This window comes from Ruegeria sp. AP11, assembly GCF_056535865.1.
Map to the genome: position 1 here is coordinate 2766396 of NZ_JBQFJB010000001.1, position 110657 is coordinate 2877052.

General features: G+C 57.3%; 120 protein-coding genes, 1 tRNA gene and 3 pseudogenes (2 of these 124 cut by a window edge). 76 read left to right on the forward strand and 48 right to left on the reverse strand.

Going from position 1 to position 110657, the window contains the following annotated elements:
• The 5 genes from ACR3E4_RS13760 to ACR3E4_RS13780 form a co-directional block, all read left to right on the forward strand.
• Positions 1-201: the final stretch of an NAD(P)/FAD-dependent oxidoreductase gene (locus ACR3E4_RS13760; RefSeq protein ID WP_480529798.1), read on the forward strand. Its footprint begins 1050 nt before the window's first position; 201 of the gene's 1251 nt are visible here — the last part of the coding sequence; its start codon lies beyond the left edge, outside the window; its stop codon occupies positions 199-201.
• A 50-nt stretch (positions 202-251) separates the two neighbouring features.
• The gene (locus ACR3E4_RS13765; protein WP_480529796.1) at positions 252-1229 is read left to right on the forward strand and encodes a TRAP transporter substrate-binding protein; all 978 of its coding nucleotides are present in this window, start codon (positions 252-254) and stop codon (positions 1227-1229) included.
• Positions 1230-1296: 67 nt separating this feature from the next.
• The gene (locus ACR3E4_RS13770; RefSeq protein WP_480529794.1) at positions 1297-1830 is read left to right on the forward strand and encodes a TRAP transporter small permease; all 534 of its coding nucleotides are present in this window, start codon (positions 1297-1299) and stop codon (positions 1828-1830) included.
• 4 nt (positions 1831-1834) lie between these two features.
• Complete coding sequence (locus ACR3E4_RS13775) at positions 1835-3148, forward strand: TRAP transporter large permease (protein ID WP_480529792.1); 1314 nt, start codon at positions 1835-1837, stop codon at positions 3146-3148.
• Positions 3149-3158: 10 nt separating this feature from the next.
• A complete protein-coding gene (locus ACR3E4_RS13780; RefSeq protein WP_480529790.1) occupies positions 3159-4076 on the forward strand; it encodes a hypothetical protein in 918 nt (305 codons plus the stop codon).
• Between the two features lie 17 nt (positions 4077-4093).
• On the opposite strand, the gene ACR3E4_RS13785 is transcribed toward ACR3E4_RS13780, so the two are convergent.
• The 5 genes from ACR3E4_RS13785 to ACR3E4_RS13805 form a co-directional block, all read right to left on the reverse strand.
• Positions 4094-5950, reverse strand: coding sequence for an SLC13 family permease (locus ACR3E4_RS13785; protein ID WP_480530581.1), 1857 nt, complete (start codon positions 5948-5950; stop codon positions 4094-4096).
• Between the two features lie 382 nt (positions 5951-6332).
• Positions 6333-7442 (reverse strand): hypothetical protein, encoded by a 1110-nt coding sequence (locus ACR3E4_RS13790; protein WP_480529788.1) that lies wholly within the window; start codon positions 7440-7442, stop codon positions 6333-6335.
• 43 nt (positions 7443-7485) lie between these two features.
• Entirely contained in the window at positions 7486-7761 is a 276-nt protein-coding gene (locus ACR3E4_RS13795; RefSeq protein WP_480529786.1) for a hypothetical protein, read from the reverse strand.
• Positions 7761-8735 (reverse strand): caspase family protein, encoded by a 975-nt coding sequence (locus ACR3E4_RS13800; RefSeq protein ID WP_480529784.1) that lies wholly within the window; start codon positions 8733-8735, stop codon positions 7761-7763. The genes ACR3E4_RS13795 and ACR3E4_RS13800 overlap by 1 nt, the downstream gene beginning before the upstream one ends.
• A gap of 9 nt (positions 8736-8744) precedes the next feature.
• The gene (locus ACR3E4_RS13805) at positions 8745-9116 is read right to left on the reverse strand and encodes a TIR domain-containing protein (protein WP_480529782.1); all 372 of its coding nucleotides are present in this window, start codon (positions 9114-9116) and stop codon (positions 8745-8747) included.
• A 318-nt stretch (positions 9117-9434) separates the two neighbouring features.
• Between ACR3E4_RS13805 and ACR3E4_RS13810 the strand changes: the two genes are divergently transcribed.
• From ACR3E4_RS13810 to ACR3E4_RS13840, 7 genes are all read left to right on the forward strand, one after another.
• The gene (locus ACR3E4_RS13810) at positions 9435-10100 is read left to right on the forward strand and encodes a recombinase family protein (protein WP_480529780.1); all 666 of its coding nucleotides are present in this window, start codon (positions 9435-9437) and stop codon (positions 10098-10100) included.
• A gap of 227 nt (positions 10101-10327) precedes the next feature.
• Positions 10328-10573 (forward strand): BRO-N domain-containing protein, encoded by a 246-nt coding sequence (locus ACR3E4_RS13815; protein WP_480529778.1) that lies wholly within the window; start codon positions 10328-10330, stop codon positions 10571-10573.
• 1547 nt (positions 10574-12120) lie between these two features.
• Positions 12121-12801 (forward strand): hypothetical protein, encoded by a 681-nt coding sequence (locus ACR3E4_RS13820; protein ID WP_480529776.1) that lies wholly within the window; start codon positions 12121-12123, stop codon positions 12799-12801.
• A 31-nt stretch (positions 12802-12832) separates the two neighbouring features.
• A complete protein-coding gene (locus ACR3E4_RS13825) occupies positions 12833-13600 on the forward strand; it encodes a hypothetical protein (RefSeq protein WP_480529774.1) in 768 nt (255 codons plus the stop codon).
• A 220-nt stretch (positions 13601-13820) separates the two neighbouring features.
• Positions 13821-14339, forward strand: coding sequence for a peptidoglycan recognition protein family protein (locus ACR3E4_RS13830; RefSeq protein ID WP_480529772.1), 519 nt, complete (start codon positions 13821-13823; stop codon positions 14337-14339).
• Between the two features lie 152 nt (positions 14340-14491).
• Positions 14492-14905, forward strand: a complete 414-nt coding sequence (locus ACR3E4_RS13835; RefSeq protein WP_480529770.1) for a hypothetical protein — start codon at positions 14492-14494, stop codon at positions 14903-14905.
• A 29-nt stretch (positions 14906-14934) separates the two neighbouring features.
• Positions 14935-15216 carry a hypothetical protein gene (locus ACR3E4_RS13840; RefSeq protein WP_480529768.1) on the forward strand — a complete coding sequence of 94 codons (282 nt, stop codon included), beginning with the start codon at positions 14935-14937 and terminating at the stop codon, positions 15214-15216.
• A 105-nt stretch (positions 15217-15321) separates the two neighbouring features.
• Here the strand turns inward: ACR3E4_RS13840 and ACR3E4_RS13845 are convergent, their stop codons facing one another.
• Positions 15322-15942: a thermonuclease family protein gene (locus ACR3E4_RS13845; RefSeq protein ID WP_480529766.1), complete on the reverse strand. Its 621-nt coding sequence runs from the start codon at positions 15940-15942 to the stop codon at positions 15322-15324.
• Between the two features lie 392 nt (positions 15943-16334).
• Between ACR3E4_RS13845 and ACR3E4_RS13850 the strand changes: the two genes are divergently transcribed.
• From ACR3E4_RS13850 to ACR3E4_RS13865, 4 genes are all read left to right on the forward strand, one after another.
• Positions 16335-17615, forward strand: coding sequence for a hypothetical protein (locus tag ACR3E4_RS13850; protein ID WP_480529764.1), 1281 nt, complete (start codon positions 16335-16337; stop codon positions 17613-17615).
• Between the two features lie 644 nt (positions 17616-18259).
• Complete coding sequence (locus tag ACR3E4_RS13855) at positions 18260-18394, forward strand: hypothetical protein (RefSeq protein ID WP_256367909.1); 135 nt, start codon at positions 18260-18262, stop codon at positions 18392-18394.
• A gap of 134 nt (positions 18395-18528) precedes the next feature.
• On the forward strand, positions 18529-18813 hold the full coding sequence (locus ACR3E4_RS13860) for a thermonuclease family protein (protein WP_480567108.1): 285 nt from the start codon (positions 18529-18531) through the stop codon (positions 18811-18813).
• Positions 18814-19026: 213 nt separating this feature from the next.
• Positions 19027-19329: a hypothetical protein gene (locus ACR3E4_RS13865; RefSeq protein ID WP_480529761.1), complete on the forward strand. Its 303-nt coding sequence runs from the start codon at positions 19027-19029 to the stop codon at positions 19327-19329.
• A 338-nt stretch (positions 19330-19667) separates the two neighbouring features.
• On the opposite strand, the gene ACR3E4_RS13870 is transcribed toward ACR3E4_RS13865, so the two are convergent.
• Together ACR3E4_RS13870 and ACR3E4_RS13875 are read right to left on the reverse strand one after the other, a co-directional pair.
• The gene (locus tag ACR3E4_RS13870) at positions 19668-20321 is read right to left on the reverse strand and encodes a hypothetical protein (protein ID WP_480529759.1); all 654 of its coding nucleotides are present in this window, start codon (positions 20319-20321) and stop codon (positions 19668-19670) included.
• Between the two features lie 99 nt (positions 20322-20420).
• Positions 20421-21728, reverse strand: a complete 1308-nt coding sequence (locus ACR3E4_RS13875; protein ID WP_480529757.1) for a DUF6538 domain-containing protein — start codon at positions 21726-21728, stop codon at positions 20421-20423.
• A 372-nt stretch (positions 21729-22100) separates the two neighbouring features.
• Between ACR3E4_RS13875 and ACR3E4_RS13880 the strand changes: the two genes are divergently transcribed.
• The 3 genes from ACR3E4_RS13880 to ACR3E4_RS13890 all read left to right on the forward strand — a co-directional run bounded on the left by ACR3E4_RS13880 (position 22101) and on the right by ACR3E4_RS13890 (position 24599).
• Complete coding sequence (locus tag ACR3E4_RS13880) at positions 22101-22964, forward strand: hypothetical protein (protein WP_171727601.1); 864 nt, start codon at positions 22101-22103, stop codon at positions 22962-22964.
• A 97-nt stretch (positions 22965-23061) separates the two neighbouring features.
• A complete protein-coding gene (locus tag ACR3E4_RS13885; protein WP_171727600.1) occupies positions 23062-23307 on the forward strand; it encodes a helix-turn-helix domain-containing protein in 246 nt (81 codons plus the stop codon).
• Positions 23307-24599 carry a type II toxin-antitoxin system HipA family toxin gene (locus ACR3E4_RS13890; RefSeq protein ID WP_171727599.1) on the forward strand — a complete coding sequence of 431 codons (1293 nt, stop codon included), beginning with the start codon at positions 23307-23309 and terminating at the stop codon, positions 24597-24599. Before ACR3E4_RS13885 ends, ACR3E4_RS13890 begins: the two co-directional genes overlap by 1 nt.
• Positions 24600-24803: 204 nt before the next feature.
• Here the strand turns inward: ACR3E4_RS13890 and ACR3E4_RS13895 are convergent, their stop codons facing one another.
• On the reverse strand, positions 24804-25037 hold the full coding sequence (locus tag ACR3E4_RS13895; RefSeq protein WP_171727551.1) for a hypothetical protein: 234 nt from the start codon (positions 25035-25037) through the stop codon (positions 24804-24806).
• Here ACR3E4_RS13895 and ACR3E4_RS13900 point away from each other — a divergent pair.
• Positions 25013-26002 (forward strand): annotated as a pseudogene (locus tag ACR3E4_RS13900) (IS3 family transposase); the annotation flags it as partial. The gene ACR3E4_RS13895 and the pseudogene ACR3E4_RS13900 overlap by 25 nt on opposite strands.
• A 362-nt stretch (positions 26003-26364) precedes the next feature.
• Here the strand turns inward: ACR3E4_RS13900 and ACR3E4_RS13905 are convergent.
• The gene (locus ACR3E4_RS13905; RefSeq protein ID WP_480529754.1) at positions 26365-27042 is read right to left on the reverse strand and encodes a GntR family transcriptional regulator; all 678 of its coding nucleotides are present in this window, start codon (positions 27040-27042) and stop codon (positions 26365-26367) included.
• Between the two features lie 343 nt (positions 27043-27385).
• Between ACR3E4_RS13905 and ACR3E4_RS13910 the strand changes: the two genes are divergently transcribed.
• The 15 genes from ACR3E4_RS13910 to ACR3E4_RS13980 all read left to right on the forward strand — a co-directional run bounded on the left by ACR3E4_RS13910 (position 27386) and on the right by ACR3E4_RS13980 (position 42910).
• A complete protein-coding gene (locus tag ACR3E4_RS13910; protein ID WP_171727597.1) occupies positions 27386-28405 on the forward strand; it encodes a TRAP transporter substrate-binding protein in 1020 nt (339 codons plus the stop codon).
• Positions 28406-28515: 110 nt separating this feature from the next.
• Positions 28516-29187 (forward strand): TRAP transporter small permease subunit, encoded by a 672-nt coding sequence (locus tag ACR3E4_RS13915; RefSeq protein ID WP_171727596.1) that lies wholly within the window; start codon positions 28516-28518, stop codon positions 29185-29187.
• 32 nt (positions 29188-29219) lie between these two features.
• Positions 29220-30803 carry a TRAP transporter large permease gene (locus ACR3E4_RS13920; RefSeq protein WP_480529752.1) on the forward strand — a complete coding sequence of 528 codons (1584 nt, stop codon included), beginning with the start codon at positions 29220-29222 and terminating at the stop codon, positions 30801-30803.
• 385 nt (positions 30804-31188) lie between these two features.
• Positions 31189-31371, forward strand: coding sequence for a hypothetical protein (locus tag ACR3E4_RS13925; protein WP_170610005.1), 183 nt, complete (start codon positions 31189-31191; stop codon positions 31369-31371).
• Between the two features lie 22 nt (positions 31372-31393).
• Positions 31394-33223, forward strand: coding sequence for a PfkB family carbohydrate kinase (locus ACR3E4_RS13930; RefSeq protein WP_480529749.1), 1830 nt, complete (start codon positions 31394-31396; stop codon positions 33221-33223).
• Positions 33220-34224, forward strand: coding sequence for a zinc-dependent alcohol dehydrogenase (locus ACR3E4_RS13935; RefSeq protein WP_171106061.1), 1005 nt, complete (start codon positions 33220-33222; stop codon positions 34222-34224). Before ACR3E4_RS13930 ends, ACR3E4_RS13935 begins: the two co-directional genes overlap by 4 nt.
• 831 nt (positions 34225-35055) lie before the next feature.
• Positions 35056-35934 (forward strand): ArdC family protein, encoded by an 879-nt coding sequence (locus ACR3E4_RS13940; protein ID WP_480529747.1) that lies wholly within the window; start codon positions 35056-35058, stop codon positions 35932-35934.
• On the forward strand, positions 35931-36134 hold the full coding sequence (locus ACR3E4_RS13945; protein ID WP_480529745.1) for a hypothetical protein: 204 nt from the start codon (positions 35931-35933) through the stop codon (positions 36132-36134). Before ACR3E4_RS13940 ends, ACR3E4_RS13945 begins: the two co-directional genes overlap by 4 nt.
• Complete coding sequence (locus ACR3E4_RS13950) at positions 36131-36355, forward strand: hypothetical protein (RefSeq protein WP_480529743.1); 225 nt, start codon at positions 36131-36133, stop codon at positions 36353-36355. Before ACR3E4_RS13945 ends, ACR3E4_RS13950 begins: the two co-directional genes overlap by 4 nt.
• Positions 36342-36623, forward strand: coding sequence for a hypothetical protein (locus tag ACR3E4_RS13955; RefSeq protein WP_480529741.1), 282 nt, complete (start codon positions 36342-36344; stop codon positions 36621-36623). The genes ACR3E4_RS13950 and ACR3E4_RS13955 overlap by 14 nt, the downstream gene beginning before the upstream one ends.
• Positions 36624-36797: 174 nt before the next feature.
• Positions 36798-37388 (forward strand): hypothetical protein, encoded by a 591-nt coding sequence (locus ACR3E4_RS13960; protein WP_480529739.1) that lies wholly within the window; start codon positions 36798-36800, stop codon positions 37386-37388.
• Positions 37375-39183, forward strand: coding sequence for a relaxase/mobilization nuclease domain-containing protein (locus ACR3E4_RS13965; protein ID WP_480529737.1), 1809 nt, complete (start codon positions 37375-37377; stop codon positions 39181-39183). The genes ACR3E4_RS13960 and ACR3E4_RS13965 overlap by 14 nt, the downstream gene beginning before the upstream one ends.
• Positions 39176-41068 carry a type IV secretory system conjugative DNA transfer family protein gene (locus ACR3E4_RS13970; protein WP_480529735.1) on the forward strand — a complete coding sequence of 631 codons (1893 nt, stop codon included), beginning with the start codon at positions 39176-39178 and terminating at the stop codon, positions 41066-41068. Before ACR3E4_RS13965 ends, ACR3E4_RS13970 begins: the two co-directional genes overlap by 8 nt.
• 614 nt (positions 41069-41682) lie before the next feature.
• The gene (locus tag ACR3E4_RS13975) at positions 41683-41988 is read left to right on the forward strand and encodes a helix-turn-helix transcriptional regulator (RefSeq protein ID WP_058239044.1); all 306 of its coding nucleotides are present in this window, start codon (positions 41683-41685) and stop codon (positions 41986-41988) included.
• Positions 41969-42910, forward strand: coding sequence for a reverse transcriptase family protein (locus ACR3E4_RS13980; RefSeq protein ID WP_480529733.1), 942 nt, complete (start codon positions 41969-41971; stop codon positions 42908-42910). Before ACR3E4_RS13975 ends, ACR3E4_RS13980 begins: the two co-directional genes overlap by 20 nt.
• A 58-nt stretch (positions 42911-42968) precedes the next feature.
• Here ACR3E4_RS13980 and ACR3E4_RS13985 read toward each other — a convergent pair whose 3' ends face one another.
• From ACR3E4_RS13985 to ACR3E4_RS14045, 13 genes are all read right to left on the reverse strand, one after another.
• Positions 42969-43967: a TrbL/VirB6 family protein gene (locus tag ACR3E4_RS13985; RefSeq protein WP_480529731.1), complete on the reverse strand. Its 999-nt coding sequence runs from the start codon at positions 43965-43967 to the stop codon at positions 42969-42971.
• A gap of 20 nt (positions 43968-43987) precedes the next feature.
• Complete coding sequence (locus ACR3E4_RS13990; protein WP_169730823.1) at positions 43988-44164, reverse strand: DUF4177 domain-containing protein; 177 nt, start codon at positions 44162-44164, stop codon at positions 43988-43990.
• Positions 44157-45152 (reverse strand): ATPase, T2SS/T4P/T4SS family, encoded by a 996-nt coding sequence (locus ACR3E4_RS13995; RefSeq protein ID WP_480529728.1) that lies wholly within the window; start codon positions 45150-45152, stop codon positions 44157-44159. The genes ACR3E4_RS13990 and ACR3E4_RS13995 overlap by 8 nt, the downstream gene beginning before the upstream one ends.
• Before the next feature lie 2 nt (positions 45153-45154).
• Positions 45155-46468, reverse strand: a complete 1314-nt coding sequence (locus ACR3E4_RS14000; RefSeq protein WP_480529726.1) for a TraB/TrbI/VirB10 family type IV secretion system protein — start codon at positions 46466-46468, stop codon at positions 45155-45157.
• Positions 46461-47156, reverse strand: coding sequence for a TrbG/VirB9 family P-type conjugative transfer protein (locus tag ACR3E4_RS14005; RefSeq protein WP_480529724.1), 696 nt, complete (start codon positions 47154-47156; stop codon positions 46461-46463). The genes ACR3E4_RS14000 and ACR3E4_RS14005 overlap by 8 nt, the downstream gene beginning before the upstream one ends.
• Positions 47157-47159: 3 nt before the next feature.
• Positions 47160-47810, reverse strand: a complete 651-nt coding sequence (locus tag ACR3E4_RS14010) for a VirB8 family type IV secretion system protein (protein WP_480529722.1) — start codon at positions 47808-47810, stop codon at positions 47160-47162.
• Between the two features lie 4 nt (positions 47811-47814).
• Positions 47815-48594, reverse strand: a complete 780-nt coding sequence (locus ACR3E4_RS14015) for a type IV secretion system protein (RefSeq protein WP_480529720.1) — start codon at positions 48592-48594, stop codon at positions 47815-47817.
• Complete coding sequence (locus ACR3E4_RS14020; protein WP_480530579.1) at positions 48591-49703, reverse strand: lytic transglycosylase domain-containing protein; 1113 nt, start codon at positions 49701-49703, stop codon at positions 48591-48593. The genes ACR3E4_RS14015 and ACR3E4_RS14020 overlap by 4 nt, the downstream gene beginning before the upstream one ends.
• A 179-nt stretch (positions 49704-49882) precedes the next feature.
• Positions 49883-52249, reverse strand: coding sequence for a VirB4 family type IV secretion/conjugal transfer ATPase (locus ACR3E4_RS14025; RefSeq protein WP_480529718.1), 2367 nt, complete (start codon positions 52247-52249; stop codon positions 49883-49885).
• Positions 52239-52517: a VirB3 family type IV secretion system protein gene (locus ACR3E4_RS14030; protein ID WP_480529716.1), complete on the reverse strand. Its 279-nt coding sequence runs from the start codon at positions 52515-52517 to the stop codon at positions 52239-52241. The genes ACR3E4_RS14025 and ACR3E4_RS14030 overlap by 11 nt, the downstream gene beginning before the upstream one ends.
• Positions 52518-52524: 7 nt before the next feature.
• Complete coding sequence (locus ACR3E4_RS14035; RefSeq protein ID WP_260100776.1) at positions 52525-52815, reverse strand: TrbC/VirB2 family type IV secretion system protein; 291 nt, start codon at positions 52813-52815, stop codon at positions 52525-52527.
• Positions 52815-53393: a lytic transglycosylase domain-containing protein gene (locus ACR3E4_RS14040; protein ID WP_260100775.1), complete on the reverse strand. Its 579-nt coding sequence runs from the start codon at positions 53391-53393 to the stop codon at positions 52815-52817. The genes ACR3E4_RS14035 and ACR3E4_RS14040 overlap by 1 nt, the downstream gene beginning before the upstream one ends.
• A gap of 64 nt (positions 53394-53457) precedes the next feature.
• Entirely contained in the window at positions 53458-53784 is a 327-nt protein-coding gene (locus ACR3E4_RS14045; protein ID WP_050673810.1) for a hypothetical protein, read from the reverse strand.
• A gap of 163 nt (positions 53785-53947) precedes the next feature.
• On the opposite strand from ACR3E4_RS14045, the gene ACR3E4_RS14050 reads away from it, so the two are divergent.
• The 3 genes from ACR3E4_RS14050 (at position 53948) to ACR3E4_RS14060 (ending at position 56204) form a co-directional block, all read left to right on the forward strand.
• Positions 53948-54271 carry a hypothetical protein gene (locus tag ACR3E4_RS14050; RefSeq protein WP_480529713.1) on the forward strand — a complete coding sequence of 108 codons (324 nt, stop codon included), beginning with the start codon at positions 53948-53950 and terminating at the stop codon, positions 54269-54271.
• Positions 54272-54497: 226 nt separating this feature from the next.
• Positions 54498-55502 carry an ATP-dependent nuclease gene (locus tag ACR3E4_RS14055; protein ID WP_480529711.1) on the forward strand — a complete coding sequence of 335 codons (1005 nt, stop codon included), beginning with the start codon at positions 54498-54500 and terminating at the stop codon, positions 55500-55502.
• Positions 55503-55508: 6 nt separating this feature from the next.
• Positions 55509-56204: a TOPRIM nucleotidyl transferase/hydrolase domain-containing protein gene (locus ACR3E4_RS14060; protein WP_480530577.1), complete on the forward strand. Its 696-nt coding sequence runs from the start codon at positions 55509-55511 to the stop codon at positions 56202-56204.
• A gap of 292 nt (positions 56205-56496) precedes the next feature.
• On the opposite strand, the gene ACR3E4_RS14065 is transcribed toward ACR3E4_RS14060, so the two are convergent.
• The gene (locus ACR3E4_RS14065; protein WP_480529709.1) at positions 56497-56709 is read right to left on the reverse strand and encodes a helix-turn-helix domain-containing protein; all 213 of its coding nucleotides are present in this window, start codon (positions 56707-56709) and stop codon (positions 56497-56499) included.
• A gap of 158 nt (positions 56710-56867) precedes the next feature.
• Here ACR3E4_RS14065 and ACR3E4_RS14070 point away from each other — a divergent pair, with 158 nt between their 5' ends.
• A complete protein-coding gene (locus ACR3E4_RS14070; protein ID WP_480529707.1) occupies positions 56868-57509 on the forward strand; it encodes a hypothetical protein in 642 nt (213 codons plus the stop codon).
• Between the two features lie 2 nt (positions 57510-57511).
• Here ACR3E4_RS14070 and ACR3E4_RS14075 read toward each other — a convergent pair whose 3' ends face one another.
• Positions 57512-57826, reverse strand: coding sequence for an Arc family DNA-binding protein (locus ACR3E4_RS14075; RefSeq protein ID WP_091429061.1), 315 nt, complete (start codon positions 57824-57826; stop codon positions 57512-57514).
• Between the two features lie 84 nt (positions 57827-57910).
• Between ACR3E4_RS14075 and ACR3E4_RS14080 the strand changes: the two genes are divergently transcribed.
• Genes ACR3E4_RS14080 through ACR3E4_RS14090 form a run of 3 tightly spaced genes read left to right on the forward strand, consistent with a single transcriptional unit; the run spans position 57911 to position 59349 of the window.
• Positions 57911-58105, forward strand: a complete 195-nt coding sequence (locus tag ACR3E4_RS14080; protein WP_480529704.1) for an Arc family DNA-binding protein — start codon at positions 57911-57913, stop codon at positions 58103-58105.
• A 24-nt stretch (positions 58106-58129) separates the two neighbouring features.
• The gene (locus tag ACR3E4_RS14085; protein ID WP_480529702.1) at positions 58130-58321 is read left to right on the forward strand and encodes a hypothetical protein; all 192 of its coding nucleotides are present in this window, start codon (positions 58130-58132) and stop codon (positions 58319-58321) included.
• A complete protein-coding gene (locus tag ACR3E4_RS14090; protein ID WP_480529700.1) occupies positions 58318-59349 on the forward strand; it encodes a site-specific integrase in 1032 nt (343 codons plus the stop codon). The genes ACR3E4_RS14085 and ACR3E4_RS14090 overlap by 4 nt, the downstream gene beginning before the upstream one ends.
• Positions 59350-59417: 68 nt before the next feature.
• Here ACR3E4_RS14090 and ACR3E4_RS14095 read toward each other — a convergent pair.
• Positions 59418-59491, reverse strand: a tRNA-Cys gene (locus ACR3E4_RS14095).
• A 225-nt stretch (positions 59492-59716) separates the two neighbouring features.
• On the opposite strand from ACR3E4_RS14095, the gene ACR3E4_RS14100 reads away from it, so the two are divergent.
• The 3 genes from ACR3E4_RS14100 to ACR3E4_RS14110 all read left to right on the forward strand — a co-directional run bounded on the left by ACR3E4_RS14100 (position 59717) and on the right by ACR3E4_RS14110 (position 62697).
• Positions 59717-60370, forward strand: a complete 654-nt coding sequence (locus tag ACR3E4_RS14100; RefSeq protein ID WP_480529698.1) for a protein-L-isoaspartate O-methyltransferase family protein — start codon at positions 59717-59719, stop codon at positions 60368-60370.
• A 96-nt stretch (positions 60371-60466) separates the two neighbouring features.
• Complete coding sequence (locus ACR3E4_RS14105) at positions 60467-61885, forward strand: TolC family outer membrane protein (RefSeq protein WP_480529696.1); 1419 nt, start codon at positions 60467-60469, stop codon at positions 61883-61885.
• Positions 61886-61959: 74 nt separating this feature from the next.
• The gene (locus ACR3E4_RS14110) at positions 61960-62697 is read left to right on the forward strand and encodes a hypothetical protein (RefSeq protein ID WP_480529694.1); all 738 of its coding nucleotides are present in this window, start codon (positions 61960-61962) and stop codon (positions 62695-62697) included.
• A 3-nt stretch (positions 62698-62700) separates the two neighbouring features.
• On the opposite strand, the gene ACR3E4_RS14115 is transcribed toward ACR3E4_RS14110, so the two are convergent.
• Positions 62701-64158, reverse strand: a complete 1458-nt coding sequence (locus tag ACR3E4_RS14115) for a cobyric acid synthase (RefSeq protein WP_480529692.1) — start codon at positions 64156-64158, stop codon at positions 62701-62703.
• A gap of 59 nt (positions 64159-64217) precedes the next feature.
• Between ACR3E4_RS14115 and ACR3E4_RS14120 the strand changes: the two genes are divergently transcribed.
• Positions 64218-64787 carry a cobalamin biosynthesis protein CobQ gene (locus tag ACR3E4_RS14120; protein WP_480529690.1) on the forward strand — a complete coding sequence of 190 codons (570 nt, stop codon included), beginning with the start codon at positions 64218-64220 and terminating at the stop codon, positions 64785-64787.
• A gap of 72 nt (positions 64788-64859) precedes the next feature.
• Here ACR3E4_RS14120 and ACR3E4_RS14125 read toward each other — a convergent pair whose 3' ends face one another.
• Positions 64860-65180: a DUF6280 family protein gene (locus tag ACR3E4_RS14125; RefSeq protein ID WP_298847297.1), complete on the reverse strand. Its 321-nt coding sequence runs from the start codon at positions 65178-65180 to the stop codon at positions 64860-64862.
• A 219-nt stretch (positions 65181-65399) separates the two neighbouring features.
• On the opposite strand from ACR3E4_RS14125, the gene efp reads away from it, so the two are divergent.
• Positions 65400-65963: an elongation factor P gene (gene efp / locus ACR3E4_RS14130; protein WP_480529688.1), complete on the forward strand. Its 564-nt coding sequence runs from the start codon at positions 65400-65402 to the stop codon at positions 65961-65963.
• A 57-nt stretch (positions 65964-66020) separates the two neighbouring features.
• Here the strand turns inward: efp and ACR3E4_RS14135 are convergent, their stop codons facing one another.
• Both ACR3E4_RS14135 and ygfZ read right to left on the reverse strand, forming a co-directional pair.
• A complete protein-coding gene (locus ACR3E4_RS14135) occupies positions 66021-66965 on the reverse strand; it encodes an ABC transporter transmembrane domain-containing protein (protein WP_480529686.1) in 945 nt (314 codons plus the stop codon).
• Between the two features lie 86 nt (positions 66966-67051).
• Positions 67052-67789, reverse strand: coding sequence for a CAF17-like 4Fe-4S cluster assembly/insertion protein YgfZ (gene ygfZ / locus ACR3E4_RS14140; RefSeq protein ID WP_480529684.1), 738 nt, complete (start codon positions 67787-67789; stop codon positions 67052-67054).
• A gap of 73 nt (positions 67790-67862) precedes the next feature.
• On the opposite strand from ygfZ, the gene ACR3E4_RS14145 reads away from it, so the two are divergent.
• On the forward strand, positions 67863-68537 hold the full coding sequence (locus ACR3E4_RS14145) for a TIGR04283 family arsenosugar biosynthesis glycosyltransferase (protein ID WP_480529682.1): 675 nt from the start codon (positions 67863-67865) through the stop codon (positions 68535-68537).
• 833 nt (positions 68538-69370) lie between these two features.
• Here the strand turns inward: ACR3E4_RS14145 and ACR3E4_RS14150 are convergent.
• Positions 69371-70240, reverse strand: coding sequence for a MurR/RpiR family transcriptional regulator (locus tag ACR3E4_RS14150; protein WP_480529680.1), 870 nt, complete (start codon positions 70238-70240; stop codon positions 69371-69373).
• Positions 70241-70362: 122 nt separating this feature from the next.
• On the opposite strand from ACR3E4_RS14150, the gene ACR3E4_RS14155 reads away from it, so the two are divergent.
• The 11 genes and pseudogenes from ACR3E4_RS14155 (at position 70363) to ACR3E4_RS14205 (ending at position 81907) form a co-directional block, all read left to right on the forward strand.
• Complete coding sequence (locus ACR3E4_RS14155) at positions 70363-71154, forward strand: N-formylglutamate amidohydrolase (RefSeq protein ID WP_480529678.1); 792 nt, start codon at positions 70363-70365, stop codon at positions 71152-71154.
• Complete coding sequence (locus tag ACR3E4_RS14160) at positions 71151-71735, forward strand: TRAP transporter small permease subunit (RefSeq protein WP_480529676.1); 585 nt, start codon at positions 71151-71153, stop codon at positions 71733-71735. The genes ACR3E4_RS14155 and ACR3E4_RS14160 overlap by 4 nt, the downstream gene beginning before the upstream one ends.
• On the forward strand, positions 71732-73051 hold the full coding sequence (locus tag ACR3E4_RS14165) for a TRAP transporter large permease (RefSeq protein ID WP_480529674.1): 1320 nt from the start codon (positions 71732-71734) through the stop codon (positions 73049-73051). The genes ACR3E4_RS14160 and ACR3E4_RS14165 overlap by 4 nt, the downstream gene beginning before the upstream one ends.
• 51 nt (positions 73052-73102) lie before the next feature.
• Positions 73103-74137 (forward strand): TRAP transporter substrate-binding protein, encoded by a 1035-nt coding sequence (locus tag ACR3E4_RS14170; protein WP_480529672.1) that lies wholly within the window; start codon positions 73103-73105, stop codon positions 74135-74137.
• Positions 74138-74281: 144 nt separating this feature from the next.
• A complete protein-coding gene (locus ACR3E4_RS14175; protein WP_480529670.1) occupies positions 74282-75967 on the forward strand; it encodes a Na/Pi cotransporter family protein in 1686 nt (561 codons plus the stop codon).
• Between the two features lie 57 nt (positions 75968-76024).
• A pseudogene (locus ACR3E4_RS14180) lies at positions 76025-77385 on the forward strand (glutamine synthetase family protein).
• Between the two features lie 115 nt (positions 77386-77500).
• Positions 77501-78882, forward strand: a pseudogene (locus tag ACR3E4_RS14185) (aldehyde dehydrogenase family protein).
• On the forward strand, positions 78879-80024 hold the full coding sequence (locus ACR3E4_RS14190) for an iron-containing alcohol dehydrogenase (protein WP_480567087.1): 1146 nt from the start codon (positions 78879-78881) through the stop codon (positions 80022-80024). The pseudogene ACR3E4_RS14185 and the gene ACR3E4_RS14190 overlap by 4 nt, the downstream one beginning before the upstream one ends.
• Positions 80025-80082: 58 nt before the next feature.
• Positions 80083-80853, forward strand: coding sequence for an alpha/beta hydrolase (locus ACR3E4_RS14195; RefSeq protein WP_480536209.1), 771 nt, complete (start codon positions 80083-80085; stop codon positions 80851-80853).
• A 39-nt stretch (positions 80854-80892) separates the two neighbouring features.
• Positions 80893-81021 (forward strand): hypothetical protein, encoded by a 129-nt coding sequence (locus tag ACR3E4_RS14200; RefSeq protein WP_480567088.1) that lies wholly within the window; start codon positions 80893-80895, stop codon positions 81019-81021.
• An 88-nt stretch (positions 81022-81109) separates the two neighbouring features.
• A complete protein-coding gene (locus ACR3E4_RS14205; protein WP_480536207.1) occupies positions 81110-81907 on the forward strand; it encodes a matrixin family metalloprotease in 798 nt (265 codons plus the stop codon).
• 71 nt (positions 81908-81978) lie between these two features.
• Here ACR3E4_RS14205 and ACR3E4_RS14210 read toward each other — a convergent pair whose 3' ends face one another.
• The 3 genes from ACR3E4_RS14210 to parE all read right to left on the reverse strand — a co-directional run bounded on the left by ACR3E4_RS14210 (position 81979) and on the right by parE (position 85182).
• The gene (locus tag ACR3E4_RS14210) at positions 81979-82260 is read right to left on the reverse strand and encodes a hypothetical protein (protein WP_480536206.1); all 282 of its coding nucleotides are present in this window, start codon (positions 82258-82260) and stop codon (positions 81979-81981) included.
• 243 nt (positions 82261-82503) lie between these two features.
• Positions 82504-83211: a hypothetical protein gene (locus tag ACR3E4_RS14215; RefSeq protein WP_480536205.1), complete on the reverse strand. Its 708-nt coding sequence runs from the start codon at positions 83209-83211 to the stop codon at positions 82504-82506.
• 12 nt (positions 83212-83223) lie between these two features.
• Positions 83224-85182 (reverse strand): DNA topoisomerase IV subunit B, encoded by a 1959-nt coding sequence (gene parE, locus ACR3E4_RS14220; protein WP_480536204.1) that lies wholly within the window; start codon positions 85180-85182, stop codon positions 83224-83226.
• Positions 85183-85613: 431 nt separating this feature from the next.
• Here parE and ACR3E4_RS14225 point away from each other — a divergent pair, with 431 nt between their 5' ends.
• The 4 genes from ACR3E4_RS14225 (at position 85614) to ACR3E4_RS14240 (ending at position 90334) form a co-directional block, all read left to right on the forward strand.
• Positions 85614-86927 (forward strand): ATP-dependent nuclease, encoded by a 1314-nt coding sequence (locus ACR3E4_RS14225; RefSeq protein WP_480536203.1) that lies wholly within the window; start codon positions 85614-85616, stop codon positions 86925-86927.
• Between the two features lie 169 nt (positions 86928-87096).
• On the forward strand, positions 87097-87705 hold the full coding sequence (locus ACR3E4_RS14230) for a carboxymuconolactone decarboxylase family protein (RefSeq protein ID WP_480536202.1): 609 nt from the start codon (positions 87097-87099) through the stop codon (positions 87703-87705).
• A gap of 205 nt (positions 87706-87910) precedes the next feature.
• Positions 87911-88840: a polyphosphate kinase 2 gene (gene ppk2, locus ACR3E4_RS14235; protein WP_480536201.1), complete on the forward strand. Its 930-nt coding sequence runs from the start codon at positions 87911-87913 to the stop codon at positions 88838-88840.
• A gap of 129 nt (positions 88841-88969) precedes the next feature.
• Positions 88970-90334 carry an MATE family efflux transporter gene (locus tag ACR3E4_RS14240; protein WP_480536200.1) on the forward strand — a complete coding sequence of 455 codons (1365 nt, stop codon included), beginning with the start codon at positions 88970-88972 and terminating at the stop codon, positions 90332-90334.
• A gap of 3 nt (positions 90335-90337) precedes the next feature.
• On the opposite strand, the gene ACR3E4_RS14245 is transcribed toward ACR3E4_RS14240, so the two are convergent.
• Positions 90338-90739 carry a hypothetical protein gene (locus tag ACR3E4_RS14245; RefSeq protein ID WP_480536199.1) on the reverse strand — a complete coding sequence of 134 codons (402 nt, stop codon included), beginning with the start codon at positions 90737-90739 and terminating at the stop codon, positions 90338-90340.
• Between the two features lie 14 nt (positions 90740-90753).
• The gene (locus tag ACR3E4_RS14250) at positions 90754-91956 is read right to left on the reverse strand and encodes a pyridoxal phosphate-dependent aminotransferase (protein WP_480536198.1); all 1203 of its coding nucleotides are present in this window, start codon (positions 91954-91956) and stop codon (positions 90754-90756) included.
• Positions 91957-92048: 92 nt separating this feature from the next.
• Here ACR3E4_RS14250 and ACR3E4_RS14255 point away from each other — a divergent pair, with 92 nt between their 5' ends.
• From ACR3E4_RS14255 to ACR3E4_RS14265, 3 genes are all read left to right on the forward strand, one after another.
• Positions 92049-92441, forward strand: coding sequence for a helix-turn-helix domain-containing protein (locus ACR3E4_RS14255; RefSeq protein WP_480536197.1), 393 nt, complete (start codon positions 92049-92051; stop codon positions 92439-92441).
• Positions 92438-92695 carry a succinate dehydrogenase assembly factor 2 gene (locus ACR3E4_RS14260; protein WP_480536196.1) on the forward strand — a complete coding sequence of 86 codons (258 nt, stop codon included), beginning with the start codon at positions 92438-92440 and terminating at the stop codon, positions 92693-92695. Before ACR3E4_RS14255 ends, ACR3E4_RS14260 begins: the two co-directional genes overlap by 4 nt.
• Before the next feature lie 78 nt (positions 92696-92773).
• Positions 92774-93271: a MarR family winged helix-turn-helix transcriptional regulator gene (locus tag ACR3E4_RS14265; protein WP_480536195.1), complete on the forward strand. Its 498-nt coding sequence runs from the start codon at positions 92774-92776 to the stop codon at positions 93269-93271.
• On the opposite strand, the gene ACR3E4_RS14270 is transcribed toward ACR3E4_RS14265, so the two are convergent.
• Genes ACR3E4_RS14270 through ACR3E4_RS14280 form a run of 3 tightly spaced genes read right to left on the reverse strand, consistent with a single transcriptional unit; the run spans position 93218 to position 95114 of the window.
• A complete protein-coding gene (locus ACR3E4_RS14270; protein ID WP_480536193.1) occupies positions 93218-93988 on the reverse strand; it encodes a DUF1194 domain-containing protein in 771 nt (256 codons plus the stop codon). The genes ACR3E4_RS14265 and ACR3E4_RS14270 overlap by 54 nt on opposite strands.
• The gene (locus ACR3E4_RS14275; RefSeq protein ID WP_480536192.1) at positions 93985-94689 is read right to left on the reverse strand and encodes a DUF1194 domain-containing protein; all 705 of its coding nucleotides are present in this window, start codon (positions 94687-94689) and stop codon (positions 93985-93987) included. Before ACR3E4_RS14275 ends, ACR3E4_RS14270 begins: the two co-directional genes overlap by 4 nt.
• On the reverse strand, positions 94686-95114 hold the full coding sequence (locus ACR3E4_RS14280) for a VOC family protein (protein WP_480536191.1): 429 nt from the start codon (positions 95112-95114) through the stop codon (positions 94686-94688). Before ACR3E4_RS14280 ends, ACR3E4_RS14275 begins: the two co-directional genes overlap by 4 nt.
• Positions 95115-95291: 177 nt before the next feature.
• Here ACR3E4_RS14280 and thyX point away from each other — a divergent pair, with 177 nt between their 5' ends.
• Positions 95292-96203 carry an FAD-dependent thymidylate synthase gene (thyX, locus tag ACR3E4_RS14285; protein WP_480536190.1) on the forward strand — a complete coding sequence of 304 codons (912 nt, stop codon included), beginning with the start codon at positions 95292-95294 and terminating at the stop codon, positions 96201-96203.
• A 123-nt stretch (positions 96204-96326) separates the two neighbouring features.
• Here thyX and ACR3E4_RS14290 read toward each other — a convergent pair whose 3' ends face one another.
• Entirely contained in the window at positions 96327-96533 is a 207-nt protein-coding gene (locus ACR3E4_RS14290; protein ID WP_170382500.1) for a cold-shock protein, read from the reverse strand.
• Between the two features lie 215 nt (positions 96534-96748).
• On the opposite strand from ACR3E4_RS14290, the gene ACR3E4_RS14295 reads away from it, so the two are divergent.
• A complete protein-coding gene (locus ACR3E4_RS14295) occupies positions 96749-97066 on the forward strand; it encodes an ArsC/Spx/MgsR family protein (RefSeq protein ID WP_480536189.1) in 318 nt (105 codons plus the stop codon).
• 44 nt (positions 97067-97110) lie between these two features.
• Positions 97111-97479 carry a hypothetical protein gene (locus ACR3E4_RS14300; protein ID WP_480536188.1) on the forward strand — a complete coding sequence of 123 codons (369 nt, stop codon included), beginning with the start codon at positions 97111-97113 and terminating at the stop codon, positions 97477-97479.
• A gap of 1 nt (position 97480) precedes the next feature.
• On the opposite strand, the gene ACR3E4_RS14305 is transcribed toward ACR3E4_RS14300, so the two are convergent.
• From ACR3E4_RS14305 to thrS, 5 genes are all read right to left on the reverse strand, one after another.
• Complete coding sequence (locus ACR3E4_RS14305; RefSeq protein ID WP_480536186.1) at positions 97481-97999, reverse strand: hypothetical protein; 519 nt, start codon at positions 97997-97999, stop codon at positions 97481-97483.
• Positions 97996-98757: an HvfC/BufC N-terminal domain-containing protein gene (locus ACR3E4_RS14310; RefSeq protein WP_480536184.1), complete on the reverse strand. Its 762-nt coding sequence runs from the start codon at positions 98755-98757 to the stop codon at positions 97996-97998. Before ACR3E4_RS14310 ends, ACR3E4_RS14305 begins: the two co-directional genes overlap by 4 nt.
• Positions 98754-99611: an MNIO family bufferin maturase gene (gene bufB, locus ACR3E4_RS14315; protein ID WP_480536183.1), complete on the reverse strand. Its 858-nt coding sequence runs from the start codon at positions 99609-99611 to the stop codon at positions 98754-98756. The genes ACR3E4_RS14310 and bufB overlap by 4 nt, the downstream gene beginning before the upstream one ends.
• A 71-nt stretch (positions 99612-99682) precedes the next feature.
• The gene (locus ACR3E4_RS14320) at positions 99683-99985 is read right to left on the reverse strand and encodes a BufA1 family periplasmic bufferin-type metallophore (RefSeq protein WP_480536181.1); all 303 of its coding nucleotides are present in this window, start codon (positions 99983-99985) and stop codon (positions 99683-99685) included.
• Between the two features lie 222 nt (positions 99986-100207).
• Entirely contained in the window at positions 100208-102166 is a 1959-nt protein-coding gene (gene thrS / locus ACR3E4_RS14325) for a threonine--tRNA ligase (protein WP_480536180.1), read from the reverse strand.
• Between the two features lie 215 nt (positions 102167-102381).
• Between thrS and ACR3E4_RS14330 the strand changes: the two genes are divergently transcribed.
• The 3 genes from ACR3E4_RS14330 (at position 102382) to ACR3E4_RS14340 (ending at position 104600) form a co-directional block, all read left to right on the forward strand.
• Positions 102382-103131 (forward strand): alpha/beta hydrolase, encoded by a 750-nt coding sequence (locus ACR3E4_RS14330; protein WP_480536178.1) that lies wholly within the window; start codon positions 102382-102384, stop codon positions 103129-103131.
• Between the two features lie 59 nt (positions 103132-103190).
• Positions 103191-103805 carry a hypothetical protein gene (locus ACR3E4_RS14335; RefSeq protein WP_480536210.1) on the forward strand — a complete coding sequence of 205 codons (615 nt, stop codon included), beginning with the start codon at positions 103191-103193 and terminating at the stop codon, positions 103803-103805.
• 84 nt (positions 103806-103889) lie between these two features.
• Positions 103890-104600: an alpha/beta fold hydrolase gene (locus tag ACR3E4_RS14340; protein WP_480536177.1), complete on the forward strand. Its 711-nt coding sequence runs from the start codon at positions 103890-103892 to the stop codon at positions 104598-104600.
• On the opposite strand, the gene ACR3E4_RS14345 is transcribed toward ACR3E4_RS14340, so the two are convergent.
• Both ACR3E4_RS14345 and phaZ read right to left on the reverse strand, forming a co-directional pair.
• Entirely contained in the window at positions 104597-105181 is a 585-nt protein-coding gene (locus ACR3E4_RS14345; protein ID WP_480536176.1) for a DUF6151 family protein, read from the reverse strand. The two genes, ACR3E4_RS14340 and ACR3E4_RS14345, sit on opposite strands and share 4 nt — an antisense overlap.
• Positions 105178-106452: a polyhydroxyalkanoate depolymerase gene (phaZ, locus tag ACR3E4_RS14350; protein WP_480536175.1), complete on the reverse strand. Its 1275-nt coding sequence runs from the start codon at positions 106450-106452 to the stop codon at positions 105178-105180. The genes ACR3E4_RS14345 and phaZ overlap by 4 nt, the downstream gene beginning before the upstream one ends.
• A 111-nt stretch (positions 106453-106563) precedes the next feature.
• On the opposite strand from phaZ, the gene ACR3E4_RS14355 reads away from it, so the two are divergent.
• The 4 genes from ACR3E4_RS14355 to ACR3E4_RS14370 all read left to right on the forward strand — a co-directional run bounded on the left by ACR3E4_RS14355 (position 106564) and on the right by ACR3E4_RS14370 (position 110402).
• Positions 106564-108366 carry a PHA/PHB synthase family protein gene (locus ACR3E4_RS14355; RefSeq protein WP_480536174.1) on the forward strand — a complete coding sequence of 601 codons (1803 nt, stop codon included), beginning with the start codon at positions 106564-106566 and terminating at the stop codon, positions 108364-108366.
• A gap of 131 nt (positions 108367-108497) precedes the next feature.
• Positions 108498-108944 carry a phasin family protein gene (locus ACR3E4_RS14360; RefSeq protein ID WP_480536172.1) on the forward strand — a complete coding sequence of 149 codons (447 nt, stop codon included), beginning with the start codon at positions 108498-108500 and terminating at the stop codon, positions 108942-108944.
• A gap of 136 nt (positions 108945-109080) precedes the next feature.
• Positions 109081-109632, forward strand: coding sequence for a polyhydroxyalkanoate synthesis repressor PhaR (phaR, locus tag ACR3E4_RS14365; protein ID WP_480536171.1), 552 nt, complete (start codon positions 109081-109083; stop codon positions 109630-109632).
• A gap of 8 nt (positions 109633-109640) precedes the next feature.
• A complete protein-coding gene (locus ACR3E4_RS14370; RefSeq protein ID WP_480536169.1) occupies positions 109641-110402 on the forward strand; it encodes a trypsin-like serine peptidase in 762 nt (253 codons plus the stop codon).
• Here ACR3E4_RS14370 and ACR3E4_RS14375 read toward each other — a convergent pair whose 3' ends face one another.
• On the reverse strand, positions 110403-110657 hold the 3' portion of the coding sequence (locus ACR3E4_RS14375; protein ID WP_480536168.1) for a DegT/DnrJ/EryC1/StrS family aminotransferase. Its footprint extends 945 nt past the window's final position; only the last 255 of its 1200 coding nucleotides appear in the window; the start codon falls outside the window, past its right edge; its stop codon occupies positions 110403-110405.

A 110657-nucleotide genomic window follows, 5' to 3' on the forward strand; every position in this document is an offset into this window, starting at 1 on the left:
GGGCACAGGCCCGCCCCGGCTGATTCGATCCCGATCATTGGCGATATACCGGGGGTCGACGGGGCGTATATGGGCTTTGGCCATCATCACATCGGCCTGACAGGCGGGCCCAAAACCGGGCGTCTGCTGGCGCAGATGATCGCGGGCAGAACCCCGAATACGGACATGGGCGTCTATGCGCCTTCACGTTTCGCAACATAAGAATACCGGTGACAAACACCGTAGTTACGAAATTCAATTGGGAGGAAATAATGAAGAAACTAGCAACACTTCTGACGGCAACCGCTTTGACCGCAACCGCTGCCGTACCGGCCATGGCGGAAAAATGGGACATGCCGATGGCCTATTCGGCGTCGAACTTCCATTCGGCGACGGGCGCGGAATTTGCCAAATGCGTGACCACCGGCACCGGTGGCGAGATCGAGATTGTCACACATCCGTCGGGTTCACTGTTTAAGGGTGCCGATATCAAGCGCGCGATCCAGACCGGGCAGGCCCCGATTGGTGAGCGTCTGCTGTCCGGCCACCAGAACGAAAACGCGCTGTTCGGATTTGACTCGATCCCGTTCCTTGCAACCTCGTTCGATGACAGCGCCAAGCTGTGGGACGCTGCCAAACCGTCCATTGAAAAGCTGCTGGCCGAACAGAACCTGACGCTGCTTTATGCCGTGCCATGGCCGCCGCAGGGGCTGTATTTCAAGGACGAAGTGAACTCGGTCGCCGATATGAAAGGCATCAAGTTCCGCTCGTACAACAACGCCACATCTCGTCTGGCCGAGTTGACAGGGATGCTGCCTGTGACCATCGAGGCGGCCGAGATCAGTCAGGCCTTCGCAACGGGTGTGGCGGATTCGATGGTGTCTTCGGGCTCGACCGGTTACGACCGCAAGGTCTGGGAAAGCCTGAACTATTTCTACGAGGTCGACGCCTGGTTGCCGCGCAACTACGTGATGGTCAATTCCGATGTCTGGTCGGGCGTTTCGGACGCCAACAAGAATGTCATCAAGGGCTGCGCCGAGCTGGCCGAATACGCAGGCAACTGGCGCGCCAAAGAGTACACCGGGTTCACGCTGCAAGGTCTGCGTGATGGCGGCATGACTGTCGGTCCGGCGTCCGAGCAGATGACCAATGAGCTGAAAGAGATCGGCGTCACCATGACCAATGAATGGCTTGAGGCCGCCGGGGACGAAGGCAAGGCCATCGTCGATGCGTTCAACGCGTCACAGTAACCTTCCGGATACGGGCGGCGGATCATGCCGCCCGTTCCACATCCAATCATAACACAGCGGGGACGGTATGGCGGTATTGCGAGGGCTTCGGTCCGTACTGGATTTCATCTATCTGGCAGCAGGGGTTCTGGCGGCACTCAGCCTGATCGCCATTCTGGTGCTGATCGTGGTGCAGATGCTCGCCCGCTGGACCGGCGAAGTGTTCCCGGGCGCCCCGGACTATGCCGGATACGCCATGGCTGCCGCGTCCTTTCTGGCCTTTGCCAATGCCCTGAACCGGGGCAGCCATATCCGGGTCTCGATCCTGCTGAATGCGGTACCGGACGGGGTGCGGCGCATTCTTGAGGTCTGGTGCTTTGCCATCGCAACCGCCGTCATGTGGTATTTCTGCTGGTACGCCTACCGCTTTGTCTATTGGAGCTGGAAGTTCAACGATATCAGTCAGGGACAGGACAAAACCGCCCTGTGGATTCCACAATCCGCCATGCTGATCGGCGCGGTCATTCTGGCTATCGCTCTGACCGATCACCTGTTCCACGTCCTGTTCAAAGGCGATCACCGCATCACCCGCGATCTGGCCGATCAGAGCCACGGAGAGTAAGAGCATGGAAAACCTGTCCGTCATCATCCTCTTCCTCTTTGTTCTCTTTACCCTGCTGGGCACCGGCGTCTGGGTCGGGCTGGCCCTAATGGGCGTCGCCTGGGTCGGGATGGAGCTGTTCACGACCCGCCCCGTCGGCGACGTGATGATCACCACCATCTGGTCGGCCTCCTCATCCTGGACCCTGACCGCGCTGCCGATGTTCATCTGGATGGGAGAGATCCTGTACCGAACGCGATTATCCGAGGACATGTTCAAGGGGCTGTCGCCATGGATGGCCCCGCTGCCGGGTGGGCTGGTGCATACGAACATCGTGGGCTGCACCGTGTTCGCCGCCGTCTCGGGCTCGTCTGCGGCCACGTTGACCACGGTCGGCAAGATGTCGATCCCGGAATTGCGCAAACGCAACTACCCCGAGCGTATGATCATCGGGACGCTGACCGGGGCGGCAACGCTGGGCCTGATGATCCCGCCCTCGCTGACGCTGATCGTCTATGGCGTGACGATCAATGAATCGATCACCAAACTGTTCTTTGCGGGCATCCTGCCGGGCCTCGTGCTGGCCGCGATGTTCATGGGTTATGTCGCGATCTATTCGAAGCTGGGCAAAGACTGGAACCCGAATGATGAGGGTAAGCTGAGTTTTTCCGAAAAGGTCAAAAACTCTCGCTTCTTGCTCCCGGTGATCCTGCTGATCGTGGTGGTGATCGGGTCGATGTATCTGGGTTACGCCACAGCGACCGAGGCCGCCGCCTTTGGCGTGATCGGAGGGTTGCTTCTGGCTGCGGGGCAGGGGTCTTTGAACTGGAAGACCTTCACCGAAAGTCTGATGGGCGCGACACGCACCAGCGCCATGATCGCGCTGATTCTGGCGGGGGCGGCGTTCCTGTCCCTTTCCATGGGGTTCACCGGCCTGCCGCGCGGTCTGGCCGATCTGATTGCCGGATGGGAACTGACGCGGTTCGAGTTGCTGATGGTCCTGCTGGTGTTCTACGTCATTCTTGGCTGTTTCCTCGATGGCATCTCTTCGGTCGTGCTGACCATGGCGGTGGTCGAACCTATGATCCGCGATGCCGGAATTGATCTGATCTGGTTTGGCATTTTCATCGTGGTGGTGGTCGAGATGGCGCAGATCACCCCACCCATCGGCTTCAACCTGTTCGTTATGCAGGGCATGACCAATCACGAGATGAGCTATATCGCCCGCGCCGCGATCCCGATGTTCCTGATCATGGTGTTGATGGTTTTTGTCCTGATCTGGTTCCCCGAACTGGCGACATGGCTGCCCGAGAATCTGCGCGGGACCCCGGGCGGGTAGGGCGGCCCTCGTGAGCCCGCTGCTCTGGGCAGCGCGAAACGGCCCTTATGTGCTGGTCTCTGGTCTGGCGGCAGGCTTGCTGCTGCCCGGACTGGCCGAGCCGATGCGGCCCTTGTTGCCGCCGCTTGTCGCCTTGCTGCTTTTCGTGACCATTCTGAGGATGGAGCCCAAAGCCATTCTGGGCTCGCTCGCCGATCTGCGTCAGGTCATGACAACGGTGATCGGGTTTCAGGTCCTCACGCCGCTGGTGGTCATATCGGTCGCGTTTGCAGGGGGATGGGCCGGGACTGCGGTTGTGCTGTCTCTGCTGATCATGACGGCGGCGCCGTCGATCTCGGGCAGTCCGAACCTTTGCATGATGATGGGCTATCCCGCCGAGCACGCAATGCGTCTGGTCGTGGTCGGGACGGCGTTGTTGCCCTTGACGGCTCTGCCCATCTTCTGGCTCATGCCCGAGCTTGGCGATCTGTGGGCGGTTCTGCGGGCTGCGATCAGCTTGTTCCTGACGATCTCTATCGTCACACTTGGCGCGATCACACTGCGCCAGACGCTGCTGCGTAGCCCGACCGAGACAACATTGCTGAAGCTAGAGGGGCTGGCCTCGATCACGTTGGCGGTCTTCGTTATTGGCCTGATGCCATCGGTCAGTGCTGTGGCGCTGAGCGATCCATGGCGCGCCGGATTCTGGATCGCTGTTGCCTGTTTGGCGAATTTTGGCGCTCAGATCGTGACCTTTTGGATGACGCGCAAGCGTCTGACGCCTGCGAACGCGACGGCGGTATCTCTGATCTCTGGGAACCGCAACATCGCGCTGTTCTTTGTGGCCCTGCCGCCAGAGGTCACCGCGCCGATCATGGTATTTATTGGCGCGTATCAGATCCCGATGTACCTGACACCTTTAGTCATGCGCCGGATGTACCGCGCCTGACAGCGGCCCGTGACGCTTCAATACAACAGATTGAGCATGACCATTGAAACGACGAGAAACAGCAGCGTCATGACCCCGCCAGAGCGGACAAAATCGGTCACCTTGTAGCCCGCAGGCCCCATGATCAGCGCATTCACCTGATGGGTCGGAATGATAAAGCTGTTCGAGGTCGAAATCGCAACGGTCAGTGCGAACAGCGCCGGGCTTGCCCCCGCCGCCGCAGCGATTGAAACCGCCAGCGGAACCAGCAGGACTGTCGCACCTACATTCGACATCACAAGTGAAAAGGCGGTGGCGAGAATGGCCACACCTGCCTGCAGCGACCAGATCGGCCAACCGTCCAGAATGGTCATGATCTGCTGTGCGATCCATGCCGCCGTGCCGGTATTCTGAACCGCCTGACCCAGGGGGATGAGGCAGGCCAGCAGAAAGACTGTATTCCATCCAACGGCGCGATAGGCTTCATCGACACTCAGCACCTTCGACAGCATCATCCCGGCGGCTCCGGTCAGCAGGCAAAGCGACAGGCGAATATCGGTGAACAGGATCATCGATAGCGAAATGGCGAAGAAGGCCAGCGCCCAGCCCACTTTCTGCGGGCGCAATTCATCCTGCGGAAAATCCGAGGTCACCACGACAAAATCAGGGTCCCGTTTGATCCGCATCAGGTTGTCCCAGCGGGTATGAGCGACCAGCATGTCGCCCGCCTGAAACTTCTCAAGCCCGATCTGAGTGGACTCGTGATCCTCGGTCTCGACATGGCTCAGCGTTTCTTCGCCCCGGTGGATGGCCAGAAGGGACATTCCATAGGTCTTGCGAAACAACAACTCGCGCGGGCATTTCCCGATCAGTTTGCTGTCCGGCGTCACGACAACTTCGGCGATACCGGCATTTGTAGGGGCGAATTCTTCGACAAAGATGTCCAGATCCGGCAGCACCGTCAGCCCGTATTTCTGGGCAAACTGCTCGACCACCCAGCGGCTGCCGACAATCGCAAGCCGGCAAGGGGCGGCAATTTCCGCTGTCAGCACCTGCACCATCGAGGTTTTGCCGCGATAGAAGGTCGAAATGATATAAAGGTGATCTTCGTGATTGATATCGGCCAGAATATGACCGACCAACGGGCTGTCCGCCGGGACCACCACCTCAAAAACATCCGCTTTCAGCCCATAGACCCGCTGCAGATACTCCTGCGTTCCCTGGCCCGTGCCGGTACTTTCCGAGCCCGCATCGCCGGGCAGAACCCAGCGCCCCAGCAACAGGAAATACGCGATACCTGTCAGGATCAAAGCAGCCCCGATCGGTGTGACCGAGAACAATCCGAATGGCTGCATTTTCAGATCGTCCGGCAGGCCGTCATTGGCCGTCAGGATCAGGTCGTTCAGCAGGATCAACGGCGATGATCCAACCATCGTCATGGTGCCACCAAGGATCGCACAGAACCCCATTGGCATCAGCAAGCGTGACAGAGGTATGCCCGAGCGCGACGATATCCGGCTGACGACCGGCAGGAACAACGCCGCCGCACCCACGTTCTGCATGAAGGATGAGATCACACCCACGGTGCCCGAAATGATCGGCAGCACCCGGTTTTCGGCCGTGCCGCCATATTTCAGAATAACCGCAGCGACCTTGTTCATGATCCCGGTTTTGTCCAGACCAGCGCCAACAATCATCACAGCGATGATCGAAATAACCGCGTTCGACGCAAACCCGTCAAACAAATGCGGGACATCCGCCAGATTGCCCAATCCGGGCAAATAGCTGAGCAGGCCGATCAGAACGAGAACAAGAATGGCCGAGAGGTCTATCCTGACAACTTCCGAAACGAAGAGAAAAACGGTGAACGCCAACAAGGCGCAAACAACGCCCATTTCGTAAGTAAAAGTCAGTTGTTCCACGCTGTCCCCTAATTCCTTTCGTCCAGAGCGTAACTTGTATTTCTAGGTGATGACCGGCAACTTGTCATGGATTTTCGGAATCGTCCGCAGCTGCGAATGACTGACGCTTCGCATGTCACCCACATGCGAATGGCGATACTATATCGTCGAATATAGTCGGAGAACGATCCAAGAGATGCGCGAGGGAGCTAAGTATTTGAAAACAAGTGGAGGCGAGTACCGGAATCGGAGAAAGAAATAATTAGGCATTAAAATCAAATAATTAGTTCATATATATCCTCCGGTATAGCCGTCAATTATCCTCCGCTTGTGTGGTTTGGAGTTGTGTGGAGTTGAAGTCGTTGCGAAGTGAGCCTTATGAAGTACCACCGCCGCGAACTTTTAACGACAAAATATCCTTGTCAGTGATGTGCGTCATCGAAGTGTCGTCGCCGGATGCTTTGGCGGCGGCAAACATCAGCTGGTTAAAGCGCGAATAATGTCTAGACAGTACATCAAACACGTCTTGGTGCCCGTTGCCAACGACGTCGATAGGACGGAAATACCTGTACAAGCCTGCGTCTTTGGATGCTGCGCTAACCCATCCAAAGCGTTCGTTGAACCGAGATCCATAGGGTCGTCGATGAACCAACCTGTTTCTCAATTCGGTAACCTCTTTCATCCACCCAGCGATCGTGAATTTCCCAGGTTTTTCAGGATTGGACGCGATGTCACCTGCCGTGATCAGCAAATTCAGAAGCGGATCATTGGGTAGGCTATCGCTTCTTAGTCCATTCACAAGTTTCGCCATCGAGTCAGCCTTTTCATGGTTAAAGCCAATTCGGTGGGAAATTATCGTGGCAAGATAATCTCGCGCTGAACCGAGGTGCAGAAAGAAAGAATGAATATGCGCAAAAAGCGTTTGGGACAAAGTGTTGTCAGACCTTTCGCCGTTCACTCGCCCAGACGAAATGTGATTGACAAGTTGCTCGTGGTAATACTCGGCTATCTGCTCCACGCTGGTGTCCATACTGCGCAAGCTCATGCTGATATAACGAGATAGCGCTTCGACTGGCGCTCGTTCGTCTAGCGATTTGACAATTTGTTCCTTTGTCGGCTGCGGCTCTGCCTCAAAAAGCAAATTGGTTCGCTTACCCATCATGTTGCTTGCAATGTTGCTCCACAAGTCAGATGGGCTTGGAGAGTGATTGGACCTTTCGGGCAGAATTGGTACCCATGATGAGTTATAGGTACCGTCCATCCAGTCCATGCTATGGAGAGCAACGGGTTGAAGTTTGCTGGTATTGGCGAGATTTTGCACTTCAACGAGCGGCAGCGGCCCTACGGCGCTAGGTTTTCCTTGGATTACGATTGGTTCAATTCGCCACTGGTCATCGGACAGTTTTCCTGCGCGGAAACCACCTGTGAAATGTATATAAAAACTGGATCCGTCAGAAGGGCGAAGTAGTTCGGTCACCTGCGTCATCTATTGGCCTCGGGCGATTGTCGCGACTTGTTGGGCAATGCAGTTAGGTTTTGAGTGCTGCTAGGATCGAGGGAAGGTATTTTCGCACCTGCTCTATGTCGCTTGCTTTTTCGTTAGGCGACAAATCGGCATACGGTGTGTTTAACTGGCGCTCCCACTTTTTTGCAAGGTTTGCAGGGATCACGAGGGAGCCGTCTTCACGATGTTCACATTCGTTGTGAAGATGTCTTTGCCAGTGCGCCCATCTTTGATGCTCAATGTCTGCGAGCAGTTCAATGATGCTTTCTAGGCGTTTCTCGATTTCGCCTTGGTTAATCATCAGATCATACCATTTTCAACTAATCGGCGGTAGTGTTCGCCCAATGCGGTTAGTGTACAGGACTTGCTTTCCATAGCAGCATTCCACATGTGGCGAGTACCCACAGGCACGACAAGGTTCACACGGTTGTAGTTTTGCAGAATGCCGAATATCTCGGTGTTGTCGTGATCAGGTTCCGGAATACTGGCGTCTTCATTGCCGCTTCGGTGTGGCTCGTAACTAGGATCAAGCTGAAACTCGTGACCTGCCACTGGGAAGAACTCGACAAGTTTCAACAACTCATTCAGTGCGATAGGTGGCTGGACCTTCCTTAAAGACACAAATTGCCTGACGTTGGTTTTAAACACCGGTCGTTGCGCCCATGCGCCTAAAGATTGATCAATGTGGGCGTAAATGCTTCCAGGCGTCACATCACCTACTAGGTTAGCGGCAGACCCGCTCAAAGCATCTACGAAAAGCGTCGTGAATATACCGGATCCATTCTCCTCACTTGCGTACTGGTCTGCCGTGGACGCAGCCAAAACTGTGATTCCTTCTCCTATTTCTGAAACCGGTGCCAGCGGGTTTGAGGATGCAACACCGCTGTGGCAACTATCTAGTACTATGATTTTGTTTTCCGAAGGCGATTGGTTGGCCAAGGTCATTACTTCGCCCAAGGACAATCCGTCATCGCCACTTTCACACTCAGACGTACACAGATAACCGCCTGTTGATTCAATGTAGCCATGACCAGCGAAGAACAACAAAGCGACTTCATGCTTGTCTTGGAACAACTCCTTTACGGCCGCCTTGAGTTCGCTTCGGGAAACCTCTTGGTTGGGACCCGTGGAGGCAAGGATCTTAGTATGAAAATTGACTGACCCGTTCGCGTCCCGATCCAGCATGGCCTTGACGCTATGTGCGTCATTCACGCAGCCAAAAAGACCATTTATCTTTGTATAGTAGTCAATGCCTACTATCAGTGCCTTTCTCATTGATAAGCCTCATATCTTATTAATGAATGCAGTGATATTGTCCCACGTCCAAACCCGCGTATTCAGTCCTTCGATGTTGGTGCGGTCTCCCTTCCTAGACCAAATACCCAATACAGGTTTTCTCTCTTCTCGAGCGCACTGGATTTCCCACTTTTGGCCGCTTGAAGTAAGTGATGCTTCACTAACCAGGGCGATAACACCGTCTGAGCGCTTTATTCGGGCGCGAACACGCTTCTTCCACTCTGTGTCGTAGGCTTGCTTGACCGACATATCGATGTATTCAAAGGGTGAGCTGGTGTTCAGCGATTGCCCTTTCAAGTAGTCTCTTGCCCACTCATCCTCCATCGGGAAAGCTACGAAAACAATTTTCTTTTCGGCCACTATATTCTCCATCTAAACGATACTTAAAGTGAAGCAATTTCAATCTCATCGCTTCCTACAGTGCAAATTTTTTTATGTTCCAACACAACCATGAGTGCAAGAACTAAAGTCTAATATTGAGACAAAAATCTGTGCGGCAAAAGATGGAGGGACCCTTTTCTGTACCCCCCCGTTGCCCCCCGTTCAATTTCTCAAAAAGAGCCATTTCGCACTCATTGAAAATTGCATGTAACATGATGTTACAGTCACAACCTTCATTGACGATTGCAACGACGTCTCCTATCCGCTTGAATTGAACCATCATAGGAAGGCCAATCAATGAAGCAGTACGTCACCTATCGACGAGTTTCCACGACCGAACAGGGGCGCTCTGGGCTTGGCCTAGAGGCCCAGACACGGGACATAGACTTGTTCCTGGCCAACTACTCAGACGAACCCTTCGAGGTTTTGGGAGAGTTTACAGACGTCCTGAGCGGGGCAGACAATGAGCGCCCGCAGTTGACCAAGGCGATCACCCTAGCGAAGCAGGCCGGGGCAGAATTACTGGTCGCCAAGTTGGACCGTCTGTCGCGCAAGGTATCCTTCATTGCAACGCTGATGGACGACAAGAAGCTGTCCTTGCGTGTCGCATCGATGCCTCATGCAGACAAGTTCCAACTACATGTCTACGCGGCATTAGCGGAACAGGAACGCGAGTTCATATCCAAGCGAACCAAAGCGGCACTACAGGCCGCTAAGGCTCGAGGTCAGAAGCTCGGTGGTATGCGTGACGCTACGATGAAGCGGAACGAAGTTGTGAAGGCCAACGCTGCCGCAAGGGCTGAGAAGGTGCGGGGCCTTGTGTTGCCCCTGAGAGACGCAGGTAGGTCACTACGGGAGATCGCTGCGGAGCTTGATAAGGCTGGCGTGGCGACTGCGCGTGGTGGTGCTTGGAGTGCCGCTCAAGTGAAACGGACCATCGAGCGACTAGAGGCAAACACTTAGAATTCAGGGGCATTCGCGGTTCAATTCATCGCTCATTGGGCGTGTACTTGTCCTTTCCTGCTTGGTGGTTTGGAAATACAAACTAAGGGTAAATCAAGCCTTTGCAGGTCACCCTACCTGACTCCCGATTTTAGACCTTTATTTCCCAATTAAATCAATAACTCAGAGGGGTCAAAATGGAAGGTCGAGGGTCTACTAGGCGAACACCAACTGCGTAGTGGAGATTGATGAGGAACGCATGGTTCGTCGCCAAGGACGTCACAACGGTGCTTGGTCTCACCAACTCGACCCGAGCAATCCAAAACTTGAACGAAACTCAAGTTCAAAACTATCGAGTTCCCGGAACACGAGGACGTCTGAACAAGATCGTAGATGAGAGCGGCCTCTACAAACTCATCATGCAGTCGAACAAACCCGAAGCCCCGTGCGCTCCAAGATTGGGTCACTCAGGTTGTCCTGCCGTCGACCCGTAAGGATGGTGGGTATGTCGCTGGTGAGGACAGAACGGGAGTGCCGGACAGCCAATGAAACAAGGGGTTTTGAATTTGTGCTTGCTTATGAGACAAGAGAAGAAACGAAAGTTATACCTAGAGTGTAACACCTCAGGTTCACCCCGGCACCTCCTCCGTGTTGATGATCGATGATGGTCATTTAACGGTCGATGACACTCGAGGTACACCTCGTTGTAAATCAATGGGTTGGAATTACAGCTCCCTCATGAAGAACAAATACCAAGAGATTTACCTCTAGTAACACGATCAGGTTCCTCTCAAGGCTTCACGGTTCCTCGTCAGTGTACATCAGGTGAATGTCCATCACCGACAACCATCAATCCTAATCCCTATACCGCATCGATCTTGGTCCTTGGTCGATGGTGGTTCAGGTCCCACACGGTTCCCCTCAAGTAACACCCTGCGTGTACTGAGTGGTCGAACTAGTGGGACCTTTTACCGTTTCATTCCGCCCGTGATGTCTGTTGTCAGCTTGGCACATGGGCGGGTTGATGGGGGTCTCTGTTCCTTAGTGACTGTATCGCAGAGACCCCGAATAATCCCAACGTACAACTAGCGAGGCCTCAATGACCGTCTGTGCCTCTGCTACATGCGACAACCCACTACCAGCCTATGAGTTCACCCAGCGTCTCCCTCAGCGATGGGGCCTGTGTTCTCGCTGCCAGTCGGTCGTCAGGAACCGTGGTGTTCCACTAGGTGGTTACATCGCCGGTGGTGCGATCAACACAGTCGCCCGGTCGGTCCTAAAGCACATCAAGCCGACACCCTCAGAAATCGCTGAGGCCGTTAAGTTTGCCCGAGGCACACGTCATCGTGTCGGTGATTGGGATGATCGACCAGTGTACAGAATGGCCGCGCTGCGATACGGCAGAGCAAGAGAACGGTTGCAGCATTTGCTGGTCGGTAGACGGTACGAACCGAACGTGTCGGTTATCGTCAGGGCATTCGTACACTACACCTTAGCTCGAGAGTTTGTCGGAACGGGACACAGGTACAACGTGTTCCTCGCTGGTGGCACCTTCATGGGTCGCCAGGGGCTATGCGTCCCTCCCGGTCGCAAGGCTGAGGTGTTGACCGGTGATGTCCGATACTCGAAGTACCGCCTGAGCTACGCTGACTTCGCCATTGTCGGCACACACGCCCTACGCGCTGCTGAGAAGCTCGGTCTGCGTCGATCTGATCGAGACCTAACCGCAGTTATTGTGACCACCTACGGTCGTCTCCTAGCCTCTGGTGATGCACATCCACCGGTCTCTGTTCCCATTCGGTCGATGCGCACAGATTTCCTCGGTGACAGCTTGTTCGATCACGTCCTGCCGAGGTCCTCAGCGATACCCTTTCGATACCACAAGGCAATCCGTCGTTCCTCTGGTCTGATCTCCGGTGAATGGCCTGAGGGCCTCGACCCCGTCTCTGATCTGACACCCCGACCGTTACCCCCGGCCAAACCCAACGCACCACCAATGCCGGACCCAAGTTGGCTGTTTGACACGTAAGGACCGCCTCACATGCCCAAAGTGAAAAACAAGAAGGCACCAGCACAGCGTTCCCGGCAGACTTACCTCAAGACCTGCAATGCCTGCGGTGAAGAACACGAAACCCACAAACCCAAGGCATCGAGATGCGACCGGTGCATCACTGAAAACCGCAGGATTAACTACAAGTGCTGCATCTCCTGTGGTGTGAAGTTCCCGGCCCCGTTCGGTGATGAATACAACTGCCCGTCCTGTGCCGATGCTCATGGGATTGGGCAGGCTGAACTCACCCCTGAACAACGCGAGACTATCAAGGCTGACGAGACGCTAGCTCGATGGAAGAACAAGGTCGCGACCCTCGAGGCAGAACTCGATGAACGCTGCAACGCAAAACCCAGAGGGACACGAAAGATGACCACCAAGGTCAAAGAAAGCGCCGTCGGCGTAGCATGGCTCGAGCTTGTAAGCCGCGATGGGCAGATCTCATCTCTATCCCAAATCCACGAGCGCGATATCGATGAGGACACCAAGCTGCGACTGGTCATGGCGTTCACCCGTCTTCGATTGAAAGGCTACGCACTGGATGCACTGGCGCAACTCTGCCCAGTTCACCTCATGTCCTTGGATGAAGACCAAGCGATTACCGATTTACCCCTAATCGAGACCCCACCCACACCCCAAGAACTGGCCGAGATCGAAACCGGCTTTGCATAGCCCGAAACCAACAACAAAGGATCAACTGAAAATGACCACAACACGCGTAACCCTCGGAGGCGACGGCCCCGTTGAGCAATCGATGCCAACTACCAAATCATACGCTTCAAGTGCAGACTACGTGAGCGGGGGCGTCACCGTCCGCGACACCAACAACATGCAGCGCGATGTTCACTCACAGAGCGATCTCAGAGACAGCGATGTGATCAACGTACAGGGCATGTCGATGAAGGTCGCGCAGGCTAAAGAACTTGGATTGCTCAACACCGTCTTTGACGAAGGTCTGTCGATTGGCGCGGCTCAAAGGGCAGCGCAGGAGCATAGTTCGGCGGTAGTTGAGACGCCCGAGGAACCCAAAGGCAGCGACACGGGTCATGATGAGTTTGACAATGTCATCGACGGGCTGAACTCCTCGCTTGATGACAGTATCATGACGATGGAAGAAGCTCAGACGTATGAAACAGCGTTTGGTCAGATTGCTATGTCCGGTATGTCCGTCGATGAGGTTACTGAAACCATGCGCGGTTTGGCTGATGGGGCGGTATCGGAGCTAGACGTGGATGGTAGCACTCGCGCCATGTTCGCGAATGTTCAAAGCACAATTACCGAGGCCGCAACCCAGAGCGCAATGCAGGAACTTGGGCAAGATGGCTTCGACTTTCTGAAACAGGCATCAGACACACATACTGGTGTTGATCGTTGCGTTCGCCAGTTTGCTCTGGACCGCGCTGCGGGCCGTGCCGACGGGATCACCTGGACCGAGTTCGCTCAGCACATCCGTGAGCAACTTGGCCACTGACGTTGGTCACCCATGAATGACGACTTAGCCGAAATGGTTTGGGACACCGACATCGATCTGGTCCTGAACCGTATTCGACCCCGCACCTGCTCCGACCCCGAGTACTTCTATGCAACCGTCGATCTGATTGAAGACGGTCGTTCCCCAACAGGGGCCGGGCAGTTGACGCTCAGTGAACTCAAAGCATGGGCAGAACGTGTGAAGAAAGGAACCAAGGCCGATGCTCAGGATCAAGAGAGCCGACACTTACCTGCGAACAACGCTGTTCGCTACGTTGCCCCGCGAGAAGACCACCGGCTTATTTGTCAGGTACACCCATCACCCGCCCGATCCGCGAATTGACGCAGCGATGATCGACGTCGAACACGCCAAGACTGGTCGGCTCGGTATTGGCTGGCACTACTTGGTGTTGGTCGATGGCACGGTCGAACTCTGTAGACACCCCCTTACGCATGGCGCAGTCGGTCGCGACAATTTCACCCGAAGCCTTATCCAGATCGGCGTAGTGGGGGGGCGAGACCGGGAGACCGGCAAGTTCTCTGAGACTCTCACGACTGCCCAGCGTGACGCACTCGAGGCTCTCTATCAGAAACTCGCGGATACACTCGGTGTCCCCCTCGAGATCGACGAGAGCCTCGAGAAGTACACTCACAAACAACACGAACGAGATGAAGCTGCAGAGGCTGAACTCGAAGATCGCCTCGACCGAACCGAGGCGCTGACAGTCGGCACTCTCTGACACCCACCAACAACGACCCTCGATCCCCGAAAACGCCACCCGTTATCCATTGATTTCATTAGCTTTTCCAAGGCTAAAATCGACCCTCCGCAAGGGTCGGTACAGAAGTGCTGTTTTAGGGGTTTTGAGGCTTCCACAAAGGACTCCTCCAAATGGCCAACGCCATCACAATAGGTGACGCTAAACGTCACTACCAAAAACACACTCCGCTGCACGGCAGAACCCGCCAGCACAAGGCAGACCTCGACGCAATCGCGAAGGCATCCACCCCGATGCCCAAGGCCGAAAACCTGATCGTTAAACGCCGCGACGAGGTAATCGACCGGAAGATCGACGATATGCTCACGCGTCTTCAAGGCCGGCGTACCCGGCATCGCTACGATCAATCCGCAGTGATCGCCCTTGAGCATCTGACAGATGATCCACTCGATCCCCATACGCAACTACCGATCTGGCGGGACATGCTGCGCCGCTCGAAGGGAACGACCTTGCCAAAGATGGATTTCTATCGAGATGCCCGGTCGATCTTCCAGCAGCACTCACTGTTCAACCCAGCGGCTCAATGAGGCCGCCCAGATCAAAGGACCATGAAACCATGACATCCAAAACCAAGCCCACTCCGGGACCGCTTACCGATGACACTGAGGTCTGGCAGCGCACTTTGTCTATTCTCGCAGGTATCAAGCAGGTTGCCAGTGAGGTACGCGCAGAAGCTCGCCAGATCGAAGCAGCTTATCCTGATCAGTGGATTAAACCCGGACATTGGGAACGGGCCGATTTAGTAAGCGCCCTTAACAACGCCCACACGGTCATGAGCGCTGAAGTTCGCGCGATTGCGCGTAGCCGTAACTTAGCCATGCCTGAGAGTTTGAGGTGACGATGGACAAATTCAAAACCTCAAATCAAAGGTTTCAAGCGGCTCAGGGTTAACCCCTTGGCCGCTCCTACTTGCGCCACATCAGCTACGGCTTTGGATGTACTGTCAGTTGTTCATTTTCCGAGCGGCCTGCTTCGCGTCGTATTGCTTCCACAGCCCCATGTGTCCGTTTTGCCGCGCGTTTGCCAGCCATAGCTTCTTTCGAGCGTCGGGCATTTCCATAGACCGGTACTGTCCACCGGAGAATTTTGGCCAGTCTATCGCTAAACCAAGTTTGACCATTTCAGCGGATAGATCACGACCATCCTCAAGGTAGCACTTTGCAACAGTCCGTCCGTGGGTGTCTTGCTCGGTCACTTCGGCCCTAATTTTTTGACCCTTGCAAAGCGAAACGAGCGCCCATTTCGCCTTCTTTCCATAGGGATGGTTCATCTCGGGAGCATCGACGCCAAACAGACGAACCTGTGTTTTCTTAATGACCAGTGTATCGCCATCTACAACGTAGGCTGAACCCGATAGTATCGTGACGTCGGGTTTCGGGACCGTATGGTCTGGATCAAAACGCTCTGGTTGCGATGTGCGCTGCCGTTGGTTCTTAGTCAATCTAGGTTTCTCATGCCTACCTGACTGACTCGGCGGAGTAGTTGTATCGCCTGGCCTGTTGCTGCGAATTGCCAAGTACACAGCAACTGCCAAAACCAAACCCAAAACTATCAAGATTTCCATGAGCTAGGTCTCCAAGAGTTAGGCCAATCAAATTTTTCGCACTGGATCAGGATCGACCCAAGCACACGTTTGGGTTGATATGCTAGGGACACCTCATATTCACTCAGGGAGATGTGACGGATTTGCCCCGCTGAGCGAATTCACGCGTGTGACAACGAGGCATCCGATCTACGCTCATTGCCGCTCCCAGAATAGCAACTGGTATTTCAGTTGGTTGATGTTTTTACCGTCTTCTAGAACTGGCGGCGCAATTTGGCAGAAAATCGCAGAAGAATGGCAGCTTCGCAAAAGCAATCAATTCGTATCGTCCAGATGTGCAACCCAGGGTGAAAAGTCTTAATAAATGATTAAGTGACGAACTATCGCGTGATGAGTGTGGAGCATGTTGTAGAATGACGGAGAACAAGGATCGCTTGACGGCTGAGGAAGCTAAGGGACTTCGGACCGCAAAAGAACTAGAAGGTCATCTTGCGTGGTTGGACACGTTTACCCCCGCAGCGTTGGGTGTCCTAGCCATCGCATCTGGGATCTACACTTATCTCGGCGTGTCCTCATTGCTCGAGGATAACGGTGCGGTTTCTTTCTTCGCAGCCGTTGCGTACTCAATCGCCGTCTCTGTGGGCATCTTCGTGTTTTGGAGCTACATGCTCCGTCTGCTGCCCTCAATGCGAACGGCTAGTGGTTTCATTGGTTTGACGATCTCTACGATTGTTGGCTCTATCGCCATTATCGCCATGTCTAGCTGGCTGAACGCAGCCGCACTCGCAGGCTCGGCGGCAGTCGAACAACACTTGGAGAACACTGTCCGCGACTACCAAGCCGCTCTCGAGCAAGCCCACGACATAGCCCTCAGTGGTCAAGCGTTGGGTCGCGAGGTGGAACGCGCCCGCCAGAGTTTTGAAGAACTGGCTGAACTCGAGCAGTCCGGAGACCTCTCAGGTACCGCCGGTCGGGGTGCCGTGTTTCGTGTGCTGACACAAAAAGCTGAGGAGTTGCGAAACCTTGAAGAGCAGATCGCGGCGCAGCAAGAACCTATCGAGGAAGCCTTCCAACAAGGCAACGAAATCCTCGCAAAGATGCGCGAGCTTACTGTAGCCCCCGGTCCAGTGGATCGCCGTTCGGTTCAGTTCTCCGAGGAAAGCGTGAAGCTGGCGGGTGTTATCTCGCGCCTCAACCAGTACAGCGTGGCACCACTTGTTGCTCGTGCTGCTGAGGACCTGCCATCCTCGGTCGTACTCCCAGAGCTTGATGGGCGCAGTTCCGACGTACGAGACGCGCAATCGTCCACAATCAACTCCGTATTGAACGCGCTGGACCAACGCAGCAAGACACTCAAGAACGCTGCTGACGAGGTGTTGGACATGGAGCCGCCCATCGAGACTGCATATAACCCGATTTCCAGCGCCGATGCGGTGATCAAGTACGCCCACAACTTCGTTCCTTCTTGGGCTGGAGCTATCGCCATCGACTTGTTGCCCGCCGTGTTGGTGTTTGTGCTGGCTATCACACAAGCCGCAATCCGCAGTGGTAAGGACGGTATGAGCATTGAGGATACTCTGACGCTTTCTGACCTTAGAGCCGCAATGAATGCCATGAAGGACGTAGAGGCGACAATGGGCGTGGCCGACGCAGCTATCCTCAACCGCGCCACTCCACAAAAAGATGAAACGTGATGAGCTTACTAAGTCGTCTCGATCCTCGTTCTGGGCTGCGCTACGTACTGATCCTACAGCTCGCGATTGCGGGCGTTTTAATAGCGTCGGACGTACTTGGTGTAATGCCCAGCCCGTTCAAGGAGCGTGTTGAACTTCCGACTGGCCCGATATCCCCCGGCGATCAACGTCGAGAGTATCGCACTGATCGTAGCGATCCGTCGCTTGTGCCGCAGGACGTACCTCTGGACGTACCCGTGCCAGAGGCTTTTCCAAACCGATTGGACTTTTCAGTTCAGGAAGTCGAAGGAATGGGGAGAATACTTCTTCTTAGCGGCCAGATAGAGGTGGACGACTCGGCCCGCTTCGCTTCGTACCTGTCAGACATGCAGGAGAAGCCCGACCTAGTGGCTCTCCACAGCCCGGGAGGAGTAGTTTCTGAGGCACTGTCCATTGGTAAGCAGGTGAGAGGTGCTGAGCTTTCTACAGCCGTTCTAGCTGGCTCGATGTGCGTATCGTCATGTCCTTACGTTCTTGCAGGCGGTGAGGAACGCGTCGTCTCTCTTCGCGGCATTGTAGGTATGCATCAGCACTACTACGACCAGCCTCGCTTAATACCTGTCGTCTTCGCGGTAGAGAGCATCCAGAAGGGGCAAGGAGAGACGATGCAGCATCTGATTGACCTGGGTGTGGACCCGTCACTGATGCTGTTCTCACTGAACACACCACCCGAGGAAATCTATGCGCTTATCGAGGACGAACTCGTGGATACCCGCATAGCGACCCAAATTATCGATTAACACGAGACACCGAGGACTTCGCATTGTTCAAGAAGCTAACAATTGCCTTGGCATTTTTCGCCACTACTGCTGCCGCTGGTGGCCTCCAAGTACGCGACGCGGACACGATCGTTGTCGATGGCACTCCGGTCCGTTTGAACGGCGTGGATGCGCCGGAGCTTGGCACTCGTTCTGGTCAGGATGCCAAGCGCTGGATGGTGAACTTCCTACGCGGCAAGAACATCGAGTGCAGTCTCAATGGCGAGCGCACATATGATCGCTGGGTTGGAGTTTGTTACGCGGACGGACAAGACATTGGTGCTGCAGTGATTGCTGCGGGGCATGCTCTGGATTGCGCGAGGTACTCGGGGGGGCGATACAGGCACTTGGAGACATCTGCGGCCAAATCTCGGTTGAGACGCGCAGGGTACTGCCGGTAAGGTGCCAAACTTCGCTGTCGAGCCGTCACCCAGAAGAATTCACCGAACGTCTACAGTGAACCCTGTGCTAGCTGTCTGCGAGGGTTCCGGGGTCACCTAGTTCATTCGATGTTATTTGTTACTGGTCTCAGGCTGCAAATTGCTAGACGGTTCAGATTGCAAAATAAAACTTCTGGTAGATAAGATCACAAGAAAGAAAACTTTGGGGTGTACATGAAACTTGTCATAACAACTGCAATATCGATGCTCATTGCGACTACAGCATTCGCGGAAATTAAATATCTCGAGAGCGGCATTGGTATTACCTTTGAAGGCTGCGACTGGGAAAAAATAGTCAACTTGAAAAATGGTTACGTGTGGGAGTGTTCTGAATACGGGTACACCTATCATTACGGCACGCTGACCGTGCTGGAGGTGAACGGAAACGCCAAGCTATGTGTCGGGGATGTGGAAGAGGCAATGGAAGAGTACCCGAACGGTGACTGCTTCGAAGGCACTCTCTATAAATGGCGATAAGGACTAAATTACGGGGAAGAAGTATTCTGCTTCTCGAAATGAGACGGTGGAGCGATGACCCCGCTTATACAAACCTCACGTCTACGCAGTACGCAGAGCAGTCGTAGATGTGGATCTTTCCATGGTCCGCTCTGCGAGGAATCTACTGGTTTGGCGGCAGGATGGACTCGTGAATTTCACCGGGCGGCAAGTGTAACCGTGAGTACTTCCCGGCGAACACCGGTGGGGCAACTGGGCGGGTGAAGCGCAGGACGTTCGAGGATTTGCGGAAAGAGTGACGGATGAAGAACTTGGAGGGAGCCACTGCGGCTCCTTCCTTTTTTGTAGGTGCATCCGGATTAATTTGCTTGGTAGCCCAACTTGTGAGGGGTAATGCCCCACGTTGAGTTCGACATCGGCCCTTTAGTGGCTCCGATTGTTGATCCATAAGCCTGCACGGGCGAACCGTCGTTGGTGGCTCGAGCAAAAAAGTATCGCTTCTTGCCAAAGATATCCCGGTACTCGGTTTTTAGTGTTAGGAAAATCTTGGTTCCACCAGACCACAAACCTTCAAGTTCCGTCGCATTTAGCTCACAAGACTGCATAGACGCAGAAACACCTGCGCCACCACCGATAATCGAAGAGTTCTGGTCGGCAGGAGGCAATGGGTTGGAGTTGAATAGTGGTTTTTCGGCAGGCCCGCAGCTTATCTCTGGGAAAGTCCGAAACTCGTATGCTGGTGTCTTTCCTTGATTGACCAATTCAATTCTTGCCGTCGCCTGAAATGTGCCAGGATTGCTAGTGGGTTGCACTTCAACCACGCCACTAACCACGCTGACGTATGCCCGCAGTTCTCGCCTGTGAGACGCTTGTGCATTTCTCACCAAAAGGACGTTCGCAAACGCGATAATCAGAGTAATCGCAACTAAGATGACGTTTGTCTTGCTGTCAGTGTCTAAGGCAAGAAACGCGGCCCAATTGGCACTAACGGTGCTTTGTATTTGATCTAACATTTTTTGAATGCTTACGGCTGGATGCTCTTGGTTTCGTCCGCTTAGCGCCTGTCAAAATTCCTTAGCGACTTCCAGTGAAAAACGGTCAACAAGCCGCTCCTAAATGAAATCAAATTTCAACCGCTCTACGGCTTCCTTCCGAACTTTCAGGCTGGGGCCTTCACCGTAAGACCCCGCAACATCGCCCGAACCGTGTCCAGTGATGAAGTCGTTTATCTCCTTTGATACACCGGCATCCCTCAGCATGTCCTTGAAGTTTCCTCGAAGTGAGTGAATGACCTTTGTTGGGTCCTCAGTGACCCTACGTACCCACGGCATCAGTGCCTTGGAGGCAGGACCCTGTGTCTTGCCGTCGCGGTCGCGTGGGAACTCAGGGAACATCTGACCGGACTTACCCGTCGCGATCCATGTGAGGGCAGGGTGGACCGGCACCCGTCGCTTAGACCCCGAGTTCTTCACGATGGACCCTGTGAGGTCGAAGTAGAGAACACCTTGATCTTCGTCCTCTTTGACATCCTCCCAAGTCAACAGAGCGGCTTCATCTAGCCTCATGCCGGTGCTGGCTAGGATCGACAGCAGGGATCGCAGGTGAGGCTCCATAGGCTGCGCAAAGAGAGCCTTGAGTTCTCGCTTGGTGAATGGTGTGTAGCTTTGCTTTTTGGTTCCGAGATTCTTGTCCAGCTTGATCCCTGCAAACACGTTGTGAGGAACCCAACCTTTACGGACTGCATGGTCGAACATACGGCGTACGTAGCCAATCTTCTTGTCTATAGTCTTTCGGCTCTTTGTTGCTCCAACATACTCCGCGAACTCGTGAACCATCACCGCAGTGACGTCAGGCAGGGCAATGTCTCCCGCGAAGTCCTTGAACTGCTCAAGAGCGTGTTCTGCTTCGCGCTGAGTCTTGATCGTGCTGTACGGATTGGTCTCAAGGTACTCCTTAGAGGCGCTTGCGAGGTAAACTGTTCCCGATGCAGCCGTCCGCTCGGTGCCGCCAGCCTTCCACTCTTGGTAGACCTTGAGAGCTTCTATGGCCTGCTCGTTGACTACCTCGACAGCAACGTCATTTTCTTCATTCTCACCGTATTCAAGGTTCTTGTGGTACTTGATGAGGTCCTCAAGTTCCCCGATGTCCTCCATACGTTGAACCTCGTCGGCGTCGCCGATCCAGCCGAGTAGATCACTGATCACGTCGCGCGGATCAGGCTTGCAGTTGTCCAGTTGGGCGTAAAGATCAGCAGATATGTTGTGTTGCCTGCGCTTGGCATCAGCCAAATCACTTGTACCCGTGGACTTCTTGAGTTGCTTCCTGCCGTTAAAATGTTGGCGAAGCTCGGTGGGGATCGTCAGGAGAACGTAATACTTGCCTTTGTTCTTCGCCAAAGTCGTTGCGGGGTAGTCAAGCACCTGTATCCTCCAAAGTATCCTCCGTGAGATACTCCAAGTGTCTAATATATTGAGAAAAAGAGCAATAAGGATAAGTGGAGGCGAGTACCGGAATCGAACCGGTGTACACGGATTTGCAATCCAGAAAGAGAATAAGCGAAAACAACGGCTTAAGGGTGCAAAACACCCCCTGACAAAAAGTGAACAAAAAGCGAAAGTTTCAAAGCCAGTTTCGCAGATTCAAAATGAAAAAGGCCCCGTCACAGCGGCAACTGTGAACCGGGGCCAAATAGAAAAAGCCTGTCAGCTTTCGCAGTACGTTAGCATGAGCAAGCGCCACACCGCAAACGCTCAGTCCGCCTTTTCGCGGCCGTTGACCGGTGAGGTGGTCCAATGAGCTGGCGCATCGCAAATGAGTGCGCCGAGCGCCGCTTTGGCAGCGCTGCGCGCAAGCAGATCATCATGTTCCTGGCTGATAAGGCGAGCGACGACGGCTCTGGTATCTGGTGTTCGAAGGGCACGATCCAGCGCCACACAGAGCTCAGCGAGAGCACGGTCAAGCGCACCATCATCGACTTCCTACGAGAAGGCATTCTGATCGAGACAGGGCGGCGGCACTGCAAGAATGGCTACACCGTCATTTACCGCATTGTTCTGGAGCGCGTGGCCGCGCTTGAACCCACGGCCGAGCCCGACATCGACACGGGGGTCACTGTGAACCCCGTCCAGCCTGAACCCGGTACGGGGTCCACGGTGAACGGGGTACGGGGTTCACGGTGGACCCCAAACCATCCTAAAACCATCCATAAACCACCTACGCGCAAGCGCGAGGCGGCGGAGGAGGTTGAAGATCTTGAGGCTGAGAAGATCTTGGCGGCCTATCCCGAAGACAGGATCCGAGACCGGCGGACCAGTCTGCGCCTTATTGCAGCGGCTGTGAAAGCCGGTGTGGAGCCCGATGACCTGAAGCAAGCGATCAAAGCCTATGCCAAGGAAAGCGAGGGCTATACACGCAGCAAGGTCTGCTTCTCCGACAACTGGTTCAAGATGCGCCGGTGGGAGAAGGGGCTTGCCCAGGTGCAGGCTGACCGCGAGAAGGCGCGAGAGGCCGAAGCCAAAGGCCGTGCGAGCCTCGCCGAGTGGATTCACGAGCGCCATCCCCTGTGCCGCCACATCACCAACCGGCAGATCGAGGATTTGATCGCGTCAAAACTGGTGACGCCTGAACAGGTTCGCGCGGCGGGGCTGGAGGTATGAGTGCAGCTCGCATGTTACGCTGTGGCGCAAAATTTATATTTTTACGTTGCAGCGTAATTTGCCTTGATTTACGCTGTGCCGTAAAAGGAGCCGCATCATGGACCTCACTGCACGAACGGCCGAGCAGATCGGCGTGGCACTACGCCGGACGCGCAAAGCGCGCGGCTGGACCCAAAGCGATATCAGCGCGCGCACTAATTTGCGCGTCGCAACAATTTCGTCGCTCGAGAATGGCGACGCGGGAGCGAAGCTCGCCACAGTGCTCGCCGTCATGGCGGCACTTGGGCTTGAGTTCCGATTGGTGGAGCGCGGTGGCTCACTTGAGATTGAGGATATCTTCTGATGGCCAAACACGGGCGTAGTGGCACAATGCAAGTGCTTCTGAACGGACGGTTGGTAGGGTCTTTGCGTCTCGCTGGTTCAGGCGCGATCAGCTTTACCTATGATCCGGAATGGTTGGCATGGGAACATGCCATGCCTATCTCGCTTTCGCTGCCTTTGCGTGAAGAGGCGCACCAAGGTGGCCCTGTCATTGCCTACCTGGAAAACCTGTTGCCCGACAATCAGGCGATACGTGAACGTGTCGCCGCTCGGGTGCGCGCTGGAGGTACAGACGCATGGCACATGCTGGAGAAGATCGGGCGCGATTGCGTAGGCGCCTTGCAGTTTGTTTCGGGTGAGATCCCCGAAGTTGGCGCGCTCGAGGGCGAGCCCGTGTCTGAGGCGCAGATAGCGGATATGCTGCGCAACCTTGCAAGTGCTCCGCTTGGCTTGGATGAGGAAGACGACTTTCGCATTTCCATTGCAGGGGCACAGGAGAAAACGGCGCTGCTGAGCCATGAGGGCGCATGGATCCGTCCATCGGGGCTTACCCCAACGACCCATATCCTCAAGACCCAGCTGGGTGTTTTGCCCGCAGGGATCGATTTGTCCGACAGCGTCGAGAACGAGTATTTCTGCATGAGCTTTTGCCGTGCCATGGGCATGGATGTCGCGGAGGTCGAGATTGCCGACTTTGAAGACGTGCGGAGCCTTGTCGTGACGCGGTTTGATCGGCGCTGGACCAAGGATGGCCGATTGATCCGCCTCCCGCAGGAAGACTTTTGTCAGGCGCTCTCGGTCCCACCCAGTCAAAAATACCAAATGGATGGCGGGCCAGGGATCACCGAAGGGGTCGGGTTGCTGAAGGGCAGTGATGACCCCGAGGCGGATCAGCGCGCCTTCTTCCGTGCGCAGGTCCTGTTTTGGCTTTTGGGAGCGACAGACGGGCACGCCAAGAATTTCAGCATCGCCTTGCGCCCTGGCGGTTTCCGTATGACCCCGCTGTATGACGTGCTGAGCGCCCAGAAAGCCGTGGATGACGGTCAAATACGTCAGAACCGGATGCGCCTCGCGATGGCGGTCGACGGGCACTATCGGATCAATGAGGTGGTGCCTCGCCATTTCCTGCAGGCTGCAAAGGCGGCTGGTTTTGGTGTGGCGCTGGCGGAAGAGGTCTTGTCGGACATCGCGACGGAGCTTGAACCCGCCTTGGATAAGACACTCGTAGACTTGCCGGATGGGTTCCCACAGCCATTGGCCGAAGCCTTCGTTGCTGGAGTACGGCGTCGGGCGGCTGCCTTCGATGCCGTATGATCCGAAGATCATATTTCCGCTTTATGATCGGTAGATCATATTGGCTTCGAGCAGTCTGCAGTCCCGATGCAGATCTTGAAACTTCCAATGCCAGTCTTGATCGGCTAGCTCAGAGACGGATAGCCAAGCTCAGACCCTCTACGCCGCGTTTCTGATTGCTGATCATAAGCGGGCAACCGTGTCAGACGCGGAGCAAGCACCGCTTCAACAAGAAAATTCCCCTGCGCCAGCGAATTCCTCGCGAGGCAATTTTCTCGCTGACATCCCCTTGGTGCCCGCTTTGGCCATGTTCATCGAAACACTCAAGGTGAGGATTGAAAATTGGCTACGCAAACTCTGAAACTGAACGTCAAATCCGGCGAAAAAGACGGCAAGAACTTCAGGGACCGCTGCGGTGTCCTCTTCGTCAACACCGACGACAGCGGCAACATCCCGCATCTGAAAAGCTGGAGATCATCCGTTTGGTTGAGCAGCCACATCTGCCAACCAAACGAACCCTGGATAAGCTCGGCATTCCCAAAACCACATTCTATCGCTGGTATGATCGGTGTCTGGCGGGCGGTCCGGAGGCCCTGGAGGATCGCAGTCCCAGACCTTCACGGGTCTGGAATCGGGTTCCCGACCCGGTTCGTCGGAGGATCGTGGATCTGGCTCTGGCGGAAAGCGAGCTATCGCCTCGGAAGCTGGCCGTGCGCTTCACGGACACGGCAAAGTACTTTGTCTCAGAGTCTACGGTGTATCGTGTTCTCAAAGAGCAGGATCTGATCACCAGCCCAGCTTATGTGGTTTTGGCAGCTGTAGACGAGTTCAAAGACAAGACGACAGCCCCAAACCAGCTTTGGCAAACCGACTTCACTTACCTGAAGGTGATTGGTTGGGGTTGGTTCTATCTCAGTACGATCCTGGACGACTACAGCCGCTACATCATCGCCTGGAAACTCTGCACCACGATGAAGGCGGCCGACGTCACCGACACGTTGGATCTGGCCCTGCAAGCTTCCGGCTGTGATCAGGCAACGGTCCTGCACAAGCCAAGACTGCTGAGCGATAACGGGTCCAGCTACATCTCGGGTGAACTGGCCGAATGGCTTGAAGATCAGAAGATGGAACACGTCCGGGGCGCACCGTATCACCCGCAAACCCCGGGCAAGATCGAACGCTGGCATCAGACCATGAAGAACCGGGTTCTGCTGGAAAACTACTTCTTGCCCGGCGACCTGGAACGTCAGATCGGCACCTTCGTCGATCACTACAATCACAGGCGCTGTCACGAGAGCCTACAAAACCTCACGCCCGCAGATGTCTACTTCGGGCGCGGGCAAACCATCCTAAAACAACGAGAAAGGATCAAACGAAAGACCATCGAAACGCGACGCTTGCTTCACCGCAAATCCGCCGCATAATCACACCAACCAGATGAGCCAGATCCTAGCCCCTCTCAGGCCCAAAACCCCTGACGACGGACAGGTGATACCCTCATGGCTTCCCGGCTGCCATCCCAGCATACGGCCACCTTTTCAGGAGAAACCTGACCTTCAAAGGCCTATGGCAGAACCAGCACGGGGTGCCCGGACCCAACGGCTGAATGTTCAACAAGCTTTGCGTGATCATGAACTGACCGCTTCTCATGCTTTGCGTAGCCGGCGTCGCCATCTATCGATCGGACCACATCCGCCTCCGTAAGAACGGTGACTGCGGGTTTAAGATCAGCAGCCGATGCGAATCCCTCGCGATCAAGGCGCAGAACGTTAGGGCGGAACGCCATTTACTGACGAGTGTCAGGAAACAAACAGGTCACCATTTGCTCGTAAGCGCGATTTATATCGCTTGAAAGGCAAGAACGCGCTTCCGACTTATTGCCTTCTTTGATCGCTGACAGCAACTGAAAGTGGATTTCGTTCGAAATCTGCAGGTGACCTCGGATATTCAGAAGATGAAAATAGGGGGATACGCGTAGCCACAGGTTGCGAATGATCTCGAGCGCGACAGGATTTCCTGATTGCTCGTAAATCGTAAAGTGGAACAAGTAGTTAGAATGTATGAAACCGTGATTGTCAGACGCTTGTTCGGCTTGGACCATTTCCGTGAGATGATCTTCCAGTGACCGAATGAATTCTGGCGTCTGATTGTCGATCGCCCAAGACAGTGCTGCTGGTTCAATTTCGCAGCGCACATCTCGAAGATATCTCAAGTCCTGTCGTTCGAGTTTAGGGACTCCCATGGACCGACCTGACAGGTGTGTCAGTGCCCCACTATGGGCTAGTCGCGCCATCGCTTCGCGAATTGGCATAGGGCTCACACTAAGCGCCTCACTCAACGTTGCGACCGTTACGGGCTGACCAGGTTCTAGCCCGCCTTCGAGGATAAGCTCGCACAGTTTACTAAACACGATATCCTGCAGGTTTTCGCGCTTGAGCGGCTGCATTTTTGAAAGGTCATGCATGTATTTTTTATATGCCTCGCATACCGCTTTTGTCCATCTAAAATTTTATCGTTGACCTTTGATCAAATATCAAACATGAATCATCAAGACGCGCGGCAAATCAAAAGGAGGGCTATTTGCTGCACGTTGCCAGATTGTTTGCCTTAGGCGGAGCCGCCTGTTTGCGCCGCCAATAGGAGATTCGGCCCGGACGTTGCGTTCCTTCCGGGGAGGTGACGATGGGCTGGATGCTCCCGTGAGGAGGTGCAAATCTGTCGCAGATACCGCTGTTGTCGACATGGCGGCTGAAACACCCGGCCTAGTTATTTGGCCTGCAAAAAAAGAGTAAAAAGGAGAGGAGCTCATGATCAAAGATTTAACCAAAACCCTTCTGGTAGGTCTCGCCGTTACCGCTGCGGGTGCCACGACGGCCGCCGCACAAACGACGCTGCGTATCCAGAACCACCTGGGGCAATCGTCACCTTACGGCGTCGCAATCCAGAAGTTTGTCGAAGACGTAGCCACCATGTCGGACGGCGCGCTTCAGATCGAGATGTTCTATTCGTCGGCGGTGGTTCCGACCACGGAAACTTTTGACGCCGCAAAAAACGGAATCATCGATTGTGACATGACCAACGGCGGCTACCAAGTAGGTAAGAATGCGGCATTCCAGTTTGTCGCAGATACGATGGGCGGCTACGATACGCCGCTGCAACTCATGTCTTGGATCTATCAGGGCGGTGGCAGAGAAGCGATCAACGAACTTTATGCGACTCATAACATGACCTACGTTGGGGGCCATGTTGGCGGTCATGAATCGCTGAACTCCTCTCGTCCGCTGAACGGTATCTCCGATCTGGAAAACTTCAAGTTCCGTTCGCCTCCGGGTATGGAATCAGACATCTTCGCCAGCCTCGGCGCCAAGCCTGTCGTCATGGATTTCACCGAGATCGTCACGGCGCTTGAGTCGGGCATCATCGATGGCGCCGACGCGTCGACGCTTGCGACCAACCTGAACATCGGCATTTACGATGTTGCCAAGCACACCACCTACCCGGGCTTCCACTCGATGTCGGCAGACCACCTGGCATGCCGCTCCGATGTCTGGAACGCACTGTCGGACCAGCACAAGACAATCATCGAAGTGGCTGAAAAGGCGCTGGCGATGGAAGTGATGATGTCGACGCTGATCCAAAATGGTGAGGCGCTGCAGAAATTGCCCGAGATGGGTGTGACCACATACAACTGGTCGGAAGAAGACCGTGCGACTTTCCGAAACGCTGCGTTGGCCGCGTGGAAGGATTGGGGTGCTAAATCCCCCGAAGCTGGCAAGCTGGTTCAAAGCCACGTCGAATTCCTTCAGCGCATCGGCCTGCTGGAGTGACTGCGCAGAGGTGAAAAAATTGAAAACCACCGGCGGTTCCCGCCGGTGGCACTTATAAAAACCGAACCCAAACGCTGGTGAATACGCGTTTACGCTGGGAGGCCAAGAAAATGACCGAACATGAAAAGACAGGTCCGCTGGATCCGATCACATGGGGCATCAGCCGAGTTGCAATGTGGCTCCCGGCATTCATCGTCTCGATCATCTTTCTGGAAGTCGTTTTACGCTACCTATTCTTGCGGCCAACGCTATGGGTCAATGAGACCTCGCTTTGGGTCGCGGGCGCTGTGTATCTGATGGCCGGTCTCTACTCTATGCAGCAGCGTAGTCACATCCGGATATTCATTCTCTATGATTTGGCACCGCTCTGGCTGCGGCGGATTTTCGATATCCTCTCAACCTTCTGCGTGTGCATTTTCGCGGCGGCGCTGATTTGGGGTGGATACAATGAGGCCGTTGAAAAACTCCTGAGTTGGGAGCGGTACGGCACGAAGTTCAATCCACCGATACCGGCCACCATCAAACCACTCATCCTAATCACAATGGCGCTCTTGGCGCTCCAGGCGATTTCTAACCTGATTTACGATTGGAGCACCGATCAGGGAGAGAAACACTACGGCGAAGAGGACTTCGAAGAGCTGCTCGAAGACCTCGCTGTAGATCATCTGGATGCACGCCCGGCGGGAATAGCGGCGGACCATGAAGACTGGATTGACGGCGCATCAGAAGGAGAAGTCCAGGATAGCGACGACTTCTCCCCTTCCGACAGCAAAAAAGAATAACCCCGAGAAGCGCGGAAAGGAAAGACGCAATTATGGACATTGGAACGATTTCGCTCGTCTTGCTGGTAGGAATGCTCGTCCTACTTGCGATTGGTATGCCGCTGGGATTTGCCTCAGGTTTTCTGGCCGTTGTCGTCATGGTCATGAAGTTTGGCCCCGACCTCCTCTTCGGTCAATTTGGCACCGGTCCGCTGAATATTCTGCTTCAGCGAATTTACGGGATTACGACAAGTTATGTCCTGGTCTCAGTGCCGCTGTTCATATTCATGGCGAACTTGCTCGAACGTTCAGGCATCGCGCGGGACATGTACTCGACCCTCGACGTTTGGCTTAATCGCACCCGCGGTGGAGTTGCCGTCGTCACCGCGCTCATGGCGGTTGTCATGGCGGCAATGTCCGGCATCATCGGTGGCGAGGTGGTGCTTCTGGGACTGATCGCGCTGCCACAAATGTTACGGCTTGGCTACAATCAGAACCTTGCCATCGGAACCATCTGTGCCTCCGGCTCTCTGGGGACAATGATTCCGCCGTCAATCGTTCTGATTTTCTACGGCCTGGTTACCGACACGTCCATCCATGCGCTGTTCCAGGCAGCCTTTGTCCCGGGATTCATACTCGCGTTCAGCTACATTGCGTACATTTTGATCCGAACCCGAATCCAACCTGATCTGGCGCCTTTACCAGAGACTTCCGAGAATGACTTGTCAGGTGAAGAAAAGCGTTTGTACGGCCTCGCCCTGATTGCCATGATCGTCGGCACAGGGTCCTTGATCTTGTCCCTGCGTGCGGTCTTCTTCAACACGCTCGGGACGATTGAGATTGACACGAGCTATGTATCCCTTGGCTTCATGATCAAGTCCGCCATTCTTTCGGCCGCGCTTTTTGCCTACCTCATGTTAGTTGTTGGTCTTGAAAGAGCCAAGACAGCTTGGGAATACGGCAAGGGCATGGTTGCGCCTCTCCTGATCGTTTTCGTGGTCCTAGGCTCCATCTATGGCGGAATAACCGGGATCACCGAGGCCGCCGGAATCGGTTCGGTTGCAGTGCTGTTGCTGATCATTTTCCGCGGTGAATTCTCTTGGGTTCTGCTACGCGAAGCGTCGATGCGAACGTTCAAATCCACCGGGACAATCATATGGGTGACAATCGGCGCGACTGCGCTCGCCGGTGCCTATACGATCGCCGGCGGCCCGACCTATGTAGCCAACCTGATCGTTGGGCTGGAGATGCCGACGCTTGGCGTGCTACTGATCATGATGCTGGTGTTCCTGTTTATGGGCGCCTTTATGGACTGGACCGGAATCGTGCTGCTGGTCATGCCCGTTTTCCTTCCGATCGTCCTCAAGCTTCCTTGGGAGGAACTGGGGTTGACCGGTGGGCTTGAATCGCAGTTGGCGGTTCAAGTCTGGTTTGGCGTGCTGTTTTGCGTGAACATGCAGGTCAGCTTTCTGTCACCACCGTTCGGCGGCGCGGCCTTCTATCTTAAGTCCGTTGCTCCTCCGCACATCACGCTGCCGGATATTTTCAAGAGCTTTCTGCCCTTCATAGGCATTCAGATCATGGTGCTGATGCTCATCCTCCTGGTTCCGCAAATCACGACCCTGTTTCTTCACTAGAGGCAAGTCGGGCCTCCGTTTCCTCCCAGACGGGGGCCCGAGAATCTCTGGTGTGGTGGGGAGATGGAGAAAAACGAACCAGTTCGCAAACGCATCGGTACGCCTTCGTTCAATCAGTTTCCTGCATTTGGGCGTACGGAAGACCGGTTCAATCGAACAGACGCCGCCACTTGAAAACAGGGGTCTCCTAAAGGCTTTTTTGCCCTGCAACGGTTGATGGAAGCCGTCTTCTCAAGAGGCCTGCACGAGCATGTGCAGGTTCTTCAGCGGATAGAAAGTTTTGAGGTGGAGGGCTTTCTTCGGCCATTGACAGTTTAAATGATCTTTGATCAAATATCAAAAGGGTAAATTCAACACATGCCCGGCAGATCCAAAGGAGTAGGCTTTGTTGCAGACACTCGCGAAGAAAACCGCGCTCACCACAACGTTGACCAGCATCGAAGGCGCAGCGGTAGAGGTGGAGTCACAAAAAATCCTTTTCTTGAAACGCTTTATCGGAAACCACCGGCGGGCCGAGGCACCAAGTATGGTGACGGCCTTAACCTCGCGGCCCGATTGTGCCGCTTGAGCCGAACCTCGGAGTTTAAAACATGGTGCAAGCCCCTAATGCCGTCTTTCTTGGTCGGATCGCCGTCGATCTCTATGGCGAGCAATTTCACAGTCCTTTGGAGGAAACCCGAAGTTTTGCACGTTACCCGGGTGGCTCCAGTGGCAACATGGCAATAGCAGCGGCGCGAGCTGGCGCAACGGTCGGGCTGATTTCGGCGGTCGGGAGCGATCCAATGGGCCGCTACCTGATGCGTTCATTGCGTCGAGAAGGCATTGATACACGTGCCATGACCGTGAATGGGGACCGGAGAACGGCCCTAGCTTTTCTTGGTATGCTCAACGGCGAGGCCGACCAGCTGGACTTCTACCGGGCCAATTCTGCGGACGCGTGTATCGAGTTTGACAAGATCCCGACGGATTACTTTGTGAACGCCCAGTTCCTAGCGCTAACCGGGACTCATGTGGCCGACGCGGAGGCTTGGCGAGCGGCCTCGCCGATTGTGGATGCTGCTGAGGCGGCAGAGGTGCCCCTGGTGTTGGATATCGATTTACGCCGCTCATTATGGTCGGAATTCCAACTCGGGTTGGAAGGGTCAGTGGCGCGCGTGCGCGACCTGCTGCCTCGGGTTTCCATAGTCGTTGGCAACGAAGAGGAGATAGCGCTGATCCTTTCCGGTGACATAACACTTCCCGCCGATGTCACGGTGGTCAGAAAGCTCGGGCCGAACGGGGCGCGCTGGTCGGGAGCCGATGCCGAATTTCAGGTTGCAGGGCACAAAATCGATGTCGTCAATCCGGTAGGAGCAGGGGATGCGTTCTTAGGCAATCTTACTGCCGCGTTGCTTGTCGGCGCGTCGCCACAGGTGGCGTTGGCCAGAGGTAACGCCGCCGGAGCGCTGGTGGCCACGAGGCATGGCTGTGCAACGGAAATGCCTTATCCCGACGAACTCGACCTCTTCCTGGATGGAGTTGCCCAGGATGATCCGGAGCTGAGTCAACTGCACCGAGCGCACAGTAGGCCGCCGCTGGAGGTACCTGTGCTGGCTCTGGCATGTGACCATCGAAAGCCCTTCGATGAGCTCGTAAGAAAACACAATCGGCCGCACGAACACGCCCAACGTTTTAAAAACCTGGTCTTCAAGGCAATGCGCTTGGGAGCAAAGGGCGTAACGGGGATGCAGCCCGGTATGCTCATGGACCCGAAATATGGGCAAACCGTGCTCGACCGGCTTGCGGACGACGGTATCTGGACCGGGCGTCCCATCGAGGTGACCGGATCGCGCCCCTTGATCTGCGAAGCGGGGCACGCGCTGGCACAAGACGTTGCGAGCTGGCGTCCGGGACAGGTTGCTAAAGTTCTGGTCTGGTATTCTCCTGACGATCCCGACGAGCTGCGCGCTCAGCAGTTCGACACGCTGAAGTATCTCCAGGCGTCCTGTCGCGCCGCAGGCGCTGAATGGATGCTGGAACTCGTGCCACCGCTCAACATGCCGCGCGATGACGAAACCCTCATCCGGGGCGTGTCTCAGTGCTACGAAACCGGATTGCGGCCCGACTGGTGGAAATTGCCCGCGCTGACCACTTCGGACGGTTGGACGCAGTTGGACGAGACGATCCGCGAACACGACGACACCTGTCGAGGAGTGATTGTGTTGGGGCTGAACGAACCCGCTGATTTGCTTGAAGCTGCATTGCGCCTCGCCGGTAAGAGTGCCTGCTGTCAAGGTTTTGCGATTGGCCGGACAATTTTCGGTGGTCCCGCAGAATCGTGGTTTTCCGGCGGCATCGACGACGCGGAAGCGGTGGACCGCATGGCTGTCACTTACAAACGACTGATTGAATTTTTCCTGGAAGGGAGGAGTATGAAATGATGCAAGGTGTCACCAAGCGCAGCGAAAAAGCCGGGGATGTCGACCTCGTGGAGTGGCCCGAGCCGGTCGCACGACCCGATCATGTGGTTCTTGAGGTGGCCGCCGCAGGTATCTGCGGCACGGACCTTCATATCTACCGCAACGAATACAATGTGAAACCGCCTGTTGTGATGGGCCATGAGGTCTGTGGCAGAGTCGTCCAAACTGGAGAAGGAGTTGACAAGGCACTGATCGGGCAGCGCTTTGTTGCCGAAACCTTCTTTTCAACTTGCGAAACCTGTCGCTATTGCCGGAGCGGGAGGCCCAATCTTTGTCTCGATCGTCGCTCCATCGGAAGCCACGTTAACGGTGCAATGGCGCCATTAGTTGAAGTCCCGGTTGGCAGTTTGCACTGCGTGCCGGCGGCGATGTCAGATGCCGCTGCCAGCCTCGCCGAGCCGGTGGCCTGCGTCACAAACTCGATGTTTGGTACACACGGATATGTCGAACCGTCGCAGCCCACCTTGGTGATTGGACCCGGGTCTATCGGACTGATTGCTGCACAGGTGGCCGCCGCGCAAGGAGCGGATGTCACCGTTCGCGGGACAGATCGCGACGCACCTCGCCTTGATCTGGCCCAGAAACTTGGCTTCAACGTTTCGAAAGTGGGCGATGGCTTGCCGCATGACCGCTTTGAGACGGTGATCGAATGCTCCGGCAATGCTCTTGGATACGCCGATGCGCTCAGGTTTGCGGCGCGTACCGGGCATATTGTGCAAATGGGATTGTCGGGGAAATCCTCGGACCTGCCGTCGGATCTTATTTGCTACAAAGAGCTCACGATCACCTCTGGTTTCGCCTCAACGCCGCGTTCGTGGCACAGGGCCATGGCGCTGATGAACTCCGGCGCTATCGACCTTGAGAGCCTTGTCACGGATGTATTTCCATTGTCCGACTGGCGAAGCGGCTTTGACCGATCTTTCGCCGCAGATGGCGTGAAGTTCGTTCTCGCTAACTTGTAAACTCAATTACTATTCCGAAGTACCTGCGTGGCACTGCCTTAGGAAACCAGTTTGAGGCGGTGTCCGTCGTCAGATGATTTGGGACACGAGAGGTTGCTTGATCCTCTCGGCCACCGAATTTCCGGAGCCAATATAGGTGCGGGTGGCACCGGCTTTTCGGGATCGGGGCCCGAGAGGATATCGATGCCGGTCCCATCAACTTCATCACGAGCGGTCAGGTCGCCGAAAGCTGAAGCGCCGCTTACAAAAAGCAAACCTGTCCAACCATGGATTGTCGCTTTTCGCAGCCCGGTTGGCTTCCCGTCTACGAGGAAAAGCTGGATTGTTCGACCGAATGAGCCCTCTGTTTGCACGATTTGTTCCTTGAAAACATGATTCTAATAATTTCTTGCACAGCTCACTCTAACCACGAAATTACATGATTGTCGTCCCGTGAGGACGGCTTTCCCATACGGACTGCACCGAGGCTCAACGGGCCGTTGGCCCGCTCCCCCCGATCCAGGCATCATTCCTTTTGTTGGGTCCGCCCAACATCCCTGACCGTGGCGGTCAACCTTAGTCCATCCCCAAAATCAGCCACAAATTTCCCCTGTCTCGCTGGCGAGCCATTCCTCGCGGGGCAAATTGGCGTCTGATTTTGGCGCAGACATTTTCTTCGCAAATGTGGCCGATTGACAGCCCCGTTCAGGGCCGTGGGTCGGGCTTTGCCCTCTCCCACTCAGTTCCGCCGAATACATGCGTATTTGGTCAGATCAGGTGGCCGAGGCGCAGCCCATCGGCGGAAAGGGGCGTGAAGCCTCTCCCGCGTCACTTTGATCGAGGAGGCCACAAATGGCACCGAAGTTTGATGTATATGCCCACGTCACCGACACCATTATTGCAGAGATTGAGGCAGGCACGCCGCCATGGCGCAAGCCGTGGACTGGGAGCGCGTCGGGCATTGCCCTGCCAACCCGACACAATGGCGAGGAGTATCGCGGGATTAACATCTTGATGCTCTGGGTCATGGCAGCAAAGCATGGCTATGTGTCCAGCCGCTGGATGACCTACAAGCAGGCGCAAGAGCTGGGCGGCCAAGTCCGCAAAGGCGAGACGTCTTCGACTGTGGTCAAATACGGGACGTTCACCCGAGAGAACGAGCAGGGTATTGAGGAAGAACTGCCCTATGCGCGCGCCTATCGCGTGTTCAATGCCGATCAGATCGAGGGTTTGCCGGAGGACTACTACATCCGGCCCGAGGCCCCGCGCGATCTTGGCACAGCCGAAGATCCTGAGCTTGAGGCGTTTTTCAGCCGGACAGGGGCAGAGATCCTCACCAGTGATGATCCGCGCGCCTATTACAGCCCAGCCAAAGATCACATCCACATGCCGCCGATTGCCACGTTTCACGATGCAGTAGGCTACTATGGGACGTTGGCCCATGAGGTGATCCATTGGACCGGCAGCGAAAAGCGGCTGGAGCGGATCCAGAAGTTTGCAAATCGAGAAGCCTATGCCTTTGAAGAGCTGGTGGCGGAAATCGGTGCTTGTTTCCTTGGTGCTCAGATTGGCGTCGCGCCGGAATTCGACCAAAGCGCCGCCTATGTTGAAGGGTGGTTGAAAGCGCTCAAGGAGGACAAGCGGGCGATTTTTCGCGCGGCGTCCGAGGCGCAGAAAGCTGCGGACTTTGTTTTGCACGCAGCAGGTCAAAGCAATGAGGTGGCAGCATGATCCCTGATTATCACAGCGATGATTTTGCGACCGCGCGTCTGGAAGACACCGTCAGCCTGCGAAGCGCCGCCTGCGAGGCGCGCGCCACGCTTTATGCGGTGTTGAACCGGCTGGAGCTGAACGATCTGGACGGCGAGGAGCAGCCCTATATCGACGATTGTCTTGGGGCTCTCGCAATCCTTGAGGAGGCGTTGCGATGACCTTGGAAGAGATCAAAACAGCAGTGGACGCGGGCAACCGCGTTCACTGGGTCAACAGCGGGTATGTGGTGACGCGTGATGACCTCGGGCAATACTTCATCACATTCATGCGGAACGGGTCGGCTATCGGCTTGACCGGTCGGGATGGCACCCTCCTGAACGGCGAGCCTGACGAATTTTTCATCGAGGAAAGCGCCGCGGATTGCCATGAAGTACTCTGACATCAGGCAGGCGGCCCGAGAGGGCCGCGCCAGCGTGCACCTGCATGGGTTCTGCAATCTGCCCGATGGCGGGCAGGAGTATTGTGATGATCCAGCACTGATTGATGGTTGGGCGATCTATATCCGAGTTGAGACCCCGGACGACCCGCGACAGCCCTTTGATCTACACGAGCTGCCGGATCATCAAACCTATGCCAGCGCCGAAGGCGCGGTCCGCGCAATAGCGCTGCAATTGCTTGGCGATGCTGAGGCATGGAACCACGATTAGTGGTGCCATGCCTTGCGCATGTGGCCGGGCTTTGCCCGGCGGTCGCAGCCTGTGGCTGCTCCAAACGGAATACAGGCAGTTGATTCAATATTATAATATTGAATCAATTATGGCGAAATGCCAAAACAGGACTGCCTGTATGATGCTGGCAAGAAATAGGGGTGATTACTTCACATGAGCCGACCGCGCGCACCACGGCACAAGCGACTGACGCAAAACCAGCGTTTTGCCATCGTGCGTAAGCGTGCCGCGGGGGTGCCGATCGAGGATCTGGCGCGCGAATTCGGCGTCACGACCCGCAGCATCTTCTACACGTTGAAGGCCGATCAAAGCCGCAAGCTCGATGCGCACGTGCGCTCTGAACTGGTGAATGTCCGGCTGACGCCAAAGGAGCTTGCGAGCTTCGATGCGGTGCTGACGCGGCATGATATCACCAGCCGCGCCGAGGCGTTGCGGCGTCTGATCTATGCCTCAAACGATCTCTTTGTTCCCGACGACGAACTGGCCAATCAGATGCAGGGTCTGTCGGCCTCGCTCAATCGCACCGGCAACAATATCAACCAGATTGCACAGCGCCTGAACGAGGCAAAGCGCCAGGGCAAGACGCCGCCCTATGGCAATTCTGCCCATGGCCAGGTGCGCGCTTTGGCCGGGCTGATCTTCGATATCGCTGATCAAGTCCAAGACATGGCGCAGCGCCGCCGAAGTGCGCTGTCCGGCGAGGTTGCTCGCGTTCTGGGAGGCTTTGCCGATGGCCCGGAATAGCGCCGTTGCCGCCGCGCAGGAGGCCTTCTTCGATCGCGACTGGAGCCGCATTCGCGGCAGCGTGCCGCGTGCCCGTGCCAAGCAAATGGCGCGCGCCTCCATGGGCCATTCACCCGCGATCTTCAAAGCCATTCGCGACGGCGGCACCCACAACAAAGCGCAGCTGCGCAACCAGCTGGAATACCTGACCACCAAGTCGAGCTATATCATCGACAGCCGTGGCACCTATGACGGCCAAAGCGTTCTGTCAGCCAAAGAGATCGAGCAGGTCACACGCCGGTTTTCAGCGCAGTGGAATGAGGGCTTTCATCCCAAGCTGGGGCATACCTCGCATCTCTTGATGGCCTTCCCAATTGGCACGCGCGGAGAGGATGTCGCCGAGATCACGCGCGAGATTTGCGAGCGGTTCTTTCAGGGCGAAGGCAGCCATTTTGACTACATCGCCGCCGTGCATGAGGACCGGGACCATCCGCACGCCCATATTGTTCTCAACCGGCGCAGCAAGGACGGTGAGTTTTTCTTTCTGAAGGAAGGGCACCACTTCAATTACGACAGTTTTCGTGAGGCGATGGTGGAGGTGTCGGACACTTATGGGCTGCGCCTTGAGGCGACGCGAAAGCTGGAGCGCGGGATCACGACGAAGAGGCCAAGCGACGTGGACCAACGTCGTGCAGAAGCAACGGGGCAGAAGCTGACCGAGCGTGAGCGCGTGGGGCCGGAGCTTGACCGTGCCTTGGCTGAAGTGGTGCAGAACGCCCGGCTTTATCGCGGCCTTGCGGCCGAGGCCTCGCGCGAGAACCAGCATGACGTTGCAGCAGCCTTGGACAAAGCCGCGACGCTTTTGGCGCAGGGCAAACCGATCGAAGCAGATGGAAAGGTATATGGTATGGCCGAAGAACAGCATTCCTTTGACGAGGTCGTGGATGCCTTTCACAACAAGATCAACCAGGCCGAACGCATTGTGGCGGACGCCCCGGTGGAGCTGCGCGCGGCGCTCGAGCATGAGCTGAACGACATCTATCGCTCCTTGTCACATCTGAGCCCAATGGGAACGCAGTCCCACACCTTGCTCGAAGATGCGTCCAAGAGTGGGATCTATTCGGCCGCAAACATAAAGGCCGACGCCCAAGGTGTCTTGCAGGATCCTGCGCTCGCCGAACGTCTTGAGCAGGCTTTGAAAGGTACCGGCATTGACGCGCAGGAAGTGACACGTCGTGTCGAAATCGGCGCAGGCAACGCCGCTCTGGAACGCCAATGGCTTGGGCAGGATTTGAAGGCGATTGCCGACAAAGACGGCCTTGACCTGTCACGCGCTGATGAACTGGAGAAGGCGATCGACCGCCTCGACCAGGTGCACAGTGATCTGGGCCGATTGTTGGCCGATGTTGAGGTTCTCAAGGACAGTGGGGCGGCGGAGTCTGACCGGCAGGAAGCCATCACCGACCGGCTTCCGCCGACCACTGCTGAAATCCTGAGCCGTATGAGGGACGACCCAACCGCAGATCCATTCCGAAACGATCTGGAGCGCGAGACCTTGCGTGCTGAGATGGAGGAACTGGTCGGTGAAGAAAGCACCCCGGACTTGGCGATTGGCGATGAGACCACGCTGGAGGAACATATTGAAGACCGCCTGGACCGGCTCTATGCGGCCAAGGCCTATCTGCAGAGCGATGCCGCTCTGGCGAACAGTGTGGCGATGGAGCATGTCCTCGACGAAATCGCCAATGAAGAAATTGATGTTCAACGCGAGCGGCATGTCGATAGCGATGGCGAAAAGGGCGTAACGCATGGGTAAGGCGCGGATCGCACTTGGCGTCATGAGCTTTGCCCTTCTTGGCGCGGTGCTGGGGTATGTTCTGGCGTCAGCCTTTCTGACCTTCCGCTGGTTCGGGGTTGGGTCGGACATCGATTTCTTGATGCTGGCACGCAGCTATGGGGGTCTTCGAACAACCCACCCCGGCGATATGCAGATCGTTCACTTGATCGTCGGGATCAGCACCGGTGTTGGCGTTTTGCTCAGCGCTGTGTTGATGAACGACGCGCTGACCAAGTTTGGTGAAACCCACTGGCAGCACATGTCCGAGATGAAGCGGAACGGCTTTTTCGGCAAGCCCGGCCACGGCTTTGTCCTCGGCAAAATGGGCAAGCCCAAGAGCCGCAAACCCTTCGTGATGTCCAAGGTATTCCCCCATGCCCTGATCGTCGCCCCGACCGGACGCGGCAAAACGACGGGGTTCGTCATCCCGAACCTTCTGACCTATCAGGGCAGTGCGGTGGTGTTGGACGTGAAGGGAGAAAATTTCGAGGCGACGGCGCGCCATAGGGCCGCGCAGGGCGACAAGGTGTTCCGGTCTGCGCCCACTGATTGGAAGGACGGTCGCTCGCACCGCTACAATCCCTTGCTGCGAATATCGGCGCTGGAAAACGTCGACCGCCAGCAGATGGAGCTGCAACTCCTGGCTTCGCTGTTCCTGCAAGCAGATAACGACCGCGTCCAAGGGCTCCTCGATGGCGGGATTGACCTATTTGTGGCTGCGGGACTTTTGGCGTTCGAGCGCAAGCGGCCAACTTTGGGTGAGATTTATCGCATCACCGCATCAGGTGGCGACAAGCAGAAGGAATATCGCCGCCGCGCCGACGAGGTGGTCAACCCAGCCGCCAAGCTGATCTTTATGCGCATGGCCTCGACCAACAATGACACCCTAACGTCTTATCTATCGCTCTTGATGACATCTGGCCTCAAGCAGTGGTCAAACCCAGCGATTGACCGTGCGACCGCAACGTCAGACTTCGATTTCCGCGATATCCGAAAGACGCCATTTTCGGTTTATCTTGTGGTTGAACCGCTGATGGTGAAGCCCCTCGCGCCGCTGATCCGCTTGTTCCTCTCGGATTTGCTGGCATCGCTGCAGGACCATGAACCCGGCAAGGAAGAACCCTGGCCGGTGATGATTATGCTCGATGAGTTCAATCGCCTGGGCAAAATGCCGATCGTGCTCGATAGCATCGAAACCCTGCGGTCCTACCGGGCCAACCTTGCGATCGTCACACAGACGATCCCGGCTTTGGACGAGATCTACGGAGAAAATGCCCGTCGCGCCTTGCAGGGCAACGCGGGTATCAAGCTCTATCTGACCCCCTCAGATGAAAAGACCATCGAAGAGCTCAGCAAAGCCGTCGGCAAAACCACCAAACGCGTTGTGACCCGTTCGCGCTCGGTCGGCCGCAACCCATTCGCGGGGCGCAGTATGTCTGAACGGACGGAAGAGACGCCTTTGTTACCTGAGGATGAGGCCCGTCGCATGGATCTTGATGACATTGTTCTGGTGGTCGACGCGCAAATGCCCGTGCGCGCCAAGCGGATCAAATACTATGAGGATCGGTTCTTTAAGCAGATCTTCGACAAGCAAACCGGCGATCTGCCATATCCGTCAGCTGGTGACCAGATGCGCGGGCTGCAAGGGCAGATCAAGGCACTGGAAGCGAAGATTGGAGCGCTTGAGATGCCGAGGGCGGTTTCAAATGAGGGCTCTGACGATGGAGGGAAGCGGCGCGAAGAGATTGAAGAATTGGCGTCCGGCAATCAAAATGCACAGTCAGGTGATCAGGCCAGTTTGGGCGACTATCAGGCAGGAACTGAAAGGGTGGAAAGGTTTATGGAAGAGGCTGCTCGGGGATGAGGGGGCAGGCAAACCTTTCTGCGCTGAGATCTAAGATATTCGTTTGAACAAATCGTCTTCTCGGTCTCGGCAAAAAAGTTCGCCTACAGTGAACTTTTTCCCTTGAAAGCTGACGCCCCCGTTCCCACATACCTAATGTGTAACAACGGAAGAAGTTCCTCATACCCAGCTTGGACTTGTTCAAGCGCGGAGGGGTTTTCCCCTCTACCACTTCTACCGCAAACGGCCTGGAGGCCCCCGGAGGGGGACGAGGGGACGGCGGCGGGCGAAGCAGACGCGATAGCAAGGACAGCTATCGCGTCTAGGCAACGGGTTTAGTCGTCGGTTTCCGTTTTCTGTTGGGTGAGGACCCTTGGTTAGTGGCATCCGCTGTGGATGTTGCGCCGGGGCCAACAGAAAGGAGGAGCAATATGGCTCTCTCTGAAGATACACACCGACGGCGGCGGCGACGTCGGTTTTGGAGGAAACTCCGGAACCCTCGCACCGTGATGGTCATCCTTAGGGTGGCTATCTTCATCTACCGGCTTGTCCGGTGGTTGATGGCGATTTTCGGATCGCCCGGCTAATCGCCGCCCGCCTAATGTCTAAGCGGGAAAGGCAAACGGGATGAAACTATGATACATGAAGCACTAAGGTTGATCCGAGTGTTCCATGACTTGAAACAGGTCGAACTGGCGGAAAAACTCGGCGTCTCGAAGTCCCATATTTCGGAGATCGAAAAGGGTAACAAATCCCCCTCGCTCGATCTGATCCAGAGATATGCGACAGAGTTCAAAATTCCGGTTTCTTCTATCATGTTCTTTGCGGAAGAGCTGCCTAACGCCAAGTCTGGCGACAAAATCCGTTCAAAAATTGCAGGCAAGGTCATCGACATTCTGCGTTTCGTTGAAAGGAAAGCAGATGCCGAAGATGCAGCCTAGAGAGGGTTACCAACTCAAGGATAGCCCGTTTTTCCGCCTCAGAAGCCGGAAGCAACTGGCCAAGCTTCTAAGAGTGTCCGCCGATACCTTGGACGAGATCAGCCACCGCAATGACCTCTACGTCCGCCGCTGGAAGTACAAGAAGCTAAAGGATGATGAAAAAAGCGCGTGGCTGAAACACCCTCCAACGCCGGAACAGGCGGAGAACTACCGCCCTATCGACATTCCCGACCCGAAGCTTAAAGCGATGCAAGGCCGCATTGGTGATCTTCTGGGGCGTGTCAAAGCCCCAGAGTTCCTTTTCAGCCCTGTAAAAGGACGCTCATACGTCGAAAACGCAGCGCACCACAAAGAGGCCAAGGCGTTCTGGCTACTGGACGTCGCGGACTACTTCCCAAGTTGTTCAGCCAACAACGTCGCCCGATTTTTCCATCGGGAGCTTGAATGCTCTCGGGACGTAACCGCCGTTTTGGTTCACATCGTAACTCTGGGTGGATGCCTGCCCCAAGGCTCTCCTTGTAGCCCGATCCTAGCCTACTACAGCAACAGCCATATTTGGCTTGCCGTCGAAAAGCTGGTGAGGGCGAAAGGGTGTAAACTAAGCCTCTATGCAGACGATATAACGATTTCTGGCGACGTAGTGCCTAAAGCGCTGATCTGGGAAATCAAAAAGCTCATCTTCAGCAACGGGCTTCGATTGAAGGACGCGAAGGAAGTGAGTTTGATCAATGCTCCCGCCGATATAACAGGAGTTATTGTAAAGGATGGAGCTACCCATCTACCGAACCGTCAACTAAAACGGCTTGCCGAATTGAAGCAACAACGCGCGTTGATTAGAAATCCGAAGGTCCGGGAGCGAACCGAAAATCAAATCGCAGGGCGCATTTCTCAACGGAAACAAGTGGAAAACCCGAAGTTCTGACGGGCTCACAGCTAACCTTTGTTTGGCGGCTTTTGAAAACCATTTCGGGCTGAGAGCTCTATTCCAACCGCTTCGCACGCTCAGCCACCCGCTGAACCATCGAGACAGTCGCACCGCCCGCCTGGCGTAGTCCCGCCCCGGCGATCTCAGCATTTGACCTCGTCCCAAACCGCGCCCGCGCCCGTGAGCCCTTGGTTCCGATCAAACCCTTGGCGAACCCGCCAGGACTGGGAATGCTCGGCGTTCCGGCCATCATGAAGTTGCCTGAGATTGAGCGGACGATCAGCGGGGTGGCGATGATCATGCCGCCTGCGAGGAACATCATCATGAAGAAGGGCACCAGCGCGCCGATGTTGCTCGCGCCAGAGGGGTCTCCTAGTTCAGTCATGAGCGAGCGGGACATGCCAACGACCGTGGAAAACACCCCGGCGATCACGAGGGGGTAGAGAGCATAGGATACCGTGCTGGACAGCCAGCGATGGAAATAGTCCTTGCTGACATCAAACAGCGACAGTGCGATCATGATGGGGGCGATGCCGATCATGAAGGCCAGCATGATCTTGGCGAAGATCAGGACAAGGCCGCAGAGCGCGCCGATCACGCCGAGGAGGAAAGCGCCGATCGCGCCGATCAGGGCTCCGGCCATCCAATGCATGTTGTCACCGGCCGCGTTCAGATAGTCACCAAATTCTTCGATAAGATCGTCGAAGGCCTCTGCAAAATAGGATGCACCTGCACCGCCGCCGCCAAGCCCCGCCACCATGCCGCCTGCGAGTTGGTCGAGCCCATCGATCAGCGCGCTCGCCACCGCATTGAATTGGACCCAGTTCATCGCAAAGAGGGAGATCAGCATGAGCTTGAGGGCGAACCAGAACGCGGTCCGCCCATCCATGGATTTGTACTGAAACACCATGTTGAGGAAGACGCCGATCACAGCCAACGTCGAGGCTACGGCAATGACGCCGCCGAGCTGACCCGCGACGTTTCCAAAAGTGGTTTGGGCCGCGTCGTCCAGAAAGTTGTCGGTTGTCTCAACCATCCAGGTGACGACGCCCATCGGATCTTCCTCGGTCTGCTTTAGGCGCTCGCGCTGGTGCGACGTTTCATGAAGGCCTTCAGAATATGTTCGCCGTCGAAATCCGGTACCACTGAGACCAGCTCCCAGCCATCCTGACCAAGGGCCGTCAGCTGCGCTTCGATCTTCGGAGGCTTTGTCTTGGCGGTGTTGATCTGTTCAATCTTGTATTCAAACATGGGCTGTTTCCTTTGAATGGGCCGGATCAACCGGCAGGTAGAATTCGGTGATGCCGCGCGCACCTTCATGGCGACCGGCTTGGATGATCACATCGATCGAGCGCGTGATGTAGTCGTTCATGTCCTGGTAAGTCATGGGCACATCGGTTTTCAGGGCGGCGATGGCGAGGCGCTGGACGGCCAGTTGCGGTGTCTCGGCGTGTAGTGTGGTGAGTGAGCCACCATGGCCGGTGTTTATGGCCTCGAGGAAGGTCATGGCCTCTTTGCCGCGTACTTCACCCAAGACGATACGGTCCGGCCGCATGCGCAGTGTGGAGGTCAGCAGGACGTCAGCGCTGCGCATGGCTTCGTCGCGGTCAGACATCAGCGTGACCACATTGGGTTGCGTCGGACGCAATTCGGCGGCCTCTTCGATTGTGATGATGCGCTCGTCGGCTGGCACAAAGGAGAGGATCTTGCGCGCCGTGACGGTCTTGCCGGTCGAGGTCCCGCCGGACACGATCATGTTGAGCTTGTGGGTGACGCAGAACTTGATCGCGGCGTCGATATCGCCGGTGGCCACGACATCCCGCAGCTCGGCATTGCGCTTGCGTCTTGCACCCTCGTTGCTGCGTTCTTTGCCGAACAAGTAAGACAGCTTGATCTGGTCCAATGGCAGGTCCGCAAAGAACCGCAGCGAAATCGCGTAGCCGCCATCGACAGCGGGGGGCTGGATGACCTGCGCTCGGATTGGGCGGTCGCGGTAGGCGATGCTGACCGAGACGATAGGCTTGGTCCGGCTAAGCGTGGTGTTCGCGGCGGACGCAATCTGATTACCCAAGTCCTTGATCTCGTTCTGCGAGAGCCGTCGACTGACGCGCCGCATAAAGTGATCCCCCTGAAACTCGGCCCACAGCGTGCCGTCAGGGTTGATGCAAAGCTCGATCAGCTTGGGGTCACGCGCCTCGGGGATCTTGTCCATCGAGCTTTGCAGATAGCTGGCCGCCATGGTCAAAAAATCTCCAGATCGCGGTCGACCATCACGGTGACGCGGGCACCTTGATCGACATAGATCACGGGCGAGACGGAGAGATATTCGCCAATCACGCTTTGCGCGCTGTCCTGAAGGTCTTCGCCAATGCCCTCGAGCACATCAGAGGTGATCTCATCTACGGTGTTTTTGGCGGCCACGGCGGGCAAGGCTCCGATCAGCGATATTAGGGCGGCTGACCCGAACCGCGTGCCAAAGCGGCTGTCGACAAAGCCGGTTGTGCCGGAGCGGCCCAATTCATCGCCACCGAAGGCGCTGATTTCGACGGTCTGGTTGCTGGGCAGAATGATCCGGTCCCAGGCGATGGTCACGCGTTGTTGCGCGATGTCGAGGCCGGATTGATACCGCCCGATCAGACGCGCGCCGCGCGGGATCAGAACCCGTGAGCCGTCATAGGCGTGGACATCTTCAGACACCATCGCGCGGACCTGACCGGCGAGAGAGCTGTCGATTGCGGTTTCCAGCACGGCCTGGATCATTGTGCCCTGAACGACGGTGTTTGACGGGTTTACGATCAACTGGGCTTGCGTCACTTCAGCAGGTTCAGCGCCGTTGCGGACAAAGTCTGTGTCGCCATCAAGTCGCCGCTGCTGCGCGGTGGTTTCATTGTTGCCGTTACCCGAACCGCCAAAGGCGATGATTGGGCTGGCGATACGGGCTTGGAGTTCCTCAAGTTCGGCTTGCCGCCGCCGCTCGAGCTCCTGAAGACGCAGCTCTTCGGCCGTGGGGCCGGTTGGAGCAGGCGTGCGTGGGGTTTCTAGGCGTGCAAGTTCCAGATCATTCTGCAGTCGCTGGATTTGTCGGGCACGTTCTTCCAGCTCCTCGCGCAGGGCGGTTTGCGTCGCAGCGGCCTCACTGCGCAGGGCATCGATCTCTGCGCCCAAGGTGTCCAGCGCTTCTGTGTCGACGGCTGGGGCTTCAGGTTCTGGTGCGTTACGCAGGGCGTCGAGTTCTGACCGCATTGCATCCATTTGCGCGCGCAGCTCGTCTGTTTCGTTGTCCGGTTCCGGCTCCGGCGGTTCGGATGTGTCGATCGGCGCAGGCGTGGGCTCGAGCGTACCAAAACCCGGTCCCGCTGCCTGGAATTCATCCGGTGAGGCTGTTTCTAGGCTGTCGGGTTCAGAGCCACCTGAGAACAACAGCAATAAACTGCCAAGGGCAGAGATTGCCGCAATGCCCAGGGCAATACTGGCAGCCGACGGCCGCGCCTTTCGGTTTTGTGGTTTTCCTTCAAGCGCTTCGAGGCGCTTCTTAAGCTCAGCTGTTTCACTCATAGTGGTTTGCCTCGCTCATCTCTTGTACGCAGATCTCGTCCTCGCCGAGCCTGAGAACCCATCGATTGCTGACACCTGACACGCGGATCACACCGTCTGGCCGCGCCAGCGCATTCACGCTGCGCTCATTGCCGCCTGACCAGCGAAAGATCGCAGGTAGCGGCGCGTTCGCGGCAAAGCGGAAATAGGTGAAGGTCCCGTCGTCCCAAATCTCGCGTGGGGTGATCTCGGATCGTGCGCTGACGCCATAGGCGTGGTTCGCGGGTCGGTTTGTTGCCACACGGGATTGCCGAGGGGCAGCCTCAGGATAGGTGAAGCGAATGACGTAGAAGGTCGGTGAACTCGCCTCGGTCACGTTGAAATAGTAACTGCGCCGGTTGGTATAGACGGTGATGTTGGTATGCGCGCCGCGCGAGACTGGCTTGATCGCAAAGGCCTGGCCACCGGGCACGCCGTCCAGGAGAAACCCTTCGGTGTCACCTGCAATGATCGAGCGGATGGTCTCGCCTTGGCCAAACTCGATGCTGGTCACATGGGTCAGGCTGGTGCGGATGCGATAGACCTGCCCATCCTGATAGGTGGCTAGCCGGACGCGGGCATCATAGGGGCCTTGGCGCGGCTGTGTCTCTGCATGGGCGTTGCCAGCAAGCTGAATTAGGAAGGTGAGGGTCAGGAACAGGCAGCGCATTGGTTACTCCAAGCGATCCGAACGGATCGCGTATTCGGTGACAGTGAAGCCGAAGGGGTTCTGCCAGACATCATCGATCGACCGACTATTCTCGGGCCGAAACTCAAACATCAGGGTTGCGGTGAAGAGCCCGTTTTGACTGCCGCGTGGCGAGTAGAGCCGCTTGCGCAGGCGCACCTGTGCACGATTGGCGCTGATATGGGTAATCGACAGAACCTCGACATCAAGACGGGCATCTGTGCCGTAGCTGTCCGGCGGATAGGCCTCATGGCCGCTGGTCCAGAGCGCGCGCAGTCCTGCGGCCGCAGCTCCGTCCGACTGGTCCAGGACCCGCCGCACCCGCAAGTCATTGTCGAGCTGATTGTATGTCTCTCGATCAATCACATAGCGGTAGACCTGTGCCTCAATGATAGCGGGGCGTTCCGTGAGTGAGACCGCTTCAACCATGGCATTGGGGAGGGCTATGCCGGTTTCGCTATCAAAGGGCACGATAATGGGCGGCGGGTCCACGTCGAACAGGGCAACGAGGGCAGCGGCGAGGCAACCTGCCATGCCAAAGCCCATGCCTGTCAGCCCCAGTTTCTGCCACATGAGCTCGCGTCGTCGTGCGCCGTAGACGAGCTCCTCTTCGATGACTTCTGCCTCACTGTTCATAGGATCAGTCCGCGCGCAGGTCTTGCAGGGTGAAGTCCATGTAGCGGCGCTCTTCGGCCAGGGTGGCGGCATCCACCACGCCGGATTGGCCCGCGCCGACGGTCTGAATGGCTTCGAGCTCCCACATGCGAGTCATAGCAATGGCCAATTCGGCCGTGACGCGAGTGTTGTGATCGACGGCTTCCTTGAGCGTTTCCATGTCTGGGATCAGGGAGACCAGCTGCTCGACCCGTTCAAGGGATTGCGCGGCCTCGTCGTAACTGTTCTCAGCCGCTGCCGACATCACCGCCCCGGTGCCCGCCTGGCTGGCAATGCGTTCTGCACCAGGATTGCCGCTGCTGGCCATGTCAGAGAGGGTGTCTTGATCAAAGCCTGCATCCTCGAGGGCTTGCGTCATGCGGCCTTCCATTTGAGGGGCGGCGTTGCCGATCAGACCGCTGAAATCGCCACTTTGGATTTGCCGGATGGTGCCAAGGAGATCGCCGAACTCTTGGTCCAAAAGCCCATCGAGATCGCCACCCATGGCCATCTCAATGATGTCCGTCGCGCCGGTCAGGGCGGCGTAGGTCTCGTTGAGTGTGTCGAGTTGCTGCTGCACCAGGTCGAGCTGTTCTAGAAGCGTGTCGAGCTGGTCGGTCTGGATCCCGAAGTCCTCCAGCATCTGCTGCAGCTGGCGAATTTCTTGGGCGATGTTGCGTGTGTCGACCGTGGGAACGCCTTGGGCAGATGCAGAGGACGCAACCAGCAATGCGCAGGTGGCAACGGTAGAAAGAAAGCGGATCATCGGAGTGCCTCCAAATCGAATTTCATGAAGTCTTGTTCGCGGGCTTGCGCGGCCGCCATGGCCAGCTCTGCCGCGCTGAGCGGGCGGGTATGGGCGGCCTTGAGGCGCGTACGGATCGCGATCAGGCGGGCGAGTTCGGCCCGCGCATAGGTGTTGAGCGACATGGCCGCGTGAATGTCATCTGTCTCGCCAATGCGGGTGATGATGTCCTGCACCCGAAGCGCGGCCGCTTGCACGGAGACCAAGGAGTAATCGCCATAGACCCCTGCGCCGAAAGAGGTGAGGCTCATGGTCGAGTTTGCGAGCAAGACGGGATCGATGGTGCCAAGCGCATCGACGCCGCCGACGCGGGCAAGGTAGAGATTGTAGCGCTCGGGGATCACCTGAACGTAGTGTTGGGTCTCAGTGAAGGGTGGCACGCCGCCGTAGCGCTGCACGTTGCCGGGACCTGCATTGTAGGCGGCCAGCCCGTGAATGATGTTGCCGTCAAACATGGCCAGCATTTGCGCCAGATAGCGCGCGCCGCCCGTGACCTGGATATAGGGGTTTTCGTAGTAGGCCGGGTAAATCCCGAGATCCTGTGCTGTGCCTGGCATGATCTGGGTCAGGCCGAATGCACCAACAGGCGAGCGCGCGCCGATGGTGAAGCGGCTTTCCTGCCAGATCAGCGCTTGCAACAGGCAGCGCCATTGCTTGGGCGACAGGCCCGCTGAGCGCACGCCGGACATATGGTGCGTTTCCTGAGCCGCGCGTATGATCAGCTGTTCGATCGAGCCAGAGGCATCGCCGAACATCTGGCCCGCACCCGGGTTCGGGTCCACCGGACCGTAAAGCCTAGCTGTCGCGCTTTCAGGTGTTGAACCAGCTTCTAGGCTTGCGACCAGTGTGCCGGAATTCCCGCTGGCCAACGTCGTGGCATCGAGGATGGCTTCCAGTGCCTGGAGTTGTTCCTGCTCGAGCGCCTCAAGCTCTTCTTCTGTGGTCAACCGATCCCGCTGCAGCGCCAGATCTTGTTCGCCCTGTTGCAACACGCGCTCGCGCTGCAAGAACATGCCCGCATCGAAGGTCGGCACGCCTTGGGCAAAGGCCATAGGCGTGGCGAACCACATCAAGCCCGCAAGGATATGCAGGCGGTGCTTATTCACTGAGACTACCAATCGGCCCGAGCAGCTCAAAATTGCAGTTGCTGCGACTGACCTCTGCAAACGAGTTGAAGCACTCTGCCTTTGACGGCCGGTATTCGGCGCAGGCTGTCATGGTCAAAAGGGTGAGGGTCAGCACGCAAAGTCTACGCATCAATCTGTCTCCAAAAATCGGGGTTTTGGCGATAATCCGCGCCGACCAATGCTTCGCCTTTTTCCATGCCGCCAAGGATCGTGAGGTAAAGGCCAAGGGCGCTCAGATCGGCGTCGATCACCACCGAGCCTTGATCATCGCGCACCAGCGCCAGACGGGAGTTGCTGCACGTTCCTAGGAGCACGCTCAGCTCTTTTTCAGTGAGGCCCAGCATGGCGTAGTCGCTGGCCGAGGCGCGGATGTTGGGAAGCAAGAGCTGCGTAGGAACGGCCTCGACAATCGTTTTGCCAGTTCGAGTTTTCTCAAGCTGGCTTGCGTATTGGGTCATCATCACGACAACTGCGTTCTGTTTGCGCGCAGTGACCAGCCAGTTGCTGAGCCGGTCTGCAAAATAGGGGTTATCCAGCGCTTTCCAGGCTTCATCAATGATGATCAGTGTCGGTTTGCGATCCTCGATCACGCGTTCGACCCGTCGAAACAGGTAGGACAGGACGGCCATGCGTTCCTTTTCGCTTTCGCTGTCGAGAATGCCGGTAAGGTCGAAGCCCACGACATGACCATCGAGCGAGAAGGTATCCTCAGAGCTTTGCCCGAAGATCCAGCCATAGCGGCCATCTGCGGTCCATTCCTGAATCCGCTCGAACAGATCGCCTTCATCCGCCCCCGCGACAAAGAGTGAGGCCAAATCATGCCAGTTGCGAAGAGCAGCATCGCTGGCTCCGGCGTTCTGGCGCACCACTTCCTGAATGCGGTTGATCTGGACCGGGCTCAGGGGCTTGTCGGCGCGATGCAGCAGCGTGGCCAGCCAATCAGAAAGCCAGGCTTGCCCGCGCCCGTCGATTTCCGTGCGCAGTGGATTGAGACCTGTGGCTTCACCTGCCTTGATGGCGCTGTAGCGCCCGCCATTGGCCCGCACGGCCATTTCCATACCCGCTCGATAGTCGAAAACGAACACGCGCGCGTCGCAGCGACGGGCTTGGGTCATGAGGAAGGCCGACAGCACTGACTTGCCAGAGCCAGGGCGGCCGAGGATCAATGTATGCCCGCCGGTCGGTTCTTTGTTCGGCTGACCCGTCTCGTGATAGTTAAACAGGAAGCCTGAGCGTTCGGGCGTCGGGAACAGGGAGATTGGTTTGCCCCAAGGCAATTTGTGTCCGGGTTTGCCCAGTTGACCACGATGCAGCGCAGCGAGGTCAGCAAAGTTCGTGTTGGTGATTGCGGCCTTGCGGCTGCGCATCTGCCCATTGCCCGGATGCTGCGCGAAATAATGCGTCCGAGCCGCAAAGCTCTCGTTCACCAGATTGACGCCTTCACTGGCGGCGATGTTACGCACCTCGGCGGCTATCGCTTCAAGCTTTTCTTCGGTCTCGGCGAAAACCGTGACCGTCATGTGATGATCGCCAAAGCTGAGGCGCTTGGATTCAAGATCGTCCAGCGCGTCGACCAGTTCTTCGGCGAGGGAAATCGCACCATCATCACTGGCCTTCATCAGCCGCTGTTGGCGCTTGATCCGGCTGGCCATGATGTTGCTGTTGATCGGCGTGAAGGAATGGGTCACCACCATGTCGACGGGCAGGCTCAGCTCATCGAACATGGTGCAGCTGGTTTTGGCTGGATAAGTCTTGATCGCGAAACTGGTGCCAAACCGCTTGCCTGCCGTCCCATCATCGAGCGTAAAGCCTCGCCCCTGAAACGTGATGCGGGTGTTGGCTACATCTTCGGCAATGACGCCAAAGCGGGATTTGGCGAAAAGCGGTCGCTCTTGGCCGATATTGAGCGCGCCAAGAAACCCGAGTAGCTCGCCGCATTCAGCGCCGAGCAGGCGCGGGTTCATCTCTGCAAAGGACGACAGTAAAAACCCGACGACCTCCTCGAGCTTGCGCAGCTGCTTGGCTGTCTGGTCTTTCATCTGTGCGATTGAGTCTGAACGTTTCAGGCGCAGCCGCGCGCCGAGGGGCGGACGTTTCAGGACCGTGAGTGTGAGCGTCTTGTCCCGAAGGCCCGCCTGCGCCATGGCCGCTTGCCAGCGGTTGTCTAGCCTCTGGGCAAACCCCTCATTGGGCACTGGTGGCAAGGCGGTCTCGATCGCTTTTGAAACCTTGTGTACGTAGAAACTGTACTCCAGCCCGATCTGTGCGATGATTGCAGCGAAGAGCGCGCGGATCTTCTCCAAATGCGCGTCATCGCTGGTCATGCTGTTGACGCCATCAAGACGGATGCACTGGAACAGCGCATTGCCGCGCGTGCGGATCGTCACATCATTCACAAGGCTGACATAGGGTAGCATGCTGGCCATCGGGCGCTCTTTGCGCGCCCAGCCTGGCAGCGTTGCGAGATCATCCGAGGGGTCATGGAGCATAGCTGTCCCCCGAATGGATCTTGCGATTTGGCGTCGGGGGCGTTTCCTGCAGGGCAGTGACCATCACCTCAAGAAAGGCCGGATCCCAATCCGCTGCTTTCCACAGCGTTGGATAAGCCAGAGCGGCGATGATGATCACCGGCCAGCTTTGAACCCAGAGAAACAGCAACACAAACCCGAAGAGCCAAACCATGGCATACATGATCGGCAAGCCGATGAGCTTTGGTGGCCGGATCAGGCCCAGAAAGAGGCGGGTGTGCGTTGCCATGCCGGATTTACGCGCCCCAGATTGCGGTCACGATGGTCGGCGCAGCTGCAATGCCCGCAATGGCCACCAGCACCCAAAGGGCTTGGCGGAAATCCAGAATGCCAAAGAGCCAGGAGAGGAATACGCCAATTAGGGCCAGGGTGCCGATCACAATGCCCAAGGGGCCGGTGATCGTGTCGACGATGCCCTGCAACAGGTTCTGCACCGGCGAGAGGTCGATGCTCTGCGCAAAGGCCGGGTTGGCAATCATCAAACTGGCCATAGCCAGCGACAGGATCGTGCGGAATTGAATGTGCATCAGGAGGCTCCAGTCAGTCGGTCACGCACGGCCATGACGCGACGCACGTGATTTTGGGTTTCTCGGTAGGGAGGGATGCCGCCATAGCGCGCGACGGCGTCAGGCCCCGCGTTGTAGGCGGCGAGCGCGAGTTCGGGCGTGCCGAACTGCGCCAGCATCATCAAAAGGTAGCGGGCGGATCCATCGAGGTTGGCCTGCCAGTCATTCGGATCCACACCAAGCTGCGCGGCCGTCGCAGGCATCAACTGCCCGAGGCCGATCGCACCAGCTGAGCTGCGCGCAGTCGGGCGATAGGCGCTTTCGATTTCGATACTGGCTTGGAAGAGCGCCTGCCATTCCGTCACCGACAGACCCGCGCGGCGCAGCGCGGGGTGTCCGCCATAGCGATGCGCGGTGCGTTCAATGGCTACGAGGATTTCGGGGCGGGGAACTGCGCGGGCGGGTGCAGGAGGGGGAGCTTCAGGCTCTGGCGCTGCGAATACGATCAGCTCTGGTGGGTTCGCGCCAATCCCGTCGATGTAGCTTTGTGTAAAACCTGATTGGGGAGCTTTGGTCTCCAGCTGGCCATCGGCCCGCATGGAAAGTACGAAGCCTTCAGAATAGGCGGGTGCAGCGATGATTGCTGCAAGGAGGGCAAGTGTCTTAGCCCGCGTCGTCCAGCTTGTGTGAGGCGATCTTGCCTTCAAGCATCGGGATCGAGACAATCGAAACACCAAGGCCAGCAAGGAAGCTGGATAAGCCGTTGATTGTCTTGAATTCCCGAGCTGCCATGTTGTTGCGCGCGGTGACGAGCAGGCGACGCGTCTCGCCATCTGGCGAGACGCAATGCACGGTCCAAACTCCGGACCACTGAGCACCTGTACGTTTGGGCGTAACCCGGCACACCACATCCGCCGAATGACCCTCGGCAAGCAACGTGCGCAGCCCGTCTTCACTGACAACATTGGGGGCGTCTTGCATCAAATTCATAGGATCGAGCCTTGCAGAATTATGCATTAGCCCGGCAGTCCCTCATGGACTACCGAACCGATACAATATTATAATCTTGCAATCAACAGGTGTAATTTGCAGTGTTGCACCCTTCATGCGTTGAAACAAATTTACTGCAACGGAGTGGTTGAGCCAAGATAATATGGCGCTTTTGAAACAAACATGGGCGGTTATGGTCGTTCTGAGCTGGGGTTCTGCCGCGATTGCGGGCACTTGTTTGCCGCCTACGCCGCCTTGGATGCCGACCAATGCCAGCGACGTGCGGGCCTATGCTAACTTGTTGAGGCGCGATGCGGAGACCTATTTTACCGATGTCGAGCGGTACTTCCGTTGCATGGATCAGCAGCGGCGAGAGGTTTTTGAGCAGGCGCGCGCAGCCAGTGAAGACTACGCGCGCGTTTTGGAGCTTCTGGATGCTGGAAGACAAACAAACTTTTCGTCGGGGAAGGATGCTGGCGTTCGATAGCTGTGCGGCAATGGCCGCACTTAGCTCAGAACGCTGTCGGTGTTGTTTGTAGGCTTCTTCGCAACGCAGTTCACATCAGTGATGTGACGGGCTCGCATGAAATGGACTCGTTTCGGCGCTCGCCTATTGCTCCTTCAGTGCAACTACTCAAAACTCAAAGGTGGACTTACGCAACTTTTGCGTGAAGATCGGAGGCGCAAAAAAACGGTTTTCATGTGAGGGTATTTTGAAACTTGAAAAAGTTCGCATTGAGAAGTTCAGGGGTATCCGGAGGGCCGAGATCGATGTGGGGATGGAGCTTGCGCTGGTAGGTCAGAACAGTGGCGGTAAATCTTCAATCTTGCGGGCACTTAATGCCTTCTTCAATTTTGAAGATGAACGTGAGCATTTCGAAGCATCCAGGCATGCTTTTCAGAAGACATCGACGGCTATTATTGATTTGGAGTTTTCGGACACCCCGCCAGCGTGTGACTTACCGAGGGCAGTCGCCGGTGGCAGCAGTGTTCGAATTCGATTGAAGTACAAGAAGACGGCCAACTGGGAGCTGTTTAATAACGGGGTTTGGCAGACGCCTCCGCAAGGCTTTCTAGAAGCTTTGAAATCTCACATTCGCTATGTCTACATTCCTGTGGCTCGCACCGAAGCCGTGTTTAAGTGGGGCAAAGAAAGCATTCTTCAAGCTGCGGTAAAAACCTGGGTGAAGGACTACACAAAGAAGAGGGACAACATCTCTCCGAAGGTGGCGAACGCCACAACGATCATTAAGGAACGCACCTTCAAGGGGCTGAGCAAGCATCTAAGAGGGCTTACCCACCTCAACGGATCTTTTGAGTTCGAATTGGACTATTCCTCGCCCCCTGACTACGGCCTGTTGATTCAAGATCTTGTTTTGCGCGTCGTGGATGGACAGACATCGGTGGACATTTCCGACTGTGGAAGCGGCACCCAGAGCCTTGCTGCAATCGGCCTATATTCCTATCTGGCCGAAGCATTGGGTGGAACATACATCTTGGGAGTCGAGGAACCTGAACAGAACTTGCACCCCCAAGCTCAGCTATCACTACTTGCGGCGTTAAAGGAACTCCCGCTTCAGGTGCTGTTCACTACCCATTCGACCGTAATGCTCGACAGCCTAGAACACGAAGAGGTCGCGCTTTGCCGAAGGGTTTCTTCCAATACTCGCGGGTTTGAAATCACAGTTACCCAGCTGCCGGGCGGGTTCTGGGCATAAAAGGGCATCGATAGGGAAAGATACTATAACTTTCATCGCCGACGAAATTCCGATTTCTTCTTCGCCGACTACGTGGTCCTAACCGAGGGCCCGATCGATGCGGAGCTGGTGCGCTACTTGGCAGAAGACGGTGGGCTAAGTTTTGCGGAACACAGTGTGTCTATCATCAGCCTAGATAGCGTCGACTCACTGCCGCACGCTTTTTATCTACTTAGAGAGCTGAGGATCAATTTTGCGTCCGTCGTCGACAAGGATTATTTCTTGCCCTACCTAAACGATGAGTTGTCCTCCAGCCGCGACGCCAACGGTTTCCCTCGATACAGGCGAGAGTACAAAGACTCATGCCTCATCGAAGAAATGTTGCCCGATGAGGGGGCGAGGGAGCAACTGCTCGAATACTTCTTCACCAACCACTCACGTGCCATGCCGCTTCTTGAAGCCGTTGGCGTGTTTTGCTTCCGCTGGTCGATGGACATTGACCTTGTCGGCTCAGAGACGGCCAAGAACATTCTATATGATAGGCTGGGCATACCCGCCGCAGAGCGTTCAGCCGAAGGAATTCTAGTTAATCGCAGAAAACAACTAAAGCGTCAGGATTCCGTCCTTGGAGCGACCAGAGGGCTGCATCCACGAGGCCTTCCTAATTCATACAAAAGGATAAGGCGGGGACTGCCTGAAAAAATAAAGCAATCAAAGGTGTAGGTTTATCAACGGATTCGTTCTTAGAGCCGAGCCTTCGGCCGTCGCTTCAGCGAGCGCAAAGTTCCACCCAGATGTGCTCTTTCCGTTCATTAGCTGCTCGTTGCGGAAAGGCTCGGTTCAGTGACCTGATTTTGGCAGTCTGGCGAAGCGCTTGAGCCGTCCTCAAAAATCGCGGCCTGCGTCTCACCGTTGTCCCAGCGATACAGAAGGCCAATTTCTTCACCTGTTTTGATGCAAGATATACGGCCGACGGCTTCGGCCGTTGTGCGAACACCCTCAAGTTTGGGCAAAACTAGCCCCTCTCGTTAAACAATTCCTTGGGATCGACATCGAGAGCATCCGCTATCCGCTCCAGAACATCGATTGATGCTGAATTTTTGGCGAGTTCGATCTCGCTGATATAGCTGCGATCAACCCCCGCAGCCAAAGCTAGTTGTTCTTGGCTCAATCTTCTGGAACTTCTTAGATTCCGGACATTTAACCCTACTCGTTCCCGTAGTTTCATGGCCTCTATTCGGCCAGATCACAAGAACCGCTCTACGGAGTATATTCCACAAAACGCACGCGAGCATAACAAACCCTATGCTCGCATATGGTGTGAAGGTCGGGATTGGAGGTATCGTATCAATAGTATGATAATGTAGTCATAAGGCATTTATTGATATGTGGCGCAGACTGATCAGAAATTGGACCGCCGGAACTGTAGTGGCCTTGCTTTCAACCGTGGCCCCGCAGGCGGCGAAGGCCTATCAGGTCGACTGCGCCATTCTGCTTTGCCTGGCTGGTGGGTGGCCCGCGTCAGCAGAATGTGCCCATGCCCGAGCCGTGTTCATCCGTCGGATCACGCCCTGGCCAATTGAGCCGCCATTGCAAATTTGGCGTTGCCCGATGGGTGTTTCTGAGCGTGCGCCTCTGCAAAGTACGGCCCCAAGGGTCTGGGAGGCCAGCGACGAATTAGGTCAGACGCTTGGCCAATTCATTCTGGCACAGGTGGTCGAAGGTGGTGCCGATATCGACATCAGCGGTCTGGAATTTGATTTTGTCCGCTCGATCCGCGTCTGGGATGTTCGGTACTACAGCCATCGCGAGCGCGGTCGCGACGATGATTGCTCTGAGAGCTACAACATGCGTCTCGGGACCTACGGCACGCAGGGCGAATTCGGCTGGCAACGCACGACGCCAGCCGCCGCCCCGCAATGGGTCCTGCCGTCACGGCGCTGCTCATCATCGAATTGGCGGCGCGGGGTGGGTGTTGAATGGGAAGATCACGAGGGCAACCACGGATATGAGTGGGTAGCCTACTAAGGCTATTCGCCGATGTCCTTCATTCGTTCCGCGATATCGCCTGCAATGCGCTCATACAGGGCGGCCTGCTTGTCCCTTGGTGTTCCAGGCTTCGGGTTTCTTCGGCGGATGCGTTTCGCGAGCCAAAACAAAAGCCGAGCGGCGGGGTCGTCCAGTTTTTCCGGCACAGGAGCCGGGTAGTTTTCTTCGAGTAGGGCAACAACCTCGGCATTCATACTGCGGTGGTTGGCCTCGGCTGCGAGGCGTATTCGATCGCGCAGGCCGTCGGGCAGACGCACGATGAATTTATCCTGAGTTTGAGAGCTTTGATCTGGCATGGTGGCACTGTGCCATAAAAAGCGATTGACGCAATAGTGGCTAAGTGCCACTAATGGGATGTGGTTTCAACCTGGAGGCGTTTCATGAACAGTCGTAAACCAATGCAGCTTCGGCTTCCGCAAGAGCTGAAAGAGTGGATCAAGGCGGAGTCCGATCGGAATGGCAACTCTCAAAACTCAGAAGTGATCCGCGCCATTCGCGCAGCTAAGGACAGACGTTCCGTCCCCGGTGCAATTGGAAATATCAATATGGATCAGGGTGATAATGCGTGTTGTTAACGATGTGAGAGAGGTGCCGGAAAGATGACCAAAGCAAGTGTACAGACGAAAGCGAAACAAGCGGCCTCAGCCTTTATCCGCGAGGCGCGGGAGGCAGGTTGGCAGCGCGCAAAGTTCGAGATCAAGCCTGATGGCAGTGTCATCGTCGATGCGAACATGGTCGCGCCAGAGGCAGCGGACGACTTCCTCAACAGTGACTTGAGAATGGGCAAATGACCCGCAAGAGCCTGCCAAAATACGTCTACAATGACAGGGGATATCTCCGGTTCATCCGGCGTTCGCGTGGCATCTCAGTCATGATGCATGAGGAAGCGGGCACTCCGGAATTTTGGGATCACTACAATCGGTTGCTAAAGGGCAAGCCAGCGCCAGCACCGGTGAAGCGCAATTTCGAGGCGCTGATCCTCAGCTACTATGAGAGCGACGCGTATGAGAAGCTGAAGCCCCGGACGAAATCAGACTACCGGCGTTACATCAGCCACATTCGTGAGATCTGGGCCGAGAAAGACCCGGCCAGGATCGAAACCCATCACATTTACGAATTGCACCGCGCCAATGCGGATCACTGGCGGCAAGCCAACTATCTCGTCCAGGTCATGGTCGTCTTGATGAACCACGCCCGTCTGATTGGTTTTATCAAGAAAGAGCATGGCAATCCGGCGAAGGGCATTCCGCTATTCAAGCAGCAAAGCGACGGGTGGGAGCCTTGGCCAGATGATGTTCGAGCAGAGTTCGAAGCCCTGGCTTCAAAACGCGCGCGGCTGGTCTACGAGCTTTGCGTTGGCACGGGCCAGCGCATTGGCGATGTCGTGAAGATGAAGTGGGCGCACTTTTCGGATGAGGGATTCGATTTCACTCAAGGCAAAACCGACAAGCCGCTGTGGATCCCGCTCACGGATCGCCTCAAGGCCCATCTCGACGGACTCGCGCGAACGGATGGCACTGTCGTGACCGACCCTAAAGGTCGACCGGTGAGCTACCGTATCGTTGCGGAGGAAATGCGCACCATCAAAAAGAAGATGAAGCATGAGAAGGCGAGCTACTACAAAACGCACGGGCTCAGGAAAAACGCGACGATCGAGCTTTATTTGGCTGGATGTGATGACGAGATGGTCAAGGCTGTCACCGGGCACTCAGGCGTTGAGATGCTGAAAAAATACGGCGGGCCGATCCGGCAAAGGGAACTCGCGAAGCGCGCTCAAGAGGCGAGAAATCAAATGGAACGAAGCAAGAGCGAAACGTGAAAGTTTCAACGGTTGTTTCAAAAACGGCAGTGAAGGAGAGGTAGGATGACGCAAGTCATTGATTTTATTGGAGGCGAGTACCGGAATCGAACCGGTGTACACGGATTTGCAATCCGCTGCGTCACCACTCCGCCAACTCGCCTTTCTTAGTGAAATCAATCACTTGTCGTGGTGTGGTCGGCGTTCTAACAGCTTTCAATATGAAGGTCCAGAGGTTAACGCGCGATTCTGGGGTCTTTGGCTGGAAAATTGACGCCTGGCAGGCAGGACTTTTTTGCCGCGGACGGAATTGTACTCTGGCCCGTTGCCGCAGGGGGGCGGATGTGGCACAAGCCCGGTAACTGAGCGAAAAAGAATGAGCGATCACATGACAGATTTCGCGGCCCGACGCCTTACGATGGTTGATACGCAGGTCAGACCCTCGGACGTGACCAAATTTCCCATCATCGACGCTATGCTGACTGTGAAGCGCGAGAATTTCGTGCCGGATTCCCAGCGCGAGGCTGCCTATGCCGACGATTTGATCGATCTCGGTACGGGACGTTGCCTGCTTGAGCCGCGCACGCTGGCTAAGATGCTGGATGCGGTGAATATTTCAAATGACGAGGTGGTGCTCGATATCGCACCGGCATTTGGGTATTCGACTGCGGTGGCCGCGCGTATGGCGGAACTGGTGGTTGCGGTCGAAGCGGATGAAGATCTGGCGGCAGAGGCGCAGACCCTGCTGATGGAGGCGGATGCCGACAATGCGATCGTGCACACCGGCCCGTTGGAGCAGGGCGCGGCCGAGCACGGACCTTATGATGTAATCATGATCCAGGGCGGGGTCGAGCAGGTGCCGGACGCTTTGCTGGATCAGCTGAAGGATCAGGGTCGGATCGTCTGCCTGTTCATGGACGGTGATTTGGGTACTGTCCGCATCGGCCATAAATCGTCGGGCCGCGTGTCCTGGCGCTTTGCCTTCAACGCCAGTGCTCCGGTTTTGCCTGCTTTTTGCGCTGAGTGTGCATTTTCGCTATAGTTGAGAAACAGAAGTTTTTTGACGCCTTGATTACTTGAAAACAACGGCGCAAACTGCCTTGGTGGTTGCGTAATTTCGATTTGAGAGGATTTGGTGATGCGCGGGACAGCAACAGGAAAGCTGGTCAAAGGATTGGCTTTGGTGGCTGGCATTGCATTCAGTGCGGTGCCCGAAAGACCGGTTTGGGCTGACAATCTGACCGATGCGTTCATCGGTGCATATAACACCAGCGGCCTGCTTGAACAGAACCGTGCCCTGTTGCGTGCGGCTGATGAAGATGTCGCGATTGCCCTGTCTGCATTGCGTCCGATCATCAACTGGACGGTGCGGGTGAGCCAAGATTACACGCGGTCCCGGACCAGTGGCATTGTCACCACGAATGAGCCTTCAAACTTTTTCAGCGGTCTGACCCTGAACCAGTTGATCTATGACGGCGGTGCCTCGGTTCTGGGCAAACAGTCTGCGCAGGAAACCGTCCTGTCCACACGCCAGTCACTGATTGATATCGAACAGCAAGTCCTGATCCGTGCGACAAATGCTTATCTGGGCGTGTTGCTGCAGGAGGAAACCGTCGCGATTCGCGAGAACAACGTCGAAGTATCGGCTGAGGAACTGCGCGCCTCGCAGGATCGTTTCGAAGTTGGTGAGGTCACCCGGACCGACGTCGCGCTGTCCGAAGCACAGCTTGCCAGCTCGCAAGCGGATCTGGCGGTTGCGCGTGGTAACCTGAGCATTGCGCAGGCCGAATATGTGAATGCAGTCGGCAAGGCGCCGGGACGCACCGCGGGCCAGCCGAGATTGCCAAACCTTCCGCGCTCGGAAGGAGATGCGATCAATCTGGCACAACGCAACCACCCTGCCATTCTGTCCGCGCAGCATCAGGTGCGCGCATTGGACCTGATCGTCCAACAGCAACGCGCCAATCTGGGTCCGAATGTCAGCCTGAATGCAGATGCGGGCATCACCGAAAGCTATGACAACGACAATTATATCAACGACGCTACGATCTCTCTGAACTTCAATCAGCCGATCTATTCCGGTGGCGGTCTGGCCGCAGCCGTGCGTCGGGCGATGGCCACACGCGATGCATCGCGCGCCAATCTGCTGAACGTCCAGAAGGACATCACTCAAGGTGTGACCGACCGCTACGCGGCTTTCCAGGCCGCCTCTGCCAGTTTGCGTGCATCGACCGAGCGGGTTCGCGCCTCGCAGGTGGCGTTCGACGGTATCCGGGAAGAGGCGACACTGGGCGCACGGACCACATTAGATGTCCTGAACGCACAGCAGGATTTGCTGGATGCCCAACTGGCCGAGGTTGCGTCACGCACAGAACGGTCTCGTGCCGCGTATGAGCTGCTGCAGGCCCAGGGCCTGCTGACGGCCGAGCGGTTGGGGCTGGCGGTGCAGATCTATGATCCGACCCTGTATTACAACCTGGTGAAGAAGGCTCCGGCGCGGGTCAGCAAGCAAAGCCGGGATCTGGATCGGGTGCTCAAGGCGTTGCGCCGCGACTGAGTGACATCACTATCGGTTGTGGTGTGGGTCCGGATTGGCTACAATCGGGCCCAAGGTTAGAGCGGTAGTGAATTATGTCAGATAGTGTTGTAAATACCGGTTCTCAGGACGTTCTTTCGTCGGTCAAGCGATTGGTCAAGGAAGAAACCCACGAGGAATCAGAGTTTATTTTTATCCCGACCGCTCCGGCGCCCAAGCCGGGTCGGCTGGTTTTGACCGATGCGCTGCGGGTAAGCGACGAACCGCTGAGACCGGAAAAGCTTGCACCTCTCAAACTGACGCCGCAGCACAGCGCCCGCGATAGTGCACCTGCGGTGGCGGCGAATGCACCCAAGTCCCCTGACGAACCGATGCGCCTGCAACCCAGTGACGCGGTGCGTCCAGAGGGTGCTAAGGCGGAGACACCCCAGCGCGATCTGGCCGGCAGTTTGAGCGCCAAGATCGAAGCGCTTGAGGCCGCGATCGCGCGGACCGAGGATCAATGGGAACCCGATGGCGAAAGCGACGACGCATACTCGGGAACCAAGACAAAGGCCGTGGAGTGGCCGGTAGAGAACGGGTTCACCCAGGCTAAATCTTCCGAGCCCAAAGCAGAGCCGGTCGCGACCTTCGTGCGCGACCCGGCAGTTGCCGGTGGTCAGGCCAGTTCGTCCGCAGCGCTGAACCTGAGCGAAGACGAGTTGCGCGAGCTTGTGGCCCAGATCGTTCGGGAAGAGTTGCAGGGCGCGCTCGGGGAACGGATTACGCGGAACCTGCGGAAAATGGTCCGGCGCGAAATCGCCCGTGCGCTGGCAGGGCAGGGAACCAGATAACCGCTAGCCGCGCCGGGGTTCCTGTGCCAGCGCCAGCAGCAGATCCAGATCCATGTGCTGTTCCAGGTGATCGGCCAGGTCGTCCAGAACCTGATCGACCCCGTCCTCGTATGCGTTTTCTACGGTCACACCCAATTGCGCCAGATAGCTGGCGCGAAACGCATCCGATGCGAAAATTCCGTGCAGATAGCTGCCGCGTATCCGGCCATTGGGGCTGGCCGCACCCTCGGGGCGTCCTTCGACCTGCAGCCAGGCGCGGGCGCAATCCGGCCCGTCGGTGCGCCCCATGTGGATTTCATAACCGCTTACCGGTTCACCATTCGGCAGGGCGGTCGCGCTGCGCAGCGTAACCTGTTTCTGACCGGCCATGGTGGTGCTGACATCCAGCAGACCCAGCCCTTCGACCGTACCGGGGCGACCGTCCACGCCATCGGGGTCCGAGATCGTTTTGCCCAGCATCTGATATCCGCCACACAGCCCCAGCACATGACCACCCCGGCGCACGTGGGCATAGAGGTCGATATCCCAGCCCTGAGCGCGGAAATAGCTGAGATCACCGATAGTCGACTTGCTGCCCGGAAGCAGCACCAGATCCGCGTCGCCGGGCAGGGGGCGACCGGCGGGGATGATCTCGACGGTGATGCCCGGTTCCGCCGAAAGCGGATCGAGATCGTCGAAATTCGCCATACGCTCCAGCTGCGGCACTGCGATTTTGCAGTCGCCACCTGCATGTGAGCGGATATCCATCATGTCCTCGGCGGGCAGCTTCCACGCGTCATGGAACCACGGCACTACCCCAAGGCAGGGCCAACCGGTCCGGTTGGCAATGTCGTCCCGCCCTTCATCGAACAGCGAGACATCCCCTTTGAATCGATTGACGGCAAAACCCCGGATCATGGCCAGATCATCATCCTCCAGCACGGCCTGAGTGCCGACGATCTGCGCAATCACACCCCCGCGATGAATATCGCCAATCAGCACCACGGGTACGTTCGCGGCGCAGGCAAAGCCCATATTGGCGATGTCGCCCTTGCGCAGATTGGTCTCGGCAGGGCTTCCGGCGCCTTCGATCAGAACCAGATCGGCATCTGCGCAGAGGCGGTCAAAGCTCTCCAGCGCGGCGCCCAGCAGTTTGGATTTGTCCTTGCGATAATCCCCCGCCTTCATCGTGCCCGCACGCTGGCCCTGCACGATGATCTGCGCGCCCGTGTCGGTTTCGGGCTTCAGCAGGATTGGGTTCATGTCCGTATGGGTTGGCCGTTTCGCGGCCCGCGCCTGCAGCGCCTGCGCGCGACCGATCTCACCCGCGTTTTCGGTGACGGCGGCATTGTTCGACATGTTCTGCGGCTTGAACGGCACCACCCGCAGCCCGCGCCGCGTATAGGCGCGCGCCAGCCCGGCAACCAGAACCGATTTTCCGACATTGCTGCCGGTGCCCTGAATCATGATGGACCGCACCATGGTCACTCTCCTATGTTGACGCGCACATGACCTGATTTGAGGGCAAAGGAAAAGCCCAGATGAACACCCCCGCGCATCTTTTGATCGGTGCCGCCGCCTTTGCCCGCCCGGCCCGAGGGCCTGTCCTGTCGGCCGCAGTTGCGGGATCGCTGCTGCCCGACCTGTCGTTGTATCTGATGGCGGGCGTCTCACTGTTTCTGCTCAACATCCCCGAGCAGGTTGTGTTTGGACAACTCTACTACTCAGAGGCCTGGCAGACGGTGTTTGCCATCGACAATTCCTTTTTCTTCTGGGGGATCGGTCTGGCTCTGGGGCTGTGGCGCGGCTGGCACCTGCTAAGTATTGCAGCGTCTGCAGGTCTGCTGCACCTGACGCTGGATTTCGTTCTGCACGCCGGGGACGGGCGGCCACAGTTCTGGCCGCTCAGCGATTGGGTCTTCCACAGTCCGGTCAGCTATTGGGACAGCGGGCACCACGCACTGTGGATCGCGCCGATCTCGATTGTCATCTGCATCGCGTCCTATGGGGTGCTCTGGCGACGGGGATTGTCGATCTCGGCCAAGCTGACATTTGCGCTGATGCTCGCCGCCGAGCTTTGGGTCGCAAGGCAATGGCTGCTGTTTTTCTGACCCGGGTCTGCGGGCAAAGAAAAAGCGCGCCCATTGCAAGGGCGCGCTTTTTTCACGAAATTTCCAGCTTGATCAGGCGGCTTCGGCCTGTTGCGCTGCATTCCGGCGTTCGCTTTCTTCGCGCGACAGCGCGACCGAGGTCCGCACACCGCGGCCCACGAAATCCATCAGGCCATCGACAACACGTTCGTTCGGGTCGATACCGGCGCAGGACAGCACCTCGCGCCCATCGCGCGAGCGGGCCCAGCGGGCGATTTGTTCGGGACCATTGCCGTATTTCTTGTCATCAGCGATGGCATCATCCAGAGCAGCCAGTACGACGGCTGCGAAAAGTTTGCGTGCACGATTGCCTTGCTCGTTGTTAAAGGCAGTGCCGTCAACGAAATCTCTCATCTCGTCTTCCTTGTTTTTCTTGCTCTTGCATTTCTCGGCGTGGCGGTCCTTATGACCGATAAAGTGCGATTCGGATACACCTAAAATGCATAGTTGCGTTGCGTCATTTGCATGGCTCGCTGCGCGTGCAGCACTAGGTCTCGTTGTCTTGTCAGGTGGTGTCCCGCCAGATATAGGGACGGCAACTGACGCATCAACCGTTTGTGAAGGATTTAAGTCATGCCCAAGATAAATGGGAACGAAATTCGCCCCGGCAATGTGCTTGAGCATAACGACGGGCTGTGGGCTGCGGTTAAGGTTGACCACGTAAAGCCCGGCAAAGGCGGTGCTTTTGCACAGGTCGAACTGCGCAACCTGCGCAACGGATCAAAGCTGAACGAACGATTCCGGTCGGCTGACAAGGTCGAGCGTGTGCGCCTTGAGCAGAAGGATCAGCAGTTCCTGTACGAATCCGATGGCATGTTGGTGTTCATGGATGCCGAGACCTACGAGCAGATTGAGCTGCCTGCTGAACTGCTGGGCGAACGTCGCCCGTTTCTGCAGGACGGCATGACCATCGTCGTCGAGTTCTACGAGGCCGAAGCGCTTAACGCCACGCTGCCTCAGAAAGTGACCTGCAAGATCGTCGAGACCGAGCCGGTGGTCAAAGGTCAGACCGCTGCGAACTCGTTCAAGCCTGCGGTTCTGGACAATGGCGTCAAGGTCATGGTTCCGCCCTTCATCGGTCAGGATGAGATGATCGTGGTGAACACCGAGACCATGGAATATTCGGAACGCGCCTAAATCTGCGCTCTACCATCGCGAAGAAAGACCGCAAGGCGCTGGCCGATGCGGTCTTTTTTATTGGTGGCGTCGGATGTGGCGATATTGTTCAGGGTTGGGGCCGAACAGTTCCAGCATCAACTCGTATTTGATGCGATTGGCGCTGACCTGCCGGTAAAACGCGATCAGGAACGCGGTTGGTCCCTGAATGCGGGCCAGCCCGCTTGTGGCTGCAACGACCGTGCCGACATCGGTTCTGCCCTCAAGCACCAGATAACCGCCCAGCATCAGTACCCCGACAGTGCCCGCCCCGTTGATCACGCTGAGCAGAAACTTGGCCGAGAGCTTCCAGATGAACATCCTGCGCCGCGTTTCGTAGATGTCGTCGAACAACGCCTCGACCTCCTGCGAGATCTGGTCGATCTGCTCGATGGTCAGCTTGTCCGTCGCGCCACGCAGAATGCGGACGCGTTCGGCCACGAACACATTCACTTTCCGCTGTGACATCAGCACAATGATGATCTGCGGCAGGATCATTGAAAATGCGATCAGCCCCAGTCCCGGCTGCGTGGATGAAATATAGCCGATGACGCTGATCAACGTGCCGATCTGCACCACCGGGTCAGAAAAGGCGCCGCCCGCGAATTTCCCCAACTCTTCCGCCTCGGCCGAGATTGCCGTGGTCATTGTCCCCTTGCGCAGCGTTTCGCCCGTTTCGCTGAGGTCCGTGGCGCGGACCAGCAGCCGCTGCCGGATCATGCGGATCAGATCCTCTCCCAGCGTTCCGGCGCGGTATCCCAGCAGCCACTTCAGCGCCAGACTCAGCACGATGACGGCCATCATCCCGCCGCCCAACAGGGCAAGGCGATCGGCGCTGATGTTGTCAGAGGTCAGGTGGTTCACGATATCGCGCTGGAATTCCAACGGAACGGCGGCAAGGGCGGCGATTGCAATCGACAACACGATCAGGATGATTTGCCGCCCGGCGCTGGCCCGCCAGATCGCACGATAGAGTTGGAACATGTCTGTGCCTGTATGACTGAACTGGCTCCAGTCTGACAGCACAGCCCGACATATTCAAACCTTTTCCGGGGCTTAGTCGGATGAGGTCATTCGGCCAGCCGCAGCGTGGCCTCTGCCGCCTGCATCTCTCCGCCAGCCCGATCAAAACGCAAATAGGCGATGGCCCTGTTACCGGATTGCGTGAAAAGCGTGCCAACCGGCTTCCCTGCCGCCGTAATCTCGGCGCCCGCAGGCGCGGTGCCTGAGATATCGACCACACGCAGCCCTTTGCGCAACTCGGTTTTATGTTTCATGCGGGCGGTGACTTCCTGACCGACATAACAGCCCTTCTTGAAATCCAGACCGTTCAGGGTCTCGAAACCGGATTCCAGAATGTAGCTGTCCGGAGTCAGCTCGATCCCGGTTTCAGGAATGCAGTGCCGCACCCGGATCGCGTCCCAATCGGTGCCATCATCGCCCTCGGCGGCGGCGGAATAGGCGCGCCAACCCAGATCCGGGTGGCGCGGGTCGGGCAGGGCGCCTTCGGGGGCGGGACCGGTGCCGCGTTGCAGGTTCAGGTCCGTACCTTCGATCACCACGTCTGCGCGCAACTTGTACATGGTCAGGCGCTTCTGAAGCCCATCGGCCAATTCATCCGCAACGTCCAGAAGGACCGCATCACCGTCCCGTTTCAAAAAGAAATCGGCCAGATATTTCCCCTGCGGGGTCAGCAGCGCGGTATAGACAAGCCCGTCCTTCAACCGCTGCACATCATTTGTGATCAGGCCCTGCAAAAAGCTGTCGGTGTCCTTGCCGGACAGGCGCAGAATGCGGCGATTGGGCATGGGTTGATCCTCGTCATCTGGTCTGGCCTCGTGATATAGGAGATCGCGCTGCCATGACCAGAGGGTTTCAGACGTGTCCGCCCCGATCTCTATCGTGATCCCCACACTGAACGCGGGGCAGGAGCTGCCCGCAACGCTGCAGGCCTTGATGGAGGGGTTGCATGCTGGCCTGATCCGCGAGCTGATCGTGACCGATGGCGGGTCCGAGGATGCGACCTTGCAAATGGCCGAAGAGGCCGGGGCACAGATCGTCACCGGCCCGCCCTCGCGCGGGGGGCAGTTGCGGCGCGGTTGCCATACCGCCAAGGGTGAGTGGCTGCTGATCCTGCACGCTGATACCACATTGCAGGCGGGGTGGAGCGAACATGTCGCCGATCATCTGCCCTCGGGCCAACCGGCTGCCTTCCGGCTGCGGTTTCGCACGGGCGGCTTTGGCGCGCGCTGGGTTGCGGGCTGGGCCAATCTGCGCAGCCGTCTGTTTAGATTGCCCTATGGCGATCAGGGGGTGCTGGTCCGCAGGGCCGATTATGAAACGGCAGGTGGCTATCCCGATCAGCAGCTGATGGAGGATGTCGCCCTGATCCGCGCCTTGCCTTTGGTGAAGCTGCTGAAAGCTGACGCGGTTACGAGTGCGGAACGCTATACCCGTCAGGGCTGGATTCGTCGCGGCGCTCGGAATCTCTGGACTCTGACGCGCTATTTTCTTGGGGCTGATCCAGAGCAGCTGGCGCAGGCGTATCGGCGTTGAACGCCGTGCGCAGTTCGACAATGGATTTGCCAAGCCGGAAGGGCGCGGCAAAGCTGACCAGACACAAGGCGATGATCTGCAACACCAGTATATGCGCGTTGGCCTGCAGATACTCCCATTCATCTTTGAGCTTGCCAACCTGTTCGATCAGGTCGTCATAGCTCTGCGCAAGGATCAGGTAGTCGCCGGCAATCGCCGGCACCTTGCGCCGCATGTTGTCAATCGCGGTTTGTGTTGCCTCATCCAGTGAAGTGAAGACCAGAAACTGATCGATGCTGAACGCATCGGCCTTTGCCGCCATCTCGCGCGCCTCTTCCATGTCGTCTTTGTCGCCGCTGCCGAACAGGAAATGCAATCCCTGAAGCGGTGCAACCTCATTGGTTACGGCGATAAACAAGGGCAGCTCGGAATTGCTGGCGGTTGAGGCCGAGAGGAATTCGACCTTTTCGCATAAGACAGCGGAATCGGGGTCATAGGCGGGGTCGCAGAACCGCAAGCGGAACCGCGCGGCATCCCGGTCGAAGGCCAGCGTGGCGGCATAGGCAACATCGATTTGCCGGTCGAGCCGCGAACTGTCCGAGGTGTAAAGCCCGGCCATGACCGCTACCAGCGCACCGATCCCACCCAGCACGACCCAGACCAGATCGGCCAGTTTCCAGGCCCGGTGCCCGGCAGGCTTGCGAAACAGAAATCCGGTGCCGACTAATCCGATCAGAAAGAACAGGATTAGCAGCGGCAATTGATTTTCGGCAATAAATGTCATGCCCGGAGTGTACTTGCTGCGGGCGGACAGGCAACAGGCCTCACGTGCAGTTGTAGCTACTGCAATTTTGTTACGAACCCGAGCTTTGGCCGAACTTACGGAACAATTTCGTGCGGTCGAATGCCTGCTCCAGCTCCTCGGTGCGCTGTTTGACGCTGTCCCAAAGACGCTCTTGTATCTCGGCGATGACGCATTCCAGCAGCACCATCAGCGACGCCATCGAATCCCAGGCCGAGGGTACCGCGATCCGGGCGGCAAAGGTGTGTTTTGCGAGCCGGTGGATGGGTGAACGCCACTGATCTGTCAGCAGGACAACCTCGGCCCCGCGTTCATGGCAAAGCTGCCCGATCAGCAGGGAGGTGTTTTCATACCGCCGTACATCCAGCGCCACCAAGACGTCGCCTTCACGCACTTCCAGTAGGTCGTGAGTCCATGAAGAGGCGTCAGACAGCAGTTTCACATCGGGGCGGATCATCTGCAGGTGAAGATACAGGTATTGCGCAAGCGTCCCGGTGATGCGTCCGCCGGTGATGAACACGCGCCGGTTGGGGTCGCACAAAAGCCGGCAGAAACTGTCAAATTCCTCTGGGTCGATTTCATCGATTGATCGCCGCTGGTTTTCCAGTGCCTGACGCGAGTAGCGGTTGAGGATATGTTCCTCGGGCAGGTCGTTCTGCCAGACATCCCGCTTGGCGACGGGCCCCGAGATCATCTCTTTCACTTCGTTGCGGATTGCGGACTGAAACTGCGGATAGCCGTCAAACCCGGTCTTCTGAAGCATCCGTGCAACCGTGGTGGTGGACACCGACGCTTGGCTGGCCAGCTCGGTTATGCTGCCAAGGCCCGCCATCGGGTAATCGTCCAGCAGCACATTCACCAATTGCCGCTCGGATGGTGTCAGCGTTTCGCGATGCGCAAGGAGTCTCTCAGTTACCCGCACGGAATACTCCTGATTATTTTCACGCCTGTTCTTGTGGAAATTTTGACAGGGCAAGCTTGTGTGGGGGATTTTGTACAGGAAAATTATTGACAGGTGAAGATTGTCCGTGGAAATTTTTCCACATGGAATCACGCACCACCCCTGCAACTACCGCTCATGCGGAATTCGGTCCCGTCGTTCACGTCGATGAGGCCCCGGTTGATCCTGCGGTTGTCGTGGTGTGCGAACACGCCTCGCGCCGCATCCCGGATTGGCTGGGGGATATGGGGCTGAGCCCCGAAGCACTGCGCAGCCATATTGCCTGGGACCCGGGTGCATTGCCGGTCGCGCAGGCCCTTTCCAGGCAGTTGTCGGGCGGGCTGGTGCATGGCGGGGTGTCTCGGCTGGTCTATGACTGCAATCGCCCGCCGGACGCCAAGGATGCCATGCCGGAACGGAGCGAGGATATCACGATCCCCGCCAATGCCGATCTGAGCGCGGAGGCCCGTCAGGCGCGCGTAGAGGGGATCTATCTTCCATTCTCGGAGGCGCTGAGTGATACCCTGTCACGGCATCAGTCTACGCTGCAGCTGATGGTGACAGTTCATAGTTTCACGCCTGTCTATTGCGGCAAGCCGCGCGATGTCGAACTGGGCCTGTTGCATGGCAAGGACGCGCGGTTCGCCACCGAGATGCTGGCAAGCGCGGCCCCTGATCTGCCCTTTGTCACGCGTCTGAACGAACCCTATTCGGCGACCGATGGTGTGGCCCACACTCTGGATCACCACGCAGCTCCGATTGGGTTGCTGAATGTCATGATCGAGGTGCGAAACGACCTTATTCAAACACCCGAGCAGCAAAAGGTGATGGCCGATTTCCTGACCCCCTGGATTCGCCGAACATTGACAAGCCTTCAGGGCAGAGGTGTCGCGTGATCAAGGCGATGGCGACATATGTGCGGGTTATCGATGCGGTGAACTACCGGATCGGGCGGATCATGATGTGGGGCCTGTTCGTGATGATGGGCATCCTGCTGTGGTCCTCGATCTCGAAGACGTTCTTTCTGCCGTCGCTCTGGACACTTGAAATGGCGCAGTTCGCGATGGTGACCTATTACATCATGGGTGGGCCATACTCGATCCAGCTGGGCTCGAACGTGCGGATGGACCTGTTCTATCACAATTGGAGCCCGTGCCGGAAAGCCTGGTTCGACGCCTTCACCGTGCTGCTGCTGATCCTCTATCTGGGCGTGCTGTTTTATGGCGGGCTTGGGTCCACGGCCTACAGCCTGGGCTATTGGGGCGATGAACCGGTTTCCTATTTCACAGGTCTTGTGACTGGCAGTGAAGAGATCGGGCGGCTGGAGCGATCTTCCACCGCGTGGCGGCCCTATATCTGGCCAGTCAAGGCGATCATGGTATTCGGCTTCTTCCTGATGTTGCTGCAGGCGATATCGGAGTTCTTCAAAGACATTGCGCGGATCAACGGGCAAGAGATCGGGGCAGCGCGGGCATGAGCCAGGAATTTATCGCCATCTTCATGTTCGCCTCGATGATGCTGATGCTGTTCACCGGGCAGCGCGTCTTTGGCGCCATCGGTGCGGTTGCGGCCATCGCGGCGCTGGCGCTGTGGGGGACAGGCGGGCAGGATATTCCGTTTTCAGCGGCGATGAAGCTGATGAAATGGTATCCGCTGCTGACCCTGCCGATGTTCATCTTCATGGGCTATGTCCTCAGCGAAAGCCGTCTGGCCGATGACCTTTATCGCATGTTCCATGTCTGGATGGGGCCGGTGAATGGCGGGCTTGCAATCGGCACCATCGGCCTGATGGTTCTGGTTTCGGCGATGAACGGGCTCAGCGTGGCCGGTATGGCCATCGGGGCGACGATTGCGCTGCCCGAGCTGCTGCGGCGTGGCTATGACAAGACCATGGTAACCGGCGTCATTCAGGCCGGATCGAGCCTTGGTATCCTCGTGCCGCCGTCGGTGGTTCTGGTGCTGTATGCCATGATCGCGCGCCAGCCGGTGGGGCAGTTGTGGCTTGCGGGGATTGTGCCGGGTCTGCTGATGGCGTCGCTGTTCATCCTGTATATCTGGATCCGCTGCCGCCTTCAGCCACATCTGGGCCCAGCCATGGAAGACGCGCATGAGGTCCCGAGGGCCGAGAAGTTGCGTCTGCTCTGGGCCGGGGCTCTGCCGTTGATGATTTTCGCTGCGATGATGCTGCCATTCGTGAACGGCTGGACCTCGCTGGTGGAAAGCTCGGCCATCGGGGCGCTAGCGGCGCTTGTTGCGTCGGTCCTTAAGCGCCGGATGACGTGGAAGATATTCGAGGACTGCACCAAGCAGACGCTGGCCATCTCGTGCATGTTCATGTGGATCATTCTGGCGGCGCTGGGCTTCGGCGCGGTATTCGATGGGCTGGGCGCGGTCAAGGCGATCGAGAACCTGTTCACCGAGCAACTGGGCCTGTCGCCCTGGATGATCCTGATCCTGATGCAGCTGAGTTTTATCGTCATGGGCACGTTCCTTGACGACACGGCGATGCTGGTGATCGTGGCCCCGCTCTATGTGCCGCTGGTCGGGGCGATGGGGTTCGATCTGATCTGGTACGGCGTGCTGTATACGATCACCACCCAGATCGCCTATATGACTCCGCCCTTCGGCTATAACCTGTTCCTGATGCGCGCGATGGCACCACCCGAGATCAGCCTGAAAGACATCTATCGCTCGATCGTGCCCTTTGTCGGGGTGATGGTCCTGGCGCTGGCGATCATCATGATATTCCCGGAAATCGCCCTGTGGCTGCCCGGATATGTTTACGGAAATTAACCAGAAGGTCCGGCGAACGGACACCCAAACCTAATCGGAGAGGAAATAGACATGACGACAAGACGTAAGTTTTTGAAAACCGCAGGGGTGGGGGTTGCGGCTGCGCCTCTGGCGGCACCGGCACTGGCGCAGAGCACGATCACATGGCGGATGCAGACCTATGCGGGCCCTGCACTGGCGGCGCATGTAATCGATCCGGCCATCGAGATGTTCAACAAGATCGCAGGCGACCGGATGCAGATCGAGCTGTTCTATGCCGATCAGCTGGTCCCGACCGGAGAGCTGTTCCGCGCCATGCAAAAGGGCACAATCGATGCGGTTCAGTCCGACGATGACTCGATGGCGTCGCCCACCGAAGTCACCGTGTTCGGCGGCTACTTCCCGTTTGCTTCGCGCTATTCGCTGGATGTGCCGGTTCTGTTCAACCAGTACGGCCTGAACGAGATCTGGGACGAGGAATATTCCAAGGTCGGCGTCAAGCATATCAGTGCCGGTGCGTGGGACCCGTGCCATTTCGCCACCAAGGACCCGATCAACAGCCTGGCCGATCTGCAGGGCAAGCGGGTCTTCACCTTCCCCACCGCAGGCCGGTTCCTGGCTCAGTTCGGCGTCGTTCCCGTAACACTGCCATGGGAAGATATCGAGGTCGCGGTACAGACCGGCGAGCTGGACGGCATCGCGTGGTCGGGCATCACCGAGGATTACACTGTCGGCTGGGCGGATGTGACCAACTATTTCCTGACCAACAACATCTCGGGCGCCTGGGCGGGGTCGTTCTTTGCCAACATGGACCGCTGGAACGAGTTGCCGGAAGACCTGCAGACCCTGTTCCGTGTCTGCTGTGATCAGTCGCATTACTACCGTCAGTGGTGGTATTGGGGCGGCGAGGCCAGCCTGCGCGTCAATGGCGACAAGATGCAACTTACCTCGATTCCGGATGCCGAATGGGCACAGGTCGAAGAGGCCGCCGTGGCGTTCTGGGATGAAATCGCAGCTGAATCCGAGACCAAGGCGAAGGTTGTCGAAATCTTCAAGCAATATAACGCAGATATGCTCAAGGCTGGACGGCCCTATCGCTACAGCTAAAATATCGATCCCGACGCAAAGGGCTGCCTTTGCGTCGGGATCGGATGACGGGAATGGGCGACATTCATGCTGACATCTGATTTGAATGCACAGATCACAGACCGGGCAGGCGCGATCCTGACCCGGACGCATGGAGTTTAGACTATGGCCATCGCCGGTTTCCTGATCGAGATTTTTGCAGCGACCATGTTGCTGCTGTTTGCCGTGCGCCTTGTGCGCACCGGGATCGAGCGGCGGTTCGGGGCCCTGTTCCAATCCATCCTGACGCAGCATTCCAACAGCTTTGTAGCCGGGGGCGCCGGTATGGTGCTGGCGACGATTCTGCAAAGCTCGGCAGCAGTCGCTGTGTTGCTGACCGGATTTGCCGCGGCGGGGATGGTCAGTTTTGGCATCGCGCTGGCCGGGGTTCTGGGCGCGGATCTGGGATCGGCGCTGATCATTCAGGTGCTGTCCTATGATCTGGGATGGCTGCAGCCCGTCCTGCTGGCACTAGGGGGCTGGCTTTATCTGAAATCCGACCGTGCCAATGTCCGGCTGATGGGGCGCATCATTCTGGGTGTGGCGTTCATTCTGGTGTCGTTGCAGTTCCTGCGCGATGCGGTAGAGCCGATCCGCGAAAGCGCCTTTCTGCCCGCCATCGCGGGTTATCTGGAAACCGACTATTTTAGCGCCTTCATCGTGGGTGCGGTTTTGGCCTTTGTCATGCACAGCTCGGTCGCGACGATCCTGATGTGCGTGACGCTGGTACAGATCGGGGCGATCCCGTTTGCTGCCGGCCTGTCGCTGGTGCTGGGCGCCAATCTGGGTTCAGCCTTCATCCCGATCTGGCTGACGCGCGATCTGACGGTTTCGGCGCGGCGCATTCCACTGGCCAACCTGATGCTGCGCGGCAGTGCTGCACTTATACTGCTGTTCGCGGTCAATATCACCGGCGCGCACGAGATGCTGATGATTGCTGGCGCGGGGCAGTCGCTGATCTTCGCGCATATCGGGTTCAACTTTGTCGTTTTTGCTCTGGCAACCGGTTTTGTGAACTGGATGGAACGGCCCCTGACCGTGCTCATGCCCGAAGCGAAAGTCGAAACAAACGTCATGGACCACTTTTCGGGCGCAATCGGCCCGCTGAGCGATCCGGGTGCGACCGAGGCGAATGTTGCGATGTCTTCGGTGCGGCACGAGTTGTTGCAGATGGTCACGCAGGTCGAACGCATGTTCCGCCCGGTGCTGGATGTCTATGAACAGGATGACAGCGACGCCATTGCGGCGCTGTGGAAACAGGATGAACGGGTGAATGCGCAACTGACCGAGATCCGCCGCTTTGTCGCCCGGATGCCGCGTCAGAACATGAGCAAGGGACAGATCAAGACGGCGCGCGGGTTGGTGGAATACGCCATCCGGCTGGAGGCTGCGGGCGATGTGGTGTCAAACCGGATGACACGCACCGCCCAGATCAAACATACCGAACACAGCGAGTTTTCCGTGCAGGGCTGGAAAGAGTTGAAGGACCTGCATGGCGCGATCCTTGAGAGTTTCTCGCTGGCGCGGCACGTGTTGCTGGTGGACGACATGGACTGCGCGCGTCGTCTGGTTCTGGAAAAGGCCGAGATCAAGCGCCTGTCGCGCGACAGCCGCAAGGCGCATCTGAAACGGCTGGAGCGGGGGCAGACCGAAAGCTTCGAGTCCAGCGATCTGCATCTCGAAACCTTGCGCGCGATGCGCGACCTGCACGGACACATCGCTGCCATTGCCTATCCGATCCTCTACAAGAGCGGACAGGTTCTGGAGACGCGTCTGGTGATGGATATGGAAAAGGACACGGCCGACGATTGATGGCCGCGAACGCGAGCAAGAGACCGGGGTCTCGGATGGTGACAAAGGATAAGTGGGATGGGCAGCGAAGCACTTTTGGACGACCTGAAAGCCGAGGTTTCAGCTGGCGCGGTTGACACGGTTTTGGTTTGTTTTGTTGACATGCAGGGCCGTTTGATGGGGAAGCGGTTTCACGCGGGTCATTTTGTGGCGGGTGCGTGGGAGGAGACGCATTGTTGCAACTATCTTCTGGCGACGGATCTTGAGATGGGCACGCCGGATGGTTATGCGGCCACGAGTTGGGAGCGGGGCTATGGCGATTATGTGATGAAGCCGGACCTGAGCACTCTGCGCCCGGTGCCGTGGCTTGAGGGCACGGTGATGGTGATGTGCGATGTGCTGGATCACCACACGCATGAAGAGGTGCCGCACGCGCCGCGCTCGATCCTGAAGCGGCAGGTGAACCGGCTGAAAGCCATGGGTTATGAGGCGATGTGCGCCACCGAGCTGGAATTCTTCCTGTTCGAGAAAAGCTTTGATGCGATCCGCAAGGAGGGTTTCGCGATCTGGAGCCGATTTCGGGGTATAATGAGGATTACCACATCCTGCAGACCACCAAGGAAGAGCATGTGATGCGCCCGATCCGCAACCATCTGTGGAATGCGGGCATCCCGGTGGAGAATACGAAGGGCGAGGCCGAGACCGGGCAGGAAGAGCTGAACATCAAATATGCGCCTGCGATGGAGACGGCCGAGTATCACTCGATCGCCAAGAACGCGGTGAAGGAGATCGCCTGGCAGCACGGCCATGCCGCGACGTTTTTGCCGAAATGGCATCATGAGAAGGTGGGCAGTTCGTCCCATGTGCATCAGTCGCTGTGGGCGGATGGCCAGCCGGCTTTTTATGATGCGGGTGATGAGTTGGGCATGTCGGCGCTGATGAAAAGCTATATGGCCGGGCTGTTGAAATACGCCGGTGATTATACGTACTTCATGGCGCCTTACATCAACAGCTACAAGCGGTTCATGAAGGGCACCTTTGCGCCAACGCGGATCATCTGGTCGGTGGACAACCGCACCGCCGGGTTCCGCCTGTGTGGGGATGGCACCAGGGCGGTGCGGGTCGAATGCCGCATACCCGGCTCGGACATGAACCCTTATCTGGCGATGGCCGGGATGCTGGCCGCCGGGATTGCGGGCATCGAAGAGGGGTTGGAGCTGCAAGCGCCCACCAAAGGCGACGTATATCAGGGTGAAAGTGGCATGATCCCGGGCAATTTGCGCGCGGCGCGGGATGCTCTGCATGGCTCGGCCATGTTGCGGGCGGCGATGGGGGATGAGGTGGTCGATCACTATGCGCGCGCGGCGGAGGTCGAGATCGAGGAATTCGAGCGGGTGGTGACCGATTGGGAAATTGCCCGCGGGTTTGAGCGGGCTTGAGGTGGAGGGGGCGAGGGCTCTGCCCGCCGCCATCGGCGCTCGAACCAACGGCGGCCCCGGGATATTTATGGCCAGATGAAGCAGGGATCCTGCTTTCTTTCGAAATGGAGTGACTATGGGGCAGATGTTGCAATGTGTCTCGCCGATTGATGGATCGGTTTTGCGGAACGTGAGGTGCTGTCGCGAGAGGCAGCGTTTGAGGTTGCGGGTCGGGCGCGGGCCGCACAGGCGGGCTGGGCGGCGCGGCCGTTGCAGGAGCGTATCGATCTGGTGATGGCGGGTGTCGCGGCAGTTGGCGCGATGAATGATGAGATCGTGCCGGAACTGGCGCATATGATGGGGCGTCCCGTACGCTATGGCGGTGAGTTTGGCGGCTTCAACGAGCGTGCCGGCCATATGGCGCAGATTGCCGAGACGGCGCTGGCCGATATTGCCGTGGGTGAGGATGAGACGTTCAAACGCTATATCAAGCGCATTCCGCATGGGGTGGTGTTTGTGGTGGCGCCCTGGAACTATCCTTACATGACGGCGATCAACACGGTTGCCCCGGCGCTGATCGCGGGCAATACGGTGGTCCTGAAACATGCCACGCAGACCCTGCTGGTGGGCGAGCGGATGGCGCGGGCCTTCCATGCGGCGGGTGTGCCCGAGGATGTGTTCCAGAACGTGTTCCTGAGCCATGACGTGACCAATGATCTGATCGCGGGCAAGGCGTTTGATTTTGTGAACTTCACCGGCTCGGTCGGTGGCGGTCAGGCGATGGAACGCGCGGCGGCAGGCACCTTCACCGGCGTTGGCACCGAGCTGGGCGGCAAGGATCCGGGCTATGTCATGGAGGACGCCGATCTGGGTGCCGCCGTTGAGACGCTGATCGACGGGGCGATGTTCAACGCGGGCCAGTGCTGCTGTGGGATCGAACGGATTTATGTGCATGAGAGCCTCTATGACGATTTTGCCGCCAAGGCGGTGGAGATCGTGAAGGGCTATAAGCTGGGCAATCCGCTGGACACTGAGACGACGCTGGGTCCGATGGCCAATGTGCGCTTTGCCAATGAGGTGCGGGCGCAGATTGCCGAGGCCGTGGCGGCGGGCGCGGTGGCGCATATCGACACCTTCGCCGAAGACGATGGCGGCGCATACCTGACGCCGCAGATCCTGACCAATGTCACCCACGACATGCGGGTGATGCGGGATGAAAGCTTTGGGCCGGTTGTGGGCATCATGAAAGTGTCGTCCGACGACGAGGCCATCGCGTTGATGAATGACAGCGAATTTGGCCTGACCGCCAGCCTGTGGACAAGCGATGTGGAGCGCGCCGCGCGCGTCGGCGACCGGATCGAAACCGGGACGGTCTTCATGAACCGGGCCGATTATCTGGACCCGGGCCTGTGCTGGACCGGCTGCAAGAATACCGGGCGGGGCGGGGGATTGTCCGTCATCGGCTATCACAACCTGACCCGTCCCAAATCCTACCATCTGAAGAAGGTGACCTCATGAGCCTTGTTGGAAACTGGTCTTATCCGACCGCAATCAAGTTCGGCGCTGGCCGGATCAAAGAACTGCCCGAGGCCTGTGCCGCCGCTGGGATGAAGCGCCCTCTGCTGGTCACCGACAAGGGGCTGGCGGATCTGCCGATCACCATTGCGACGCTGGATATCATGGAGGCCGCCGGTCTGGGCCGGGGTCTGTTCAGCGATGTTGATCCGAACCCGAATGAGAAGAACCTCGACGCCGGGGTCGCGGCCTATAACGCAGGTGGCCATGACGGGGTGATTGCCTTCGGTGGCGGCTCGGGGCTGGATCTGGGCAAGATGGTGGCCTTCATGGCCGGTCAGACGCGCCCGGTCTGGGATTTTGAGGATATCGGCGATTGGTGGACCCGTGCCGATGCCGATGTGATCGCGCCGATCATCGCGGTGCCAACCACTGCCGGGACCGGATCGGAAGTGGGCCGCGCCAGCGTCATCACCAATTCCGAGACCCATGCCAAGAAGATCATCTTCCACCCCAAGGTGCTGCCGACCGTGGTGATCTGCGACCCGGAAATGACGGTGGGGATGCCAAAGTTCATCACCGCAGGTACAGGCCTTGATGCCTTTGCACACTGTGTCGAGGCGTTCAGCAGCCCGCATTACCACCCGATGTCTCAGGGCATCGCGCTGGAAGGGATGCGGCTGGTCAAGGAGTATCTGCCGCGCGCCTATGCCGACGGCACCGATATCGAGGCCCGCGCCCAGATGATGAGCGCGGCGGCGATGGGCGCCACCGCCTTCCAGAAGGGCCTGGGCGCGATCCACGCCATGAGCCATCCGATCGGTGCGGTGTTCGACACCCATCACGGCACCACCAACGCGGTCTGCATGCCCGCGGTGCTGGAGTTCAACGCCCCCGCCATCGCGGACCGGTTCCAACAGGCGGCGGCCTATCTGAGTATCGAAGGCGGCTTTGACGGCTTCCGCGCCTTTGTGCAGAACCTCAACGACAGCCTGGGCATTCCGCGCAAACTCTCCGAGCTGGGCGTCACCGAAGCACGGGTCCCCGAACTGGTCAAAGGCGCAATCATCGACCCCTCATGCGGTGGAAACCCCATCGAACTGAGCGAAGACAACCTCACCAATTTGTTCAAATCGGCGCTGTAACAGGCTTGCGATCTCCATCCCTCACCTCTCATACTGATCAGAGGTGAGGGAGGTTTTCATGACAAACGACATTGTTCTGATCCACGGGGCGTTTGCCGGGCCATGGTGTATGCAGGAATACGCAGAGTTCTTCAGCGAACGCGGCTGGACGGTGCACACCCCCGCGCTGCGCTATCATGGCGGAAATCCCGGGGCTGAGCCTGATCCTCGCCTGACTGACACCAGCGTCATGGATTACGCCAATGACATCGCCGAATTCGTGCAGGAGCTGGACAGCAAGCCTGTGCTGCTTGGACACGCAATCGCAGGGGTGGTAGCACAGCAGGTGGCGTCTCGTGGTCTGGCCAGCGCCATCGTTCTGATCAACCCGAACGCGGCCTGGGGCACCTTGCCTGAAACCGATGACGAACGCGCCGTGCCACGCGCGTTGATGGAGGGTGGGGCATTCTGGAAACAGCCCATGCGCGTCGATTTCGACCTGATGGCCCCCTTTGCGCTGAACAGGATGCCCGAGGAGCAGCAGCATGAAGTCTTCGACCAACTCGGCCCGGAAAGCGGGCGGGTGATGTTCGAGATGTTCTTCTGGATGTTCGACGATCACCACGCGATGAAGGTTGATATCGACAAGGTCGACTGCCCCGTCCTGATCGTGTCTGGCACCGAGGACCGGGCCGTGAACCCCAACACCTGTCGCGCATTGGCGAAGCTCTACGGAGACCGCGCGACCTTTCTGCCCGTCGAAAATCGCGCACATTTTCTGTTCATGGAACCGGGTTGGGAAGGACCTGCCGGGCAGATTGCCGATTGGCTGGAACATAAGGCGCGGTAGGATGGGGTTCCACCCCATCGCTCTCTCGCGCTGTCGTCGTTGCGATGGTACCGAAGCAGCCGTTTCTATCGCGCGCTGACGGTTGCGGTGACAACAGAAAACCCCGCTCAGCAGATCAAAGCGGCGGCCATGGGAATGACCGGTCAGGGCAAGTTCCCGCTGGTCTGAATTGAGAAAAACGCCGATTTCTGGTATCACTCAGGGGCTGACGCAGGTCAGCCCTTTTCTGTTTTCATTACTTTGTTGCGAGGATTTCATGGCCAAATCTGAGACTTATTCCGATCCGAATTTCAAACTCCGCGACCGTGACGATGCGGCCAGGGACATCAAGGACGACATCCATATCTATCACAACCACGCAGTCTGCGAGACCGATAGCAAGGGTCACAAGACGCCCGACAACCGCTCGCCCGAGGAACTGGTGGTGGACGCCTCGGAAGGGTTCATCCCACTCTGGGCCGAGGGCACCACGCTGCGCTGGCGGTTTCAGGAACAGTCGATGGCGATATTCGTCGATCCCGAAGGGGCCAAAGCGGCGATCCGCCAATTGTTCGCCGAGGCGCTGCTGGCCTGGGGCGACGCGGTGCCGGTGCAATTCACCGAACGCCACGATGCCTGGGATTTCGAGATCGCGGTCAGCCCGCAAGAGAACTGTTCGATCAACGGATGCACGCTGGCACGAGCGTTTTTCCCCGATGCCGGGCGGCATGACCTGCTGCTGTATCCGACCATGTTCACCCAGTCCCGCGCCGAGATGGTCGAGACCATGGCGCATGAGCTGGGCCATGTCTTCGGCCTGCGCCATTTCTTCGCCGATGTGTCCGAAACCGCCTGGCCGGTCGAGATTTTCGGCGAGCACGAGAAGTTCTCGATCATGAACTACGGGCCAAACAGCATGCTGACCGACAATGACCGCGAGGATCTTACGGCGCTGTACGAAATGGTCTGGAACGGCTCGTTGACGGACATCAACGGCACCCCGATCATCCAGATGCGCCCGTTCAGCTTCTTCCGGCTAGCAGATGCGGGTGACAATCCTTTCCTGATCATATGATCAGGAAAAATCGCGCCGTAGAAAGGCTGAGGTCATTTCGACCTCATCCCCATATCGGACATCCCGTTGGCTTACTTGCCAAGCTGAAACGTGCTCTGCGGTTTCCAGGTCAGAGAGCCGTCGTCATTGCGATGACACCGCAGCAGCCGTTCCTCGCGCGTGCTGACGGTTGAGGTGACGGTATTGTCACCGGTCAGCAGGATGAAGGCGTCCGGGGAATAGGCCATGCCGTCATAATAGCAAAACCGCGTCTCGGCCCCGTCCGGAATGGGGGATGCGGTGCTGAACATCTGCTGCGCGGGGGCGGCCGAGGCCAGCAGGGTCAGGGCCAGCCCGAGGGTTAGTGTTTTCATGTCGTCCTCCCGTTCGGAAAATTGTTCGTGGTTAAATTGGGTCTTGGACGCTCGGAACCTCAAATGTCGTTCTTAGATGGCGGGTTGAGGGTAAGTGTGAACGGGATCAACGGGTTAGGCAAGGGGGGTGACGTCCTCCGCGATTCTCCTACGCCGACTGTAATAGCGCTGCAGGATTCTATCTTGGGCATCTATCGGGAGAATCTTTGTACCTTTTTGTTACGCTTCTATTTAACGCTAGGTCTAAACGAATCCCTTCGTAGAGTGTGTTTTTAAGTGGGCTAAATTCCAAGTAACCATATCGTAATCAAAAGGATTGTATGTTTTTGAAATCGTCTTTTGAAGCCATTGGTAATTTTCAACTGTACGGACAGAGCCCATGGAATAAGGTGAAGGGCCTAGAAAATTCTTAGAATTTTTATTTTTTTCCTTAATCTTTGATGAAAGCGGTTGTAGAGAGTACGCATCTAAAGGGACGTCCAAGTTTTCATAATTCTTGTTTATATGAATGGCGAAAGATTTCAGGCTCAGATCTATCAGTTTTATATAGGCTGGAATTTGTTTTTCTTTATCGTATGCACCTCCCGGACGGTATTGTATCTCCCCCATTACTTTATGGGCGAGATAAATTTTTTTTTCTAATCGCTCCTCAAAAATATTGTTCTTTAGTATTTCATCTAAGAGTTTTATATTTTTCTGAGATTTCCAAAGCGCCCTGTACTTTGCGCTTGGGCCTGCGCTGTAATTATTCTTGCTTCTAAATACTCTAAAGGTGTTGCCGGATACCCCATTTAGTACTTCCCACTCTCCACGGCGCGACTTAATCTCAAGTTCTTTGAAGTCTAAAAAGAATGGTGATTTGATAATTTTTTCTATTGCAGCAAAGTTGTTAAATGGCCCGTTTCTTAGACACAACGCTGTCTCTAAAACGTGCAAATCTTTGATATCCAAATAATCGCTCCTTCAAACATCCAACTCCTCCACAAACCGCGCGTTCTCCTGAATGTACTGGAACCGCAGTTCAGGCTTCTTACCCATCAGGCGCTCGACCAGATCGCCGGTCTCGCCGGGTTCGTCCTCATCAATCGTGACGCGGATCAGTTTGCGAGAGGCCGGGTCCATCGTGGTCTCTTTCAGGTCCTTGGCGTCCATCTCGCCCAGACCCTTGAAGCGTGAGACGTCGATCTTGCCCTTGCCGCCCAGACCTTTTTCCAGCCATTCGTCGCGCTCGGCCTCGTCCAGACAGTAGACGCGCTTGGCACCTTGGGTCAGGCGGTACAAAGGCGGGCAGGCGAGGTACAGGTGGCCCGCGTCAATCATGGGCCGCATCTGGGTGAAGAAGAACGTCATCAGCAGCGAGGCGATATGCGCGCCGTCCACGTCCGCGTCGGTCATGATGATGATCTTGTCATAGCGCAGGTCGTCGACGTTGAACTTGGTGCCAAGGCCCACACCCAGCGCTTGGGTCAGGTCGTTGATCTCGGCATTGGTGCCCAGCTTGGAACTGGCCGCGCCCAGCACGTTCAGGATCTTGCCGCGCAGGGGCAAAAGGGCCTGCGTTTTGCGGTCACGGCCCATTTTGGCGGAGCCGCCCGCCGAGTCGCCCTCGACGATGAATAATTCCGTGCCGTCCCGTGTTGAACTGGAACAGTCCACCAACTTGCCGGGGAGACGAAGTTTCTTAGTGGCGGACTTGCGTTGTGTTTCTTTCTCGGCCCGTCGGCGCAGGCGTTCTTCGGCCCTCAGGATGAGGAAGTCGAGGATCGCCCCGGCCGATTTCGTGTCTGCCGCCAGCCAGTTGTCGAAATGGTCACGGACGGCGTTTTCGACCAGTCGCTGCGCCTCGACCGTGGCCAGACGGTCTTTGGTCTGGCCGACGAATTCGGGTTCGCGGATGAAACAGCTGACCAGCGCGCAGCCTCCGGTGATCAGGTCATCGCGGGTGATCTGACCGGCTTTCTTGTTGTTGATCAGTTCGCCATACGCTTTGATCCCCTTGAGGATCGCGGCCCAGAAGCCCGCCACATGAGTGCCGCCTTCCGGCGTTGGGACGGTGTTACAGTAGGACTGGATGAACCCGTCGCGCGAGGGTGTCCAGTTGATCGCCCATTCGACCTTGCCTGGAGTGCCGAATTTTTCCTGAAAATCCACGGTGCCGGCGAATGGCTGTTCGGCATAGGTGGACGAGCCGTTCATCGTCTCTTTCAGGTAATCGGACAGGCCGCCGGGGAAGTGGAAGGTGGCCTCGGTCGGCGTTTCCCCATCGTCGATGGCGGATTTCCAGCGGATTTCGACGCCCGAGAACAGGTAGGCCTTGGAGCGGATGGATTTGAACAGTCGCGCCGGTTTGAACCGGTGATGGCCGAAAATGTCCGGATCGGCGTGGAAGGTGACCATGGTGCCGCGCCGGTTTGGGGCCGCGCCGACCTTTTCCACCGGGCCCAGCGGAACCCCGCGCGAAAAGCGTTGCTCGAACAGCGTCTTGTCCCGCGCCACCTGCACGACCATCGAATCCGACAGCGCATTGACGACCGACGCCCCCACACCATGCAGACCGCCCGAGGTCTGATACGCCTTGCCCGAGAACTTGCCGCCCGCGTGGAGCGTACACAGGATGACCTCGAGCGCGGATTTGTCGGGGAACTTGGGATGCGGGTCGATCGGAATACCGCGCCCGTTGTCGCGCACGGTCAGGGCGTAATCGGCGTGCAGTTCCACCTCGATCCGGTTGGCATGGCCAGCGACGGCCTCGTCCATCGAGTTGTCGAGGATTTCGGCCACCATGTGATGCAAAGCGCGCTCATCGGTGCCGCCGATATACATGCCGGGGCGTTTGCGCACCGGTTCCAGCCCTTCGAGCACCTCGATGGACGAGGCGTCATAGGTGGAGGTCGCTTCTGGCGTCAACAGATCGTCGGGCATGGGTGCTGCTCTTGTTTTTGAGTTTCCCCCATTATGGCAGGTGATGTGGTCCGGGGGAAGAGGGGCGCGAGGTGTTGTGGGTGGTTTTGGCCATACAGCCGACTTTCGCTGCGTATGCAGCGCTGACTATGACTAGTTGTAGAAATGCGCAGACAGCTGACTTTGCAATGTTTGGTGATCCGCTCTTGCCAGCCATTAAGCAGGGTAATCGTCCCAGCGCTGCGGGTTCATCGATGCTGAATTAGGTCAGCGACGATCCCAAGGAGTGAACACCGCATCCCGACAGCATTGCCGTGTGCAGTTCTATCTATTTTGTTCGAACCAGCTGGGCAATGTGGAAAAACTGTTTCATTGTTGCAGGGTTAGCGCACATCGCCTCGCAGCACGATCTTGGCACGCGCGAAAATACTTGAGAGCAATGGATTGATCTGATGCCTAGATATGGTTTTGACCAACGACCCAACACGATAATCGAATATGAAAGCCATGCGATAGCGGAGCAAATAAAAACTGGCCCGTATTCATGCATTATTGGGCCAAACAACACAGGTAAGTCGTTTCTTTTAAAGAGCTTAGTTTTGGAGTTGGGCGAGACGGCCAACTATCTAGGGCCTGCAAGATACAACAATTTCAATTCACTATCGCCATACGCACCTCAACCGTCGCGCCGATCCAGGTGGTGGCGGCAATTTCGAGATCAATTCAGAACGCAAAACCAAAACCTCGACAATTCTCCTTTCAACATTCAGCAGGCCATTGCGGAACTAAGTGACGAGCGCCGTAAGCGGCTCTTTGAAATTGTAAAAGAATTGTTGGGAGTTGAGCTGAGCTTGGAGCTATCGCATCCACAGAATGAAATGTCTCAGAGATACATCTCCAGCGATGGGCATAACTTTTCATACTCAAGCTCGGGAACCCGGCTGGTGGTGTCGATCATCACAAGTTTACTAGACGAGGAATACACTCATTTCTTGATCGACGAACCTGAGCTAGGGGTCAGCCCAAAGGCGCAGGGACAACTTGCAGATTTTCTTCTGGATGATCAAAACCGGGCGAAGTATTTTCCCCACGCAACGAACATCGTTTTTGCGACCCACTCTTCCTTGTTCCTAGATCGAAAAAATATCTCCAATAATTTCATTATTCAAAAATCGGAAGACACTATTCAAGTAACCAAACTGGAGACCCTTGCTGATTTCAATCAAGTCCACTTCTTCTTACTGGGCAACAGGCTTGAGAGATTGTTCCTACCCTCAGTGATCTTGTTCGTAGAAGGCCCCACAGAAGAAAAATACCTCAATCGTGTCCTTCAAACAAAGTACCCGGAACTCAGCGCAAGTATTGTAAATGCGACTAATGACAGTGAAATGAAACGCTATGCACACATGATGTCGCAGATATTCCCGGACATACAGCGGAGCCCATACAACGGAAGAATTGTTCCAATCCTTGATGCTATTCATGGGCGGGACATCATCGATGCCCTGAGAAAGAAAGGGGTTTCCGAAGATCGAATTATCATTTGGACGAAGAATGGCATTGAACACTATTTTCCTGAGGCGATCATGAGAGAGATTTTCGGCGGCTACGGACAAATGACTATATCGGGCGACGACGTAACTATGTGCGGTATCACTGTGCGAAAGATGGATTTGGCAGATCAAGTTGTCTCGAAAATCGACAAATCGACAGAGTATCCAGAAGAGTTCAGTCAAAAGCTATTTGGAATACTTGGTTCCATCTAGGGCAATGTCCGCTTTAGGTAGCGACCTGCCGACTGCACACGCAGTATCCAGATGGCTTGGCAACGGCAGCAATGGGCTCCTAATGAATACCTCGTCGGTTTCGTCTCGCCACCTGCTTAAAGCGCTCTTAGTCTGCGGTCATGATGCAATCGAGACAACAGGACCCCAAATGAGCTGGATCAAAACCATCCCTTATGCCGAGGCAACCGGTAGGCTGCGCAAACTCTATGATCGCGTCACCGGGCCGGACAACAATGTGGACAACATCATGATGGCGCACAGCCTGCGGCCGCACACGATGGAGGCGCATATGGCGGTCTACAAGGGGGTGCTGCACCATTCCGCGAACTCGATCCCGAAGTGGTTTCTTGAGGTGCTGGGCGTATGGGTCAGCTCTCTGAACCGGTGCGGGTATTGTGTCGAGCATCATTTCGCGGGCCTGCAGCGGTTGTTGCGGGATGAAGCGCGCGGGGATGCGATCCGGGCGGCGATTGAGGCGCGCGCGCCGGGGCAGGCTCCGTTGGATGCGGCGCAGGTTGCGGCGATGCAGTATGCGCGGGTGCTGACCGAAGCTCCGGCGGATTTGACCGAGGCTGATATTGAACGCTTGCGGTCTGCGGGTTGGGAGGATGGGGAGATACTCGAGATCAATCAGGTCTGCGCCTATTTCTCTTATGCCAACCGGACGGTTCTGGGGCTGGGCTGTTCGACCGATGGGGATGTGTTGGGGTTGTCGCCGAACAATTCCGACAACCCGGATGACTGGGGACATCGGTGAGCGTCGGAGCGAGGGGCCAGCCCCTCGCGCTCCCCGGGGTATTTGGGGCCAGATGAAGGGGCGGATCGGAGTTCGGGGCGATTGAGGGCGGGCCGTTCGGGCGTTGGCAGGGATTTAAACATAACTCAATTTGACACCAATCAAAGCGAAAATCTGCGGTCTCTGCTAGGCGTTGGCCAGACAGTGAAAACAAGGAGATTTTTGTATGGATTCAGTGCCCCAGCCCACCCAGAGCGCATCCCAGGTCAAAGTTGTTTCGAACCAGCAGCCGGATGTGGCAGAGCCGTGCCCCGAGAAAATCCGGCACGCATTTGAAAGTGGCAAATACCCCTATGGCCGCAAGATGGCGCGCAGGACTTACGAGGCGCAGAAGGCTGAGTTGCAGGCCGAGTTGCTGAAGGTTCAGCTGTGGGCGCAGGAGACCGGGCAACGCTTTGTGCTGCTGTTCGAAGGGCGCGATGCAGCCGGGAAGGGCGGCACGATTAAGCGGTTCATGGAGCATCTGAACCCGCGTCAGGCGCGTGTGGTTGCGTTGAACAAGCCCAGCTGGGAAGAGAAGGGTCAGTGGTATTATCAGCGCTATGTGCAGCAGCTGCCGACCGTAGGCGAGATGGTGTTCTACGACCGCTCGTGGTACAACCGCGCGGGTGTCGAGCGGGTGATGGGCTTCTGCTCGCCCAATGAATATCTGGAATTCATGCGGCAAACGCCCGAGTTGGAGCGGATGTTGGTGCGCTCGGGCATTCAGCTGTATAAGTACTGGTTCTCGGTCACGCAGGAAGAGCAGCAGCGGCGTTTCAAAAGCCGCGAGACCGATCCGCTGAAACAGTGGAAACTGTCGCCGATCGACAAGGCCAGCCTGAGCAAATGGGATGACTATACCGAGGCGAAAGAGGCGATGTTCTTCTACACTGACACTGCCGATGCGCCCTGGACCATCGTCAAATCCAATGACAAGAAGCGCGCACGCCTGAATTGTATGCGACACTTTCTGTCGACGCTGGATTATCCGGACAAGGATCACAGGATTGTAAGCGATCCGGATCCGCTGATCGTGGGGCAGGCCCATCATGTGATCCATCGTTCGGATCATATCCTTGGCACAGCGCTGCATCCCGACGCAAAGATCGGCTGATCAGAGACCCATCGAATGCCATCACCTCATTGGGTGATGGCGTTCGTTGATTTGGTCTTACAAGTCTCACATTGAAATAAAATCTTTCCGCTCTTGTCTCGGGCCCGGGGCGTGCATAAGGCTGGCGGGATGAACAAAGTGATGTCATATCCCGCCCATTTCCGGGCCATTGCGGTTTTGGGCCTGCCTTTGATCGGCGGTCATCTGGCGCAATTCGCCATCGGTATGACCGATACCGTGATGATGGGGTGGTACGGGGTCGACGCGTTGGCGGCGCTGACCTTGGCAACCAGCTATTATGCGGTTCTGTTTCTGTTTGGTGCCGGGTTCGGCTGGGCGGTGATGCCCAAAGTGGCTACTGCTGCCGCCGAGGAGGATGAGACCACCATCCGGCGCTCGACCCGGATGGGGCTTTGGTTATCGCTTCTTTACGCGGCGCTGATGATGCCGTTGCTGTGGTGGTCGCAGCCGATCCTGTTGGCGCTTCGGCAGGACCCACAGGTGGCTGAAACCGCCTCGGTTTATCTCCGGTTTGCGGGCTGGGGGTTGTTTCCCGCATTGCTGGTGATGGTGTTGAAATCCTATCTGGCCGCGTTGGAGCGGACCCAGATCGTGTTGTGGATCACGGTACTGGCTGCCTTTGTGAACGCGGTGGCGAATTATATGCTGATCTTCGGCAATTGGGGCGCGCCAGAGCTGGGTGTGGTCGGCGCCGGCATCGCGACAGTCCTGACGCAGATCGTATCGCTGGTGGCCGTCATCCTTTACGCAATTCGCGCCTTGCCACAACACAATCTGTTCCAACGCTTCTGGCGCCCGGATTGGGAGATGTTCCTAAGCGTGCTGAGACTGGGCGTGCCCATTGGCCTGACCACACTGGCCGAAGTGACGCTGTTTGCCACATCTGCCGTGATGATGGGGTGGCTGGGCAAAGTACCGCTGGCGGCGCACGGGATTGCGCTGAACCTCGCCTCGGCCACATTCATGGTGCATATGGGCCTGTCGAATGTGGCGACGATCCGGGCGGGCACCGCGATGGGACGGCGGGACCGGTCGCATCTTGAAAAGGGAGCGGTAGCGGTGACCTTCATGTCTTTGATCATGTCTGCCGCGACCATCGTGCTGTTCCTGACCTGTGCGGAGCCATTGATTTCGCTGTTCATGCAGTCTGACGATCCGCAGCGGCCACAGATCCTGTTGATCGGCACCGGGCTGCTGGCCATGGCGGCGCTGTTTCAACTGGTGGACGGCGCGCAGGTTGTGGCGCTGGGTCTGTTGCGCGGTCTTCAGGACGCGAAAGTCCCGATGGTGATTGCGGCGCTCAGCTACTGGGTCGTTGGGATACCGACCTCGTATTACTTCGGCTTTGTCCGGGGCATGGAGGGCATCGGCGTCTGGCTGGGGCTGGTGCTTGGGCTGGCCTTCGCGGCAGTGCTGCTGATGGCTCGGTTCTGGTTGCGATCCGTGCGAGGGATCGAAGCGCCGACCGTTTGACGCTCAGTCTTTGGACAGGCGGTCGGATTTCTTACGCACAAGCACCGAGCGCAGATCGTGCATCGCCATCAGCAAACGATCGGTCACATCCTCAAGCTGCTCGTCCGAGGCCTTGGATTGCGCCCATTGCGTGGTCAGATTCAGATGATCCACCGTGCGATGGATATCGTCGATATCGCGGCGCGCCAGCATCGCCTGACGGTCTTCCATCCAGCGCGCGATCTCGGCCTTGTCGGTATCGGTCAGACTGCGCTGACCCTGCGGCTTGACCTCGCCGTTGCGGATATTGACGACGGCGATCTGATCCATCTCGATCCGCTGCTGGCGGTTTTCCGTATCCACCTTGAACACCGCTGCACCATTTTCGCGGACACGGAAATAGTATTCGGGAATGATTGTGGACATACGGACCTCCAGGCTCAGGTCAGGGCAGCGCAGAACCGCTGAATTCGGGTGCAGGCTTCTTTCAGTGCTTCGTCCGAAGTGGCGTAGCTGACGCGGAAATTCGGCGACAATCCAAACGCCGCGCCAAACACAACGGCTACATCCGCCTCTTCCAGGAGGGCGGTGGCGAATGCCTCGTCCGAGTCGATGAGGGTGCCCGCCGGGGTGGTTTTGCCGATCAGACCTGCAATCGAGGGATAGACATAGAACGCGCCTTCGGGTGTCGGGCAGGTGATGCCGTCGATCTGGCCGAGCATTTTGACCACCAGATCGCGGCGGCGTTTGAACACTTCATTATTGGGTGCAAGAAACGCCTGGGTTCCGTTCAACGCCTCGACCGCCGCCCATTGGCTGACGGAACAGGGGTTCGACGTGGATTGCGACTGCACCTTACGCATCGCGGCGATCAATTCGACAGGCCCGGCGGCATAGCCGATGCGCCAACCGGTCATCGCATAGGCTTTGGACACGCCGTTGCAGGTCAGCGTGCGGTCATAAAGCCCTGGTTCAACCTGGGCCGGAGTGCAGAACTTGAACCCGTCATAGGCCAGATGCTCGTACATGTCGTCGGTCATGATCCAGACATGTGGGTGGCGCAGCAGGACATCGGTCAGGGCCTTCAGTTCCTCCCAGCTATAGCCCGCCCCGGTGGGGTTCGACGGGGAGTTGAAGATGAACCACTTGGTGTTCGGAGTAATGGCGGCTTCCAACTGCTCGGCGGAAAGCTTGAAGCTGTTTTCCAGCGTGGTTTCAACCACAACCGGCGTACCACCCGCCAACAACACCATATCCGGATAGCTGACCCAATAGGGCGCGGGGATCACGACCTCATTCCCCTCGTTCAGCGTTGCCATCAGCGCATTGTAAAGCGTCTGCTTGCCGCCGGTCCCGACCGAGACTTGCGCGGGTGTGTAGTCCAGCCCATGATCGCGCTTCATCTTGGCGCAGACGGCCTGCTTCAACTCAGGGATGCCGTCGGGGGCGGTGTATTTCGTCTTGCCCGCTGCAATGGCCGCAACGGCGGCGTCCTTGATGTTCTGCGGCGTGTCGAAATCTGGCTCGCCTGCGCTCAGCCCGATTACGTCGCGTCCGGCGGCCTTCAGTTCAGCGGCTTTCGAGGTCATTGCGATGGTGGGCGAGGGTTTGACGCGCGACAATGTCGCAGACAGGAAACTCATTACGGGCCTCGGTTTGTATGTTGGCTTTGACTGTCATAGGGTGCGCCCCAATAACGATCAAGCCATATGATATTCGAGGATTGGAGACAGCGATGACCGACGACACGGACTGGTTCGGCCCTGACACAGCCACTTTCGGGGACCGGGTCGCTGGCGCGCGTGAAGTCGCTGGAATGACGCAGGTGCAGCTGGCCCGCAGGCTTGGAGTGAAAAAGGCCACCATCGCCGCATGGGAGGATGACCTGTCCGAACCCCGCGCCAACAAGTTGTCGATGATGGCCGGGTTGCTGAACGTCTCGATCATGTGGTTGCTGACCGGCGAGGGCGACGGTATGGACGCCACCAGCCTGGACGGGGGTGCGGATTCAGAACTGCGCGACCTGGTGGCCGAGTTGCGCACAATCCGGGGCGAGATGCGCGCCAGTTCGGAACGTCTGGCCCGGGTCGAAAAAGCACTGCGGCTGAAACTGGAACGGGACCAATGACCGAAACACGCGAAAACCGGATCAAGCGCATGAAGATGCGCTCGATGCGCCGGGGTATCAAAGAGATGGACCTGATCCTGACCGCCTATGCCGATCGCCATCTGGCCGCGATGGACGAGGCGCAGCTTGATACCTACGATGCCATGCTGCACGAGAACGATCAGGACCTGTATCAGTGGGTGACCGGACAGGCGGCGGCGCCCGCGCAACTGGCCGATCTGATTGCCGACATCGCGCAGACCTTTCAAAAGTAAGAGTTATTCCAGCTTAACCGATTTTTCGGGAATTCGCGTCATGTTGCCAGAAACAGCGCGACTGAATCGGAGGATCGGATGAGTATGGAAATGCAGGTCTCCGCGCCCGGAACCAAAGGGTTCATGACCAATTATCTTGAGGCGTTGGCGCTGGTCGAGCGTCTGCACAGGCTGCTTCTGGATGTCATCAAAGATGAATTCGAACGCGTCGGCGTGTTGGAAATCAACGCCGTTCAGGCATTGCTGCTGTTCAACATCGGCGATCATGAGGTGACTGCGGGCGAGTTGAAAAGCCGTGGTTATTATCAGGGAAGCAATGTCAGCTATAATCTCAAGAAACTGGTCGAGATGGGTTACATGCACCACCAGCGGTGCGAGATCGACCGCCGCTCGGTCCGGGTGCGCCTGACACCGCAGGGGCGTGCAATTCGGGACATCGTGGCCGAACTGTTTTCGCGCCATGCAGAAGGGCTGCAATCCCGAGGCGTGATCGGCGCGGAAGGGATCGAAGAGATCACGGATTCACTGCGCCGGGTTGAACGCTATTGGACGGACCAGATCCGCTATATCTACTGACGGGCGGGGCCGGGGTTTGCCGGACAGAACCAACCCCTCCATTTCCCGGATCAGTTTGCGGGTCATAGCCTCTTCATAGGCCTCAAATCCAAGGGCGACTTCGACAAAAGCGTCTGGTCCAAGAATGACCCAGGCGGAGTAATAGGCGGAAAGCTCTCCGACTTGCACATAGCGCACATCGCCTGCGGCGGGGTCATCCGCCCCAATGACAAGGCCATTGATTGTGATCCCCGACGTTTCCAGTGTTTTCTTCGCATCCCGTGGGTGCGGGCCGAGGTTGTGCTTGCCGTCACCTGACAGGTCCAGCGTACGACGCCAGCAATCGGTCTGGGATGCCAGCATATCGGCCCCCGCCAGCATGGCCGAGCCCACAGCCGTCCCCTGCGGGGCGGGAGAGCGCCGTGTGGTGTTCAGCCGTTGGCCAATCCGCTGCAAGTCATCGACAGATCGAATATCGGTCCAGTCCAACAGGATGCGCTGATGGTTGGTTTCGCTCCATTCATACACCGCAAGACGCACATAGGTGGCGGGGTTTGACAGGATCAATTTCGTCACTTCGGGGCGAAGCAATGCGGCGGCCAGCCCGTCCAGTTGCAATCGGTATTCCTGACTGTCGACTGATCCGGATACATCCAGCCCCAGTGCCAGAGCTTGGCGACACTGGGCCGACAGCGGGCTTGCGAACAGGCACAGAAGGATTGCGAGCAGACGGATCATTCGGATGCGCCCGGTTTGAGTTCGCTGAGTTCCATCCCTTTGAGTTCCCGCTCTAACTTTCGGCGCATGGCGCGCTCGAAATCCTCGAATCCGGCGGCGATTTCAAGAAAGGCACCAGGGCCGCGCAGGACATTGTTTTGGAAGAAGGGGATCAGGTCGATCTCACCTTCGAAATCCGCCGCATTTATGATAAGGCCGTTGACGGTCGTGTCCCCGAACGGAAAGTGTTTATAGGCAGTCTGCGGCCCATAGCCGTCGTTGTTCTTGCCATCGCCTGAAATATCGATGGTCTGAAACAGACAACGCGGCGCGCGCTGCATCAAGGTCGCCCCATAGGCCAGCGCATGCCCCATCGCGGTCGGAAATTCATTCACAGATCGTTCTGACCGTGCGATCTGTTGCGCTGCGGAAAGAAGATCGGCGGGCGCCTCTATCAACTGCCAATCCAGCAACAATGTCTGGTTGAAACTGCCCGACCATTCATAGGCTGCCAAGGCGACGGGCTGCGGCGAGAGGAAAAAAGCCTCTTGCACCTCGGGTGCGATCAGAGCGGCAGCCAGGCCCTGCCGTTGCAGCACATCCTCGGACGGGTCGACCGAGGTCGAGATGTCCATGGCCAAAGCCAGCGCAAGACGGCAGTTCTCGGCCCAAAGAGGGCTACCCGTTAAGGCCAACCCCGATGTTGCCAGCCAGCGGATCACCAGTGGCCGGTGCTTTCCATGCTGGCCCAGGGTTCAGCTGGTTCCAGCGCCTCACCATTTTGCAGCAACTCGACCGAGATATTGTCGGGCGAACGCACAAACGCCATGCGCCCATCGCGCGGCGGGCGGTTGATTACGATGCCATTGTCCTGCAGATGCTGGCAGGTCTCGTAGATGTTGTCGACGCCATAGGCCAGATGCCCGAAATGACGGCTGTCGCTGGGCAGATCATCATCGCCATCCCAGTTATAGGTCAGCTCGATCGGAGCATCCTCCTGTCCCGGAGGGGCGAGGAATATCAGCGTGAACCGGCCCGCTTCGCTTTCATAACGGCGCGTCTCTTTCAGGCCCAGAAGCTCATAAAACGCCATGGATTTCTCAAGATCCTTCACGCGGACCATGGTGTGGAGATATGTCAGCCCCATCGCGACTTTCCTTACATTGACTGTGATCCCCAGCACCTTAGCGCGCCTTGATCTCGTGTCGAGGGGCAGGCCGGACACATTTCAGAATTTGCGCGCTGTGCCGCACATATCGCGGTTCCGGTGCTGAGCTGGTCGATATATAGTGGTCGGCGACTCATTGCTGGAAAGGATAATTTCATGCCTCTGTCATCCGACCAACTGGCCGAGATCGAAGCTCAGCGCGCGCAGTCCAGCCCGACCCGCCGTGTCGTTTCCGAAGGTATGGAAGATCACCTGTACACCGCGCATCAGGTTCTGGATCACGGCTTTGTCCGCGTCATCGACTATATGGGCGACGATGCTGCGATCTGTCAGGCGGCGCGTGTGTCCTATGGCAAAGGAACAAAATCGGTGCAGAATGACGAGGGGCTGATCCGCTACCTCATGCGCCATTGGCATTCGACCCCGTTCGAAATGTGCGAGATCAAGCTGCACGTCAAGCTGCCGGTTTTTGTTGCGCGCCAGTGGATTCGCCATCGCACGGCGAACGTGAATGAATACTCGGCACGGTATTCGATCCTGGATCGAGAATTCTATATTCCTGCGCCAGAACACGTGGCGGCCCAATCAGAGGTCAACAATCAGGGCCGCGGCGACACGTTGCAGGGGGAAGAGGCCGCGCGCGTACTGGAAATCCTCAAGGCCGACAGCGCCCGTTGCTATGACAATTACGAGGCGATGATCGGGCAGGATGGCCAGCAGGGGCTGGCGCGCGAACTGGCGCGGATGAACCTGCCAGCAAATATCTATACCCAGTGGTATTGGAAGGTGGATCTGCACAATCTGTTCCACTTCCTGCGTTTGCGCGCCGACCCGCATGCGCAATACGAGATTCGGGTCTATGCCGATACCATGTGCAAGATCGTGGCCGACTGGGTGCCCTTTGCCTATCGCGCGTTCGAAGACTACCGGCTTGGTGCGGTAAACCTGTCTGCCCAGATGGTTACTTGCTTGCGCCGGATGATCGGTGGCGAGACCGTCACACAGGAAAACTCGGGCATGACCGCACGCGAGTGGCGTGAGTTCGAAGCCGTCATTCGCGAGAGCTGATCTTAAGAAAAAAACAAAACTGCGCGTCCGGAAACGGGCGCGTGCATTAGGGGGGGCTGACGGTTAACGGCCGGAAATTGGCCGCCAACCTTATTTATGCTTCCCGCCCGGGCGGGTTGCGCATCAAAGCGGCTTCAAATCAGCAGCCATCTGGCGGCCATCACGTCCGTCCTGCAACTCGTACGAGATTTTCTGATTGTCAGCGAGTCCGGTCAGTCCGGATCGTTCTACGGCCGAGATATGAACAAACACATCTTTGCCACCCTCATCGGGCGCAATAAAACCATAGCCTTTGGTTGTATTAAACCATTTCACGGTGCCGGTTGGCATTTCCCGTGTCTCCTTCTACTTTCACGTTGTCCCACAAATTGGTGGGGGCAGTGTATTGACAAGACCGCAACACATCACTGTTCGCCCACACGATACAGCCCGGATTGCGTGTTTCGTCTTTTTCAACATTGCACGGTGAAGTAAAAAATCAAGAATAACCGAGGCAGGCCGAACGGTTTGCCGAACTTTGCAGCAAACACAGGATCTGCCAAAAAATGCACCTATATGGGTTAAAGACCTGCGACACTTGTCGTAAGGCGTTGAAATCTCTTCCTGATGCTGAATTTGTCGATGTGCGGGCCGATGGCGTGCCTGAAAATGTGATGTCCCGGGCCTATGAGATTTTCGGCAAAGCCTTGCTCAACACCCGGTCTACAACCTGGCGTGGACTGGACGATGAAGCGCGCAATCGTCCGGTGCGTGAACTGCTGGCAGAACATCCGACTCTGATGAAGCGCCCTTTGATCGAAGTTGATGGACAGATGTTTCTGGGCTGGACGCCGGAAACCCGTGCGGGGCTTGGTGTTGCCTGAACAATTGCCTATGTGACAATGGGCACAACAGACGGAGACCGTTTATGCGCAACGCAGCCATGATACTCGGCGTGATCGCCGGGCTGATCGGAATGATTGTGGGGTTTTTCGGCTACGGCTATGTCGAGTTCGTAGACCGGTTCGGAGAGATTGATGGGATCGCCACGCAGGTGGATGACCCGGGCCTGATACAGACCGCTTCCATCGTGGCGCCTCTGTTAGCGCTTGTCGGCGGTGCGATGGCCCATGCCCGCGCGCTGGTGGGGGGCATATTGCTGCTGATCTCTGCGGTGGGAATGTATTACGCTTTTGGCTTTGGCGTCTTCACCATGTTCCCGATAGCATTTGCCGGGGTGGCCGGTCTGCTTGGGCTCGCCGCGGGAAAACCCGACGAACCCAAGGCACATTTCTAGGTTACTTCAGGCGCAGGATGCGATCCAGCGAGATTGGGCCTGCGCCGTTGATCACCATGACCAGAAACAGGAATGTCCACATGGTCCGCTGATCGATCAGTGACGGCGCAGCATCGAACAGACTACCCAGTTTGACCCCGTGGCCTGTCACGTCGACTATGGTCTGAACCCAGACGAAACCGATCATTGCAATTGCCGCGGCTCGGGTCAGTAGGCCGACCAACAGCAAGACGGGCAGGACAAACTCAGCCACCGTGCCAAAGAAGATGACGATGCGCTGAAAGAAAGTCATCTGAGTGACGTCCCATAGAACCGCCTCGGCCGCCTTGGGAAAAATCTGGCCGAATGCTCCACTTGAGGGCGAAAAGATCGAGCCGTCAATCTTCAACGTTGCCGAATTCCAGTAATAGAAGAACAGGACCGCAATAAAGACCACGCGCGCCAGAGTCGGCGTAAGCCAGCCCGAGGAATGGTCCACCTTCTCCATCGCGGAATTGTAGGTTGAGATCAGGGCAGTCATGTGTCCAGCCTTTCGATAGTCACAGAAGTTATTGCACCGCCTTGCAAAAGCAGTGCCAGAGTGGTTCCCAGGTCAAACTCGGGCGTCTCCGCCACTGTTGCCTCAAATGCGTCGCCGATGGTCTGCCCCGCCAGAATACGCGCGATCCACGCTGCTCCGCCCGCGGGCAGCAGGTGGGGTGCAGGGTCGTATTCGGGGCGTGTGATCAGCACATCCTGCGCTTCCGCCTGCGGTTTGGGGGCATCGTCCTGCGTGTTGAACCGCCAGATCGCATGGATCGGCCAGTCCGAGCGCAGAACATAGACAGCCGGGGCCAGGGACAGCCGTGCCTGCATCAAATCCTCGGGTGGGATCGCCAGGGCATCCGGGGCGATCGGCTGACGATCGGCGGCGTGATAAGACTGGCGCAGCGCGTGCTCCAGCCGGGCGACATCGGGCAGATATCCCAGATGAGACAGCTGCGGCATGGTTTCCAGAAACGCCGGAAACTCTTCGCCGTAAAACATCATCAACGGGGATGAGGGCGGGTGCTGGCGCAGGAAAATCCCGGCCAGCCCGTCCATGTTCTGCGTGCCCAGCAGCTTGGCGATCACCGGAAAGGCCTGATGCATCGCTTCGGTCAGGGATACCGCGACATTGTTGCGATAAACGCTGAATCGGCGTCCGGCCGGTTGGGCAACCGCATCCAGCAGCCCATCGGGGATCGGTTGGCCTGCATCCAGCAGAGCGTTGTGGAATGTTGTCTGCGACACGCTCATGCGGGCACGCGATCCAACGCCTTCTGCGCGCGTTCGGCCTCGACCCGCAAAACGGGCCAATCGGGTACATCGGTGTCCCATTCGATCAGCAGCGGCTTGGGGCCGGATTTGTCCAGAACATAGTCCAGCAAAGCCCAGACCGGATCGACCACCTCGCGCCCATGGCTGTCGATCAGCAGGGGGCGCCCGTGGTCATCTTCGTCCTCGTCATGCCCACCCAGATGGATTTCACCGACCTGATCCAGCGGATAGGCATCGATATAGCCTTGCGGCGAGAAATCCAGATTGGTGGCCGAAACAAAGACGTTGTTCACATCCAACAGCAGGCCGCACCCGGTGCGCCGCGCAATCTCGCGCAGGAAATCGGGCTCGGACCAGGTGCTTTCCTCAAACGCCAGATAGCTCGAGGGGTTTTCCAGCAGCATTTGCCGCCCGACCGCCTCTTGCACCTGATCGATATGATCGCAGACGCGGGCCAGAGTGGCATCGGTATAGGGCAGGGGCAGCAGATCGTTCAGGAAATGGCTGTGGTGGGTTGACCAGGCTAGATGCTCTGAGAAGCTGGCCGGGTTCAGCCAGCCGACCAGATGTTTCAGACGAGCCAGATGATCGGGATCGAGCGCACCCTCGCCACCGATGGACAGGCCGACGCCATGGACGGAAATCGGGAATTCTTCGGAAAGGTGGCGCAGTTGCGCCAGCGGGCGGCCGCCATCGCCCATGTAGTTTTCGGCGTGAATTTCCAGCCACGCCACGGGCTTTGCACTTTCAAGTATCTGCGCGAAATGCTGAGGCTTATAGCCGACGCCGGGTGCCGCAGGCAGGCGGTTCGATCGGAGAGCATCATCCAACATCAGCGCATTCCTTCTTTACGACGAAAGGGGCGGGCGATCATGCCCGCCCCTCAGGATACGTATGACCTAACTTATGCAGGCAGGTCGCGGTTCAGTTCTTCCAGCGAACCTTTGCGCGGAGTGCCGTCTGCCTGTGCGGGCAGTTCGATGTCGGCGCAGGTACCTGCGTCGACCAGGGTCCATGCATTGCCCTGATAATCGACGGTCGAGGTGCCCGCGCAGGTGGTGCCGGGGCCTGCCGCACAGTCATTCTGACCGGCCAGCGAAACGCCATAGCATTTCTCTTTGGCCTGTGCGGTCGCGGTGGTGGCGGCGCCCGATACGGCGGCTGCGACTGCGGTTGCGATAACCAGGGACTTAGCTGTGTTCGACATCTCGAGTAATCCTCTTGCTGACTGTGTTTGTCTGCTTGTGACACTAAACAAACTAGTGCCTCCGGACGCGCGTTTGAATTCACGAGCCCGTGTCTCACAAGCGCGTCAAAGATAGTCATGCCACCTTGCGCGTTAACAAACTGTTTTTGAAGGGGAAATGTTAAAATGTTTCAATCCGGCCCCGTTCAGGGGGCCGGATTTTTGGTGGTGTAATGCCGAATGTTACAGCAAATCAGGGGGGGTCGCGGCCTGCGACAGTTCATTTGTTACAGTTTCAAGCGATTGAACCTGCGTCTGTTTTTCACCCAGACGGCGGACGCTGACGGTACGCTCGTCCACCTCGCGGTGACCAACGGCCAGAATCACCGGCACCTTGCCAACCGAATGTTCGCGGACCTTGTAGTTGATCTTTTCGTTGCGGATATCCGCCTCGGCGCGAACACCTGCCGCTTTCAGCGTGTCGACAACCTCCATCACGTAGTCATCCGCATCCGAGGTGATCGAGGCAACCACGACCTGACGTGGAGCCAGCCAGAATGGCAGCTTGCCCGCGTGTTCTTCGATCAGGATACCGATGAAGCGTTCGAACGAGCCCAGGCAGGCGCGGTGCAGCATATAGGGGCGGTGTTTCGACCCATCTGCGCCAATAAAATTGGCGTCCAGCCGCTCGGGCAGGTTGGGGTCAACCTGCAGCGTGCCGCATTGCCAGGTCCGCCCGATTGCGTCGGTCAGGGTGAATTCCAGCTTGGGGCCATAGAATGCGCCTTCGCCTTCCAGCAGCTCGTAGTCATAGCCCGCCGCCTTGCAGGCATCGCCCAGCGCCTTTTCCACGAAGTCCCAGCTTTCGTCCGTGCCGATGCGCTTTTCGGGCCGGGTGGACAATTTGATGGTCCAGTCGTGGAAGCCCAGATCGGCGTAGACCTTGGACAGGAAGGCGATGAACTTGGCGGTTTCGGATTCAATCTGATCCTCGGCGCAGAAGATGTGGCCATCGTCCTGCGTGAATCCACGGACCCGCATGATCCCGTGCAGCGCGCCGGATGGTTCGTAGCGCGCGCAGGACCCGAACTCGGCCATGCGCAGGGGCAGGTCGCGATAGGATTTCAGGCCCTGATTGAACACCTGCACGTGGCAGGGGCAGTTCATCGGTTTCAGCGCGTTGATGGCCTTTTCGCGGGCATGATCTTCGTCCACTTCGACGATGAACATGTTTTCCTGATACTTGTCCCAGTGACCCGAGGCTTCCCACAGTTTGCGGTCGACGACCTGAGGGGTGTTGACCTCGACATAGCCGTCACGCTCCTGCATGCGGCGCATGTAGTCCTGCAGGGTGGTGTAGATTTTCCAACCGTTCGGATGCCAGAAAATCTGGCCCGGGGCCTCTTCCTGCATGTGGAACAGATTCATCTCGCGGCCCAGCTTGCGGTGGTCACGCTTGGCGGCTTCCTCCAGCATATGCAGGTGGGCCTTCAGCTTTTCCTTACCGGTGAAAGCGACACCGTAGATGCGCTGCAGCATGGCGCGATCACTGTCGCCGCGCCAATAGGCACCGGCAATGGACATCAGCTTGAACGCGTCCCCCGGCACCTGACCGGTATGCTGCAGATGCGGACCACGGCACAGGTCCTGCCAGTCGCCGTGCCAGTACATGCGCAGCGGCTCATCACCCGGAATGGCGTCGATCAGTTCGACCTTGTAGGGCTCGTCATTGGTGGTATAGAATTCGATCGCGCGCTGACGGTCCCAGACCTCAGTGGTCACGGGGTCGCGCTTGTTGATGATTTCCTTCATCTTTTTCTCGATCAGGCCGAGGTCTTCGGGCGTGAACGGTTCCGCCCGGTCAAAGTCGTAATACCAGCCGTTTTCGATCACGGGGCCGATGGTGACCTTGGTGTCGGGCCAGATTTCCTGCACCGCACGGGCCATGATATGCGCCAGATCATGGCGGATCAGCTCGTTCGCCTGAACTTCATCCTTCATGGTGTGGATGGCGATGTCGGAATCGGATTCGATGGGCCATTGCAGGTCCCAATGCTGGCCGTTTACCGTGGCCGAGATGGCCTTTTTTGCTAGCGAGGTCGAAATGTCGGCAGCCACCTGCGCAGGCGTAACGCCAGCCTCGTAGGATCGTGCATTGCCATCAGGGAAGGTGAGTGAGACGGATTTTGAATCCAGGGCCATATCGGCTCTCCTCGTCGGTTTGGCGCCCACTGAACGCCCGGTTGCGGGTTATATGTGTTCGGCTGATTTGGCAGGTGTATGTGCATGTGTCAAGGGCGGGAGCGAGGGGCTAGCCCCTCGCGCACCCCGGGATATTTATCGCCAGAGGAAGGCGATCCCGGAGTTGTGGTCAAAGGCGGGACATGCATGATACCGGAAACACCAATGAGGGTTTCATGGCAGAGACAGAATTTCTAGAGACCGCGCAGGAGCGGCGGCTGGCCTATCACAAGAGTGACGGGGAAGGGCCGACCGTTGTTTTTCTGGGCGGGCTCAAGTCGGATATGGAGGGCACCAAGGCGGTGCATCTTGAGGCCTGGGCGCAGGCGCGCGGGCAAGCGTTCTTGCGGTTTGATTATTCAGGGCATGGTGAGAGTTCGGGTGCGTTCACCGATGGCTGTATCGGCGACTGGCACGAGGATACCTTGGCGGCGGTATCACGCCTGACCGAAGGGCCCTTGATTGTGGTGGGCTCGTCGATGGGCGGCTGGCAGGCGTTGCTGCTGGCGCGGGTGATGCCCGAGCGTTTGGCTGGGTTGGTGACCATCGCGGCGGCGCCTGATTTTACCGAAGACGGGTATTGGGCGTCGTTTTCAGAAGAACAGAGATCAGCTTTGGAGGCCGAGGGGCAGGTCGAACTGCCTTCGGATTATATGGAACCTTACATCATCACCAAGCGGATGATCGAAGACGGGCGGCAGCGGTTGGTGTTGCGCTCGGCGCTGGAACTGCCGTTTCCGGTGCGTTTCTTGCAGGGCACAGCGGATACGGCTGTCTCGACCGAGACGGCGGTACGGTTGCTTGATCACGCGAAGGGCCCGGATATGCGGCTGCTGTTGGTGAAAGATGCCGATCACCGGTTCTCGGACGGGCCGTGTCTGGATTTGATCGAACAGGCACTGTTGGATGTGATGAGCGACGCCTGACGAGGGAATGCCTGAATGGCTGGCGGAAAATGGGGTAATTGATGCGCAAACCCGGCAGTATGTGGAGTCTTGAGACTTTGGGCCGGGTGCGCCTGTCGAGGCATTTCTTTATGCGTGACTTCCTGTATTCCGAGATCGGAAATTTCCACCAAAAGCAAAACATCCCCGACAACCCTGATCTGGCCATTGAAACCGGGCGTGCCTTTTGCGAAGCCTTGATGGACCCGCTGGAAGAGACCTTTGGCCGGGTCGCTGTGCGGTCGGGCTATCGCTCTCGGTCTCTGAACCGGTTCGGGAATGAAAACCGCCTGAATTGCGCCCGCAATGACAATCCGCTGGAGTGTCATATCTGGGACTGGGGGCAGGGCGATGCACGGGTCGCGGGGGCATCGGTGGTGATCCCGTGGTTTGCGGACCGCTATGCCGAGGGCCGTGATTGGCGCGATCTGGCCTGGTGGATGCATGATCATCTCGACTATTCCGAGATCTGGTTCTTTCCCAAGCTGTGCGCGTTCAATCTGATCTGGCGGCCTGTACCGCAGCGCCGGATCGACAGCTACATTGCCCCGCGTGGGTGCCTGTTGCGTGCGGGAGAGGAACCGGGCGAAACGCTGGCGCAGCGGCAGGCCCGATACGCGGATTTTCCGGCCTTTCGGGGTATTCAATACCCCTGAAGATTGCGCTTGCCGCGCGATGGCAAAACTCTCATCCTTAGGCAAAACAAGAACGTTGGAACCGTCGACCAAAGGAGGCCCCGCGTGATCGAGCCGCTGGTTCTGCTACCCGGATTGATGAGTGACGCACGGTTGTTTCGACCGCAGATCGAACGGCTGTCGCAAAACAGGGCGGTGACCGTTGCGCCGATTTCGGGCGGAGAGCGGATCGAAGAGATCGCCTCGGGTCTGCTGGACCAACTGCCACACAGGTTTGCGCTAGCAGGGCATAGCATGGGGGGCGTTGTCGCGCTGGAACTGATCCGCCGTGCCCCGGACCGGGTCACGCGCCTGTGTCTGATGGCGACGGATGCGCAGGCCGATACGCCGCATATCGCAGCAGATCGCGAAGAACTGATAATCGGTGCGCAAGCCGGGCGGCTGGACGAAGTGATGCATAAGGTGATCGGCTCGGATACGCTGGCTCCGGGGCCGCAGCGGATATCCATTCTGCAGGATACGATCCGGATGGCCAATGAACTCGGGTCTGACTTGTTCGTCCGACAGATGCGCGCGCTGCAGCGCCGGCCGGACCAACAGGCCACGTTGCGTCTGATCAAGGTGCCGACACTGGTTCTGTGCGGCGCGCATGACAATCTGACGCCGGTCAGGAAACATCAGTTCATGGCGGAACTCATTCCCGAAGCCGAACTACTGGTACTGGAGGGCGCGGGTCATTTGCCGATGTTAGAGGCCCCGGACGCAGTCAATGCCGCGTTGAGGGATTGGCTGAAGGTGTCGCTGCGATTGCTCTAGCCGTAATAAGCCGCGCGCTGTTCCTTGGTCAGGATAATCGGCGTAACGACCGGTGCAGCGGTGTCTGCCGCGAAGAACTGCGATGTTTTCCAGCTGCCCGACAGGCGTGATCCAAGCACGCGTCTGATCAATCCGATTGCCGCATATCTCAGGTTCTCGTGCTTTTGCTTGCCGTCCGATTTTGGCACAAACCCACGTGTGGTGATGGGTCCCAATGTGGACGGGTCGGCAATACGATTGACTATAAAACCCGCAAACGGAAGCTTGCCAGTCTGAGGCGTGGTCGCCAGCGGTGCATCACAGCAGCTTGCGTACCACCGCAACATTCCCTTCGGGCCGAGTTGCATGGCCGCCAGACGCTCGGCACCTGTTTCGATGCGGATGTCTTCGGGCGTGGTTTGCAGGATATCGACCGGGTCGGGGGCAGGGTCGGGTTGTTTGAAATACAGCTGCGCCGCACGGCAATCATGGCAGTAACACCCGACATGGGTGCCGCGTTTGACACCCTTGGGCGTTATGTAACCCTGCAGGACACCGCAGGTGCAGGAAAAGGGAACGGCAGCTGCGGAAGGCTGGTTCATGCAACTTTGTTGCTGTTGGCGGCGCGGCGTCTGGGCTTCTTGCGGCTGTTTTCGTTCATGAAATCAATCACAAGCGGGCGGATGTTGTCGCGCCAGCTGCGACCGGCGAAGATGCCATAGTGGCCCGCACCGGGTTCCACATGGCTGGCCTTCTTGCTGTCGGGCAGGCCGGTGCACAGGTCCAGTGCCGCGATGCACTGGCCGGGGGCCGAGATATCGTCATTCGCACCTTCAACTGACTTCACCGCAACATCGGTGATCTTGCCGATATCCACTTTATGCCCGGCGACGACAAATTCGTTGCGCGCAATCTCACGGTTTTTGAACACACGCTCGACCGTCGACAGATAGAACTCGGCCGTCATGTCCATCACCGCCAGATATTCATCATAGAACCGGTTATGGGCGTCATGGTCCGAGGCTTCGTCCCGGATCACGCGCTGGATCTGATCAGTGAAGGCCTTGCTGTGACGCTCGGCGTTCATCGACATGAACGAGGCCAGTTGCAGCAGTCCGGGATAGACCATCCGGCCCACGCCTTTGTATTTGAACCCGACCCGCTGAATCATGGTCTCCTCCAACTGCCCCATGGTCACGCGGCGGCCGAAATCGGTGACCTCGGTCGGGGTGGCGTCGGGGTCGACGGGACCGCCGATCAGAGTCAGGGTGCTGGGCTGTGCCTTGGGCTCGACCTCGGCCAGATAGGCGGTTGCGGCCAAGGTCAGGGGGGCTGGCTGGCAGACGGCTACGACGTGTGTGTCGGGGCCCAGCTCCTTCATAAAATCGACAAGGTAGAGCGTATAATCCTCGATATCGAACTTGCCTTCGGAAACAGGAATGTCACGCGCATTATGCCAGTCGGTGATGTAAACTTCGCAATTGACGATCAGGCTTTTGACGGTCGAACGCAGCAGCGTGGCATAGTGGCCGGACATCGGTGCCACCAACAAAACCTTGCGCGGCTGTTCCTCGCGCCCGTTGACGCGGAAATGGATCAGATCGCCGAAGGGGCGTTCCAGAACCGTGGTGACGTCGACCAGATGGTCCTTGCCGTCCTCGCAGGTGAAGGTGCGGATGCCCCAGTCCGGCTTGACCACCATGCGTTGGAACGTGCGCTCGGTCACCTCACCCCAGGCCGCCATCCAGTTGAAGGCGGGGTTGGGTGTCATTGAAAACATCGGATAGGAGGCCATCGCACTGGCAGTTGCACCAAGCCACTGATTGGTGTTACGCATGGTTTCCATCAGGTCGTAGGTCATCATGTAGCGCATCGAATGTGTCTCCTGCGTATCAGCGTGAGAGTTTGGACCATTCGTCGCTTTGCCCCCCGACGCCCACGACGTTATTCTGCATAGCAGCGAGATTAGGTGGGAATTGTTAAAATGACAACTACTGACGACCAGACGCCGAAATTGACCGAAGAACATATTGAACGACTTAAGGAAAATATGGGCAAGGTCGAAGAATTGTCCAAACGTCTTGTCGAAGTCATGGCCGGCAAAACGCCGCACACTCCCGCGCTGGACGGTCCGAATCAAGAGCTTTTTGCAAAAGCAGCAACGGCCTACTGGGCCGAAGCTTTTCAGAACCCGACCAAGCTGCTTGAGCATCAGATCGAATACTGGGGCAAGTCGGTTCTTAACTTTGCCGAGGCTCAGAAAACTCTGACAAGCGGCGATGGCGAAGCGCCCGATACCCAGCCCAAGGACAAGCGGTTTTCAAACCCGATGTGGGAGACCAACCCCTATTTCCGCCTGATCCGCCAGCAATACCAAACCAATGCCGAGGCAATCTCGCAGGCGGTGGCGTCGGTCGAGGATCTGGAGACCAAGGATAAGCAACGCCTTCAATACTTCTCGCAACAGATCATCGACATGATGGCGCCGACGAACTTTCTGGCGACCAACCCGGATGCGTTGGAAAAGGCGATCGAGACCGAAGGTCAGTCTCTGATCAAGGGCCTTGAAAATCTGGTGTCGGACCTTGAGGCCAACGATGGCGAGATGGTCGTCCGATTGGCCGATGAAAGCGCGTTCGAGATTGGCGGCAATATCGCCACGACACCGGGCGACGTGGTCTATCGTAACCGGATGATGGAACTGATCCAGTACAAGCCGGTGACCGAGACGGTGCACGAAACGCCCATCGTCCTGTTCCCGCCATGGATCAACAAATTCTACATTCTGGACCTGAAAGCCCAGAACAGCCTGATCAAATGGGTGACCGAGCAGGGCTATACTCTGTTTGTGGTCAGTTGGGTGAACGCCGACAGCTCTCATGCCGATATCGGGATGGAGGATTACATTCAGGAAGGTTTCCTGACCGCCATCGAAGAGGCCAAGAAAATCTGCAAGGTCAAGCAGGTCAATGCGGTGGGCTATTGCATTGCGGGTACGACACTGAACCTGACCCTCTCTCTGCTGAAGCAACGCGGCGACAAATCGATCAAGTCGGCGACCTTCTTTACCACGCTGACGGATTTCGGAGAGCAGGGCGAATTCACACCCTTCCTGCAGAATGATTTCGTGGACGGGATCGAGGATCAGGTCTCGAAAGATGGCATATTGAAAGCATGGATCATCGGGCGGACGATGTCCTTTCTACGGTCTCGGGACCTGATCTATACACCGGCCATTCGCAACTACATGATGGGCGAAACGCCGCCCGCTTTCGATCTGCTGTATTGGAACGGCGACGGCGCCAACCTGCCGGGCCGTATGGCGATCCAGTATCTGCGCGGATTGTGCCAGAGCAACGATTTCGTCACCGATGGGTTCGAGTTGCTGGGGCATAAGCTGCATATCAAGGATGTCGATGTGCCCCTGATGGCCATCACCTGCGAGACGGACCACATCGCGGCGTGGAAGGATTGCTATCGTGGTGTGCAACAGATGGGGTCGAAGTCCAAAACCTTTGTGGTTTCGGAATCGGGTCATATCGCGGGCATCGTGAATCCGCCCAGCAAGAAGAAATATGGCCATTATACCAACCCGGATATGAAAGCGGATGCCGATACCTGGCTGAAAGAGGCCGACTTCCATGAAGGATCCTGGTGGCCGATGTGGGAGGCGTGGCTGAAGAAGCGCTCCGGCAAGCAGGTTCCGGCCCGCGACACCGGCGATTCGGACCATCCGCGCCTGTGCCCGGCGCCGGGGACCTATGTTTTGGTCAAGGCAAACCGCTGATATCATTTTGAAACCCACATTTTTCTGCATTGCAGCAAGAAAAAACTTGCAATGCTGCGATGCAGCAATCATATTGTCCTCAAGCTGATGAAACCCGGGGTGGGCCCGGATAGGCTAAAAGGATTAGGACAATGGCAAAGACCCAAGACTTTACCGCGACCCTGAAAGACATGATGGGTGCATTCCCGGTTGACACAAGCGCTCTGGAAGACGCGTTCAAATCGACCGCATCGCTGAACGAAAAGCTGTCGGGCGTTGCCCTGGACGCAGCTGAGAAGTCGGCTGAAATCTCGAACAAATGGACCAAGGAAACCCTGGCCAAGCTGACCGAGATGTCGAAAGCAAAGGCAGAGCCTGCCGACTACGCAAAAGCCGCAACCGACTTCGCAAGCGCGTCGGCTGAAGTTGCTGCCGAAAACATGGCCGCTTTCGCCGAGATCGCAAAAAAAGTTCAGACCGAAACCGTTGAGCTGCTGATGGCGGCTGGCAAAGACGCAGCCGAAGAAGCAACCTCGGCCGTCAAGAAAGCCACCAACGAGGTGACTGCTGCCGCAAAAAAAGCAGCAACCACCAAGTAAGGTTAGACTGCGATAGCGCACCCATTCCTCCCAAATGGTGCAATCGCTGCGGGCAGGTCGTTTGACCTGCCCTTTCTTTTTGTTCTGCAGTCGCATAACCTGCGCTGCAATGCATCATCCTTGGGGAGGGTACAAGGTGTCAGACCAAGAAAAGCCGTTGCTGATCAAGCGCTATGCCAGCCGTCGGCTGTATAACACTGAGACCAGCGACTATGTCACGCTTGAAGATATCGCCGGTTTCATCCGCGATGGACGCGAAGTTCAGATCATCGATCTGAAAACCGGGGATGATCTGACGCGACAGTATCTGCTTCAAATCATTGCCGAACATGAAAGCCGGGGCGAGAATGTGTTGCCGGTCAATGTGCTGAACGATCTCGTCCGCAGCTATATGGTGCCAGGCGGGGGCATGATGCCGCAATTCCTGCAAAGCTCATTCGAGATGTTGCGCGAAAGCCAGTCCAAGATGATGGAAAATATGAACGCGATGAACCCGATGTCGCAGATGCCGGGCTTCGACGCGATGCAGGCGCAGCAACAGGCGTTTCTGAAGGCCATGACCGGCGGGCTGTCCGGCAAATGGTCGGGTTCGGATGGTGAGCAGGAAGAGTCGGAACCCAAAGAAGATCTGGACGACATCAAAAAGCAACTCGCGGAATTGCAGCAGAAATTGTCAAAACTCAGCTGATTGGCCCGATGCGCTGGCTGCTTATGATCGGGGCGCTGCTTTGGGCGCACACGGCGCTTGCGCAGGGTCAATTCTCGGGCCTGTGGCAGCCGATCTGTACGATGGGGCAGGATGCCTCGGCTGGCTGTGCAGACATCCGGGATCGCGAAATTCTGAATGCTGCCGAGGCACCGTGGCAAGCTGTGGGGCGTGTCAATTTCGCCAGCCGCAGCCAGCGGTCGCACTGCACGGGCGTTATGATATCCGAACAGCTGGTGCTTACGGCGGCGCATTGCCTTTATAATTCTGTCCGTCAGCGCTGGATACCGCCTTCAAGCATCCGCTTCGCCGCAGGCTATCAGCGCGGTGAAGCCGTCGCGGTGTCTGACGTCATCGCTTATCGGCTGGCCCCAGCGCAAGGTGCGGATGGAGCATTCGACAACCGTGCCGATCTGGATTGGGCGGTGCTGGAATTGTCCGACCCGTTAGGGGCGGAACTTGGGTTCTTCTCCATCGCCACGGATGCGCCCCGTGAAGGATTTGTTGCAGGCTATCCCGGCCTTCGCCCACATGTGCTGAGCCGTACCGGGCTCTGTAAGCCTCAATTGCTCGGGAACAATCTGCTCAACGCGATTTGCCCTGTCATGATGGGGGATTCCGGCGCTCCGCTGTTGGTTGCGACCGACAACGGCCTAGCAGTTGCAGCGATATTGTCGCGCATCGCGCCGACCCCGGATGGGATCGACGCGTTGTTTTTATCGGTTCAGGCGTTTGATCTGACCGGGAATTGATCAGGTGCCATAGACCGGCATCGGACCGACCACTTCTCCGATCGAAGCCAGCAGGATATCCGCGATCACGTCCAGTTCATCACGCGTCAGACGCACGGGCAGGCGCACGTCGCATGCGCTCATCAGCATGGCGCGGGTTTGTGGCAGGTCGACCTGTTCGGGCAGGAATTGCCAGTTCCAGAAAGCACGCGCATTGTCCTGGCTCAGGCCGAAGACCTGTACCTTGACGCCCCGCGCATCAGCGGCTGCGGCGAA

Coding starts and splice junctions, on each gene's coding strand:
- ACR3E4_RS13865 (WP_480529761.1), top strand. CDS start 19,027: ATGAAACTTGTCATAACAACTGCAATATCGATGCTCATTGCGACTACA.
- ACR3E4_RS14025 (WP_480529718.1), bottom strand. CDS start 52,249: ATGCTCCATGACCCCTCGGATGATCTCGCAACGCTGCCAGGCTGGGCG.
- thrS (WP_480536180.1), bottom strand. CDS start 102,166: ATGGCCCTGGATTCAAAATCCGTCTCACTCACCTTCCCTGATGGCAAT.
- parE (WP_480536204.1), bottom strand. CDS start 85,182: ATGCCCGACGATCTGTTGACGCCAGAAGCGACCTCCACCTATGACGCC.
- ACR3E4_RS14115 (WP_480529692.1), bottom strand. CDS start 64,158: ATGGTGCGGTCCATCATGATTCAGGGCACCGGCAGCAATGTCGGAAAA.
- ACR3E4_RS13950 (WP_480529743.1), top strand. CDS start 36,131: ATGACCTTGGAAGAGATCAAAACAGCAGTGGACGCGGGCAACCGCGTT.
- ACR3E4_RS14265 (WP_480536195.1), top strand. CDS start 92,774: ATGAGTATGGAAATGCAGGTCTCCGCGCCCGGAACCAAAGGGTTCATG.
- ACR3E4_RS13770 (WP_480529794.1), top strand. CDS start 1,297: ATGGCGGTATTGCGAGGGCTTCGGTCCGTACTGGATTTCATCTATCTG.
- ACR3E4_RS13785 (WP_480530581.1), bottom strand. CDS start 5,950: ATGGGCGTTGTTTGCGCCTTGTTGGCGTTCACCGTTTTTCTCTTCGTT.
- ACR3E4_RS13975 (WP_058239044.1), top strand. CDS start 41,683: ATGATACATGAAGCACTAAGGTTGATCCGAGTGTTCCATGACTTGAAA.
- ACR3E4_RS13890 (WP_171727599.1), top strand. CDS start 23,307: ATGGCCAAACACGGGCGTAGTGGCACAATGCAAGTGCTTCTGAACGGA.
- ACR3E4_RS14155 (WP_480529678.1), top strand. CDS start 70,363: ATGGAATCACGCACCACCCCTGCAACTACCGCTCATGCGGAATTCGGT.
- ACR3E4_RS14000 (WP_480529726.1), bottom strand. CDS start 46,468: ATGAGTGAAACAGCTGAGCTTAAGAAGCGCCTCGAAGCGCTTGAAGGA.
- ACR3E4_RS13985 (WP_480529731.1), bottom strand. CDS start 43,967: ATGGGCGTCGTCACCTGGATGGTTGAGACAACCGACAACTTTCTGGAC.
- ygfZ (WP_480529684.1), bottom strand. CDS start 67,789: ATGCCCAATCGCCGCATTCTGCGCCTGTCCGGCAAGGACACCGACAGC.
- ACR3E4_RS13940 (WP_480529747.1), top strand. CDS start 35,056: ATGGCACCGAAGTTTGATGTATATGCCCACGTCACCGACACCATTATT.
- ACR3E4_RS13995 (WP_480529728.1), bottom strand. CDS start 45,152: ATGGCGGCCAGCTATCTGCAAAGCTCGATGGACAAGATCCCCGAGGCG.
- ACR3E4_RS14110 (WP_480529694.1), top strand. CDS start 61,960: ATGTCAGATAGTGTTGTAAATACCGGTTCTCAGGACGTTCTTTCGTCG.
- ACR3E4_RS14225 (WP_480536203.1), top strand. CDS start 85,614: ATGCCTAGATATGGTTTTGACCAACGACCCAACACGATAATCGAATAT.
- ACR3E4_RS14230 (WP_480536202.1), top strand. CDS start 87,097: ATGAGCTGGATCAAAACCATCCCTTATGCCGAGGCAACCGGTAGGCTG.
- ACR3E4_RS13790 (WP_480529788.1), bottom strand. CDS start 7,442: ATGACGCAGGTGACCGAACTACTTCGCCCTTCTGACGGATCCAGTTTT.
- ACR3E4_RS13850 (WP_480529764.1), top strand. CDS start 16,335: ATGACGGAGAACAAGGATCGCTTGACGGCTGAGGAAGCTAAGGGACTT.
- ACR3E4_RS14080 (WP_480529704.1), top strand. CDS start 57,911: ATGAACAGTCGTAAACCAATGCAGCTTCGGCTTCCGCAAGAGCTGAAA.
- ACR3E4_RS14050 (WP_480529713.1), top strand. CDS start 53,948: ATGGCGCTTTTGAAACAAACATGGGCGGTTATGGTCGTTCTGAGCTGG.
- ACR3E4_RS14125 (WP_298847297.1), bottom strand. CDS start 65,180: ATGAGAGATTTCGTTGACGGCACTGCCTTTAACAACGAGCAAGGCAAT.
- ACR3E4_RS13795 (WP_480529786.1), bottom strand. CDS start 7,761: ATGATTAACCAAGGCGAAATCGAGAAACGCCTAGAAAGCATCATTGAA.
- ACR3E4_RS13920 (WP_480529752.1), top strand. CDS start 29,220: ATGGACATTGGAACGATTTCGCTCGTCTTGCTGGTAGGAATGCTCGTC.
- ACR3E4_RS13820 (WP_480529776.1), top strand. CDS start 12,121: ATGCCCAAAGTGAAAAACAAGAAGGCACCAGCACAGCGTTCCCGGCAG.
- ACR3E4_RS14355 (WP_480536174.1), top strand. CDS start 106,564: ATGACAACTACTGACGACCAGACGCCGAAATTGACCGAAGAACATATT.
- ACR3E4_RS13825 (WP_480529774.1), top strand. CDS start 12,833: ATGACCACAACACGCGTAACCCTCGGAGGCGACGGCCCCGTTGAGCAA.
- ACR3E4_RS13915 (WP_171727596.1), top strand. CDS start 28,516: ATGACCGAACATGAAAAGACAGGTCCGCTGGATCCGATCACATGGGGC.
- ACR3E4_RS13835 (WP_480529770.1), top strand. CDS start 14,492: ATGGCCAACGCCATCACAATAGGTGACGCTAAACGTCACTACCAAAAA.
- ACR3E4_RS14190 (WP_480567087.1), top strand. CDS start 78,879: ATGAGCCTTGTTGGAAACTGGTCTTATCCGACCGCAATCAAGTTCGGC.
- ACR3E4_RS14320 (WP_480536181.1), bottom strand. CDS start 99,985: ATGTCGAACACAGCTAAGTCCCTGGTTATCGCAACCGCAGTCGCAGCC.
- ACR3E4_RS13905 (WP_480529754.1), bottom strand. CDS start 27,042: ATGCATGACCTTTCAAAAATGCAGCCGCTCAAGCGCGAAAACCTGCAG.
- ACR3E4_RS13845 (WP_480529766.1), bottom strand. CDS start 15,942: ATGGAAATCTTGATAGTTTTGGGTTTGGTTTTGGCAGTTGCTGTGTAC.
- ACR3E4_RS14255 (WP_480536197.1), top strand. CDS start 92,049: ATGACCGACGACACGGACTGGTTCGGCCCTGACACAGCCACTTTCGGG.
- ACR3E4_RS14135 (WP_480529686.1), bottom strand. CDS start 66,965: ATGTTCCAACTCTATCGTGCGATCTGGCGGGCCAGCGCCGGGCGGCAA.
- ACR3E4_RS13855 (WP_256367909.1), top strand. CDS start 18,260: ATGCAGCATCTGATTGACCTGGGTGTGGACCCGTCACTGATGCTGTTC.
- ACR3E4_RS13895 (WP_171727551.1), bottom strand. CDS start 25,037: ATGCGGGATGTTGCCGCTGTCGTCGGTGTTGACGAAGAGGACACCGCA.
- ACR3E4_RS13810 (WP_480529780.1), top strand. CDS start 9,435: ATGAAGCAGTACGTCACCTATCGACGAGTTTCCACGACCGAACAGGGG.
- ACR3E4_RS14295 (WP_480536189.1), top strand. CDS start 96,749: ATGCACCTATATGGGTTAAAGACCTGCGACACTTGTCGTAAGGCGTTG.
- ACR3E4_RS14030 (WP_480529716.1), bottom strand. CDS start 52,517: ATGGCAACGCACACCCGCCTCTTTCTGGGCCTGATCCGGCCACCAAAG.
- phaZ (WP_480536175.1), bottom strand. CDS start 106,452: ATGCGCTACATGATGACCTACGACCTGATGGAAACCATGCGTAACACC.
- ACR3E4_RS14210 (WP_480536206.1), bottom strand. CDS start 82,260: ATGAAAACACTAACCCTCGGGCTGGCCCTGACCCTGCTGGCCTCGGCC.
- efp (WP_480529688.1), top strand. CDS start 65,400: ATGCCCAAGATAAATGGGAACGAAATTCGCCCCGGCAATGTGCTTGAG.
- ACR3E4_RS14070 (WP_480529707.1), top strand. CDS start 56,868: ATGTGGCGCAGACTGATCAGAAATTGGACCGCCGGAACTGTAGTGGCC.
- ACR3E4_RS14330 (WP_480536178.1), top strand. CDS start 102,382: ATGGCAGAGACAGAATTTCTAGAGACCGCGCAGGAGCGGCGGCTGGCC.
- ACR3E4_RS13935 (WP_171106061.1), top strand. CDS start 33,220: ATGATGCAAGGTGTCACCAAGCGCAGCGAAAAAGCCGGGGATGTCGAC.
- ACR3E4_RS14300 (WP_480536188.1), top strand. CDS start 97,111: ATGCGCAACGCAGCCATGATACTCGGCGTGATCGCCGGGCTGATCGGA.
- ACR3E4_RS14170 (WP_480529672.1), top strand. CDS start 73,103: ATGACGACAAGACGTAAGTTTTTGAAAACCGCAGGGGTGGGGGTTGCG.
- ACR3E4_RS14305 (WP_480536186.1), bottom strand. CDS start 97,999: ATGACTGCCCTGATCTCAACCTACAATTCCGCGATGGAGAAGGTGGAC.
- ACR3E4_RS14195 (WP_480536209.1), top strand. CDS start 80,083: ATGACAAACGACATTGTTCTGATCCACGGGGCGTTTGCCGGGCCATGG.
- ACR3E4_RS13910 (WP_171727597.1), top strand. CDS start 27,386: ATGATCAAAGATTTAACCAAAACCCTTCTGGTAGGTCTCGCCGTTACC.
- ACR3E4_RS14090 (WP_480529700.1), top strand. CDS start 58,318: ATGACCCGCAAGAGCCTGCCAAAATACGTCTACAATGACAGGGGATAT.
- ACR3E4_RS14370 (WP_480536169.1), top strand. CDS start 109,641: ATGCGCTGGCTGCTTATGATCGGGGCGCTGCTTTGGGCGCACACGGCG.
- ACR3E4_RS14335 (WP_480536210.1), top strand. CDS start 103,191: ATGTGGAGTCTTGAGACTTTGGGCCGGGTGCGCCTGTCGAGGCATTTC.
- ACR3E4_RS13885 (WP_171727600.1), top strand. CDS start 23,062: ATGGACCTCACTGCACGAACGGCCGAGCAGATCGGCGTGGCACTACGC.
- ACR3E4_RS14120 (WP_480529690.1), top strand. CDS start 64,218: ATGAACACCCCCGCGCATCTTTTGATCGGTGCCGCCGCCTTTGCCCGC.
- ACR3E4_RS13830 (WP_480529772.1), top strand. CDS start 13,821: ATGCTCAGGATCAAGAGAGCCGACACTTACCTGCGAACAACGCTGTTC.
- ACR3E4_RS13880 (WP_171727601.1), top strand. CDS start 22,101: ATGAGCTGGCGCATCGCAAATGAGTGCGCCGAGCGCCGCTTTGGCAGC.
- ACR3E4_RS14260 (WP_480536196.1), top strand. CDS start 92,438: ATGACCGAAACACGCGAAAACCGGATCAAGCGCATGAAGATGCGCTCG.
- thyX (WP_480536190.1), top strand. CDS start 95,292: ATGCCTCTGTCATCCGACCAACTGGCCGAGATCGAAGCTCAGCGCGCG.
- ACR3E4_RS14085 (WP_480529702.1), top strand. CDS start 58,130: ATGACCAAAGCAAGTGTACAGACGAAAGCGAAACAAGCGGCCTCAGCC.
- ACR3E4_RS14175 (WP_480529670.1), top strand. CDS start 74,282: ATGGCCATCGCCGGTTTCCTGATCGAGATTTTTGCAGCGACCATGTTG.
- ACR3E4_RS14100 (WP_480529698.1), top strand. CDS start 59,717: ATGACAGATTTCGCGGCCCGACGCCTTACGATGGTTGATACGCAGGTC.
- ACR3E4_RS14035 (WP_260100776.1), bottom strand. CDS start 52,815: ATGCACATTCAATTCCGCACGATCCTGTCGCTGGCTATGGCCAGTTTG.
- ACR3E4_RS13840 (WP_480529768.1), top strand. CDS start 14,935: ATGACATCCAAAACCAAGCCCACTCCGGGACCGCTTACCGATGACACT.
- ACR3E4_RS13765 (WP_480529796.1), top strand. CDS start 252: ATGAAGAAACTAGCAACACTTCTGACGGCAACCGCTTTGACCGCAACC.
- ACR3E4_RS14310 (WP_480536184.1), bottom strand. CDS start 98,757: ATGAGCGTGTCGCAGACAACATTCCACAACGCTCTGCTGGATGCAGGC.
- ACR3E4_RS13990 (WP_169730823.1), bottom strand. CDS start 44,164: ATGTTTGAATACAAGATTGAACAGATCAACACCGCCAAGACAAAGCCT.
- ACR3E4_RS14250 (WP_480536198.1), bottom strand. CDS start 91,956: ATGAGTTTCCTGTCTGCGACATTGTCGCGCGTCAAACCCTCGCCCACC.
- ACR3E4_RS13930 (WP_480529749.1), top strand. CDS start 31,394: ATGGTGCAAGCCCCTAATGCCGTCTTTCTTGGTCGGATCGCCGTCGAT.
- ACR3E4_RS14360 (WP_480536172.1), top strand. CDS start 108,498: ATGGCAAAGACCCAAGACTTTACCGCGACCCTGAAAGACATGATGGGT.
- ACR3E4_RS14165 (WP_480529674.1), top strand. CDS start 71,732: ATGAGCCAGGAATTTATCGCCATCTTCATGTTCGCCTCGATGATGCTG.
- ACR3E4_RS14240 (WP_480536200.1), top strand. CDS start 88,970: ATGAACAAAGTGATGTCATATCCCGCCCATTTCCGGGCCATTGCGGTT.
- ACR3E4_RS14245 (WP_480536199.1), bottom strand. CDS start 90,739: ATGTCCACAATCATTCCCGAATACTATTTCCGTGTCCGCGAAAATGGT.
- ACR3E4_RS14065 (WP_480529709.1), bottom strand. CDS start 56,709: ATGAAACTACGGGAACGAGTAGGGTTAAATGTCCGGAATCTAAGAAGT.
- ACR3E4_RS13870 (WP_480529759.1), bottom strand. CDS start 20,321: ATGTTAGATCAAATACAAAGCACCGTTAGTGCCAATTGGGCCGCGTTT.
- ACR3E4_RS14020 (WP_480530579.1), bottom strand. CDS start 49,703: ATGTGGTTCGCCACGCCTATGGCCTTTGCCCAAGGCGTGCCGACCTTC.
- ACR3E4_RS13970 (WP_480529735.1), top strand. CDS start 39,176: ATGGGTAAGGCGCGGATCGCACTTGGCGTCATGAGCTTTGCCCTTCTT.
- ACR3E4_RS13945 (WP_480529745.1), top strand. CDS start 35,931: ATGATCCCTGATTATCACAGCGATGATTTTGCGACCGCGCGTCTGGAA.
- ACR3E4_RS14345 (WP_480536176.1), bottom strand. CDS start 105,181: ATGAACCAGCCTTCCGCAGCTGCCGTTCCCTTTTCCTGCACCTGCGGT.
- ACR3E4_RS14005 (WP_480529724.1), bottom strand. CDS start 47,156: ATGCGCTGCCTGTTCCTGACCCTCACCTTCCTAATTCAGCTTGCTGGC.
- ACR3E4_RS14040 (WP_260100775.1), bottom strand. CDS start 53,393: ATGCGGGCCGATGGCCAGCTGGAGACCAAAGCTCCCCAATCAGGTTTT.
- ACR3E4_RS13775 (WP_480529792.1), top strand. CDS start 1,835: ATGGAAAACCTGTCCGTCATCATCCTCTTCCTCTTTGTTCTCTTTACC.
- ACR3E4_RS13815 (WP_480529778.1), top strand. CDS start 10,328: ATGAGGAACGCATGGTTCGTCGCCAAGGACGTCACAACGGTGCTTGGT.
- ACR3E4_RS14290 (WP_170382500.1), bottom strand. CDS start 96,533: ATGCCAACCGGCACCGTGAAATGGTTTAATACAACCAAAGGCTATGGT.
- ACR3E4_RS13965 (WP_480529737.1), top strand. CDS start 37,375: ATGGCCCGGAATAGCGCCGTTGCCGCCGCGCAGGAGGCCTTCTTCGAT.
- ACR3E4_RS14105 (WP_480529696.1), top strand. CDS start 60,467: ATGCGCGGGACAGCAACAGGAAAGCTGGTCAAAGGATTGGCTTTGGTG.
- ACR3E4_RS14015 (WP_480529720.1), bottom strand. CDS start 48,594: ATGATCCGCTTTCTTTCTACCGTTGCCACCTGCGCATTGCTGGTTGCG.
- ACR3E4_RS14075 (WP_091429061.1), bottom strand. CDS start 57,826: ATGCCAGATCAAAGCTCTCAAACTCAGGATAAATTCATCGTGCGTCTG.
- ACR3E4_RS14205 (WP_480536207.1), top strand. CDS start 81,110: ATGGCCAAATCTGAGACTTATTCCGATCCGAATTTCAAACTCCGCGAC.
- ACR3E4_RS14280 (WP_480536191.1), bottom strand. CDS start 95,114: ATGGGGCTGACATATCTCCACACCATGGTCCGCGTGAAGGATCTTGAG.
- ppk2 (WP_480536201.1), top strand. CDS start 87,911: ATGGATTCAGTGCCCCAGCCCACCCAGAGCGCATCCCAGGTCAAAGTT.
- ACR3E4_RS13960 (WP_480529739.1), top strand. CDS start 36,798: ATGAGCCGACCGCGCGCACCACGGCACAAGCGACTGACGCAAAACCAG.
- ACR3E4_RS14045 (WP_050673810.1), bottom strand. CDS start 53,784: ATGAATTTGATGCAAGACGCCCCCAATGTTGTCAGTGAAGACGGGCTG.
- ACR3E4_RS13955 (WP_480529741.1), top strand. CDS start 36,342: ATGAAGTACTCTGACATCAGGCAGGCGGCCCGAGAGGGCCGCGCCAGC.
- ACR3E4_RS13980 (WP_480529733.1), top strand. CDS start 41,969: ATGCCGAAGATGCAGCCTAGAGAGGGTTACCAACTCAAGGATAGCCCG.
- ACR3E4_RS14270 (WP_480536193.1), bottom strand. CDS start 93,988: ATGATCCGTCTGCTCGCAATCCTTCTGTGCCTGTTCGCAAGCCCGCTG.
- ACR3E4_RS14010 (WP_480529722.1), bottom strand. CDS start 47,810: ATGAACAGTGAGGCAGAAGTCATCGAAGAGGAGCTCGTCTACGGCGCA.
- ACR3E4_RS13800 (WP_480529784.1), bottom strand. CDS start 8,735: ATGAGAAAGGCACTGATAGTAGGCATTGACTACTATACAAAGATAAAT.
- bufB (WP_480536183.1), bottom strand. CDS start 99,611: ATGTTGGATGATGCTCTCCGATCGAACCGCCTGCCTGCGGCACCCGGC.